The organism is Streptomyces sp. NPDC059816 (assembly GCF_042732055.1).
Taxonomy (GTDB): domain Bacteria; phylum Actinomycetota; class Actinomycetes; order Streptomycetales; family Streptomycetaceae; genus Streptomyces.
The window spans coordinates 1-95,343 of the sequence record NZ_JBHWIQ010000029.1 but is presented as its reverse complement, the minus strand read 5'-3'; the positions used below and the strand labels follow the sequence as shown (position 1 = coordinate 95,343).

The 95,343-nt window shown below is 72.7% G+C and carries 81 protein-coding genes, 1 rRNA gene and 3 pseudogenes; 56 read left to right on the top strand and 29 right to left on the bottom strand.

What is annotated here, in order from left to right; genetic code table 11:
* The first annotated feature begins 212 nt into the window (after window positions 1–212).
* The 3 genes and pseudogenes from rrf to ACFV88_RS30330 all read left to right on the top strand — a co-directional run bounded on the left by rrf (window position 213) and on the right by ACFV88_RS30330 (window position 2,754).
* Window positions 213–329, top strand: a 5S ribosomal RNA gene (gene rrf / locus ACFV88_RS30340).
* A gap of 265 nt (window positions 330–594) precedes the next feature.
* Window positions 595–1,632 (top strand): annotated as a pseudogene (locus ACFV88_RS30335) (hypothetical protein); the annotation flags it as partial.
* Window positions 1,633–1,905: 273 nt separating this feature from the next.
* Window positions 1,906–2,754, top strand: a complete 849-nt coding sequence (locus ACFV88_RS30330) for a hypothetical protein (protein ID WP_385495239.1) — start codon at window positions 1,906–1,908, stop codon at window positions 2,752–2,754.
* 107 nt (window positions 2,755–2,861) lie between these two features.
* Here the strand turns inward: ACFV88_RS30330 and ACFV88_RS30325 are convergent, their stop codons facing one another.
* The gene (locus tag ACFV88_RS30325) at window positions 2,862–4,160 is read right to left on the bottom strand and encodes a DUF1015 family protein (RefSeq protein WP_385495231.1); all 1,299 of its coding nucleotides are present in this window, start codon (window positions 4,158–4,160) and stop codon (window positions 2,862–2,864) included.
* A gap of 71 nt (window positions 4,161–4,231) precedes the next feature.
* Between ACFV88_RS30325 and ACFV88_RS30320 the strand changes: the two genes are divergently transcribed.
* Entirely contained in the window at window positions 4,232–5,284 is a 1,053-nt protein-coding gene (locus ACFV88_RS30320) for an HAD hydrolase-like protein (RefSeq protein WP_385495230.1), read from the top strand.
* A 130-nt stretch (window positions 5,285–5,414) separates the two neighbouring features.
* On the opposite strand, the gene ACFV88_RS30315 is transcribed toward ACFV88_RS30320, so the two are convergent.
* The gene (locus tag ACFV88_RS30315) at window positions 5,415–5,762 is read right to left on the bottom strand and encodes an SCP2 sterol-binding domain-containing protein (RefSeq protein WP_385495229.1); all 348 of its coding nucleotides are present in this window, start codon (window positions 5,760–5,762) and stop codon (window positions 5,415–5,417) included.
* Between the two features lie 42 nt (window positions 5,763–5,804).
* On the opposite strand from ACFV88_RS30315, the gene ACFV88_RS30310 reads away from it, so the two are divergent.
* The 5 genes from ACFV88_RS30310 to ACFV88_RS30290 all read left to right on the top strand — a co-directional run bounded on the left by ACFV88_RS30310 (window position 5,805) and on the right by ACFV88_RS30290 (window position 11,618).
* Window positions 5,805–6,182, top strand: a complete 378-nt coding sequence (locus ACFV88_RS30310) for a hypothetical protein (protein WP_385495228.1) — start codon at window positions 5,805–5,807, stop codon at window positions 6,180–6,182.
* 7 nt (window positions 6,183–6,189) lie between these two features.
* Window positions 6,190–7,005: a TlyA family RNA methyltransferase gene (locus ACFV88_RS30305; protein WP_385495227.1), complete on the top strand. Its 816-nt coding sequence runs from the start codon at window positions 6,190–6,192 to the stop codon at window positions 7,003–7,005.
* Window positions 7,002–7,907 carry an NAD kinase gene (locus tag ACFV88_RS30300; protein WP_385495226.1) on the top strand — a complete coding sequence of 302 codons (906 nt, stop codon included), beginning with the start codon at window positions 7,002–7,004 and terminating at the stop codon, window positions 7,905–7,907. The genes ACFV88_RS30305 and ACFV88_RS30300 overlap by 4 nt, the downstream gene beginning before the upstream one ends.
* Before the next feature lie 426 nt (window positions 7,908–8,333).
* The gene (recN, locus tag ACFV88_RS30295) at window positions 8,334–10,061 is read left to right on the top strand and encodes a DNA repair protein RecN (protein WP_385495238.1); all 1,728 of its coding nucleotides are present in this window, start codon (window positions 8,334–8,336) and stop codon (window positions 10,059–10,061) included.
* A 417-nt stretch (window positions 10,062–10,478) separates the two neighbouring features.
* Entirely contained in the window at window positions 10,479–11,618 is a 1,140-nt protein-coding gene (locus ACFV88_RS30290) for a glycosyltransferase family 4 protein (protein WP_385495225.1), read from the top strand.
* Window positions 11,619–11,625: 7 nt separating this feature from the next.
* Here the strand turns inward: ACFV88_RS30290 and ACFV88_RS30285 are convergent, their stop codons facing one another.
* Both ACFV88_RS30285 and ACFV88_RS30280 read right to left on the bottom strand, forming a co-directional pair.
* Window positions 11,626–13,278, bottom strand: coding sequence for a PucR family transcriptional regulator (locus tag ACFV88_RS30285; RefSeq protein WP_385495224.1), 1,653 nt, complete (start codon window positions 13,276–13,278; stop codon window positions 11,626–11,628).
* Between the two features lie 93 nt (window positions 13,279–13,371).
* Window positions 13,372–15,171, bottom strand: a complete 1,800-nt coding sequence (locus ACFV88_RS30280; RefSeq protein WP_385495237.1) for a glycoside hydrolase family 15 protein — start codon at window positions 15,169–15,171, stop codon at window positions 13,372–13,374.
* A gap of 536 nt (window positions 15,172–15,707) precedes the next feature.
* On the opposite strand from ACFV88_RS30280, the gene ACFV88_RS30275 reads away from it, so the two are divergent.
* From ACFV88_RS30275 to ACFV88_RS30225, 11 genes and pseudogenes are all read left to right on the top strand, one after another.
* Window positions 15,708–17,366: a CTP synthase gene (locus ACFV88_RS30275; RefSeq protein ID WP_385495223.1), complete on the top strand. Its 1,659-nt coding sequence runs from the start codon at window positions 15,708–15,710 to the stop codon at window positions 17,364–17,366.
* Window positions 17,367–17,515: 149 nt separating this feature from the next.
* Window positions 17,516–18,142: an NUDIX domain-containing protein gene (locus tag ACFV88_RS30270; protein ID WP_385495222.1), complete on the top strand. Its 627-nt coding sequence runs from the start codon at window positions 17,516–17,518 to the stop codon at window positions 18,140–18,142.
* Between the two features lie 216 nt (window positions 18,143–18,358).
* A pseudogene (locus ACFV88_RS30265) lies at window positions 18,359–20,369 on the top strand (AAA family ATPase); the annotation flags it as partial.
* 717 nt (window positions 20,370–21,086) lie between these two features.
* A complete protein-coding gene (gene ald / locus ACFV88_RS30260) occupies window positions 21,087–22,202 on the top strand; it encodes an alanine dehydrogenase (RefSeq protein ID WP_385495221.1) in 1,116 nt (371 codons plus the stop codon).
* A gap of 432 nt (window positions 22,203–22,634) precedes the next feature.
* Window positions 22,635–23,804, top strand: a complete 1,170-nt coding sequence (locus ACFV88_RS30255) for a ParA family protein (RefSeq protein WP_385495220.1) — start codon at window positions 22,635–22,637, stop codon at window positions 23,802–23,804.
* Window positions 23,789–24,460 (top strand): hypothetical protein, encoded by a 672-nt coding sequence (locus tag ACFV88_RS30250; protein ID WP_385495219.1) that lies wholly within the window; start codon window positions 23,789–23,791, stop codon window positions 24,458–24,460. Before ACFV88_RS30255 ends, ACFV88_RS30250 begins: the two co-directional genes overlap by 16 nt.
* A complete protein-coding gene (locus ACFV88_RS30245) occupies window positions 24,420–25,610 on the top strand; it encodes a segregation and condensation protein A (protein ID WP_385495218.1) in 1,191 nt (396 codons plus the stop codon). The genes ACFV88_RS30250 and ACFV88_RS30245 overlap by 41 nt, the downstream gene beginning before the upstream one ends.
* Window positions 25,611–25,615: 5 nt before the next feature.
* Window positions 25,616–26,290, top strand: a complete 675-nt coding sequence (gene scpB, locus ACFV88_RS30240) for an SMC-Scp complex subunit ScpB (protein ID WP_385495236.1) — start codon at window positions 25,616–25,618, stop codon at window positions 26,288–26,290.
* Window positions 26,290–27,375, top strand: a complete 1,086-nt coding sequence (locus ACFV88_RS30235) for a pseudouridine synthase (RefSeq protein ID WP_385495217.1) — start codon at window positions 26,290–26,292, stop codon at window positions 27,373–27,375. Before scpB ends, ACFV88_RS30235 begins: the two co-directional genes overlap by 1 nt.
* A gap of 205 nt (window positions 27,376–27,580) precedes the next feature.
* A complete protein-coding gene (locus tag ACFV88_RS30230) occupies window positions 27,581–28,345 on the top strand; it encodes an NUDIX domain-containing protein (RefSeq protein WP_385495216.1) in 765 nt (254 codons plus the stop codon).
* A complete protein-coding gene (locus tag ACFV88_RS30225; RefSeq protein WP_385495215.1) occupies window positions 28,342–29,421 on the top strand; it encodes an ADP-ribosylglycohydrolase family protein in 1,080 nt (359 codons plus the stop codon). The genes ACFV88_RS30230 and ACFV88_RS30225 overlap by 4 nt, the downstream gene beginning before the upstream one ends.
* A gap of 21 nt (window positions 29,422–29,442) precedes the next feature.
* Here the strand turns inward: ACFV88_RS30225 and ACFV88_RS30220 are convergent, their stop codons facing one another.
* Complete coding sequence (locus ACFV88_RS30220; RefSeq protein ID WP_385495214.1) at window positions 29,443–30,147, bottom strand: DNA polymerase beta superfamily protein; 705 nt, start codon at window positions 30,145–30,147, stop codon at window positions 29,443–29,445.
* Between the two features lie 167 nt (window positions 30,148–30,314).
* Between ACFV88_RS30220 and aroH the strand changes: the two genes are divergently transcribed.
* The 5 genes from aroH (at window position 30,315) to der (ending at window position 34,892) form a co-directional block, all read left to right on the top strand.
* Window positions 30,315–30,677, top strand: a complete 363-nt coding sequence (gene aroH, locus ACFV88_RS30215; RefSeq protein WP_385495213.1) for a chorismate mutase — start codon at window positions 30,315–30,317, stop codon at window positions 30,675–30,677.
* Complete coding sequence (locus ACFV88_RS30210) at window positions 30,674–31,768, top strand: prephenate dehydrogenase (protein WP_385495212.1); 1,095 nt, start codon at window positions 30,674–30,676, stop codon at window positions 31,766–31,768. The genes aroH and ACFV88_RS30210 overlap by 4 nt, the downstream gene beginning before the upstream one ends.
* A 195-nt stretch (window positions 31,769–31,963) precedes the next feature.
* Window positions 31,964–32,683 (top strand): (d)CMP kinase, encoded by a 720-nt coding sequence (cmk, locus tag ACFV88_RS30205; RefSeq protein ID WP_385495211.1) that lies wholly within the window; start codon window positions 31,964–31,966, stop codon window positions 32,681–32,683.
* 71 nt (window positions 32,684–32,754) lie between these two features.
* On the top strand, window positions 32,755–33,342 hold the full coding sequence (locus ACFV88_RS30200) for a lysophospholipid acyltransferase family protein (protein WP_385495235.1): 588 nt from the start codon (window positions 32,755–32,757) through the stop codon (window positions 33,340–33,342).
* A 74-nt stretch (window positions 33,343–33,416) separates the two neighbouring features.
* The gene (gene der / locus ACFV88_RS30195; RefSeq protein ID WP_385495210.1) at window positions 33,417–34,892 is read left to right on the top strand and encodes a ribosome biogenesis GTPase Der; all 1,476 of its coding nucleotides are present in this window, start codon (window positions 33,417–33,419) and stop codon (window positions 34,890–34,892) included.
* A gap of 54 nt (window positions 34,893–34,946) precedes the next feature.
* Here der and ACFV88_RS30190 read toward each other — a convergent pair whose 3' ends face one another.
* Window positions 34,947–35,384: a hypothetical protein gene (locus ACFV88_RS30190; RefSeq protein WP_385495209.1), complete on the bottom strand. Its 438-nt coding sequence runs from the start codon at window positions 35,382–35,384 to the stop codon at window positions 34,947–34,949.
* Window positions 35,385–35,572: 188 nt separating this feature from the next.
* On the bottom strand, window positions 35,573–36,346 hold the full coding sequence (locus ACFV88_RS30185) for a hypothetical protein (RefSeq protein WP_385495208.1): 774 nt from the start codon (window positions 36,344–36,346) through the stop codon (window positions 35,573–35,575).
* A 562-nt stretch (window positions 36,347–36,908) separates the two neighbouring features.
* Between ACFV88_RS30185 and ACFV88_RS30180 the strand changes: the two genes are divergently transcribed.
* Together ACFV88_RS30180 and ACFV88_RS30175 are read left to right on the top strand one after the other, a co-directional pair.
* Window positions 36,909–37,586 (top strand): transglycosylase family protein, encoded by a 678-nt coding sequence (locus tag ACFV88_RS30180; RefSeq protein WP_385495207.1) that lies wholly within the window; start codon window positions 36,909–36,911, stop codon window positions 37,584–37,586.
* Between the two features lie 90 nt (window positions 37,587–37,676).
* On the top strand, window positions 37,677–38,663 hold the full coding sequence (locus tag ACFV88_RS30175; protein WP_385495206.1) for a helix-turn-helix transcriptional regulator: 987 nt from the start codon (window positions 37,677–37,679) through the stop codon (window positions 38,661–38,663).
* Here ACFV88_RS30175 and ctaD read toward each other — a convergent pair.
* Complete coding sequence (gene ctaD / locus ACFV88_RS30170; RefSeq protein ID WP_385495205.1) at window positions 38,596–40,350, bottom strand: cytochrome c oxidase subunit I; 1,755 nt, start codon at window positions 40,348–40,350, stop codon at window positions 38,596–38,598. The two genes, ACFV88_RS30175 and ctaD, sit on opposite strands and share 68 nt — an antisense overlap.
* Before the next feature lie 379 nt (window positions 40,351–40,729).
* On the opposite strand from ctaD, the gene ACFV88_RS30165 reads away from it, so the two are divergent.
* Window positions 40,730–40,945, top strand: coding sequence for an I78 family peptidase inhibitor (locus tag ACFV88_RS30165; RefSeq protein WP_385495204.1), 216 nt, complete (start codon window positions 40,730–40,732; stop codon window positions 40,943–40,945).
* A 159-nt stretch (window positions 40,946–41,104) separates the two neighbouring features.
* Here the strand turns inward: ACFV88_RS30165 and ACFV88_RS30160 are convergent, their stop codons facing one another.
* A complete protein-coding gene (locus ACFV88_RS30160; protein ID WP_385495202.1) occupies window positions 41,105–42,142 on the bottom strand; it encodes a phosphatase PAP2 family protein in 1,038 nt (345 codons plus the stop codon).
* A gap of 502 nt (window positions 42,143–42,644) precedes the next feature.
* On the opposite strand from ACFV88_RS30160, the gene ACFV88_RS30155 reads away from it, so the two are divergent.
* Window positions 42,645–44,378 carry an MFS transporter gene (locus tag ACFV88_RS30155; protein ID WP_385495201.1) on the top strand — a complete coding sequence of 578 codons (1,734 nt, stop codon included), beginning with the start codon at window positions 42,645–42,647 and terminating at the stop codon, window positions 44,376–44,378.
* 255 nt (window positions 44,379–44,633) lie between these two features.
* Here ACFV88_RS30155 and ACFV88_RS30150 read toward each other — a convergent pair whose 3' ends face one another.
* Entirely contained in the window at window positions 44,634–45,083 is a 450-nt protein-coding gene (locus ACFV88_RS30150; RefSeq protein ID WP_385495200.1) for a cell division protein SepF, read from the bottom strand.
* A 287-nt stretch (window positions 45,084–45,370) separates the two neighbouring features.
* Here ACFV88_RS30150 and ACFV88_RS30145 point away from each other — a divergent pair, with 287 nt between their 5' ends.
* A complete protein-coding gene (locus ACFV88_RS30145; protein ID WP_385495199.1) occupies window positions 45,371–46,603 on the top strand; it encodes a DUF5685 family protein in 1,233 nt (410 codons plus the stop codon).
* A gap of 52 nt (window positions 46,604–46,655) precedes the next feature.
* Here the strand turns inward: ACFV88_RS30145 and ACFV88_RS30140 are convergent, their stop codons facing one another.
* Window positions 46,656–47,621: an ABC transporter substrate-binding protein gene (locus tag ACFV88_RS30140; protein ID WP_385495198.1), complete on the bottom strand. Its 966-nt coding sequence runs from the start codon at window positions 47,619–47,621 to the stop codon at window positions 46,656–46,658.
* 715 nt (window positions 47,622–48,336) lie between these two features.
* Between ACFV88_RS30140 and ACFV88_RS30135 the strand changes: the two genes are divergently transcribed.
* The 10 genes from ACFV88_RS30135 to ACFV88_RS30090 all read left to right on the top strand — a co-directional run bounded on the left by ACFV88_RS30135 (window position 48,337) and on the right by ACFV88_RS30090 (window position 59,528).
* The gene (locus ACFV88_RS30135) at window positions 48,337–49,197 is read left to right on the top strand and encodes an amino acid ABC transporter permease (RefSeq protein ID WP_385495197.1); all 861 of its coding nucleotides are present in this window, start codon (window positions 48,337–48,339) and stop codon (window positions 49,195–49,197) included.
* Window positions 49,194–50,990: an FAD/NAD(P)-binding protein gene (locus ACFV88_RS30130; RefSeq protein ID WP_385495196.1), complete on the top strand. Its 1,797-nt coding sequence runs from the start codon at window positions 49,194–49,196 to the stop codon at window positions 50,988–50,990. Before ACFV88_RS30135 ends, ACFV88_RS30130 begins: the two co-directional genes overlap by 4 nt.
* A 91-nt stretch (window positions 50,991–51,081) precedes the next feature.
* The gene (locus ACFV88_RS30125) at window positions 51,082–51,975 is read left to right on the top strand and encodes an amino acid ABC transporter permease (RefSeq protein WP_385495195.1); all 894 of its coding nucleotides are present in this window, start codon (window positions 51,082–51,084) and stop codon (window positions 51,973–51,975) included.
* Between the two features lie 68 nt (window positions 51,976–52,043).
* Complete coding sequence (locus ACFV88_RS30120) at window positions 52,044–52,796, top strand: amino acid ABC transporter ATP-binding protein (RefSeq protein WP_385495234.1); 753 nt, start codon at window positions 52,044–52,046, stop codon at window positions 52,794–52,796.
* Between the two features lie 143 nt (window positions 52,797–52,939).
* The gene (locus tag ACFV88_RS30115) at window positions 52,940–53,899 is read left to right on the top strand and encodes an ABC transporter substrate-binding protein (protein WP_385495233.1); all 960 of its coding nucleotides are present in this window, start codon (window positions 52,940–52,942) and stop codon (window positions 53,897–53,899) included.
* A 215-nt stretch (window positions 53,900–54,114) separates the two neighbouring features.
* Complete coding sequence (locus tag ACFV88_RS30110) at window positions 54,115–55,194, top strand: LLM class flavin-dependent oxidoreductase (RefSeq protein ID WP_385495194.1); 1,080 nt, start codon at window positions 54,115–54,117, stop codon at window positions 55,192–55,194.
* Window positions 55,191–56,540 carry an NtaA/DmoA family FMN-dependent monooxygenase gene (locus ACFV88_RS30105; protein WP_385495193.1) on the top strand — a complete coding sequence of 450 codons (1,350 nt, stop codon included), beginning with the start codon at window positions 55,191–55,193 and terminating at the stop codon, window positions 56,538–56,540. The genes ACFV88_RS30110 and ACFV88_RS30105 overlap by 4 nt, the downstream gene beginning before the upstream one ends.
* 80 nt (window positions 56,541–56,620) lie before the next feature.
* Window positions 56,621–57,457: a DUF1684 domain-containing protein gene (locus ACFV88_RS30100; protein WP_385495191.1), complete on the top strand. Its 837-nt coding sequence runs from the start codon at window positions 56,621–56,623 to the stop codon at window positions 57,455–57,457.
* Between the two features lie 333 nt (window positions 57,458–57,790).
* The gene (locus ACFV88_RS30095) at window positions 57,791–58,696 is read left to right on the top strand and encodes a S1 family peptidase (RefSeq protein WP_385495190.1); all 906 of its coding nucleotides are present in this window, start codon (window positions 57,791–57,793) and stop codon (window positions 58,694–58,696) included.
* A 127-nt stretch (window positions 58,697–58,823) separates the two neighbouring features.
* Entirely contained in the window at window positions 58,824–59,528 is a 705-nt protein-coding gene (locus ACFV88_RS30090; protein ID WP_385495189.1) for a hypothetical protein, read from the top strand.
* On the opposite strand, the gene ACFV88_RS30085 is transcribed toward ACFV88_RS30090, so the two are convergent.
* Window positions 59,500–60,807, bottom strand: a complete 1,308-nt coding sequence (locus tag ACFV88_RS30085) for a hypothetical protein (RefSeq protein WP_385495188.1) — start codon at window positions 60,805–60,807, stop codon at window positions 59,500–59,502. The genes ACFV88_RS30090 and ACFV88_RS30085 overlap by 29 nt on opposite strands.
* Before the next feature lie 36 nt (window positions 60,808–60,843).
* Entirely contained in the window at window positions 60,844–61,116 is a 273-nt protein-coding gene (locus ACFV88_RS30080) for a chaplin family protein (protein WP_385495187.1), read from the bottom strand.
* Window positions 61,117–61,336: 220 nt separating this feature from the next.
* Here ACFV88_RS30080 and ACFV88_RS30075 point away from each other — a divergent pair, with 220 nt between their 5' ends.
* On the top strand, window positions 61,337–61,681 hold the full coding sequence (locus ACFV88_RS30075) for a hypothetical protein (RefSeq protein ID WP_385495186.1): 345 nt from the start codon (window positions 61,337–61,339) through the stop codon (window positions 61,679–61,681).
* 26 nt (window positions 61,682–61,707) lie between these two features.
* Here ACFV88_RS30075 and ACFV88_RS30070 read toward each other — a convergent pair whose 3' ends face one another.
* From ACFV88_RS30070 to ACFV88_RS30050, 5 genes are all read right to left on the bottom strand, one after another.
* Complete coding sequence (locus ACFV88_RS30070) at window positions 61,708–62,022, bottom strand: hypothetical protein (RefSeq protein ID WP_385495185.1); 315 nt, start codon at window positions 62,020–62,022, stop codon at window positions 61,708–61,710.
* On the bottom strand, window positions 62,016–62,444 hold the full coding sequence (locus ACFV88_RS30065; protein WP_385495184.1) for a hypothetical protein: 429 nt from the start codon (window positions 62,442–62,444) through the stop codon (window positions 62,016–62,018). The genes ACFV88_RS30070 and ACFV88_RS30065 overlap by 7 nt, the downstream gene beginning before the upstream one ends.
* A 154-nt stretch (window positions 62,445–62,598) precedes the next feature.
* On the bottom strand, window positions 62,599–63,822 hold the full coding sequence (locus ACFV88_RS30060; RefSeq protein WP_385495183.1) for a helix-turn-helix domain-containing protein: 1,224 nt from the start codon (window positions 63,820–63,822) through the stop codon (window positions 62,599–62,601).
* A gap of 170 nt (window positions 63,823–63,992) precedes the next feature.
* Window positions 63,993–64,169 (bottom strand): hypothetical protein, encoded by a 177-nt coding sequence (locus tag ACFV88_RS30055; RefSeq protein ID WP_385495182.1) that lies wholly within the window; start codon window positions 64,167–64,169, stop codon window positions 63,993–63,995.
* A gap of 197 nt (window positions 64,170–64,366) precedes the next feature.
* Complete coding sequence (locus ACFV88_RS30050) at window positions 64,367–65,380, bottom strand: DUF3533 domain-containing protein (RefSeq protein ID WP_385495180.1); 1,014 nt, start codon at window positions 65,378–65,380, stop codon at window positions 64,367–64,369.
* Window positions 65,381–65,611: 231 nt separating this feature from the next.
* Between ACFV88_RS30050 and ACFV88_RS30045 the strand changes: the two genes are divergently transcribed.
* Window positions 65,612–69,268, top strand: coding sequence for a DNA polymerase III subunit alpha (locus tag ACFV88_RS30045; protein WP_385495179.1), 3,657 nt, complete (start codon window positions 65,612–65,614; stop codon window positions 69,266–69,268).
* A complete protein-coding gene (locus ACFV88_RS30040) occupies window positions 69,265–70,311 on the top strand; it encodes a hypothetical protein (protein WP_385495178.1) in 1,047 nt (348 codons plus the stop codon). Before ACFV88_RS30045 ends, ACFV88_RS30040 begins: the two co-directional genes overlap by 4 nt.
* Before the next feature lie 250 nt (window positions 70,312–70,561).
* Here ACFV88_RS30040 and ACFV88_RS30035 read toward each other — a convergent pair whose 3' ends face one another.
* Together ACFV88_RS30035 and ACFV88_RS30030 are read right to left on the bottom strand one after the other, a co-directional pair.
* On the bottom strand, window positions 70,562–71,599 hold the full coding sequence (locus ACFV88_RS30035) for a lytic polysaccharide monooxygenase (protein ID WP_385495177.1): 1,038 nt from the start codon (window positions 71,597–71,599) through the stop codon (window positions 70,562–70,564).
* 368 nt (window positions 71,600–71,967) lie between these two features.
* Complete coding sequence (locus tag ACFV88_RS30030; RefSeq protein ID WP_385495176.1) at window positions 71,968–72,678, bottom strand: response regulator; 711 nt, start codon at window positions 72,676–72,678, stop codon at window positions 71,968–71,970.
* A gap of 158 nt (window positions 72,679–72,836) precedes the next feature.
* Here ACFV88_RS30030 and ACFV88_RS30025 point away from each other — a divergent pair, with 158 nt between their 5' ends.
* The 4 genes and pseudogenes from ACFV88_RS30025 (at window position 72,837) to ACFV88_RS30010 (ending at window position 76,561) form a co-directional block, all read left to right on the top strand.
* Window positions 72,837–73,820 (top strand): Bug family tripartite tricarboxylate transporter substrate binding protein, encoded by a 984-nt coding sequence (locus ACFV88_RS30025; protein ID WP_385495175.1) that lies wholly within the window; start codon window positions 72,837–72,839, stop codon window positions 73,818–73,820.
* The gene (locus tag ACFV88_RS30020; RefSeq protein ID WP_385495173.1) at window positions 73,817–74,392 is read left to right on the top strand and encodes a tripartite tricarboxylate transporter TctB family protein; all 576 of its coding nucleotides are present in this window, start codon (window positions 73,817–73,819) and stop codon (window positions 74,390–74,392) included. The genes ACFV88_RS30025 and ACFV88_RS30020 overlap by 4 nt, the downstream gene beginning before the upstream one ends.
* A 1-nt stretch (window position 74,393) precedes the next feature.
* Window positions 74,394–75,878 (top strand): annotated as a pseudogene (locus ACFV88_RS30015) (tripartite tricarboxylate transporter permease); the annotation flags it as partial.
* Window positions 75,879–76,093: 215 nt separating this feature from the next.
* Window positions 76,094–76,561: a GNAT family N-acetyltransferase gene (locus ACFV88_RS30010; protein WP_385495172.1), complete on the top strand. Its 468-nt coding sequence runs from the start codon at window positions 76,094–76,096 to the stop codon at window positions 76,559–76,561.
* A gap of 74 nt (window positions 76,562–76,635) precedes the next feature.
* Here ACFV88_RS30010 and ACFV88_RS30005 read toward each other — a convergent pair whose 3' ends face one another.
* Entirely contained in the window at window positions 76,636–76,776 is a 141-nt protein-coding gene (locus tag ACFV88_RS30005) for a hypothetical protein (RefSeq protein ID WP_385495171.1), read from the bottom strand.
* Between the two features lie 305 nt (window positions 76,777–77,081).
* Between ACFV88_RS30005 and ACFV88_RS30000 the strand changes: the two genes are divergently transcribed.
* Both ACFV88_RS30000 and ACFV88_RS29995 read left to right on the top strand, forming a co-directional pair.
* On the top strand, window positions 77,082–77,750 hold the full coding sequence (locus ACFV88_RS30000; RefSeq protein WP_385495169.1) for a HEAT repeat domain-containing protein: 669 nt from the start codon (window positions 77,082–77,084) through the stop codon (window positions 77,748–77,750).
* Window positions 77,751–77,756: 6 nt separating this feature from the next.
* Window positions 77,757–78,764 carry a HEAT repeat domain-containing protein gene (locus tag ACFV88_RS29995; RefSeq protein ID WP_385495168.1) on the top strand — a complete coding sequence of 336 codons (1,008 nt, stop codon included), beginning with the start codon at window positions 77,757–77,759 and terminating at the stop codon, window positions 78,762–78,764.
* 5 nt (window positions 78,765–78,769) lie between these two features.
* On the opposite strand, the gene ACFV88_RS29990 is transcribed toward ACFV88_RS29995, so the two are convergent.
* Both ACFV88_RS29990 and ACFV88_RS29985 read right to left on the bottom strand, forming a co-directional pair.
* Complete coding sequence (locus ACFV88_RS29990; protein WP_385495167.1) at window positions 78,770–79,285, bottom strand: DUF402 domain-containing protein; 516 nt, start codon at window positions 79,283–79,285, stop codon at window positions 78,770–78,772.
* Window positions 79,266–80,180, bottom strand: a complete 915-nt coding sequence (locus ACFV88_RS29985; RefSeq protein ID WP_385495166.1) for a GNAT family N-acetyltransferase — start codon at window positions 80,178–80,180, stop codon at window positions 79,266–79,268. Before ACFV88_RS29985 ends, ACFV88_RS29990 begins: the two co-directional genes overlap by 20 nt.
* A gap of 159 nt (window positions 80,181–80,339) precedes the next feature.
* Here ACFV88_RS29985 and ACFV88_RS29980 point away from each other — a divergent pair, with 159 nt between their 5' ends.
* Entirely contained in the window at window positions 80,340–80,714 is a 375-nt protein-coding gene (locus tag ACFV88_RS29980) for a GntR family transcriptional regulator (RefSeq protein ID WP_385495164.1), read from the top strand.
* Window positions 80,715–80,728: 14 nt separating this feature from the next.
* Here the strand turns inward: ACFV88_RS29980 and ACFV88_RS29975 are convergent, their stop codons facing one another.
* Window positions 80,729–81,364 carry a TetR/AcrR family transcriptional regulator gene (locus tag ACFV88_RS29975; RefSeq protein ID WP_385495163.1) on the bottom strand — a complete coding sequence of 212 codons (636 nt, stop codon included), beginning with the start codon at window positions 81,362–81,364 and terminating at the stop codon, window positions 80,729–80,731.
* A gap of 141 nt (window positions 81,365–81,505) precedes the next feature.
* On the opposite strand from ACFV88_RS29975, the gene ACFV88_RS29970 reads away from it, so the two are divergent.
* On the top strand, window positions 81,506–82,378 hold the full coding sequence (locus ACFV88_RS29970; protein WP_385495162.1) for an NAD(P)-dependent oxidoreductase: 873 nt from the start codon (window positions 81,506–81,508) through the stop codon (window positions 82,376–82,378).
* 92 nt (window positions 82,379–82,470) lie between these two features.
* On the opposite strand, the gene ACFV88_RS29965 is transcribed toward ACFV88_RS29970, so the two are convergent.
* Window positions 82,471–83,697 (bottom strand): DUF5925 domain-containing protein, encoded by a 1,227-nt coding sequence (locus ACFV88_RS29965; protein ID WP_385495232.1) that lies wholly within the window; start codon window positions 83,695–83,697, stop codon window positions 82,471–82,473.
* Window positions 83,698–84,060: 363 nt separating this feature from the next.
* On the opposite strand from ACFV88_RS29965, the gene ACFV88_RS29960 reads away from it, so the two are divergent.
* Window positions 84,061–84,879 (top strand): SGNH/GDSL hydrolase family protein, encoded by an 819-nt coding sequence (locus ACFV88_RS29960; protein ID WP_385495161.1) that lies wholly within the window; start codon window positions 84,061–84,063, stop codon window positions 84,877–84,879.
* A gap of 61 nt (window positions 84,880–84,940) precedes the next feature.
* Here the strand turns inward: ACFV88_RS29960 and ACFV88_RS29955 are convergent, their stop codons facing one another.
* Window positions 84,941–86,074: a protein kinase gene (locus ACFV88_RS29955; RefSeq protein ID WP_385495160.1), complete on the bottom strand. Its 1,134-nt coding sequence runs from the start codon at window positions 86,072–86,074 to the stop codon at window positions 84,941–84,943.
* A 280-nt stretch (window positions 86,075–86,354) separates the two neighbouring features.
* Here ACFV88_RS29955 and ACFV88_RS29950 point away from each other — a divergent pair, with 280 nt between their 5' ends.
* Window positions 86,355–86,624 (top strand): hypothetical protein, encoded by a 270-nt coding sequence (locus tag ACFV88_RS29950; RefSeq protein ID WP_385495159.1) that lies wholly within the window; start codon window positions 86,355–86,357, stop codon window positions 86,622–86,624.
* 339 nt (window positions 86,625–86,963) lie between these two features.
* Here the strand turns inward: ACFV88_RS29950 and ACFV88_RS29945 are convergent, their stop codons facing one another.
* The 3 genes from ACFV88_RS29945 to hmgA all read right to left on the bottom strand — a co-directional run bounded on the left by ACFV88_RS29945 (window position 86,964) and on the right by hmgA (window position 90,397).
* Entirely contained in the window at window positions 86,964–88,190 is a 1,227-nt protein-coding gene (locus ACFV88_RS29945; RefSeq protein ID WP_385495157.1) for a type ISP restriction/modification enzyme, read from the bottom strand.
* 20 nt (window positions 88,191–88,210) lie between these two features.
* On the bottom strand, window positions 88,211–88,969 hold the full coding sequence (locus ACFV88_RS29940; protein ID WP_385495156.1) for a GntR family transcriptional regulator: 759 nt from the start codon (window positions 88,967–88,969) through the stop codon (window positions 88,211–88,213).
* 78 nt (window positions 88,970–89,047) lie between these two features.
* Window positions 89,048–90,397 (bottom strand): homogentisate 1,2-dioxygenase, encoded by a 1,350-nt coding sequence (hmgA, locus tag ACFV88_RS29935; protein ID WP_385495155.1) that lies wholly within the window; start codon window positions 90,395–90,397, stop codon window positions 89,048–89,050.
* A 216-nt stretch (window positions 90,398–90,613) separates the two neighbouring features.
* On the opposite strand from hmgA, the gene ACFV88_RS29930 reads away from it, so the two are divergent.
* From ACFV88_RS29930 to ACFV88_RS29920, 3 genes are all read left to right on the top strand, one after another.
* Window positions 90,614–91,165, top strand: a complete 552-nt coding sequence (locus ACFV88_RS29930; RefSeq protein ID WP_385495154.1) for a hypothetical protein — start codon at window positions 90,614–90,616, stop codon at window positions 91,163–91,165.
* Between the two features lie 210 nt (window positions 91,166–91,375).
* Entirely contained in the window at window positions 91,376–93,682 is a 2,307-nt protein-coding gene (locus tag ACFV88_RS29925; protein WP_385495153.1) for a molybdopterin-dependent oxidoreductase, read from the top strand.
* Between the two features lie 133 nt (window positions 93,683–93,815).
* Window positions 93,816–95,306 carry a CitMHS family transporter gene (locus tag ACFV88_RS29920; RefSeq protein WP_385495151.1) on the top strand — a complete coding sequence of 497 codons (1,491 nt, stop codon included), beginning with the start codon at window positions 93,816–93,818 and terminating at the stop codon, window positions 95,304–95,306.
* Window positions 95,307–95,343 lie beyond the last annotated feature (37 nt).

Sequence of the window (95,343 nt, the reverse complement as noted above, 5' to 3'; positions counted from 1 at the left end):
GTTGATAGGCCAGATATGGAAGCCGGGTGACCGGTGGAGTTGACTGGTACTAATAGGCCGAGGGCTTGTCCTCAGTTGCTCGCGTCCACTGTGTTTGTTCTCAGACAACGAACAGTTGTGCTGGTTGAACGGCATCACTAATCAATTGAAGAGTGTGCTTGTTCGCTGAGCCCTGTTCGAACCCCGTTGTATGACGGGGTGACTGATAGGGTTTCGGTGGTCATAGCGTGAGGGAAACGCCCGGTTACATTTCGAACCCGGAAGCTAAGCCTTTCAGCGCCGATGGTACTGCAGGGGGGACCCTGTGGGAGAGTAGGACACCGCCGAACAATCTTTGAGGACCCCTGGTCCCAGCGTTCATGCTGGGACCAGGGGTCCTTTTTTGTTTTTCCGAGGAGCGGCGGCCATACGGCTGCGCGAGAATGACTGCGGTACCGAAGACAGGAGTCACCGATGTCCACCAACTCTCCCGACGACCGTCCGGAGCGAGACCAGCACCGGAGGGACAGCGGCGACCGAGGGGGACACCGCGGCGGACCCCGGCGTGACAACGACCGTGGTGGGGCCGGCCGACGGGACGACTGGGGGCGAGGTCGCGATGACCGAGGCCGCTCCTCCGATCGCGATCGTGGGGACGACCGTCGTGATGACCGGTCGGGTGGTGATCGTGGGGGGCGTCCGCCCTTCCGTCGCGATGACCGGGACCGTGGCGGCTTCCGTCGCGATGACTCGCGCCCGGGCGGCGACCGTGGCGGCTTCCGTCGTGACGGGGACCGTCCGACCCACCGCCGCGACGACGACCGCGGTGGCTTCCGCCGCGACGACTCCCGCCCCACCGGCGACCGCGGCGGGTTCCGCCGCGACGACTCCCGCCCCACCGGCGACCGCGGCGGGTTCCGCCGCGACGATCGTCGGGATGACCGCGGGCGTGATGGTGGTGACCGTCCGTCGTTCCGTCGTGATGACTCGCGTCCCACCGGTGACCGCGGCGGCTTCCGCCGCGACGACCGCCGCGATGACCGCGGGCGGGACGGCGACCGTGGCGGGTTCCGTCGTGACGACGACCGTGGCGGTTTCCGCCGTGATGACCGTCGTGATGACCGGTCGGGTGGTGATCGTGGGGGGCGTCCGCCCTTCCGTCGCGATGACCGGGACCGTGGCGGCTTCCGTCGCGATGACTCGCGCCCCAGCGGCGACCGTGGCGGCTTCCGTCGTGACGGGGACCGTCCGACCCACCGCCGCGACGACGACCGCGGTGGCTTCCGCCGCGACGACTCCCGCCCCACCGGCGACCGCGGCGGGTTCCGCCGCGACGACTCGCGTCCCAGCGGCGACCGTGGTGGGTTCCGTCGCGATGACCGTCGTGACGACCAAAACCGTGGTGGGTTCCGTCGTGACGATTCCCGTCCCGGTGGTGACCGTGGTGGGTTCCGCCGCGATGACTCGCGTCCCAGCGGCGATCGGGGCGGCTTCCGTCGCGATGACCGCCGTGACGATCGTCGGGATGACCGCGGGCGTGATGGTGGTGACCGTCCGTCGTTCCGTCGTGATGACTCGCGTCCCACCGGTGACCGCGGCGGCTTCCGCCGCGACGACCGTCGTGACGACCGCGGGCGTGACGGCGATCGCGGTGGTTTCCGTCGCGATGACCGGGACCGTGGCGGTGACCGTGGTGGTTTCCGTCGCGATGACTCCCGCCCCAGTGGTGACCGTGGCGGGTTCCGCCGTGATGACCGCCGTGACGACCGTGGGCGCGACGATCGCGCACGTGGACCGCGGCGGGACGACACCCGCGGGCGGCCCGGTGGGTACGCGGGGCGCGACGATCGGCGCGGCGATGACGACCGCCGGGGCGGCGGCCGGTTCCGCGAGGACCGTGAGCGCGACCGCGAGCCGATCAAGCGGCTGCCCATCCCCGAGGACGTGACCGGCGAGGAGATCGACAAGGACGTCCGGCAGGAGCTCCAGAGCCTGCCGAAGACGCTCGCCGACGATGTCGCGCGCAACCTCGTGATGGTCGCCCGTCTGATCGACGAGGACCCCGAGGCGGCCTACGCCTACTCCCGGATCGCCCTGCGCCTCGCGTCCCGGGTCGCCGCAGTCCGTGAGGCGGCCGGGTTCGCGGCCTACGCCAGCCAGAAGTACACCGAGGCGCTGGCGGAGTTCAGGGCCGCGCGGCGGATGACCGGCAACGTCGAGCTGTGGCCGTTGATGGCCGACTGCGAGCGCGGCCTCGGTCGGCCCGAGAAGGCGCTCGACATGGCCGGGGCTCCCGAGGTGCAGAAGCTCGACAAGGCGGGACAGGTCGAGATGCGTCTGGTCGCTGCGGGTGCCCGGCGTGACCTCGGACAGCTCGACGCGGCCATCGTGACCTTGCAGAGCCCGGAGCTGGCTTCGCACTCCGTTCAGCCGTGGACCGCTCGACTGCGTTACGCCTACGCCGACGCACTGCTCTCCGCAGGGCGCGAGGACGAGGCACGCGAGTGGTTCGCCAAGGCCGTCGAGTCGGACAAGGACGGAACGACCGACGCTTCGGACCGGCTCGCGGAGCTGGACGGTGTCGAGTTCGTGGACGCCCTGGACGAAAGCGCCGAGGACGCCGAGAGCCCAGCGGTGGACGATGACCTGAACGACGAGGACGTCCCCACCGCGGACACCGACGAGGACGAGGGCGAGGACGACGACGAGGGCGAGCGCAGCGACACCGAGGACCGTACCGACGAGCCCGGTACCGAAGGCGGGACGCGGGACTGAGAGTGACGTCCCGCAGGACCTGCGTCCGAAGGGGAACGTGATGTAGGGGGGTGGATTCTTCGGAATCCGCCCCCCTTCTGCGTGTGCGGTGCCCTCCGGGCGGCGGGTCAGAGGCCGAGGTCGCGCAGCACCAGCCCGGTGGCGGGCTTCGGGCCGAACGAGGTCGACTTGCGCGGCATCGTGACTCCCTGCTGGGCGAGTTCGCGAACGACGTCCTCGTGGACGGGGTGCAGGAGAACCGCCGTTCCGCCGTCCCGTTCCGCCTTAGCCACGGTCGTGGCGGTGTCGTGGATGTAGGCGATCTGCTCGGGGCTGTCGGGGACGCCCCACACGTGGTCGAGCAGGACGGAGTGCAGCACCGTCGCGTCGAGGCCGCGCCAAGCCGCAGGCCGGTCCCCCGGGACCGTGCGGGACAGCAGAGCAGGGTCGGGCCGGTCCACCAGGTGGAAGGCCCCGTCGCCGGTCAGCAGGAACGCGTTGCCCTCAGCCGTCGCCGCACCGAGCGCCGCCATCGCGTGGTCGAGGGGCCCGGGGACGGTGCGCACCCGGAAGTGCCCTTCCAACGCGGTGAGGGCCCGGGCAACGGGGAGCCGGTGGAGGAGCCGGTGGATGGCGCGGACCCGCAGGGGGTAGCGGACGGTGTCGACCAGGAGGACCAGGCCGTGGTCCCAGGGACTCGGCGAGGGGTGTGCCGTCCGTAGGCGCAGGTAGGTGGCCCAGCGGTGGTGGCCGTCCGCGATGAGGGCCTGGTGACGGAGTAGGTCCGCGCGGATCTCCTTGATCTCCCCCGGGGCGGTGACGGACCACAGGCGGTGCCGCACACCGTCCTCCGTGGTCGTCGTCAGGAGCGGGTCCCGCTCGCTCACGCGATCGATCACGGTCGCCGTGCCGCCGCCGTCCTCGCCGCCCCGGTAGGTGAGCAGGAGGGGTTCGAGGTTGGCGTTGGTCGCGCGCATCAGGGCCGCACGGTCGGCCACCACGGGGTCCATCACGTCCTCGTGGGGCAGGACCACGCCCTCGGACGCCTCGGACAGGCGCAGCGCACCGATGACGCCCCGCTGGAGGTGATCGCCGTGCTGCTGTTCGTACACGTAGAGGCCGGGTACCGGGTCGGCGGCGAGGACGCCGTCCGACAACCAGCGGCCGAGGGTGTCGGCGGCGCGCTCGGTACGGGCGGTCGGGGACACGGCCTGGGGCAGGATCAGCCGGACGATGTTGTGCGGGTCGGCCGATTCCAGGTGGTGCAGTCCGTCGGGGCGCACCACGACGTCGTACGGGGGAGAGGTCACCGCGGCCAGGCTGCCGACCCGGTCGGGGACGTACCGCACGCCCCGGAAGGGCGCCAGGTCCAGGCCCCGGGCCGTCTGCTCGTCCGGCTGAGGTCGCCCGCTACCCGCGTCATCCATTGACGCATCGTAAGTCCGCTTCCGGTGTGGGGGATGATCGGGGGAGTACGACCGACGAGGAGCGATGCGCGATGAGTCAGACCACCAGGACCCGGCCAGGCGCCAGCGGACGCCCGCTGAGCGAGGCGTACGACACCGCACTCTTGGACCTGGACGGGGTGGTGTACGCCGGGGGCAGCGCCATCGCCCACGCCGTGGACGCGTTGGACGTGGCGCGCACGGGCGGCATGCGGCTCGCCTATGTGACCAACAACGCGCTGCGCACCCCGGACGCGGTCGCCGTCCACCTGACGGAACTGGGCATACCGACGACGGCCGCGGACGTCATCACCTCGGCGCAGGCGGTGGCCCGTCTCATCGCCGACGAGGTGCCGGCGGGCGCGCGGGTGTTGGTCATCGGAGGCGAGGGCCTGCGCGTCGCGCTCCGGGAGCGGGGACTGACGCCCGTGGACTCGGCCGACGACGACCCGGTGGCGGTTGCACAGGGCTACGGCGGGCCGGACCTGCCGTGGAGCCGATTCGCCGAGGCGAGCTACGCGGTGGCGCGCGGGGTGCCCTGGTACGCGTCGAACACGGATCTGACGATCCCCAGCGGGCGCGGCATCGCGCCGGGCAACGGCGCGGCCGTGGAGGTCGTCCGGATCGCCACGGGAGCTGAGCCGAAGGTGGCGGGGAAGCCGTTGCCCCCCATGCACCGCGAGACCGTTCTGCGGACCGGTGCCCGGCGCCCGCTCGTCGTCGGAGACCGACTGGACACCGACATCGAAGGTGCCTTCAACGGGGACGTGGACTCGCTGCTCGTGCTGACCGGGGTGACCGACGGGGCCCGTCTGCTCGCCGCGCCGCCGGCCCACCGGCCCACGTACGTCGACGCGGATCTGCGGGGTCTACTGACCGGACAGCCGCAGGTCACGGCCGTGGACGGGGCCGGTCCTGTGACCTTCCGGTGCAGGGCCTGGACCGCTTGGGCCGGACCGGAGCGGCTGGAGGTCTCCGGCGGGGACGACGCGTCGGCCGGGGCACTGGACGGGCTGCGCGCCCTGTGCGCCGCGGCGTGGACCGCTGCCGGCGAAGGTGTCTGCGAGCTGGACGGTGAGAAGGCACTCGCCCAGGTGGGGCTGTGAGCGACCGAGCGGAGTGACCCCCGCTCCCGGGGCCGTCCGTCCGCCGACCCGGAACGTCGTACGCGGTAGTTCGGTCCGTGTGCGACGTCCGGGGGCCTCAGAGAGTCCGGGGCCCGGTGCGTCGGGGGGCTCAGAGCAGGGTGCGCAGGCGCAGCAGGTCCTTGAGGCCGGCCTCCAGCTTGATGCGACCGGAGGCCCACGCCTTGGCGAAGTTCAGCCTGCCGTCGACCAGCGCCACCAGGTCGTCGCCCGCCATGGTGAGGCGGATCTGCGCCCGCTGCGAGGGCCGTCCGCGCACGGTGTCCAGCACCTCGATCCGACCGCCTCCCAGGCGCCCGACGAACGTCGTGTCGAGATCCTTGATGTGGCAGGTCAATGAACGGTCCAGCGCCGCCACGTCGCGGGCGCCGCCGTCCGTGGTCGCCAGATTGTCCGAGAGTTTGTCGAGTGCGGCACGGCACTCCTCGATCGTCGCCATCGTGACCGACGGTACCCCACTCCTTCGGGGTAGCGTCGGGGCATGAGCAGCGACTTTGCGCCTCGTTCGGTACCCGGGCCGCCGGATCCCACGGCCGGTTCCGACGGGCTTCCCGGTGCGCCGGGCCCGTCTTCCCGGCCCGCGGGCCGTGTGCAGGACCCGGAGTTCCGGGCTCCCGGAGCACCGGCAGACCCCGTGCCGCTCGGCGTCGACCGCACGGCCACCGGGCACCCGGGGGTCGATGCCCGGCTCGGTCGGCTGGCCGACGTCGACCACCTCGCCACCGATGGTCACCTGGAGGTGTACGAGGATGTGCACCGGGGCCTGCGCGACACGCTGACCGCACTCGACGACCGCACCGGCCCACCGGTCCCCGCACCCCAGCGGGAACCGGCACCCTCGTACGACCACAGGAGCTGAACCGAACGTGGCAGGAGTGGCACGCCGCCGACTCGACGCCGAACTGGTCCGCCGTAAGCTCGCCCGCTCGCGCGAACACGCCAGTCAGCTGATCGCCGCGGGGCGGGTCACCGTCGGCGGCGGGATCGCGATCAAGCCCGCCACCCAGGTGGAGACCAGCGCCGCCATCGTCGTCAAACAGGACGACAAGGATCCCGAGTACGTCTCGCGCGGCGGACACAAGCTCGCCGGGGCGTTCGAAGCCTTCGTACCGCAGGGGCTGGTCGTCAGGGGACGGCGCGCACTCGACGCGGGGGCGTCCACGGGCGGCTTCACCGATGTGCTGTTGCGCGCGGGGGCCGCTCATGTCGTCGCCGTCGACGTCGGGTACGGACAACTGGCGTGGTCCCTCCAGAGCGATGAGCGGGTCACGGTCAAGGACCGCACCAACGTCCGCGAGTTGACGGTGGAGGCGATCGACGGGGTGCCCGTGGACCTGGTGGTGGGGGACCTCTCCTTCATTCCGCTCGGTCTGGTGTTGCCCGCGCTCGCGCGCTGCGCCGCACCGGACGCGGACCTCGTCCTGATGGTCAAGCCGCAGTTCGAGGTGGGCAAGGAGCGGCTGGGGAGCGGCGGCGTGGTCCGCAGTCCCGAACTGCGTGCCGACTCGGTGCGCCAGGTGGCCCGGCAGGCAGCCGAACTCAATCTGGGCGTAAGGGGAGTTACCGCCAGCCCGCTGCCGGGGCCGTCGGGGAACGTCGAGTACTTTCTGTGGCTGCGGGCCGGGGCACCCGAACTCGATCCCGCGGACGTTGACCGTGCAGTGGCGGAAGGACCGCGTTGACACAGAGCCGAGTTCGTACCGTATTCCTCCTGGCGCACACCGGGAGGCCCGCCGCCATCCGTAGCGCCGAACTCGTGGTCCAAGGGCTGCTGCGCGCCGGGCTGCGGGTGCGCGTGCTGGAGGCGGAGGCCACCGACCTGCCGCTGCCCCCGTCGGTCGAGCTGGTCCAGGAGGCGACGCCGGCCTCCCTCGACGGGTGCGAGCTCCTGATCGTGCTCGGCGGTGACGGGACCCTGTTGCGGGGGGCCGAGTTCGCCCGCGCGTCCGGGGTTCCGATGCTCGGCGTCAACCTCGGGCGGGTCGGCTTCCTCGCCGAGGCGGAACGCGATGACCTGGACAAGGTCGTCGATCGGGTCGTGACCCGTGCGTACGAGGTCGAGGAACGCATGACGATCGACGTCGTCGTGCACCACAACGGCGATGTCGTGCACACCGACTGGGCGCTGAACGAGGCGGCCGTCCAGAAGGTCTCCCCGGAGCGGATGCTGGAGGTGATCCTGGAGGTCGACGGGCGGCCCGTCACCGGCTTCGGTTGCGACGGCATCGTCTGTGCGACGCCGACCGGCTCCACGGCGTACGCCTTCTCCGCGGGCGGGCCCGTGGTGTGGCCGGAGGTCGAGGCGCTGCTCATGGTGCCGATCAGTGCCCATGCGCTCTTCGCCAAGCCCCTGGTGACGTCCCCGAACTCGGTGCTCGCCGTCGAGGTGCAGCCGCGGACCCCGCAGGGCGTCCTGTGGTGCGACGGTCGGCGCACCGTCGAACTGCCGCCCGGTGCCCGGGTCGAGGTGCGGAGGGGCGCGGTGCCCGTGCGTCTCGCACGGTTGCACCACGCGTCGTTCACCGATCGCCTCGTCGCGAAGTTCGCCCTGCCCGTCTCGGGGTGGCGGGGCGCACCGCAGTGACCTCCGCCGCCCCCGGCAGCCCCCGTCGCCGGCCCCCTCCGAGGAGGACGGGCGTACGGGGGACCGGTGGGCCGTTCGGGCCGGGTGAGTGCTCATGCGTTCCAGACTGCGGCCCGGCCCGGCCCCGCACCATGAGGTGCGCCGCACAACCTGACTGAGGAAAACCGCAGTCCGTCCCCCGACGCCCGGGGCGCCCCGATGGCCCCGGACGCCCCGGGCGGACGCCCCGGGCGTCGGCTTCGCGCGGATCGTGCCGCCCCTCCGGGCCACTCCCAGGGGTGACAGCCGCTTCCCCCACGCCGCTCGTCACCAGCATGTTCACCAGCGGGTTCACCAGCGTTTTCACCTGCGGGTTCAGTGAACCGGGGCAGGGGCCGTCGCACACCGGGGCCGAGACCTCGTAAGGTCGTGTCCGTGTTGGAGGAGATGCGGATACGGTCGCTCGGGGTCATCGACGACGCGGTGGTCGAGCTGTCGCCCGGCTTCACCGCCGTGACGGGCGAGACCGGCGCGGGCAAGACGATGGTGGTCACGAGCCTCGGCCTGCTGCTCGGCGGGCGCGCGGACCCGGCCCTGGTGCGGATCGGCGCGAAGTCGGCGGTCGTGGAGGGTCGCATCAGCGTGCCTCCGGGCGCTGCCGCGGTGACCCGTGCGGAAGACGCCGGAGCGGAGGTGGACGACGGCGTCCTGCTGGTCAGCCGTACCGTTTCCGCCGAAGGGCGGTCCCGGGCCCATCTGGGCGGGCGGTCCGTCCCGGTCGGACTGCTCGCGGAACTCGCCGACGACCTCGTCGCCGTCCACGGACAGACCGACCAGCAGGGGCTGCTCAAACTCTCCCGCCAGCGCCAGGCACTCGACCGGTACGCGGGCGACGCGGTCGCCCTCCCGCTGGCCCGGTACGCCACCGCCTACCGCCGGGTGCGGTCCGTCACCGGGGAACTCGACACGCTGACCACCCGGGCCCGGGAACGCGCCCAGGAGGCCGACCTGCTGCGGTTCGGCCTGGACGAGATCGCCGCCGTGTCGCCCCGGGCGGGCGAGGACGTCGAACTCGCCGCCGAGGCGGAGCGGCTCGGCCACGCCGAGGCGTTGGCCTCCGCGGCGACGGCCGGCCACGCCACCCTCGTCGGGAACCCGGAGGACCCGGAGGGCATCGACGCCGCCACCCTCGTGGCGGGCGCGCACCGCGCCCTGGAGGCCGTCCGCTCCCACGACCCCGCGCTCGCCGACCTCGCCGACCGGATCAGCGAGATCGGCATCCTCGTCGGTGACGTCGCGGGCGAACTCGCCGGGTACGCCGGTGACCTGGACGCGGACCCGCTGCGACTCGCCGCGGTCGAGGAGCGGCGCGCCGCCCTCGGACTGCTCGCACGCAAGTACGGCGGCACCGAGCAGGACGTCGCGTCCGTGCTGGTCTGGGCGGAACAGGGCGCGGCGCGGCTCCTGGAACTCGACGGGGACGACGACCGGATCGGCGAGCTGACCGCGGAGCGCGACGTGCTGCGGGGGGAGCTCGCGGGCCTCGCGGGCGCCCTCACCGCCGCCCGGCAGGAGGCCGCCGCCCGCTTCGCCGCCGCCGTGACCGCCGAACTGGCGTCGTTGGCGATGCCCCACGCCCGTGTGCACGTCGACATCCGACAGACCGACGCCCCGGACGGCGTCGAGGTCGGTGGCCGCACCGTCGCGTACGGGCCGGCCGGCACCGACGAGGTGGAACTGCTGCTGGCACCGCACCCCGGAGCCCCGGCCCGGCCCATCGCCAAGGGCGCCTCCGGCGGTGAACTCTCCCGGGTGATGCTCGCCGTGGAGGTCGTGTTCGCCGGTACGGACCCGGTGCCGACGTACCTGTTCGACGAGGTGGACGCGGGGGTCGGCGGCAAGGCGGCGGTGGAGATCGGGCGGCGGCTCGCACGGTTGGCGAAGTCCGCGCAGGTCGTCGTCGTCACCCATCTGCCCCAGGTGGCGGCCTTCGCGGACCGGCAGCTGCTGGTGGAGAAGACCAGCGACGGTTCGGTCACGCGTTCCGGAGTGAAGGTCCTGGAGGGCGAGGAGCGCGTACGGGAGTTGTCGCGGATGCTCGCGGGGCAGGAGGACTCCCAGACGGCCCGCGCCCATGCGGAGGAACTCCTCGCCACGGCGCGCGCGGACGCCTGAGCGGATCGCCGGCGGCCCGTGCGGCCCCGAACGGAGAGTCGACCGGGGGGCCGGACCGGGCCGTGCGGGGGCGGACAGTGCGAGGTGCGTGGTTCGACGGCCGCACCGGTGGGCGGGGGCCACGGGTGGCACCTGAAAGGGTGAACGTGTTCGGCGTGACCTCGACGTCGCCACCTCCCGGAGTCGAGCAGTGACGGAACGCTCGTACGGGATGGCATCCTTGGCGCGGCACCTCTTTTCGACGATCCGCTCCCGCCGACCTGCTGTACGTTCCTTCGCGTCACCCGTTCCGCGTGCCCCCCGCCTCCCGGTGTCCCGGGTTCCGCCCCGTGGCCCGTGAGCCGTGACCCTCTCCGTCGTGTTCCCCCGTGACGTGCCCCTGGGGCCGTCACCAGCCGAAACAGGAGTTCCGCCCCGGTGATCAGCCCCGCGCCCCACGGCCAGACGCCCTTGCGCACCGTGCAAGTGCTCGGCGGTGGGAGCACGGAGAGCGGTGCGCATGTGCACGCGCTGACGGCGGGGCTGGTTGCGCGGGGCGTACGGGTGACCGTGTGCGCCCCCGCGGAGGTGGGCAGGGCGTACGCGTTCGACTCCGTGGGCGCCCGGCAGGTGCCGTTGCCGCGCCGGGGCGATCCCGCCTCCGTGGCGGTGCTGCGCGCGATCTGCGCGGAAGCTGACCTGGTGCACGCGCACGGACTGACCGCCGGACTGCGGGCCGCGCTCGCGCTCAGCGGCTGGCGGTTGCCGCTCGTCGTCACCTGGCACGGGCGGGCCCCCACCCGGGGTGCACGGGCCCGGGCCGTGCGGCTGGTGGAACGCCGGGTGGCGAGGTCGGCGTCCGTGGTGCTCGCCACCTGCTGCGACTTAGTGGACAGGGCCAGGCACCACGGCGCCCGGGACGCCCGGCTCGCGGCGGTGGCGTCCCCCGTGCGGCGGCGGACGGCCGACGGGGGAGCGCACCCGCACGAGGCCGACGTCGCACCGCAGAAGGCGCGCGCGGAACTCGGCGCCGTGGAACGACCCCTGCTGGTCGCCGTGGGACCGCTGGACCGACACCAGGGGTACGACACGGTGTTGGACGCCACGCACGCATGGACGGGACTCGACCCCGTACCCCTCCTGGTGGTCGCGGGGGAGGGGCCCCTGAGGGGTGCGCTCCAGCGGCGGATCGAGACGGAGTCGCTGCCCGTGCGGCTGCTCGGGCGGCGGGACGACGTGGCCGCCCTGCTCACCGGCGCCGACGCCGCCCTGTCGGTCAGCCGGTGGGAGGCGCGGTCCGTGGTGGCGCAGGAGGCACTGCGCGCCGGGGTGCCGTTGGTCGCCACCGCGGTCGGCGGGACGCCCGAACTGGTCGGCGAAGCGGCGGAGCTCGTGCCCTACGGTGACGCGGTGGCCCTCGGGGAGGCCGTCGTACGGGTACTGGCGGACGGCGCCCGGCGCGCCTGGCTGCGGGAACGGGGGCTGGCACAGGCGGCGACCTGGCCCACCGAGGACGAGACGGTCGCCCAGGTGCTCAGCGTGTACGACGAGTTGACCCGGCCCCTGCTGCTGCGCTGACGCCCGTTCACCCGAGGTGCCGGCGGGCCCTGAGCGCCAGGCCCAGCGCCAGGACGGTCTGCGGGTCGTCGAGGTCGGTGCCGAGCAGCTCACCGATCCGGGCCAGCCGGTTGTACAGGGTTTGGCGGTTGAGGTGGAGTTCGCGGGCCGTCTCCGCCTTGCGACCCGCGTGCGCGAGGTAGCTCTCCAGGGTCGGCAGCAGCGGGGGCTTCGCCCGGCCGTCGTGTTCCCGCAGCGGGCCGATGGCCCGGTCCACGAACGCCGCGAGGTCCGGGTGTTCGCGCAGGCGCCACAGCAACAGGTCGATGTCGAGGCGCCGGGCGTCGTACCAGGGGCGGTCGTCGAGCCCCTGGGCGGCGGTCGCCGTCTCCGCCGCGTGCCGCAGACCCGCGGCGGCGGCCGCCCAGCCGCCCGCCGCGCCGACCACCACGATCGGCGTCCTGGTGCCCGCGTGGTGGAGCCCGGCCCGTTCCACGCCCGCGCGCAGGGCCGCGGCGATCCGGTCGGCGACCGCCTCCCGTTCCTCGGCGGCCCGCGGGGCGACGAGCAGCGGCACCCGGCCCTCCACCGGCCGCACGCCCAGCAGCACCGGCACGCCCACGGCGGCCACCTCCTCGGCGACCGCGCGGGCCAGCACCGCCCAGCCGCCTCCCGCACCGAGCCCGCCGCCCTCCGGCAACCGCATCACCACCGGCACCAACGGGGCGTCCCCGGGGCGGAAACCGAGCACCCGGGCCTGGTCCGGAGCGTCCCCGGGCGCGATGCGGCCCTCGGCGAGGTCGGCGAGGAAGTCGCCGCGCCCGCGGGCCGTGAGTTCCTCCTCCTGCCGGGCCTGCATCAGGACCACGGCGAGGGAGTCCGCGGCGCGTTCCACCGCGATCCGGTGGACGGGGGCGGGCGCGGCGGTCACCGGCAGCACCACCAGCCGGGCCCGCGGTGCGCCGGGGCCCGGGCCCGAGCCGGCGCCGGGCACGTCCACCACGACGGCACCGACCGGCGGGCCCTGCGTGCGCGGGGGGCGGGCACCGCGCAGCTTCTCCCACACCTGGAGCGGGTCGGTGCCGCCGGTGTCCGGTCCGGCGGCGTACAGCAGCCGCCCGTCGGGGGTCTCCAGGAAGACCGGATTGCCGCTGAACTCGGCGAGGATGCGCAGCACGCGGGGCACCCCGCCGCCGTCCAGCAGGGCCCGCGTGCAGCGGTGCGCGACCTCCTCGGCGCGTTGGAGGAGTGCGTAGTGCCCGTTGACGATCTCGGTGTGGACCTCTTCGGTGACCGTCACGAAGGGGACCTCGCGGTGCAACTGGACCAGGGGGAGCCCCACCGCGCGCGCCGTCTCGACCAGGGGGGCCGGGAGGACGGTGAAGCGAGGGCCCAGTTCGACGACGAGGGCGGCGATGCCCCGCTCGGCGAGCTCGCGCACGAAGGCCCGCTGCTCGGCGGGCCGGGTACCGAGGGCGAGACCGGTGGTGAGCAGCAGTTCGCCGCCCTTGAGCAGGGAGGCGATGTGGGGCACCTCGCCCGCGTGCACCCAGCGGACGGTGCGGTTCAACCGGTCGGCGCAGGCGACCACCTCGGGGAGCCCGCCGCGCAGGCCCGGTAGTTCGAGTGCCCGCCGTACGGTGATTCCGCCCTGGGTGCCCGACCCGTCCTGACTGTCCATGCTGGGACGCTACCCGCCCGTCGGCGGGCCCGGTATCCGGGCCCGCTCCGGGGCGGGCGCCGCCGTCCGCGGACGGCGACCCCCGCGGTCCGGCTAGCCGCCGTAGGCGCCCGAGGCGGTGAGCCGCAGGGCGGTGTCGATCAGCGGAACATGGCTGAAAGCTTGCGGGAAGTTGCCGACCTGACGTTGCAGACGGGGGTCCCACTCCTCGGCGAGCAGGCCGAGGTCGTTGCGGAGGCCGAGCAGCTTCTCGAAGAGCTTCCGGGCCTCGTCCACCCGGCCGATCATGGCGAGGTCGTCGGCGAGCCAGAAGGAACAGGCGAGGAAGGCGCCCTCGTCCCCTTCGAGGCCGTCGACGCCGGCGTCCTCGCCCGCGGTGGGGTAGCGCAGGATGAAGCCGTCGGAGGTGGACAGCTCGCGCTGGATGGCCTCGATGGTGCCGATGACCCGCTTGTCGTCGGGCGGCAGGAAGCCCATCTGCGGGATGAGCAGCAGCGAGGCGTCGAGCTCGCGGGACCCGTACGACTGGGTGAAGGTGTTGCGTTCCTTGTCGTAGCCCTTCTCGCAGACGTCGCGGTGGATGTCGTCGCGCAGCTGGCGCCAGCGCTCCACGGGGCCCTCGACGTCGCCGGACTCGATGAGCTTGATGGTGCGGTCCACGGCGACCCAGGCCATGACCTTGGAGTGGACGAAGTGGCGGCGCGGTCCGCGGACCTCCCAGATGCCCTCGTCGGGCTCCGACCAGTGCTGCTCCAGGTAGCCGATGAGCCGTAGCTGGAGCAGGGAGGCGTAGTCGTTGCGGGCGAGGCCGGTCATGTGGGCGAGGTGGAGCGCCTCGGTGACCTCGCCGTAGACGTCCAGCTGGAGCTGGTGGGCCGCTCCGTTGCCGACCCGGACCGGGGTGGAGCCCTCGTAACCGGGCAGCCAGTCCAGCTCGCTCTCGCCGAGCTCCCGCTCGCCCGCGATGCCGTACATGATCTGGAGGTTCTCCGGGTCGCCGGCCACGGCGCGCAGCAGCCACTCGCGCCAGGCGCGGGCCTCCTCGCGGTAGCCGGTGCGCAGCAGCGAGGAGAGGGTGATGGCGGCGTCGCGGAGCCAGGTGAAGCGGTAGTCCCAGTTGCGGCTGCCGCCGATCTCCTCGGGCAGGGAGGTGGTGGGGGCGGCGACGATGCCGCCGGTGGGCGCGTAGGTGAGCGCCTTGAGGGTGATCAGGGAGCGGATGACGGCCTCCCGGTAGGGGCCGTGGTACGTGCAGTGTTCGACCCACTCGCGCCAGAACTCGGTGGTCGCCTCCAGGGACGCCTCCGGGTCCGGACGGGAGGGGGCCTCCCGGTGGGACGGCTGCCAGGACAGGGTGAAGGCGACCCGTTCCCCGGCGGCGACGGTGAAGTCCGAGTAGGTGGTCAGGTCCTCGCCGTAGGTCTCCGCGTCGGTGTCGAACCACACCGAGTCGGGTCCCGCGACGGCGACCGTGCGGTCCCCCACGCGGTGCACCCAGGGCACGATCCTGCCGTAGGAGAAACGCATCCGCAGGGCGGAACGCACGGGAACGCTGCCCGTGACGCCCTCGACGATGCGGATGACCTGGGGGGCTCCGTCGCGCGGCGGCATGAAGTCCGTCACGCGGACCGTGCCCTGCGGGGTGTCCCATTCGGACTCCAGGACGAGCGAGTCGCCCCGGTAGGTGCGTCGGGTCGCCGGCGGCGGCTGATCGGTGTCGTGGGCGGGACCGAGCCGCCAGAAACCGTGCTCCTCGGTTCCGAGGAGCGCCGCGAAGACGGCGTGGGAGTCGAAGCGGGGCAGACACAGCCAGTCCACCGTGCCGTCCCGGCAGACCAGGGCGGCGGTCTGCATGTCCCCGATGAGTGCGTAATCCTCGATGCGCCCGGCCACGTGCAACTCCAGTCGAACGGCCGCCGGCCGGGCCCCGAGCGGGGCTGGCCGTGCGGTCAAGATGATCCAGTCAAGGGCGTGCCGACGGGCTCGTGGTACCGGAGACGGGCTGGGGTGGTGCCGTTTTGCCGGCCTGGCTCGGCAGCAATGTCCGACGAGGATACGACGCGCTCAGGGGTTACGGGTCCCGCTCAGGTGAACGCATTTGCGCCAAGCGAGTGAGCCCCGGGGACGTCTCGTACCACCGTGGTGCGCGCGGTAGGAGGGTTCGGTGGTGCTCTGGTGACGGCGCCGCCACCAGAACGGCACCGACGGTTTCCTCCGCCGGCCCTCCGTGGTCGCCCGGGCGCGCACCGTGGCTGGGCGCACTCGCCCGGGGTCGCTGATACGCTGGTACCCCGTGGACCGGTGGGCTCGTGGGAGTCCGCAGCGACAGCGACGAGACCCCCGAACCGCAGCGCAGGCACCACCCGATTCTTCCGGGCCGGGCGCCGATCCGCATCTCAGACAGCGACCACGGGAGCCCCCTCTTGGCCATGCCGAATCGATCCGCGACGTCCCCGACGACCAAGCACATCTTCGTCACCGGAGGTGTCGCCTCCTCCCTCGGCAAGGGCCTGTCGGCCTCCAGCCTGGGCGCGCTGCTGAAAGCGCGGGGTCTGCGGGTCACCATGCAGAAGCTCGACCCCTACCTGAACGTCGACCCCGGGACGATGAACCCGTTCCAGCACGGTGAAGTCTTCGTCACCAACGACGGAGCCGAGACCGACCTGGACATCGGGCACTACGAACGCTTCCTGGACGTCGACCTCGACGGCTCGGCGAACGTCACCACCGGACAGGTGTACTCGCAGGTCATCGCCAAGGAGCGGCGGGGCGAGTACCTGGGCGACACCGTTCAGGTGATCCCCCACATCACCAACGAGATCAAGCACCGCATCCGCCGGATGGCGACCGACGACGTGGACGTCGTCATCACGGAGGTCGGCGGCACGGTCGGCGACATCGAGTCGCTGCCGTTCCTGGAGACGGTCCGCCAGGTCCGCCACGAGGTGGGTCGGGACAACGTCTTCGTCGTCCACATCTCGCTGCTGCCCTACATCGGCCCCTCGGGCGAGCTGAAGACGAAGCCGACCCAGCACTCGGTGGCCGCGCTGCGCAACATCGGCATCCAGCCCGACGCGATCGTGCTGCGCGCCGACCGGGAGGTGCCCGTCGCGATCAAGCGGAAGATCTCCCTGATGTGCGACGTGGACGAGGCCGCCGTCGTCGCCGCGATCGACGCGAAGTCGATCTACGACATCCCCAAGGTGCTCCACACCGAGGGCCTCGACGCCTATGTCGTCCGCAAGCTGGACCTGCCGTTCCGCGACGTGGACTGGACGCTCTGGGACGACCTGCTCGACCGCGTCCACAACCCCGACCACGAGGTCAACGTCGCGCTGGTCGGCAAGTACATCGACCTGCCCGACGCCTACCTCTCGGTGACCGAGGCGCTGCGCGCCGGCGGCTTCGCCAACAAGGCCCGGGTGAAGATCAAGTGGGTCACCTCCGACGACTGCCGGACCCCCGCCGAGGCCGCCCGCCAGCTCGGTGACGTGGACGCGATCTGCATCCCCGGCGGCTTCGGTGACCGCGGTGTCAGCGGCAAGGTCGGCGCCATCCAGTACGCCCGCGAGAACAAGGTGCCGCTGCTCGGCCTCTGCCTCGGCCTCCAGTGCACGGTCATCGAGGCGGCCCGCAACCTCGCGGGCATCGCCGACGCCAACTCCACCGAGTTCGACGCGGCCACCGGTCACCCGGTGATCTCCACCATGGCCGAGCAGCTGGACATCGTCGCCGGCGAGGGCGACATGGGCGGCACCATGCGTCTGGGCATGTACCCGGCGAAGCTGGCCGAGGGCTCCATCGTGCGCGAGGTGTACGACGGCAAGGAGTACGTCGAGGAGCGCCACCGCCACCGCTACGAGGTGAACAACGCCTACCGCGCCGAGCTGGAGAAGAAGACCGGGATCCAGTTCTCCGGCACCTCCCCGGACGGCAAGCTCGTGGAGTACGTCGAGTACCCGCGCGAGGTGCACCCCTACCTGGTGGCGACCCAGGCGCACCCGGAGCTGCGGTCGCGTCCCACCCGCCCGCACCCCCTGTTCGCGGGTCTGGTCAAGGCGGCCGTGGAGCGCAAGACCGCCAAGTGACCGACGGCTCGGGCCCGCCCCCACCGGGGAACCCGGGGGCCGGCCGGCACCGACGATCACAGGCGATACGGTGAACAACCGGGGCGCGTGCCTTCACGGCACGCGCCCCGTTCGTTCGACACAGGCGCAGGCGCGGGAGGAACACGGCGATGACCATCAAGGACACCCCCGAGGAGTGGGAGATCCGGGCGAGCGACACCCCGTTCACCGGCAACAAGACCTCGGTCCGCACGGACGACGTGGTCATGCCCGACGGGACCGTCGTGCGCCGCGACTACCAGGTCCACCCCGGCTCGGTCGCGGTCCTCGCCCTCGACGACCAGGACCGCGTCACGGTCATCAGCCAGTACCGCCACCCCGTACGGCAGCGGCTGTGGGAGATCCCCGCCGGACTCCTCGACATCCCCGGCGAGAACCCGCTCCACGCGGCGCGCCGGGAGCTCTACGAGGAGGCCCACGTCAAGGCCGAGGACTGGCGGGTCCTCACCGACGTCTACACCACGCCCGGCGGCTGCGACGAGTCCGTGCGCATCTTCCTCGCCCGGGAACTGTCCGAGGCCGAGGGCGAGCGGTACGCCGTCGAGCACGAGGAGACGGACATGACGATCACCTCCGTACCGCTCGCGGAGCTCGCCCGTGGGGTCCTCGCCGGCGAACTCCACAACAACTGCCTGGTCGTCGGTGTGCTGTCGCTGGTCGCCGCCCGCGCCGGGGACGGCCTCGACGCGCTGCGCCCCGCCGAGGCCCCCTGGCCCGCCCGCCCGTTCGAGGTCTGACGCCCGCCCGGGGCGGTGTCCCGCCGCCCCGGTCCGCCGGACCCGGTCCCGCCCCGCACCCGAACGGCCCGATCGGCAGATGATCCGATCGGGCGACCTGCGCGCCCCACCCGCCGTGCTCCCCGACGATCGTCGCAGAGCGTGAACTAGGCTCTGAAAGCACCCCGTCCGGAGCCCCGGCGGGCACCTGCGCGCAGTGGAACGGGAGTGTGGCCCGTGACGGACCAGGCGGTGGACACCAGCGGTACCGGGCTGTCCGCGGACGGACGGCCCCGGGCGTCCGCGACCGCCCCCACGGACAGTCAGTTCCTCGGTCGTACGAGGGAGTTGAAGGAACTCCGGGCCGACATCGAACGCGCCGGCCTGGACACCCTGGCGGGCACCAAACCGCCCAGCGCCCGTGCCCTGCTCATCGCGGGCCGCCCCGGTTCCGGGCGCACCGCGCTCGCCGAGGAACTCGTGCGCCAGGTCGCCCACCGTTACCCCGACGGGGTGCTGCGGGCCCGGCTCGCCGACGCCGACGGCACCCCGGTACCCACCGAACGGGTCGCCCGCGTCCTGCTCGACGCCCTCGGCGCCCCCGCACCCGCGGGAGCGTCCGCCGACGACCTCACGGCCGATCTGCGCGCCGCCCTCGCCGACCGCCGCGCACTGCTCCTCCTCGACGGCGCCACCGACGCCGAACAGGTCGACGAACTCCTCCCGCCCGCCCCGCACAGCCTGCTGCTCGCCGTCACCGAGGGCCCGCTGACCGGCCTCGCCGACGTCCGGCCCTGCACCCTCGGCGGTCTCGACACCAAGTCCGCCGTGGAACTCCTCACCCAGTGGACCGGCTCGGTCCGCGTCACCGTCGACCCGTACGCCGCCGAAGGGCTGGTCGAGGAGTGCGGCGCCCAACCCGCCGCACTCGTCCTCGCCGGCGGCTGGCTCGCCGCCCGGCCCAAGGTGTCCGTCGCCGACCTCGCCAAACAACTGCGCGCCCGGGCCGACGACGGCCCCGCCCTCACCCGGGTCTTCCTGCACGCCTACGAGGCACTGCCCGCCCCCTCGGCCCGGATACTGCGACTGCTCGGCCTGACCCCCGACGGCCTCGCCGATCCGCACACCGCGTCCGCGCTCGCCGGCTGCTCGGTCTCCGCCGCCCGCTCGCTGCTCGACGACTTCACCGCGCTCGGGATGCTGCGGCGCCTGCCCTCACCGCTCCCGCAGTACCGGGTGCCCGACTTCCTGGTCCCGCTGCTGCGCACGCTCCGCGAGGCCAAGGACCGGCCGGGCGAGATCCAACTCGCCCGGGCCCGGATGCTGGAGCGCACGGTGCGCCTCCTCCAGTCCTGCCGGGCGATCACCCAGACCGACGACGCCCTGGCACAGAGTCGGCTCGCCGGCCTCCCCCGGGCCCTGCGCTTCCCCACCCCCCGGGCCGCCGCCGACTGGCTGCGCATCCGACGGCCCGCCCTGCTCGCCGCCGCCCGCGCGGCCGTCGCCGACGGCGAGCTGGACACCCTGGCGCGACGGCTGATGGCCGCACTGACCCGTGCGCTCGTGGCGCACGAGGGCGCCGTCTCCGCCGCCGCCGACCTGTACGGCATCCACCAACTCGTCCTGGACGTCGCCGAGCGCCGTGACCTGCCGCGGGAACAGGCCGCCGCCCTGCTGAACCTCGCCGACCTCGACGCCCAGACGGGCCGCACCCGGGAGGCGCTGGTCCGCTACCGGGCCGCGCTGGACGCCGGACGTCGGGCCCGTGACCCGTACGCCACCGGGCGGGCCATGGAATCCGTCGGCGGCGCCCATCAGGAGCTCGGCGACTGGTACCGCGCGGCCGACTGGTACGGGCGGGCCCTCGCCCAACGGCTGGCCCGCGACGAGCGGGAGGACGCGGCCCGCCTGCACGGCCGGATCGCCGGGGTCCAGACCTACGCCGGCCGCTACGGGGACGCCATGCGCAACTGGCGGTCGGCGGTCTCCGGCCACCGCCGGGCCGGAGACACGTCCGCGGTGGCGCGGGCGCTGAGCGAACTGGCCCGGGTGCAGGAGTACGCGGGCCGCCCGGAAGAGTCGCTGCGCACCTGTCGCGATGCGGTGGAGTGGGCCCGGCGGGCCGAGGACGTCCGGCTCCAGGCGGCGTTGCAGCTCCGGCTCGCCGACACCCTGGACCGGCTCGGCGAGTCCTCCGCCGCCCGGCTGCACCGCAGCGCCGCGGACCGGATGCTCGGGGAGGACCCCGACGGCCCCGGTGCCGCGTACCGGCCGGTCCGGCGCGGCTCCGAACCGGACGGTGGCGGTTCGGACGCCGGCGACGGCACGGCGGAGGCCGCCGCACCCCCGGCCCCGGCACCAGCACCGGCAGTGGCACCGGAATCGGCACCAGCACCGGATTCGGCCTCTGCTCCGGCTCCGGCCCCTGCACCCGCCTCGGCTTCGGCACCCACCCCAGGGGACCGCCCCCGGGCCATCGGGGACCACCCGCACCACACGGCCGGGGTCGGGGCCGAGGCGCCCACCACGGGCGGGACGCACCCGGCGGACGCGGACCCCGTCGAACGGCCGCAGGACCCGGCCGGCCGCCCGGCGACGGATTCCGGTCGTCGGCTCACGAAGGTCGAGGACCGGCCGTCGACGGCTCACCGCACGGCGCCCACCACGGCCGAGGGGCGCGCTCCCGCCCGGCCGGCGGGCGCGGACGAGCCCCCCGTGCGCCTCGGCAAGGGGCCCGTCGGAACGGCCACGGCGAATGATCCTTCAGAGGAAAACAGCACCTCAGCCTACGAAATCCGTAGTGCACCCGGAAAGGATTGATGCTTTGGAAGGCTAGACAGCGACAAATCCTTCATTAGACTGGCTCTGCCCGCGTGTTTCGTGGTGCCTTCCGGTATGCCCGTGTGCATCCGGGTCCGTAGTGCGTTGCCCCGAAAACCCTCTGAGCCAAGGACCGTGATCGACGATGAAGGTCGGCATCCCCCGCGAGGTCAAGAACAACGAGTTCCGCGTCGCCATCACCCCCGCCGGGGTGCATGAGCTGGTCCGCAACGGCCACCAGGTCGTCATCGAGCGGAACGCCGGAGTCGGGTCCTCCATCACGGACGCCGAGTTCGTCGCCGCCGGTGCGGCGATCCTCGACACGGCCGACGAGGTCTGGGCCACCGCTGACCTGCTGCTCAAGGTCAAGGAGCCCATCGCCGAGGAGTACCACCGCCTCCGCAAGGACCAGACGCTCTTCACGTACCTGCACCTCGCCGCGTCCAAGGAGTGCACGGACGCCCTCGTGGACTCCCGCACCACGGCCATCGCGTACGAGACCGTCGAACTGCCGAACCGCGCCCTGCCGCTGCTCGCGCCGATGTCCGAGGTCGCGGGTCGGCTCGCCCCGCAGGTGGGCGCCTACCACCTGATGCGCCCGAGCGGCGGTCGCGGGGTGCTGCCCGGCGGGGTCCCCGGCGTCGCCGCCGGCAAGGCGGTCGTCATCGGTGCCGGCGTCTCCGGCTGGAACGCCGCCACCATCGCGATCGGCATGGGCTTCCAGGTCACGCTGCTCGACCGGGACATCAACAAGCTCAAGGAGGCCGACAAGGTCTTCGGCACCCGGATCCAGACCGTCGTCTCCAACTCCTTCGAGCTGGAGAAGGCGTGCCTCGACGCCGACCTCGTCATCGGTGCCGTCCTCATCCCCGGCGCCAAGGCTCCCAAGCTGGTCACCAACGAGCTGGTGTCGCGCATGAAGCCGGGAAGTGTTCTTGTCGACATCGCGATCGACCAGGGCGGCTGCTTCGAGGACTCGCGCCCCACCACGCACGCCGAACCCACCTTCCCGGTGCACGGTTCGGTCTTCTACTGCGTGGCCAACATGCCCGGCGCGGTGCCGCACACCTCCACCTACGCCCTGACCAACGCGACGCTGCCCTACATCGTGGAGTTGGCCAACCGCGGCTGGGTCGAGGCGCTGCGCCGTGACCCGGCGCTGGCCAAGGGCCTCAACACGCACGACGGCAAGGTCGTCTACCGCGAGGTCGCCGAGGCCCACGGTCTCGACCACCTCGAACTCGCCTCCCTGCTGGGCTGAGTCCCGGCTCCCGCGCCGCGCCCGGCCCGGTGGTCGGGAGCGCGGGGCGCCGCCGGTCAACGGGCGATGCCCAAGCTCACGCGTACGGCCGGACCTTGTCGACAAGGTCCGGCCGTACGTATGTCGATTTTCGGGTCGATGTGGATCGCGCCACTGTGCGAACCGCACGGTCGTGTTCGTACGCGGAGTGTCGACATCGTGGTCAACTCGCCTCGAACGTAACCCTTTAACCGATTCGCACACCCGGGAAAGGCGTCGACGGCACCCCGTACGCCCTTGACAGGGGCGGGTTCCGATGCCGACACATCGTGTCGGGTCCGGTGGATTGTGTTGCTGCGGAGCGGTGACACGCCATAGAGTCGCCAAACGTCGGCATGGTGCCACGCTGACCTATCTAGAAGTTTCCTGGTCACCAAGGAGGTAAGACGACTTGTGAATGAGTCGACATTTACTCCCGGGGGTGGTCAACCAGGGGCCCCCGTACGGGGCCGGGGCCCCTCGGGGTTCGAGGCTGTCGGCTCGGTCGCTGTCCGCACCTTCGCAGCCCACCAGCAGAGTCCTCAGCGGATTCAGACAGCACACCAGAGCATGGATGGCCCTTACGTGAACGCCATGGCCGGCGGCCGAAGCGGCAACAGTCACTTCGCCGCCTACGACGACGACCTGCCCGAAGGGCACTTCTACGACCCGGACGCGGAGTACGAGCCGGACCCGGAGTACGCGGCCACGCTCGCGCCCGACGCGGCGCGCCAGCGGCGCGAGCGGATCGGCCCCACCGGCCGGCCGTTGCCGTACTTCCCGATCCCGGGCCCGCTGACCGAGCACGGACCCGCGAAGATCATCGCGATGTGCAACCAGAAGGGCGGCGTCGGTAAGACCACGTCGACCATCAACCTGGGTGCCGCGCTCGCGGAGTACGGCCGCCGGGTCCTCCTGGTGGACTTCGACCCGCAGGGTGCCCTGTCGGTCGGCCTCGGGGTGAACCCGATGGAGCTGGACCTCACGGTCTACAACCTGCTCATGGAGCGGGGGATGGCCGCGGACGAGGTGCTCCTCAAGACGGCCGTCCCGAACATGGACCTGCTCCCCAGCAACATCGACCTGTCCGCGGCCGAGGTGCAGTTGGTCTCCGAGGTGGCCCGCGAGTCGACGCTCCAGCGGGCGCTCAAGCCGCTGATGGCCGACTACGACTACATCGTGATCGACTGTCAGCCCTCGCTCGGCCTGCTGACGGTGAACGCCCTGACCGCGGCGCACAAGGTGATCGTGCCCCTGGAGTGCGAGTTCTTCGCGCTGCGCGGAGTGGCCCTGCTCACCGAGACGATCGAGAAGGTCCAGGAGCGGCTGAACCCGGAGCTGGAGCTCGACGGCATCCTCGCCACCATGTACGACTCACGCACCGTGCACAGCCGTGAGGTGCTGGCCCGGGTGGTCGAGGCGTTCGACGACCACGTCTACCACACCGTGATCGGCCGGACGGTGCGCTTCCCGGAGACCACGGTCGCGGGTGAGCCCATCACCACGTACGCGTCGAACTCCGTCGGTGCCGCCGCCTACCGTCAGCTCGCCAGGGAGGTGCTCGCCCGGTGTCACGCCGAGTGAGTCTGCCCGGAGCCGACGAGCTGTTCCGCACCACCGGGGGGACGGCGCTCCAGGCGTCCTCCCCCCGGCGCCCGGCGAGCGGTGAGCCCCGGGTGCCGCCGCCGGCCGCCGGCGAGGAGGCCGCCGTCGAGGAGACGACCTCCTCGCGCCGGTCGGCGGCCCAGGTCCCCGGGCGTCGGGAGGCGCCGGCGTCCACTGGCGGGGAGGGCGAGCACACGGTCGCGGAGGCCGATGCGGCCGACTCCCGCACCCGGACCTCCGAGCGCGGCACCGAGCGGTCCTCCGACGCCGTGGACCAGCCCCTCGTACGCCCCGCCGGACGCCGTACGGCGGAGGGCGATGCCGGCACCCCGAGCGGGTCCACGGGGTCCCCACGGGGCACGCAGCCGGGCGCCGCGGCCGGGGCGTCCCGGCGCCGGGGCCGGTCGGCGACCCGACGGCCCAGCGGCCGGGAGCGGCACGACGAGAAGATCACCGTGTACGTCTCCGCCGAGGAACTGATGGACCTGGAGCACGCCCGGCTGGTGCTCCGGGGCGAGCACGGGCTCGCGGTGGACCGGGGGCGGATCGTGCGGGAGGCGGTGGCCGTGGTGCTCGCCGACCTCGAATCGCGCGGTGACGCGAGCATCCTGGTGCGGCGGCTCCGTGGGCGTTAGCCCTCGACGGGGGCGACGCGTTCTGGGTAAGGGCCCCGGGGGCGGGGCGGGGGCCACGGCGGAAGCGACCGGGTCCGCGGACACGGGTTCCGAGCAGTCCGTACGGCCCGAGCAGCCCGTACCGGCCGAGCAGTCCCGACGAGCGGACGGGCTCCGGGCGGGCGACGGCGACAACGACGACGGCTACGACGACGACAACGACGGCGACGCCGGAACGAGCACGGCTCCCCGGACGGAGCCCGACAGGGATCACGCACCCGGCGGGACCACCTCAGCCGCGGCTGACGGCGGGTTCCAGGTCCGGCTGGCGAACTTCGAGGGTCCGTTCGACCTCCTGCTGCAACTGATCTCACGGCACCGACTGGACGTGACCGAGGTGGCGCTGTCCACCGTCACCGACGAGTTCATGGCCTACATCCGGCGCCTGGGGCCCGACTGGGACCTGGACGAGACCACCGAGTTCCTGGTGGTCGCGGCGACCCTGCTCGACCTCAAGACGGCCCGGCTGCTGCCGACCGCCGTGGTCGAGGACGAGGCGGACCTCGCCCTTCTGGAGGCGCGTGACCTGCTCTTCGCACGACTGCTCCAGTACCGCGCGTACAAGCAGATCGCGGACCTCTTCGGCGACCGCCTTGAGCAGGAGGCCCGGCGCTGGCCGCGCACCGTCGGCCTGGAGCCGCACCACGCCGAGCTGCTGCCCGACGTGGTGATCGGCATCGGCGCCGAGGGGTTCGCACGGCTCGCCGTGAAGGCCATGCAACCGAGGCCCGAGCCCCAGGTGTACGTCGACCACATCCACGCCCCGCTGGTCAGCGTGCAGGAGCAGGCGGCGGTCGTCGTCGCACTGTTGCGCGAGCGGGGCCGGGCGAGCTTCGGGGAGCTGATCGAGGGCACCGAGGACACGCTCACCGTGGTGGCGCGGTTCCTGGCCCTGCTGGAGCTGTACCGGGAGAAGGCCGTGGCGCTCGACCAGGAGAGGGCGCTCGGCGAACTGGTGGTGAGCTGGACGGGCGGTGACGGGGACGGCGGGCCCCGTGTCACCGACGAGTTCGACCGGCCCGCGACGGACCCCGAGCACGGCGGTGCGGACCGGGACGACACGGGTGCCGGGCAGCAGCCCGGCACCCGGACGGCGGAGAGTGCGGCGTGAACGAGCTGGGCGGCGACGGTCAGGGCGACGGCGGGGTGGGCGCCCCCACGACGAAGGGGGAGGTCGCCGGGCTGGACCTGGGGCCCGCGCTGGAGGCCGTGCTGATGGTGGTCGACGAGCCGGCCACCGAGGAGCACCTGGCGAAGGTCCTCCAGCGTCCCCGACGACAGGTCGCCGAGGCCCTGCGGGAGCTGGCCGACGAGTACGCGGTCCAGGGCCGCGGCTTCGAGCTGCGCCTCGTCGCGGGCGGCTGGCGCTACTACACCCGCCCCGCGTACGCGGCGGCGGTCGAGGGCTTCGTCCTCGACGGCCAGCACGCCCGGCTCACCCAGGCCGCGCTGGAGACCCTCGCGGTCGTCGCGTACCGGCAGCCGGTCAGCCGTTCCCGGGTCTCCGCGGTGCGCGGGGTGAACTGTGACGGGGTGATGCGGACCCTCCTCCAGCGCGGGCTGGTGGAGGAGGCGGGCACGGAACCCGAAACAAGTGCGATCCTGTACAGGACGACGAACTACTTCCTGGAGCGGATGGGCCTGCGCGGCCTGGACGAGCTTCCGGAGCTCGCGCCCTTCCTCCCCGAGGCGGAGGCGATCGAGGCCGAGACGCAGGAGGGCGTACCGTCGTTCGATCCGGACGCTCCCGACTCCGGGACCTTCGACGCAGACGACAAGACGGAACTTTGATGCGAAGCAGCGGCAGCGACAGGAACAGCGGACGCGGTAACCCCCGCGGCGCGGGCAATGGGCGCGACGACAAGCAGAAGCGCGCCGGGCGGCCCCGCCCTGAGGAGCGCCGTCACCAGACGGGCGCGTCCGGCGGCGCCGGCGGTTCCGGCAGCGGGGGCCCCGACGGCGGGCGGGGTGGCCGCGGCGCCGCGGCGCGCGGGGGTGCCAAGGGCCGTCCCAAGCAGTCCGCCCAGGGCCGGGGCGACCGCACGGCCCCGGGGCGCTCCCGGGAGTACGACGTACGGGCCGAGGAGCGCAACCGGGAGCGCTACGCGGAGAAGAAGCAGGTCCAGACCCCCAAGACCTTCCCGGGCGCCGAGCAGGAGGGCGAGCGGCTCCAGAAGGTGCTGGCCCGCGCGGGTTACGGTTCGCGCCGCGCCTGCGAGGAGCTGATCGAGAACGCGCGCGTGGAGGTCAACGGCTCCATCGTGATGGAGCAGGGGCTGCGCGTGGACCCGATGAACGACGAGATCAAGGTCGACGGGCTCACCGTGGCCACGCAGTCGTACCAGTTCTTCTCGTTGAACAAGCCCGCGGGCGTGGTGTCGACGATGGAGGACCCGGACGGCCGCCAGTGCCTCGGCGACTACGTCACCAACCGGGAGACGCGGCTCTTCCACGTCGGACGGCTCGACACCGAGACCGAGGGCGTGATCCTGCTCACCAACCACGGTGAGTTGGCGCACCGCCTGACGCACCCCAAGTACGGCGTCAAGAAGACCTACCTGGCGCACATCGTCGGCCCCATCCCGCGCGACCTGGGCAAGCAGCTCAAGGACGGCATCCAGCTGGAGGACGGCTACGCCCGCGCCGACCACTTCCGGGTGGTGGAGCAGACCGGCAAGAACTACCTGGTCGAGGTGACCCTGCACGAGGGGCGCAAGCACATCGTGCGCCGGATGCTCGCGGAGGCCGGGTTCCCCGTCGACAAGCTGGTCCGGGTGGCGTTCGGACCGATCACCCTGGGCGACCAGAAGTCCGGCTGGCTGCGCAGGCTGTCCAACACGGAGGTCGGCATGCTGATGAACGAGGTCGACCTGTAGGCGGCGCCCCTTCCGTCCACCGAGGCCGGGCCCGGAGTTTCCGGGCCCGGCCTCCGTGCGTCCGGGCCCGATCGGGGCTTGTGCACACCGCCCCCTCTTTATAGTCTGATTGACCAATAAGGAGGTGGCTCCGAGGCCCCGTCCGACCCCGGTCGCGACGGACCCGCGATGCGGCGACCGCCTGGAGGAAGCTGGAGGAAGAACGATGAGCACCCACCCCGCCGGGGAACGGGCCGACGGCGGCCGGGCTCCCGAGGGCTACGACAAGCACGCGTTCGAACCGTTCGCCGTCACCGTCGACCTGGCCGTCTTCACCGTCCGCGACGCCGCCCTCCACGTCCTGCTGGTCGAGCGCGGCGAGCAGCCCCACCAAGGGCGCTGGGCCCTCCCCGGGGGATTCGTCCTGCCCCGGGAGTCCGCCGGCCGGGCCGCCCGCCGGGAACTCGCCGAGGAGACCGGACTGTCCGCCGACACCGTCGCCGGACTCCACCTCGAACAGCTGCGGACCTACAGCGAACCCGACCGCGACCCCCGGATGCGGGTCGTCTCCGTCGCCTACACCGCACTCGTCCCCGACCCTCCCGAACCGCGGGGCGGCGGCGACGCCCGGCGCGCCCGGTGGACGCCCCCCGGCCGCTCGGGACCGCTCGCCTTCGACCACGACCGCATCCTCGCCGACGCCCGCGAACGCATCGGCGCCCAGCTGGAACACACCTCGCTCGCCACCTCCTTCTGCCCGCCCGAGTTCACCCTCGGCGAGCTGCGGCGCGTGTACGAAGCGGTGTGGGGCACCCCGTTGGACCCCGCCAACTTCCGTCGCAAGGTCCTCGCCACGCCCGGCTTCGTGGAAGCCGTCACCGGTGCCGCCCGGCTCACCGGTGGCCGGGGCAAACCCGCCGCGCTCTACCGCGCCGGCACGGCCACCACACCGTACCCACCCCTGCTGCGCCCGGAAGGACGGCCCGCATGACCACCTCACCGACCCCCGCGTCCCCCGCATGCCCCGCATCCCCCACCTCGGTTGGCCCCGGCCCGGTCCGCGCCGGGCGCCCCGCCACCGGAGCCCTCGTCGGCCTCGCCCTCGGCGACGCGCTCGGGTTCCCCACCGAGTTCAACGACGTCCCGTCCATCCTGGCGAAGTGCGGGCCCTGGCGGTCGATGGAACTGCCGGCGCCGGCCTTCGTCACCGACGACACCCAGATGACCCTCGCGCTGGCCCGGGCGCTGTGGAGGGCGGGCGACGGAACCCTCCTCGACCCCGCGCGCACGTTGGCCCCGGTCCGCGACGAGTTCGTGGCCTGGTACCGGTCGCCCGACAACGACCGGGCCCCCGGCCGCACCTGTCTGACCGCCTGCGCCCTGCTGGAAACCGGCACCGGGCCCTGGCAGGACGCCAGCCAGGTCCACTCCAAGGGCTGCGGGGCCAACATGCGCGTCGTCCCCGTCGGCCTGCTGTCCGGGCTCGACGACGAGCGGCGGGCCGGCCTCGCCCAGGCACAGGGCGCACTCACCCACGGCCATCCCACCGCGCTCGCCGCCAGCGACCTCACCGCCCACGCGGTACGGCTCCTCGCGCACGGCGCTGACCCCACCGGGCTGGTCGGCCGGCTGCGTTCGTACGCCTTCGAGAACCGCACCCGCTACCACGAGCACTGGCTCGGCGACCTGTGGCAACGGGCCGGGGACGCCTCGCCCGAGGACTTCATCGCCCGCGGCTGGGACGAGTGCTCAGCCGTCCTCGACCGGCTCCGCGACGCACTGCGGGACCCCTCGCCGGAGACCGACCCCTGTCTCGTCACGGGGGAGGGCTGGATCGCCGAGGAGGCCCTCGCCACCGCGCTGCTGTGCTTCCTGCTCTTCCCCGGTGACCCGCTCACCGCCCTGCGCCGGGCCGCCTGCACCTCGGGCGACTCGGACTCGATCGCCTGCCTCACCGGTGCGTTCGCGGGCGCCCACCTCGGCGCCGACGTCTGGCCCGCGGCCTGGGTCGACCGGTTGGAGCACCGGGACGAACTGCTGGCGTTCGGAGCGCTCTGGGACGCCTGAGGCGGGCGCGCGCTGCGCAGGTCAGCGGCTGGTCGGGGCCACCGCGAGGTGCGCGGAACGCGCCCGGACCGCCGTCAGGAACGCCTCGACCCGGGCCCGGTCGGGCGCCGGCGACAGCGGACTGCGGGGCAGCTCAGCGGCGGCCCGGTCGATCAGGCGGGCCATCCGGGACTCCACCTCGGCCCAGGGCACCTCGCCCCGCCGCACCGCGAGCAGCGGTTCGCGCTCCTCGCCCACGTCGAGGGTGAGCGTGCCGGTGCGCAGCAGGTCCCGACAGGACTGCAACAGCCGCAACATGTGCATGGCGTGCTTCCAACGCGGGGCGCCGTGCCGGCGGACGTCCGCCGCCAGTCGGGCCCGCTGGGCCGTCGCGTACCCCGTGAACGTCTCGTGGACCCGCCGCGACAGGAACGCCCCGCGCAGGTCGAGCAGCTCCCGGCCGGTCCCGTCCGCGTACTGCACGAGCGGCGAGTACAGGCACTCCAGGATGTTCGGGTTGGCCCGCAGGGCCAGCTCGCAGAACCGTTCGAGCTCCCAGCTGAACTGTTCCTCGCCCGGTCCTTCGACATGGGTGGGCGGCTTGTCGAAGCGCCAGAACGACGGCGTCGGAGCGACGAACACCCCGCGCCGGTCCGTGTCGCTGCCGTCCGTGGCCAGACCGAAGGCCCGCGAACCCGTGACACAGGAGTAGATCGTGTGGTGACGGACCAGTTCCTCGGGTGCCATGCCGCCCAGCGTACGGGCGCTCCGGTCCGGCCTTCCGGGATTTTCCGACCGCCCCGGAACCCGGGCGGCGCGCGTGCACCCCCGTCGCGCTGACTAGGCTGGGCACCGTCGGCGTACCCGCGTTCAGCGCGGCGCTACGAGGGTTCGCAAGCGGAAGGCGGAAGACGGTGGCGGTACGAGCGGTCCGGGGGGCCGTCCAGTTGGAGCGCGACGAGGCCGACCACATGCGCGAGCGCGTCGCCGCGCTGCTGGAGGCGATCCTCGAACGCAACGCCCTCACCCCGGACGACCTGATCAGCTTCTGGTTCACCGCCACCCCCGACCTGCACAGCGACTTCCCCGCCGCTGCCGCGCGCGGCCTCGGCCTGGTCGACGTCCCGCTGATCTGCGCCCAGGAGCTCGACGTCGAGGGCGCGATGCCCCGGGTGGTCCGGGTGCTCGCGCACATCGAGACGGATCTGCCCCGTTCCGGGATCTCCCACGTCTACCTGGGGGCCGCGGCGGCCCTGCGCAAGGACATCGCCCAGTGAGAACCGCACTCGTCATCGGCACCGGCCTGATCGGCACCTCCATCGCCCTGGCCCTCACCGGCCGCGGGGTGGCCGTCCACCTCGTGGACCACGACTCCCAGCAGGCCAGGACCGCCGCCGCGCTGGGCGCCGGCACCGACGGCCCGCCGGCCGGCCCGGTGGACCTCGCGATCGTCGCGGTGCCGCCCGCCCACGTCGCCGCGACCCTCGCGGACGTCCTGGGACGGGGCGCCGCCCGCGGCTGCCTCGACGTGGCCAGCGTCAAGGGCGGGCCCCGGCGCCAGCTGGAGGCCCTCGGGACCGCCCCCGAGGCCCTCGCCCGCTACATCGGCACCCACCCCATGTCCGGGCGGGAGAAGTCCGGTCCGCTCGCCGCCACCGCGGACCTCTTCGAGGGGCGCCCCTGGGTGCTCACGCCCACCCGGGACACCGACACCGAGGTGCTCAACCTGGCGCTGGAAGTGGTCGCCCTGTGCCGGGCCCTGCCCGTGGTCATGGACGCGGACGCCCACGACCGCGCGGTGGCGCTGGTGTCGCACATGCCGCACCTGCTCTCGGGCCTGGTGGCCGCCCGACTGGAGCACGCCGACGAGTCCGCGGTGCGCCTCAGCGGCCAGGGCATCCGTGACGTCACCCGGATCGCCGCGTCCGACCCCCGGATGTGGATCGACATCCTGTCCGCGAACCCCGGCCCCGTCGCCGACCTGCTCACCGAGGTCGCCGAGGACCTCGACGGCACCGTCCGGGCCCTGCGCTCGCTCCAGTCCGCGGACGAGGAGAAGCGACGCGAGGGCGCCACCGGGATCGAGGCCCTGCTGCGGCGGGGCAACGCCGGCCAGAGCCGGGTCCCCGGCAAGCACGGCACCGCGCCCGCCGTCTACGAGAGCGTGGTCGTGCTGATCGGGGACGAGCCCGGGCAGCTCGCACGGATCTTCGCGGACGCGGGGGCGGCCGGAGTGAACGTCGAGGACGTACGGATCGAGCACGCCACCGGCCGGCAGGAGGGCCTCGTCGAACTGGTGGTCCTCCCGACGGCCGCGCCCGCGCTCACCGCGGCGCTGCGGGAACGCGGCTGGTCGATCCGTCCCTAGCCGGGTGGTCGGGCCGCCGCGTCCCGGCGGCCCGGCCACCCTCCCGCCCCGGACCGGGCCCCACCGCGGGGCTCCGGTCGGGCGGTGTTCCGGGGCGGGCACCGGTCCGGGCGGCCCCGTGGGAACAAGTAACCTTGTCCGGGGCCCTCGCGGGCCCGGACCGCCCCGTCATGCCCCACCCCTGGAAGGTGCCCCGTGGAAACCGTCGCCGGAACCACCGCAGTCATCGTCGCGATCGACGGTCCGTCCGGCACGGGCAAGTCCAGCACCTCCAAGGCCGTCGCCGCCCAGTTGGGCCTGCGCTACCTCGACACCGGCGCCCAGTACCGGGCGATCACCTGGTGGATGGTGCACCACGGGGTCGACGTCACCGACCCGGCGGCCGTCGCCGCGGTCGCGGACAAGCCCGAGATCGTGTCCGGCACGGACCCGGCCGCCCCGACGATCACCGTGGACGGCACCGACGTGGCCGCGCCGATCCGTACCCCGGAGGTCACGGCGAAGGTCAGCGCGGTCAGCGCGGTCCCCGAAGTCCGCACCCGGATCACCGAGCTCCAGCGGAGCATCGCCGCGTCCACCGCGGGCGGCATCGTGGTGGAGGGCCGGGACATCGGCACCACCGTCCTGCCCGACGCCGATCTGAAGATCTTCCTCACCGCCTCCCCGGAGGCCCGCGCGGCCCGTCGCAGCGGTGAGCTGAAGGGCGCCGACGTCAAGGCCACCCAGGAGGCCCTGGTCAAGCGGGACGCCGCGGACTCCAGCCGCAAGACCTCGCCGCTCGCCAAGGCCGCCGACGCCGTCGAGGTCGACACCACCGACCTCACGCTCCAGCAGGTCATCGAGTGCGTGGTCACCCTGGTCCAGGACCGGCGCGGCCCTCAGGTGCTCGTCGACGGTGAGCGGGCGGGCCGGTGACGGACGCGTCGACGACGCGGGTCCCCTCGACCCGGAGCGCCGACATCGGCCGCCGGATCGGGGTCGGCCTGATGTACGGACTGTGGAAGCCGCGGGTCCTGGGCGCCTGGAAGGTCCCGGTGACCGGCCCGCTCGTCTTCGCGGTCAACCACTCCCACAACATCGACGGACCCATGCTCATGGGCACCGCACCGCGCCCCGTGCACTTCCTGATCAAGCAGGAGGCGTTCGTGGGTCCGCTCGGCCCCTTCCTGGACGGCATCGGCCAGCTCAAGGTCGACCGCTCCAGCGCCGACCGGTCCGCGATCACCCGGGCGCTCGGCGTCCTGGAACAGGGCGGCGCCCTCGGGATCTTCCCGGAGGGCACCCGGGGCGCGGGCGACTTCGCGTCGCTGCGCGCCGGGCTCGCGTACTTCGCGGTGCGGGGCGGCGCCCCGATCGTCCCGGTCGCGGTGCTGGGCAGCACCGAGCGCCGGGGCCGACTGATACCCGGGCTGCCCCCGCTGCGCAGCCGGGTGGACGTCGTCTTCGGCGAGGCGTTCCGGGCCGACGACGGCAGCGGACGGCGCACCCGCACCGCCTTGGACGCGGCGACCGGGCGCATCCAGGAGCAGTTGACCGCCCACCTGGAAAACGCCAGGCGGCTCACCGGCCGCTAGGCGACACTTGAGTAGTGGATCACCCCGAACGGGTCGGTCCACCGATCACCACGATGAACGAAGGTACGGACTTCATGAACCAGCACACTCCCTCCGAGGGCACGGGCGACGGGCACGACCACGGGGCGCTCGGCGACGCCGAGTACGCGGAGTTCATGGAGCTCGCCGCCGATGAGGGCTTCGACCTGGAGGACGTCGAGGGCGCGATCGAGGAGGCCGGACACGGCCCCCTGCCGGTCCTCGCCGTCGTCGGCCGCCCCAACGTCGGCAAGTCGACCCTGGTGAACCGGATCATCGGCCGCCGCGAGGCCGTGGTGGAGGACCGTCCCGGGGTGACCCGGGACCGCGTCACCTACGAGGCCGAATGGGCCGGCCGCCGCTTCAAGCTCGTCGACACCGGCGGCTGGGAGCAGGACGTGCTCGGCATCGACGCCTCTGTGGCCGCCCAGGCGGAGTACGCGATCGAGGCGGCCGACGCGGTCGTCTTCGTGGTGGACGCCACGGTCGGCCCGACGGACACGGACGAGGCGGTCGTCCGGCTGCTGCGCAAGGCCGGCAAGCCCGTGGTGCTGTGCGCCAACAAGGTGGACGGCCCCAGCGGCGAGGCCGACGCCACCGCACTGTGGTCCCTCGGCCTCGGCGAGCCGCACCCCGTCTCGGCGCTGCACGGCCGCGGTACGGGCGACATGCTCGACGCGGTCCTGGAGGCGCTGCCCGAGGCGCCCGCACAGCGCTTCGGCACCGCGCTCGGCGGTCCCCGGCGCATCGCGCTCATCGGCCGCCCCAACGTCGGCAAGTCCTCGCTGCTGAACAAGGTGGCGAACGAGGAGCGGGTCGTCGTCAACGAGGTCGCGGGCACCACCCGCGACCCGGTGGACGAGATCATCGAGCTCGGCGGCAAGACCTGGAAGTTCGTGGACACCGCCGGCATCCGCAAGCGGGTCCACCTCCAGCAGGGCGCCGACTACTACGCGTCGCTGCGCACCGCGGCTGCCGTGGAGAAGGCCGAGGTCGCGGTGATCCTCATCGACTCCTCGGAGACCATCAGCGTCCAGGACCAGCGCATCGTCACCATGGCGGTGGAGGCCGGCCGCGCGATCGTCGTCGCCTTCAACAAGTGGGACACCCTCGACGAGGAGCGCCGCTACTACCTGGAGCGCGAGATCGAGACCGAGCTGGCGCAGATCGCCTGGGCCCCCCGGGTGAACGTCTCCGCACGCACCGGGCGGCACATGGAGAAGCTGGTCCCGGCGATCGAGACGGCCCTCGCGGGCTGGGAGACCCGGGTGCCCACCGGTCGGCTGAACGCGTTCCTCGGCGAACTCGTCGCCGCGCACCCGCACCCCATCCGCGGCGGCAAGCAGTCCCGCATCCTCTTCGGCACCCAGGCCGGGACGAAGCCCCCCCGGTTCGTGCTCTTCGCCTCCGGCTTCATCGAGCACGGGTACCGACGCTTCGTGGAGCGTCGACTGCGCGAGGAGTTCAGTTTCGAGGGGACCCCGATCCACATCTCCGTCCGGGTGCGCGAGAAGCGCGGACGCAAGAAGTAGCGGACGCGAGAAGGACCGGACGCAAGAAGCAGCCGTCCGGCACGCCCGGCGCGGTCAGGGCTCCCGGCGCCGGGCGGGCGGCAGCGCCGGGAGGTGCGAGCCGTGCCGCCCGCCGGTCTGCCAGACGGGCACCATCCCGGTGGGATGGGCGGGGGCGGTCCGGTCGGGCCCCGGTCGGGCTTCGTACCGGGGGCCCGGGTCGTGGCCGGGGGAGTGGCGCGCGTCCGGGTGGGCGGCCCCGGGCTGGGCCGACCCGTGCCCACCCGTCGACAGCCCACCCGTCATCCCCGAGGGCGTGGAGCCGTACGAGCCGGATCCGTACCGCTCGGGCAGCGACCCGCGCGGACCCGTACCGAAGGCGGTGAACCGCAACCCCTCCTCGCCGCTGTGGTCACCGGGCAGCGCCCGGAACAGCCTGCGGTACTCGGCGTACAGCGCGTCGTAGATCGGGGTGGCCGACGCGCCGCCCGGGAGATCCCGTGCCGGACGCATGGACGGGATGGGGCTCGGGTGGCGGGGACGGTGGGTGGGGTCGTAGGTGTACACGAACTGCCAACGACACCGGACTCCGACGGATGCGGCCGGAGCTCCCGATTTCGCCGGCCGCGACCGGGTACCGGTCCGCGGCGACCCGCGACCGTTCCCCGGTGCGGGAGGCGCCGCACCGGGGAACGGGGTGCTCAGGTGCCGGCGAGCGGCATGGTGCCGGCGACCAGCCGGCCGTTCGCCGCGGCCTTGTCGAGCGCGTCGCGCAGGAGGTCCTCCCGCGGCTGACGGCCGATGGAACCGACCGGCGCGGCGAACACCAGGACCTGCTGCGCCTTGTTGGCGGCCGTCCGCCAGCCCTCGGTGACCTGGAGCGGTTGGTGCGCCTGCCACCAGGCAACCGGCTGGCCGCCGGTCGGGCCCGGCTGGAGCACGGCGTGCAGCTGTCCCATCGCCAGCAGTACCGACCAGCCCCGTAGGACAGCCGGCACCGTGTCCACGCTGGTCACGGGGTGGAAGCCCTGTTCGACCAGGAGGGGCAGGAACTCGTCGCCGTGCTCGCCCGGGGTGCCCGCCCGGGCGATCGGCGCCGTGGGTTCGACGACCAGTGCCGGGTGGAGTTCCCCCGCAAGCAGGACCAGACCGCTGGTGATGCCCAGCACGGCCTGTTCGGGCGCACCCGGGTCGGCTTCCGCACCGGTGATGGAACGGACGGCTCCCTTCAGTTCCTCCTCGTTGACCCGCACGATCTGCGAGGGCAGACACGTGGCGTGGGCGAAGGCGAGCACCGCGGTCTCCTCGCCGATGAACAGGACGGTGCTGGTGCGTTCCCGCTCCGAGTCGCCCGGGGTGCGGCAGGACGTGCAGTCGTAGCCGCCCGGGGCGTTCTCACCGGCGAGCAGCCGGTCGGCTTCTGCGTCACCGATCTCGGCGCGTACGTCATCGCTGACGTCGAGCATGCGCGGCACGGGGGGCTCCTCGGTTCTCGTGCGTGCGATGCCGGGTTGCTCCCGGCCCGATCCGGGCGGTTCCCGGCCGGTGGGCCGAGTGGTCCCCGGCTCATGTCAGGGACAACGGGGAAGCTGTGGGCATGGTCACGCCCGAAGAGCAACGGAATCGAACCAACCCGAGCGGAGCGTGAGTTGACGGGGGGATTCGGCTACACACAGTCAACTCCATGGGGCTTCAATGGAGTTGAGCCGGTGAACTGAGTCACAGGGGGATGGGCCGAGCAGGCGGGAAATCCTGACATCAGATGATGAAGAGGGTGACCGGAATTGGCCGCTACCCAAGGTAAACGGTGACTGGCCTGCCCCGACGGGCCGACGGTTGATGCCGCGCCGTTCCCCTCCCTAGATTCCTCGGCCGTGTGCACCGAGCACCACTCGGGTACGTCCGCCGGCCGCACCACCGGCGAGCCCGGCGCCCAGCGCGCCGGGCGGCGGACGGGGTGGACCGGCGCGCTCCGCGCCCCACGTGCGGAGCACACCGGTGCATCCGGGGGACCCGGGTTGTCGGAGAGGGAACCTCATGTCCGGACATCCCGTGACCGCCCGTCGGACCGCCGTACTCGCCGGGGCCGTGCTCCTCGCCCCCCTGGGACTGCTCGCCGCCACCGGAACCGCCGGCGCCGCGGACGGCGGAGTGTGGGACCGCATCGCCCGGTGCGAGAGCGGCGGCAACTGGTCGATCAACACCGGCAACGGCTACTACGGCGGGCTCCAGTTCGCCGGAAGCACCTGGCGCGCCTACGGCGGCACCGCCTACGCCCCCACCGCCGACCGGGCGACCCGGGCCCAGCAGATCGCCGTGGCCACCAAGGTCCAGCGGGGCCAGGGTTGGGGTGCCTGGCCCGTGTGCTCGGCCCGGGCCGGGGCCAGCGGCGCCGCCCCCTCGGCCGCCGCACCCGATTCCCCGACCTCCACCCCCGCACCCCGCACGGCCCGCACCCCCCAACCGCCCCGCACTCCGCAGCCGCCCCGCACCCCGCAGAACGTCACGGCGGAACCCGAGCGGACCCGGAGCCCGTTGGTGCGCGGCCCCCGGCACCCGGAGCACCGCGGCGGGTACACCGTCCGCAGCGGTGACACGCTCAGCACCATCGCGGCCCGGCACCACACCGACTGGCGCGCGCTGTTCACCGCCAACCGGCACGTCATCGGAAGCGACCCCCATCTGATCGTGCCGGGGCAGCGACTCGACGTCTGACCCGCCGTCCGACCGGTACGTGCGGCCCCGCCCCAGGGCTCGGAGGCGGGGCCGCACCCCCGGTTCCCCCCGCCTGGCAGACTCGGAGCCATGTTGGAGACCTCGGCCCGGTTGCTGCGCCTGCTGTCCCTGTTCCAGGCCCACCGCGAGTGGTCGGGGGCCGAACTGGCACAGCGGCTCGGTGTCACCTCGCGCACCGTCCGCCGGGACGTGGACCGGCTGCGGGAACTGGGCTACCCCGTCCACGCGACGCCCGGCACCGGCGGCGGTTACCAACTCGGGGTGGGCGCCGAACTGCCGCCACTGCTCCTCGACGACGACGAAGCCGTCGCCATCGCGGTCGGACTGCGCACCGCGGCGGGGCAGGGCGTCGAGGGCATCGGCGAGAGTTCCGTACGCGCCCTCACCAAACTCGAACAGGTGCTGCCGCACCGGTTGCGCCGCCGGGTCGGGGCGCTCACCGGGTTCACCGTGCCGATGCTGCGCGGCGGACCCGCCGCCACCGTCGACCCGGCCGTGCTCACCGAACTCGCCGGCGCCTGCCGGGACGCGGAACGACTCCGCTTCGCCTACCGCGACCACGCGGGCAGCACCTCCCGGCGGACCGTCGAACCGCACCGCCTGGTGTGCACCGAACGCCGCTGGTACCTGGTGGCCTGGGACGTGGACCGTGCGGACTGGCGCACCTTCCGCGTCGACCGCATCGTCCCGAAGCCCCCGCACGGGCCCCGCTTCACCCCGCGCACCCCGCCCGCCGACGACCTCGCGGCCTACGTGGCGCAGGGCGTCTCCACCCGGGCGTACGCGGAACGGGCCGTCATCCGTCTGTGCGTGCCCTACGAGGTGGCCGCCGAGCGGGTCTCCCCCTCGGACGGCGCCCTGGAACGGGAGGGGCCGACGAGTTGTCTGCTGCGCACCGGGGCGGCGAGCGTGGACGTCCTGGTCATCCATGTGGTGCTCATCGGCCTGGAGTTCGAGGTGCTGGAACCGGTGGAACTCACCGAGGCGATCAGCGTGGTCCGCGACCGGTTGTCGCGGGCGCTCGACCGGCCGGCGGGTCCTGAGCCCGCCGGTTGACCTCGGGGTGGTGCAGGTCGAACGCGGGTGATTCGGAGCGGATCACCGGCATGGTCAGGAAGTTGTGTCGCGGCGGCGGACAGGACGTCGCCCACTCCAGGGACCGCCCGAAGCCCCAGGGGTCGTCCACGGTCACCCGTTCGCCGTGGCGGGCGGTGTGCCAGACGTTGTACAGGAACGGCAGGGTCGAGGTGCCGAGCAGGAAGGCGCCCACGGTGGAGAGGGTGTTGAGCGCGGTGAACCCGTCGGTGGCGAGGTAGTCCGCGTAGCGCCGGGGCATGCCCTCGGCGCCGAGCCAGTGCTGCACCAGGAACGTCAGGTGGAAGCCCGTGAACAGGGTCCAGAAGTGGATGCGGCCGAGCCGTTCGTCTAGCAGTTTCCCGGTGAACTTCGGCCACCAGAAGTGGAACCCGGCGAACGTCGCGAAGACCACCGTCCCGAACACCACGTAGTGGAAGTGCGCGACGACGAAGTACGAGTCGGTGACGTGGAAGTCCAGCGGCGGGGAGGCCAGGATCACCCCGGTCAGCCCGCCGAACAGGAAGGACACCAGGAAGCCGGTGGCCCAGAGCATCGGCGCCTCGAAGGACAGGGACCCCTTCCACATGGTCCCCGCCCAGGTGAAGAACTTCACCCCCGTCGGCACCGCGATCAGGAACGACAGCAGGGAGAAGAACGGCAGCAGCACCGCGCCGGTCGCGAACATGTGGTGCGCCCACACCACCACGGACAGACCGGTGATCGCCATCGTCGCGCCCACCAGCGTCGCGTAACCGAAGACCGGTTTGCGGCTGAACACCGGAATGATCTCCGTGACGATCCCGAAGAACGGCAGGGCGATGATGTAGACCTCCGGGTGCCCGAAGAACCAGAAGAGGTGCTGCCACAGCAGCGCCCCGCCGTTCGCCGCTTCGAAGACCACCGAGCCGAAGCGCCGGTCGGCCTCCAGCACCAGCAGCGCCGCGGCGAGCACGGGGAACGCCATCAGGACGAGGATCGACGTGAAGAGCACGTTCCAGGTGAAGACGGGCAGCCGGAACATCGTCATGCCCGGTGCCCGCATGGCGATGATCGTGGTCAGGAAGTTCACCGCGCCGAGGATCGTTCCGAACCCGGCGAGCGCCAGCCCCATGATCCACATGTCGGCGCCGACCCCCGGGGTGCGGGTGGCGCTGTTGAGCGGGGCGTACGCGAACCATCCGAAGTCCGCGGGGCCGCTCGGCGTGAGCAGGGAACCGAGCACGATCAACCCGCCGAACAGGAACAACCAGTAGGCGAGCATGTTCAGCCGGGGAAAGGCCACATCCGGTGCGCCGATCTGGAGGGGCATGATCTCGTTGGCGAATCCGGCGAAGGTCGGGGTCGCGAACAGCAGCAGCATGATCGTGCCGTGCAGGGTGAAGAGCTGGTTGAACTGCTCGTTCGACACGAGCTGGGTGCCGGGGCGGGCGAGTTCCGCCCGCATCACCAACGCCATCAGACCGGCGATCAGGAAGAACACGAACGACGTGATCAGATAGAGGTGACCGATCTTCTTGTGGTCGGTGGTGGTCAGCCAGTCCACGACCACCGCGCCGCGGCGATCGGCGCGGAGGGCGCCGACGTGCACCGCCTTCGGGACGGGGTACGCCGTCGTCGTTGCGCCGCCCGGCGGCTCCTCGGCCCTCGGTGTGCTTCCGGTCGCCATCGACCGCTCCTCCCTGGATCTCCGCGCTCCGCGCCGGCTGCTCGTGATCCGGGGGAGGTCTGCCACACGGCGCGAAGGTATCGGTGTGTGGTGGGGGGAAAGCGTGAAGCTCCGTCGCCCCATCGGCTTTTCCGATGAAGTACCAGCGGTGGAACATCAAAGATCCAGCGGATTTTGAACGAATCACTCCGAAGGTTTTCCCTTACGTTTCTCCTGCCTTCGAAAAAGGGCGCTGCGTGACATTCGGGAGGGATTGCGGAGGAGGGAAGACCGCTCGTTCGTGTGAGTCGGGGAAACCCATAACAGGACGGTGATCCTGTGACGAAAGCGTGACCCGGGGACGGGCCGCGGCGCGCCCCCCGCGGTTAACGTGGCGGTCATGGAACCCCCTCTGCGACAGCCAGAAGAGCCCCGGGACGACCCGGCCGCCTATGTGGGCCTGGGCACCGGATCCGCCGAACTGCTCGCCCGCGAGCGGGGTTGGTCCTCGGTGCGCGCACTGGAACCGGGCGCGATCATCACCATGGAGTACTGCTTCGGACGGCTGAACTTCGAGGTCGTCGACGGTGTGGTGCGCCGCTGCTGGAAGGGCTGACCGGGCCCGGATGCCGGGCGGCAGGAAGGCACCGGTACGACGATGTGCCAAGGCCCCGGAACTCCTTGCGGAGCCGGGGCCTTGGCGGTGCGGGGCGGGTGTGCGTACCGTCCCCGCGGTCGTATCGGTGGTCGTACCGGCGGTCGGGTCGGCGGCCCGTCACCTGCCGGAGGACGGGGCGGACGGCGAGCCCGCAGGGACGGAGTCGGCCGCCCGGTCCGTGTGGTGGGGCGCCCGCCGCCCGCCGACCGGGGTGGCCGGTGCGCGGTCGGGGCGCGGTGCGTGCCCGCCGGGCGTGGGCCACGCGGGCTCCCGGGTGGGGACCTTCCCCGCGCCCCCGGGTGCGCTCGGCGCCGGGATGGTGCGGGTACCGCCCACCGTGCTCGGTGTGCCCACCGGGACGGGCGGGGCGTCGCCGCTCGCGGCGCGGGGGCCGGCCCGCCGGGCCCGCCAGAGGTCGCGCTGCGCGAACAGCCAGGCCTCGACCCGGGCGATCAACGGTTCGAGCCAGGGCAGGGCCAACAGGATCAACAGCCCGGCGGCCCAGCCGAGTAGGACGTCGCTCAGCCAGTGCGTACCGAGGTAGACGGTGGTCATGCCCACGCCGAGTGAAACGACTGCGGACAGGGCCGACAGATAACGGCGGGCCCTCGGCGTCGAGGCGAGATAGGCGAGGATGCCCCAGGTCACCACGGCGTTGGCGGTGTGGCCGGACGGAAATATATCGCCGCCGAGCCACATCTCGTTCGAGCCGATCGCCGTCGCGTAGTGCGGGCCGAGCCGGCCCATGCCCAACTTGGCCGCGCCCACCGTGACGTTGAGCAGGAGCAGCGACAGGCCGAGCGTGAGCATCGGACGCAGGGTGTGCTGCCGCCACGACCGCCAGCCGAGCCACGCCGCGACCATCACCGCGGTCGGGCCCCGCTGCCCGAGGACCACGTAGTAGTCGAGGAACGGGTGGAGTTCGGGCCACTGCTGGTAGGGCCGGAAGAACATGACCTGCCAGTCGAGGCGGACCAACCACGAGGTGGCCAGCACCGCGACGATGATCGCCACGTAAAAGGCCAGGGTCGCCGAGAACAGGACGATCCTGTGCCGGCTCATCTCCGGTGCACGGACATGGGCCGGCCGTTCCGGCTCACGGTCCAGGCGGGCGAACACCCGGTCCAGACGGGTGAGGTTTCGTTCGGTACGCACCCAATCGACGTTACAGGGGCCCACCGTCGGTCAGGTCGAATCCCCGGCTTTGTGATGACCATGTGATGTGGCATTCCTCTCAGTGGGGCGGGGCAATGCGGGGCCGCCCCTATTTCATGAAGGAGTTCTCATCCATTTCCGTACCGCCTATCCCGGACGGGTTTTATGTCGGAGGTCCAATTCCCCTCCGGTGGGCCTGGGTCGAATTCCCGGGGCGTCAACGGGCCCGCACGGCCCGTGAGTTGCCACCTCGCCGAACGTGACGGACTGTACGCGTAGGGTGACGTCTGGAGGTGGTCGGGGAGGGGCGACCCGTCTGTGGCACACCCCACGGCGACCGGGACGGGGAGGCGACAGGCCCACCACTCGCCTCCGTACCGACTCGCGTACGCTTGCGGCTCACTCGCCTCGTGCGGCCCGAACGGGGACCTCCCCACCCCGACGCCGCGGGACGCCCCGCCCGCAGACCCGCCGCGTGCGAGAGACCACCGGGAGGTACCGCATGTCAGGGACGACCACGGCCGCCGCGCGCGGACCCGCGGGCGCTCCCCGCCCCCGCACCGTCCGCACCGTCCGCGCCGGGGCGGGGGGCGCCCGCTTCCGCGCCGCGCTCGATGCGACCCGCGGTCCCGGCGGCGATGCCAACCGCTGGCTCGTCCTGCTCGTCCTGTGCACCAGCCTGCTGCTCGTCGCCGTCGACGCGACCGTCCTGCACGTCGCCGTACCCGCCGTCACCGAGGACCTGCGGCCCAGCGGGGTGGAACTGCTGTGGATCGTCGACGCCTACCCCCTGGTCTGCGCCGCCCTGCTCATCCTCTTCGGCACCCTGGGCGACCGGATCGGTCGACGCCGGGTCCTCCTCTACGGGTACGCGCTGTTCGGCGTGGCCTCCGCCCTCGCCGCCCTCGCCGACCAGGCGGGCGTCCTGATCGCGGCCCGCGCGCTGCTCGGGGTCGGCGGCGCGATGATCATGCCCGCCACCCTGTCGATCCTGCGGCAGGTCTTCCCCGACCGGCGCGAGCGCGCCCTCGCCATCGGCGTCTGGAGCGCGGTCGCCGCCGTGGGCGCGGCACTGGGCCCGCTGCTCGGCGGGTTCCTCCTCGAACACTTCTGGTGGGGCTCGGTCTTCCTCATCAACATTCCGCTGATGCTGGTCAGCCTCCCGGTGGGGCGGCTGCTCCTGCCCGAGTCCACCGGCGCGCAGGACGGACCCTGGGACGTGGCCGGTGCGCTGACGGCCGCCGCCGGGCTGTTCGGGCTGGTGCTCGGGGTCAAGCGGCTCGGCAGCGGTGCGGTCGGCCCGGACACCGAGGGGCTGCTCACCCTGCTGCCGCTGCTCGGCGGGGCCGCCCTGCTCGTCGCGTTCGTACGGCGCCAGCGGGCCCGCCGGCACCCCCTCGTCGATCTGGGGATGTTCGCCCGGCCGGCGTTCAGCACCTCGGTCGGCTGCATCGTCCTCGCGATGCTCGCCCTCGTCGGGCTCGAACTCGTGGCCGCCCAGTACCTGCAACTCGTGCTCGGCCTCTCCCCGCTGGAAACGGGGATGCGGCTGCTGCCGCTCACCATCGCCGCGATGGCCGCCGGTCTCGCCGGGGCCCGGATGCTGCGGCGGCTGGGGCCGCGGACGATGGTCGCGCTCGGCTTCGTGCTGACCGCCGTCGCGGTCCTCACCCTCACCTTCATGGGCCACCACGACAACCGCGGGCTGCTCCTCGCCGGGTTCCTGATGCTCGGCTTCGGTCTGGAGACCACCCTCTTCGGGGCGTACGAGTCGATGCTCGCCGAGGCCCCGGCGGAGCGGGCGGGGGGCGCCGCGGCCATCGGAGAGACCTCGTACCAACTGGGTGCCGGGATCGGCATCGCCCTGCTCGGCAGCGTCATGAACGCCGCCTACGGTCAGGGGGTGGCGGGCGCGGCGGGGGTGTCGTCCGGTGCGCGGGAGGCGGCGAGCCATTCGCTGGGCGAGGCGTACGAGGTGTCCGACCGGCTCGGTGGTGCGACCGGCCAGGGCCTGCGCGAGGCCGCCCGCGACTCCTTCGTGACCGGGTTGCACCTGACCCTCGTGGTGAGCGCGGTCCTGCTGCTGCTCGGCGCACTGGCCGCGTTGCGGCTGCCCCGGGTGGCGGTGGACTGTTCCGATCCGGGCACCGGGCCCTGCCGTCCCGCGGTGGGCGCCGAAGTGCCCCAGCCCCGGGCTGCCGCTGCGTCCCGCGCCGCTGCCGACGCGGTGGTCTGAGCATCGGACCTGCCGCCGTCGGCGGTCCGGGTGCGGCGGGGTACGGGGGCTGTGGTCCCGTCCGGCGCGCGTGTCCGGCACGGCATCGTCCGGGGGTGGTTCACCAGCGCACCCCATCGGTGCACCGGCTGCGTCCTGGCAAGGCGCTCACCGGGCTCGATGCCTACCGACGGGCCCCGTGGCCCTGCGGTGCCGGTCCGGGCGGTTGCCCGGGCCGGGCGTGGCGCCCCGGCCGCGCCGGTGAGCGGCCTTGCCTCAGCTCTGGTTGAAGAAGTTGTCGGCCCGACGGCTCGGTGCCTCACCGTTGACGATCTCGGTGTGCGAAGGCGTCAGCAGGAAGACGCGGGTGGCCACGCGCTCGATGGAGCCGCGCAGCCCGAAGGTCAGTCCGGCCGCGAAGTCGACGACGCGCTTGGCGTCGGAGGACTCCATGGCCGTGAGGTTGACGATGACGGGGACGCCGTCCCGGAACAGTTCGCCGATGGCGCGGGCGTCCCGGAAGCTGTCCGGGGTGACCGTGCCGATCCGGCGTCCGCCCTCCTCGGCGGTGTCCGAAGCCACCTGCACGCGCGGATCGGTCACCCAGGCGTTGCCGTGGCCTTCGGTCGCGTCATCCGTGTCGTGCTCGTAGCGGTCGTAGTAACGCTCGTCATCGTTGTCGTCGACGAGGCCAAGCCAGGCACTCGCCTTGCGCACCGATCCCATGGACGCCTCCTCTCACAGCGGTCTTGCGTGGTTCCGTCCCCTATGGTCGACCATGATGCTGACAACGCGCCAAGGGGAACGTGACCGCGCGGGCTTTTCGTGACGGTACTGGTGCACAGCAAATCGGTTGTGGTCCCTTGATTCCAAGGGTCTTGCGGAACAACGCTGCTGACTGTGAGTGAAATATGATTTCTCGCGGCGTTTGGGTGACGGTCGGGGCGTCCGGGTGAACGCAGGTCCGGCTAGCATGCCGGGCCGAAAGGTCGTACGGCGGGGGAGAGATCGTCATGTTCGGAATCGTGAGGCCGTGTCGCCATCGTCTCGGGGAGCAGCTCAGCTCCGCATGGATGGCCCATTTGTGTGGTTTGTGCCTGTCGCTACGAAGAGATCACGGGCAGTTCGCCCGACTCGTCACGAACTATGACGGTCTGTTGGTCTCGGTCTTGACGGAGGCTCAGGTCGAGCCCGGTACGCAGGGGCGGCGCCGGGCGGGCCCCTGTCCGCTGCGCGGGATGCGGGGCGCGTCCGTCGCCCGGGGGGAGGGCGCCCGGCTCGCCGCCGCGGTCTCGCTGGTGCTCGCCGCCGCCAAGGTGCGCGATCACGCCCTCGACGGTGACGGTCTGTTGGCGCGCAGGCCCCTGGCGGCGGCAGCCAGGCGTGTCGCGACACATTGGGGCAAAGCGGGTGAGCGAACCGGTGCACATGTGGGATTCGACACCGCCGTGCTGGTGGACGCGGTCGACCGGCAGCCGGGGATCGAGGCGCTCGCCGGCCCCGGCACCCCCCTGCTGAGCGTCACCGAGCCGACCGAGACCGCCACCGCCGCGGCCTTCGCGCACACCGCCGTCCTCGCGGGCCGGCCGCACAACGCCGCGCCGCTCGCCGAGGCGGGACGTTTCTTCGGGCGTCTCGCCCATCTCCTCGACGCCGTCGAGGACCGCGAAGCCGACGCGGCGTCCGGTGCCTGGAACCCGCTCACCGCCACCGGTACCGACCTCGTCGAGGCCCGGCGCCTCGCCGACGACGCCCTGCGGGGGATACGGCTGGCCCTGCGCGAGGCCGACTTCACCGAGGGGCGGCTCGCCCACCGGCTACTCGTCCACGAGCTGCGGGACTCCGTGGACCGGGCCTTCGGGGTGCGTGCCTGTTCCCACCCGGCCCCGGGCGGTTCCGCCTCCGACGCGCTGTGGGTCCCGGGCGCCGAAGCCGCGCACACCCCCGGGGGCCCGTATGCGCCCGGGGGCCCGTACGCGCCCGGCGGACCCGGCGCCCCGGGCGGTCCCCGCCCGCCCCTGCCGCCGCACCGGGACCGCCGGGGGACGGTCGCCGGCTGCCTGGTGTGGGCCGGGCTCGCCTGTACGTGTCAAATGTGCTGCGACCACGACGACCCGTGGTCCAGGGAGCGCCGCCAGGGGTGGTGCAACCACTGCGACTGCGGAACCTGCTCCGACTGCACCAACTGCTGCGGCTGCTGCGACGGGTGCGGGTGCGGGTCCTGCGACTGCGGTTGCAACTGCTGACCGTCGGCGGTCACCGGCGTCCCGCCGACGGTCGGCGGGACGCCCGGGGTGCTCAGCGCTTCGCCTCGGGCGGGGAGATCTCCGAGGACTTCAGGGCGGAGCCGGTGGTGCCCCACTTCGCCAGGATGCGGTCGTACGCGCCGTTCTCGATCAGCTCGTTGACCGCGGCCCGGAACGCCGGCGCCAGCGGGGTGCCCTTCTTGAAGGCGAAGCCGACGTCCAGACGGTGGTACTCGTTCAGGAACTTGAAGCCCTTCTGCTGCGCCACCGCGTAGCGCAACCCGTTGATGGTGCTCATCACCACCTCGGCCCGCCCCTGCTGGAGCGCCGACCAGATGGCGCTCTGGTCGCCGTACGTCTGCACCTCGTACGGCTCCTTGCCCGCGTCCTCGCACAGCTGCTTGCCGTCCTGGAGGGTGGCCTCGAAGGTGGTGCCCGCACCCGTGGCGACCTTCCGTCCGCACAGTTGCACCAGGTCGGTGACCTTGGCGAGGGTGCTGTCCGCGCGGGTGGCGAAGCCCTGGCCGTCGTTGACGTACGTCACGAAGTCGATGGTCTTGCGCCGCTCGTCGGTGACACCGAAGTTGCCGGTCCCGATGTCGTACTTGCCGCTGCCGAGGGCGGGCAGGATCGCCTCGAAGCTCGCCACCTCGCGCTGGAGTTCGATGCCGAGCACCTCGGCGACCGCGTGCGCGAAGTCGACGTCCTGGCCCGCGAGGGTCTTGCCGTCCTTCAGGTACGAACTGCCCGGAGGGTTGCCCCCGACGCTGAGGGCGAGGGTGAGCGAGCCGCGTTCCCTGACCGCTTCGGGGAGCAGGGCCGAGGCGGCCGGGACCTCCTCCAGCCCGGACACCACGTCCTGGGTCGGCAGCGCGGCGTTCTGCACGGCACCCGCCCGGCCGTCAGGCTCCTTGCCCGTCGATTCACCCGCTCCGCACGAGGTGACCGTCAGTGCGGTGGCGGTGATCAACGCGAACGTGACGAGACTGCGGTGTCGGGGCAGCGTGGACGTACTCATGGCGTGGCGTTCTCCAAGAACCGGCAAATGAGACGGATGTCCGAAGAGTGAGAAGTGGGGGAGGCCCGTGGCGCGGCGGTCCGGTCGGTGCCCGCGCAGCCCGTACCACCGACCCGCGTCACCTGGGGGAACGCGGTGGACGGGCACGGATCACGGGCGCCGCGGACACGGTCGAACAACGGAAGATGCAGTAACGGGGGTAACGGCGAGGAACGCTGGAGCGAGGGGGGTGAGCTGGGGGTGCGTGTGAAGGCCCTGCGATAACGGGAGGTGCGGGGGTGGGTCAGCGCGCGAGGGGCGCGGCGCCGCGAGACGGTCGCACGGGCGCGGAGCTGGCGACGATCCGGGTCCGCCGACTACGCGGACGAACACGCTGTCACCTGGGAGAACGCGGATCGGCCGATACGCTCACACGCGCGGGGCCGGGCAGCGCGGGGTCAGTTCAACAAGACGCCGACCACACACGACCGAAGTCGATGTGCGAGCGCGTGACCAGCCACTGCTGCGGATGCATGCACACAAGTGGAACAGGCATCCGGTTCTGCGTCAACCGACTTGAGACGCACCGCCCACAGTATGGACACCCTTGACAGTGCCTGCGGCAAGCCCCTTAATCTCAAGGCGTCTTGGGAATGCGACCGCTGCTGAGGGGCTCGGTCCAGCTCCCGTGTGAAGGCCAGTCCGTGCCGACTTCCCGTGCCCGCGGAGCCTTCGCATGTCCTTGCCCACGCTCGACAAGAGCCCCCCCGTTCCCGACCGACCCGGCGAACCCGCCACCCCCGTACGGATCGTGCGCCGCCCCCGCATCGGCCAGTGGGTCACCGCTGTCGTCCTCGTCGGGCTGCTCGCCCTGGCCGTCCGCTCCGTGGTGCGCAACGACGCCTTCCAATGGGACGTCGTCGGGGAGTACTTCACCACTGCGTCCGTGCTGCGCGGGCTCGGCCTCACCCTGTGGCTGACCGCCCTGGTGATGGTGCTCGGCTTCGCCCTCGGCACCGTCCTCGCCGTACTGCGGTTGTCCGACAACCCCGTCCTACGGGCGGTGAGCTGGGGATACGTCTGGCTGTTCCGCTCGATGCCGATCCTCGTGCAGCTGCTGTTCTGGTTCAACATCGGCGCCCTGTACCCGCAGATCCTCGGGGTGCGGACCGTCGACCTGCTGGACCCCGTCACCGTCGCCATCATCGGACTCACCCTGCACGAGGCCGCGTACGCCGCCGAGGTGGTCCGCGGCGGCATCCTCTCCGTCGACCGGGGCCAGATCGAGGCGGCCCAGGCCCTCGGGCTCAGCCGGACCCGCCGCTGGCGCCGGATCGTGCTGCCGCAGGCCATGCGCGCGATCGTGCCCCCGGCCGGGAACATGCTGATCGGCACCCTCAAGGGCACCTCCATCGTCTCGGTGATCGCCGTCGCCGACCTCCTCCACTCGGTGCAACTCGTCTACCACCGCACCTACCAGGTGATCCCCCTGCTGCTCGTGGCGACCCTCTGGTACGTGGTCGTGACCTCCGTGCTCAGCATCGGCCAGCACTACGTGGAACGGCACTACGCCCGCGGGACGGAGGCCGGTCGATGAACGCGAGCCTGGTCGTCGTGGGCGCCGGCCCCCGGGCCACCGGCCTGCTCGAACGCCTCGCCGCCAACGCCCCCGCCCTGTGGCCCGGTGCCTCCCCCGGCCGGACGCCCGGGGAACTCGACATCCACCTGGTCGACCCGCACCCGCCCGGCGGCGGCCGGATATGGCGCCAGGAGCAGTCCCCGCTGCTGTGGATGAACTCCATGGCCGAGGACGTGACCATGTTCACCGACGAGAGCGTCACCCTCGACGGGCCCGTCAGCCCCGGGCCCACCCTGCACGAATGGGCCGGCGTCGACGGCACCCACTTCCCCGGGCGCCGGCTCGGCGGGGCGTATCTGCGCTGGGTGTACGAGCGTGCGGTGGCCGCACTGCCCCCCGGCGTCCGGGTCCACCACCACCCGCGCCGGGCGATCCGGCTGCACGGCCCGCGCGGCGGTCGCCAACAGGTCTGGATCGAGGGCCGCACCGAACCGCTCACCGCCGACCTGGTCGTCCTCGCCCTCGGCCACGTCGGCAGCGAACCCGACGCCGAGCAGCGCCGACTCGCCGCGCACGCGGCCCGGCACGGCCTGGTCCACCTGCCGCCCGACTACACCGCCGACACCGACCTGTCGGGCCTCGCAGCGGGCGAACCGGTCCTGGTCCGCGGCTTCGGGCTCGCCTTCGTCGATCTGATGGTCCTGCTCACCGAGGGCCGCGGCGGACGGTACCGGGAGGGCCCCGGCGGGGAGCTCACCTACCTCCCCTCCGGCCGCGAACCCGTCCTGCACGTCGGCTCCCGCCGCGGGGTGCCCTACCACTCGAAGATCGGCTACACCTGGACCGGGGAACGACCGCCGCTGCCCCGGTTCTTCGGCCCCCCGCAGGTGGACGAACTGCTCGCCCGCCCCGGCGGCCCCGACTTCACCCGCGACGTCTGGCCGCTCGTGGACAAGGAACTGGGCTTCGCCCACTACCACCGGCTCTTCACCGGGCACCCGGACCGCACCCGCACCGCCTGGTCCGACTTCGAGGAGAAGTACGCGGCCGCCGATCCACTGAGCCCCGAACTCGCCGCCCTGGTCGCCTCCTCGGTGCCCGACCCCGCCGACCGGCTGGACCTCGCGACCCTCGACCGGCCGCTCGACGGGCTGCGCTACCCGAACGCCGACGCGCTCCAGGACGGTCTGCGGGCCTACGTCCGCGCGGACCTCACCCGCCGCCACGACCCCGCGCACAGCCCCGACCTCGCCGTCTTCCTCGCACTCCTGTCCGTCTACGGACAGCTCACCAGGCTCGGCGACCTCGGCACCTGGTGGCACGGCTTCTTCAGCTACCTCGCCTCCGGACCGCCTGGACCCCGACTGCGTCAACTCCTCGCCCTCTCCCGGGCCGGAGTCGTCCGCTTCCTCGGCGCCGGCATGTCCGTCACCGTCGAGGACGGCGCCTTCCAGGGGCACAGCCCCTCGGTGCCCGGCCACCGGATCACCGCCCGGGCCCTGGTGGAGGCGCGGCTACCGCAGCCCACCCTCCGGGGCACCACCGATCCGCTGCTGCGCCATCTGCACGCACAGGGCGCACGGGCCACCCCGGCGGGACTGCTCGCCGTCGACCCCGCGGACGGCCGGGTCCTGGACCGGGCCGGGGTGCCGCACCCACGACGGTTCGCGCTCGGACCGCACACCGACGCGGGGGGCGCCGGGGCGTTCACCCGGCCGCGCACCGGCGGACCCGCCTTCCGGCAGAACGACGCGACGGCGCGCACCGTACTCGCCTTCCTGCGCGACCTGTCCTGTCGCACCGCCGCCTGACGGACGCCGTCCGACGGCCCGTCCCGGCCCCGCCGGCGCTCTGCCCGACCCCCGTGCGCACGCGCGTACCCGAGGCTCAGAGGAATCCCGCATGTCCCTGACCAGCGATCCACCGCTCGGTTCGACCGCCCGCGGACCGACCCCGCCCACCGACGACTTCGGCTCCCTCAAGGTGGTGCCCGTCCGCCACCCCTGGCGCTGGGTCGCCGTGACGGTGACCGCCGTGCTCCTCGCCCAGTTCGTCCACGGACTCGTCACCAACGCCGGCTGGGAATGGGGCGTGTTCGCCGAGTTCTTCACCGCCGAGGTGGTCCTCCAGGCGGTGTGGGTGACCCTCCAACTCACGTTCTACGGCACCGCGCTCGGCTTCGCCGTCGGGATCGTGCTGGCCTTCATGCGGCTGTCGGCCAGCCCGTTCCTGAAAGCCGTCGCCTTCGCCTACATCTGGGCCTTCCGCTCGATCCCGCTGATCGTGCAACTGCTGTTCTGGTTCAACCTCGCCTACCTGTACGAGGAACTGCGGTTCGGCATCCCGTTCGGTCCCGGCTTCTTCGGCTTCGACACCATGGGCCTGGTCGGCGCGATGAGCGCGGCGGTGCTCGGGCTGGCCCTGCACCAGGCCGCGTACGCCGCGGAGATCGTCCGCGGCGGGGTCCTCTCCGTGGACGGCGGACAGCTCCAGGCGGCCGCCGCCCTCGGCATCCCGAGACTGCGCCAGATCCGCCGGATCGTGCTGCCCCAGGCGATGCGGTCGATCCTGCCCAACGCCGCGAACGAGGTGATCTCCCTCTTCAAGGGCACCTCGATCGTCTCCGTGATGGCGATCGGCGAGCTGTTCTACCAGGTCCAGGTGATCTACGGCCGCAACGGGCGGGTGGTCCCGCTGCTCATGGTCGCCACCGTCTGGTACGTCCTGCTGACCACCGTGCTCACCGTCCTCCAGCACTACGTCGAACGGTACTTCTCGAAGGGGGCCACGCGATGAGCGCGCCCGTACCCGCCGCCGCACCCGCGTCCACGACACCCGAGACCGGGGGTCCCGCACGGGACGTCATGGTCGACATCAGGGGCGTCCACAAGAGCTTCGGATCCCTGGAGGTGCTGCGCGGCATCGACCTCCAGGTCGGCACGGGAGAGGTGACGGTGATCCTCGGGCCCTCCGGCTCGGGCAAGTCCACCCTGCTGCGCACCATCAACCACCTGGAGAAGGTCAACAGCGGCTGGATCAGCGTCGACGGTTCCCTCATCGGCTACCGGCGCTCCGGCGACAAGCTGTACGAGCTACGGGAGCGGGAGGTGCTCAAACAGCGCACCCGGATCGGCTTCGTCTTCCAGAACTTCCACCTCTTCCCGCACCTCACGGCCCTGGAGAACGTCGTCGAGGCCCCGCTCGCCGCGCTGAAGCGCCCCCGCAAGGAGGCCGTCGCGACCGCGGAGCGCCTGCTCGCCCGGGTCGGACTCGCCGACAAGGCCGGCGCCTACCCCGCGCAACTCTCCGGCGGACAGCAGCAGCGGGTCGCGATCGCCCGCGCGCTGGCCCTCCAACCGGGGCTCCTGCTCTTCGACGAGCCCACCTCCGCGCTCGACCCCGAGTTGGTCGGTGAGGTGCTCGACGTCATCAAGGACCTCGCCCACCAGGGCACCACCATGATCGTGGTCACCCACGAGATCGGCTTCGCGCGCGAGGTCGCCGACACCGTCGTGTTCATGGACGAGGGCCGGGTGGTGGAACAGGGGCCGCCCGCCGCCGTGTTGGACGCCCCCCGGCACGAGCGCACCCGCGCCTTCCTGTCCAAGGTCCTGTGACCCCCGCCGCCCCCGCCCGTCGCGGCCCCTTCGACCCCTTCGATCCCTTCGATCCCCCAGCCCAGGAGCGCACCGTGCCGTCCCACCCCCGCACCACCGTCAGCAGCACCAGCAGCACCGCGGCCGTCCGGTCGCCCTGGCGCCTGCGTGCCGTCCTGCCCGCCGCCGTCCTGCTGACGGCACCGCTGCTCGCCGCCTGCGGAAACGACGACCCCTCGACGTCCAAGGCCGGGTCGTCGAAGGGCAACCGGGTCGGCAGCATCAACATCGGCCCCGACCAGGACCGCATCCGGGTGGGCAAGGACGAGCGGATCGCGGCCCTGGTGCCGAAGGAGGTCCGGGAAGCCGGCGTCCTGCGGACCGGTCTGAGCGCCGACGCGGCACCCCCGCTCGGCTTCTTCGCGACCGACGACAAGACCCGCATCGGTTCCGAGATCGACCTCGCGACCCTGGTGGCCGACACCCTCGGGTTGGAGCTCGACGGGCAGATCGTCTCCTGGGAGAACCTCTTCGTCGGCCTCGACAGCGGGAAGTTCGACGCGGTCTTCTCCAACGTCACGGTCACCGAAGAGCGCAAGGACAAGTACGACTTCGCGACCTACCGCCTGGACAACCTCGCGTTCGAGGCGAAGAAGGGCAGCGGCTGGAAGGTGGACGGGCCCGAGGACGTGGCGGGCAAGACCATCGCCGTCTCCTCCGGCACCAACCAGGAGAAGATCCTCGTCGACTGGAGCGAACAGAACGAGAAGGCGGGCCGCGAACCCGTCTCCATCAAGTACTTCCAGAAGGACACCGACTACTACCTCGCCCTCCAGTCCGGACGGATCGACGGCTACCTCGGCCCCAACCCGACCGTCGCCTACCACGTGGAGTCCGCCGGCCAGAGCGAGGTCATCGGGACGCTGTCGGGGGCCGGGGGCGACCTCCAGGGCAAGATCGCCGCCACCACGAAGAAGGACAGCGGCCTGGTCGAGGCGTACGCCGCGGCGCTGGACCGGGTCATCGCCGACGGCTCCTACGCGAAGGTGCTGAAGCGGTGGGGGCTGTCCGGCGAGGCCATCGAGAAGTCGGAGATCAACCCCGAGGGGTTGCCCCGCCCCTGACCCGACGCCCGCCCCCCGCCCCTGACTTCTGGCCCCTGACTTCCGACCTTCTTCCCCTGACCCCTGACCCCTGACCCCTGACCTCCGATCCGTACCCCCGATGCCCGACCGCGCTGTCCCCGGGTCGTGCGCCCCGCCCCCGACCAGGGCGTGCGCCACCGCGACCCGGGGGGACCGTACCGACCTCGTCACCCCCACCAGAAGGGTCCGTCCGCATGACCGCTTCCCCCGGCCGGGGACTGCTGCACCTGGCCGCCGCCATCGACCTCCCCGGGGCGTTCGAGCCGCGGCCCCACGCCGAACTGGCGCGGCTCGCCGAACGCGGCGCCCTCGACTTCCTCACCCTCGACGACTCCTTCGGGCGCCCCGGCCCCGATGCGCTCGCGGTGCTCGCCCGGCTCGCCCCGGTCACCGGTCGCATCGGGCTCGTGCCGACCGTGACCACCACGCACACCGAGCCCTTCCACGTGCAGGCGGCCGTGGCCACCCTCGACTGGGTGAGCCGGGGGCGGGCGGGCTGGCGCCCCGACGTCTCGACGGGCGAGGCCGAGGCCCGACTGTTCGGGCGCCGGGACGCGGCGCCCGTCGACCGCTTGTGGCAGGAGGCCGGCGAGGTCGCCCAGGTGTCCCGACGGCTGTGGGACAGCTGGGAGGACGACGCCGAGATCCGCGACACGACCACCGGCCGGTTCATCGACCGCAAGAAGCTGCACTACGTGGACTTCGAGGGCGACACCTTCTCCGTGAAGGGCCCCTCGATCGTGCCCCGGCCGCCCCAGGGCCACCCCGTCATCGTCGTCGACGCGACCGAACCCGTCGCCCGGGACACCGCCGCCCGCCACGCCGACGTCGCACTGATCCGGGTGGCGGGGCCCGAACACAGCGCGGCCCTGCGCAGCGAACTGCGCGCCGCAGCCGCCGCGCACGGTCGGGACCCCGACGCCCTGCGCGTCCTCGCCGCCCTCACCATCGACCTGGGCGAGGGCGAGTACGCCGCCGAGCCCGGCCACGGCGGGGGCGGCCCGCGCCCCAGCCCGCACGGCCCCCTCTACCGGGGCGGCCCCGTCGACCTCGCCGACCTCATCGCCGCCTGGCACGCCCACGGGGCCGCCGACGGCTTCCACCTCACCCCGATCGAGCCGCGCCGTGACCTGGAGCGCCTCGTCAACGGAACGGTCCCGTTGCTCCAACACCGCGCCCTGTTCCGCACCTTCTACCCGGGCACCACGCTCAGGGAGCACCTGGGACTCGCGCGGCCCGCCAACCGCTACGCACGCACGGGGGCTTCCTCATGACCGACGACGTCCGCGACGGCCGCCCCGCACACCCGGGGAGCACCGGCCGTCCCCATCGACAGATCCACCTCGCCGCCCACTTCCCGGGCGTCAACAACACCACCGTCTGGTCCGACCCGCAGTCGAAGTCACAGATCGACTTCTCGTCCTTCGAGCACCTGGCGCGGGTCGCCGAAGAGGGGCTGCTCGACTTCTTCTTCCTCGCGGAAGGGCTCCGGCTGCGCGAGCACAAGGGGGCGATCCACGACCTCGACGTGGTGGGCCGCCCGGAGTCGATCACGGTGCTCAACGCGCTGGCCGCCGTCACCGACCGGCTGGGGCTCGCGGCGACCGTGAACGCCACCTTCAACGAGCCCTTCGAGCTCGCCCGCCGGCTCGCCACCCTGGACCACCTCAGCGACGGCCGGGCCGCGTGGAACGTCGTCACCTCCTCGGACGCGTTCACCGGGGAGAACTTCCGGCGCGGCGGCTACCTCGACCGGGCAGACCGGTACACCCGCGCCGCCGAGTTCGTCGCGACCGCGCGCGAACTGTGGGACTCGTGGGCACCCGACGGAACCCCGCGGCCCTTCACCCACCGGGGCGAGCAGTTCGACATCGCGGGCCAGTTCACCGTGCCGCGCTCCCCGCAGGGACACCCCGTGGTGATCCAGGCCGGGGACTCCGCAGAGGGCCGGGAGTTCGCCGCCGCGTCGGCGGACGTGATCTTCAGCAGACACGGCACCCTGGAAGCCGGTCGTGCCTTCTACGACGACGTGAAGGGGCGACTCGCCCGGTACGGCCGGCAGTGGGACGACCTGAAGATCATGCCGGGTGTCACCGTCGTCCTCGGTGACACGGCGGCCGAGGCCCAGGAACGCGCGGTCGAGATCCGGCAGCAGCAACTCTCCCCGCAGAACGCGATCCACACCCTGGAACTGGTCTGGGGGGTCGACCTGACCGACCACGACCCGGACGGCCCGCTGCCGGCGATCGACCCCGACCCCACCTCCACCCTCGTCCAGGGGCGGGTGGCACCGGGCGACCCGCTCGCGCTCGCCGCGAAGTGGCGCGCCCTGTCCGAGGAGAAGGGCCTCTCGCTCCGGCAGACCGTGCTGGAGGCGACCGGCCGGCAGTCCTTCGTCGGAACGCCTTCGGCGGTGGCCGACCAGCTCATCGAGTTCGTGGACGCGCGGGCCGCCGACGGGTTCATCCTCGTCCCGCACCTCACCCCGGGCGGGCTCGACGAGTTCGTCGGCCGGGTCGTCCCGCTGCTCCAGGAGCGCGGCGCCTTCCGGACCGCCTACACGGGCACCACCCTGCGCTCCCACCTGGGGCTGCGGGTGCCCGCCGCGGTGCCCTCCTGACGGGGGCGCCACGCGCGGTGCGGGAGCCGAGGGGCACCGACGCGCGCAGTCATGACGAAGCCACGACGAGGGAGTACGACATGGGTGACCGGAACCGGCGGGCCGGGACGGCGGACGCCGAGCAGGAGTGGAAGCGGTGGCACGCCCAGCGGACGGAGACGATCGCCGGACCCTACGGCCCCTTGGCGTTACGGGGCACGCACTGGCTCTCGGACCATCCGGAGGGTCTGGTTCCGGCCATTCCGGGGCGGTGGACCACCGCGGCGGACGGCTCGGCGGTCGTCCTGACGGCCACGGGGGAGGAAGGGCTCTTCCTCGACGGGCGGTCGTTCGCCGGAGAGGTCCGGCTGACCGCGGACACCGGCGGACCCGGTGCGGCCCGGGTCGCGCTGGGGGGCCGACGGTTCGTCGTTCTCGCACGTGAAGGGCTGTGGGCGGTGCGGGACTTCGACCCGGCATCGGCGTTGCGCGCGGAGTTCCGCGGGATCGACGCCGCCCCCTACGCCGACCGCTGGTCGGTGCCCGGACGGTTCACCCCGTACGCCGGGGACCGTCGCAGCGTCCAGGTCGAGAACGTGGACGGGCACCGGAGGGGGCTGGCGCTGGACGGTGAACTCGCCTTCGACTTCGACGGGACCGAGCACGTCCTGCGGGTGGGCATCGAGCCCGGCGGTTCGCTGTGGGCCGTCTTCGCCGATGCGACCAGCGGGAACGCCCCGGAGGAGGGGGGCAGTTACCGCTTCCGGTTCCTGCGTCCCCGAGCGCCCGACGCCGAGGGGCGCACGACGGTGGACTTCAATCGTGCGCTCCTTCCCCCGTGCGCCTTCGCGGATCACTTCCTCTGCCCCTTCCCGCCCCCGGGCAACACGCTTCCGCTGGCGATCGTGGCGGGTGAACGCAACCCCGTGGGTCACTAGGGGGGCTCCCCCTGAACGGCCTCGACCAGCACGAACGGCACGGAGGGGGGAAGGCTGCCGACAGCGGCCGGGAGCGCCCGGTGGGGCCGTGCGATCGATGGAGGCCGGGGCGTCCCGGGCGCGGGGCGGCGCCGGGGCGCTCCCGTCCGTCAGTGTCCATCCGCACGGCCGAAAGGTGCCCTTGTTCCGACCTGCCCGGTCTCGGAATACTCCCGACCAGCGCTTGTCAGGGGCACGGCATCTTCGCATCTGGAACGGACGTGTCCCGACTGCGCCTCACGGGCCCTCAACACCCCACGCGGGCCCCCTGACTTCCCTCGGGAGGAACGACAAGTGAGGATCAAGCGCACCACCCTCCGCACCACGAAGAGACGAACCCGGCTCACCGCCATCGCGACCGGACTCGTGGCCGCCGCTGCGCTCGCCGTGCCCTCGGCCGGCTCCGCCAGTGCCGGGACCACGGGGACGTACGACGCCGTCGCACTCGCCAAGGCCAGCAACTCCGTGCTCGAAGCGGACGTCGCCGGTACCGCCTGGTCGGTCGATCCGGCGACCGGCCGCGTCGCGGTCACCGTCGACAGCACGGTCTCCGCGGCCGAGATCGCCAAGATCCAGAAGGCGGCCGGTGACGCTGCCGGAGCGATCACCGTCAAACGGGTCAAGGGCACGTTCGCCCCGCTGATCTCGGGCGGCGACGCCACGTACGCGACCAGTTGGCGCTGTTCCCTCGGCTTCAACGCCCGCCGCGGGACCACCCAGTACTTCGTCACGGCCGGGCACTGCACCGAAGGCGCCACGAACTGGTACTCCAACTCCGCGCGCACCACCGTCCTCGGACCCACCGAGGGGTCGAGCTTCCCCGTCAACGACTACGGGCTCGTCCGCTACACCAACACCTCCATAGCCAAGCCCAGCGCGGTCGGCAGCCAGACCATCACCCGCGCCGCCAACCCGACCGTCGGCACCACGGTCTACCGGCGCGGCTCCACCACCGGTCTGCACAGCGGTCGGGTCACCGCCCTCAACGCCACCGTCAACTACGGCGGCGGAGACATCGTCTACGGCATGATCCAGACCAACGTCTGTGCCGAGCCCGGCGACTCCGGCGGCTCGCTCTACGCCGGAACCACCGCCTACGGCCTCACCTCCGGCGGCAGCGGCAACTGCTCCTCCGGCGGGACGACGTTCTTCCAGCCCGTGGTCGAAGCCCTCAACGCCTACGGCCTCACCATCGGGTGAACCGCTCCGGGCGGCGGGACCTTCCGCCGCCCGGACCGCACTCCGTAGGATCACGAGCCCCCGCCGCGACCCGGCGGGGGCTCGTCGTGCGGCAGGGGCCCGCACCGGAGCGGGGGAGGGCACCGTCATGCCGAACGACAGCGCGCGCGGACCGGGAACGCCAGGCGGGCCGCGGGTTGGACGGGACGAACGGGACGGGCAACGGCTGGTGCGACGCAGCCCGGTGCTGTTCACCGCCCCGATCGTGCTGTTGGTCGTCCTGGCCCTGGTCCTGGTGTGGGAGGTCGTCCGCTCCAACGTGACGGGTGAACTGGCGACCCAGTGGCCCTGGCGGTTGCGCCTGATGGACATGAACCCGCTCGGCAGTCTGATCGCGGTGGCCGTCGCGGCGGTGCTCACCCGGACCCAGTACGCGTTGGCCGTGCGGCCCGCGCTCGGCTGGCGCTCCGACTGGGGCCCGGGCGCCTTCGCCTCCGAGGAGGAGACCTGGCAGGTCGGCATCCTCAACGGCGGTCGTCAGCAGGCCGTCGTCGAAGCCGTCGACTACCGGATCACCCTCGCCGACGGCACGGTCTCCGACTGGTTGACCCACGCCGGGGTGCTGGAGTTCCTCACGGGGGCGCGCTTCGCGAAGGACGTCGACTTCTCCCTGCCCCGCTGCGGCGCCGGCTTCCCGCTGATCCCGTCCGGTGCGTACGACACGGTGGCGGCCGGCGAGTTCACCGACCGGTTCGTCCACGAGGTCGAGGAACTGGCGATGCGGGTAAGGGTGTTGGACGGGGCCGGGGACTGCCACGAGCGGGTCATGAACCTGCTGAAGGGGGCGCGCTGACCGGGACGGCCCGTGCGGTGCCGGGGGCTGACGGGGGCCGGCCGGGCTCGCGGGGGGCGAGGAGGAGGTCCTCGTAGGTGTGGTGGTGGCGGGTGGTGGTGCGGTGGCGCAGCAGGTCGGCGGCGCGGGCGGGTTCGCCGGCGTCGACGAGGGCACGGGCGAGGGTGTCCTGGATGATCTCGCGTTCGACCCGTACCCCGCCGATCCGCTCGGACTCCCCGCCCAGTCCGGTCAGCAGGTCCACCGCGACGCGGGGGCGGCCCGCGGTGATCTCCGCCAGAGCCCGTACCACGGGGGCCAGGACCTCGCGGAAGTCGGCGCGTTCGTCGGAGGCGGCCCGGCGGGCCAGGACGTACAGGTCGTCGGTGGCGGCCTCCACGGCCAGGGCCAACGCCAGGTTGAAGGTGTGGAAGACCTCCGCCGTCCCGCCCGGCGCGGCGAGCAGTTCCCGGACCCGGTCCGGATCGGTGCGACCGGCCGGTGACTGTCCGACCAGGAGCAGACGCCAGTTCGTGGCGGCCCGCATCCCGACGTCCGTACCCGCGAGTGCCGTGTCCGCCCGCCGGCGCGCATCGGGGAAGTCGCCACACGCGAGGGACTGGAGTGCGGCGTGCCAGTTCAGATGCCGTGACTGCACCGCCTGCGGGTCCGCTGCGAGCCACTGGTCCAGGAAGTCGGTGCAAGCGGGCCCGCTCCCCAGTTCGTGCTCGGCGTGCGCGAGGGCGTGCGCGGCCACGCCCGAGCGGGGATGCAGCTCCAGCGCGTGTTCGGCCAGCCCGTGGGCCTCGCGTACCCGGCCCTGCTCCGCCCTGGTCGAGGCCAGCCAACTCGTCCACGGCCAACTGTCCGGACCCGCCACCGCCGACTGCCGCTCCACCAGGGCGTCGCCGTGCGTACGGTAGGCGGCGTCCCCGCAGGAGGAGAACGCACCCAGCATCAGTCCGGCCAGTTCATCGGCGGGCCACCGGTCGAAGTGACCCACCAGGTGATCGGCCGTCAGCTGGTACTGCCGGTGCGTGTGGAGGAACACCCCGTACACCAGACTCGCCTCCCGCTCACCGACGGCCAGCGCGTCCCGGTGCGCGATCACCAACTGCTCCTTCAGCACGGCCTCTTCCCACCAGTCACCGGTCGCCAGTGCCAGGAGCGCCCGTGCCGTGCCACAGTCCGGCTCCGAGCCGACCCACTCGCGCAGCAGGGGCAGCGTGCGCCCGCTCAGCGCCAACAGGGCGTCCACCGCCCGCTCCCGCACCGGAGCCGCCGCCACCGTCTCGCTCACTCTCGTCCCTCCTGGCCCCCGCTGCTCACCGACCGTTCACACACTCGACCTGAACAGGGCCGTGCAGACGATGCCGCTGTTGCCGCACTGGTTGCGCGGCAGGCTCAACGGCAGGCCGGTCTGGTTGCCGCCCCCCACTCCGCTCCCGGCCACCGTGGACCCGTCGGCCCGAGCGCTGCTCTGGCTGACGCAGGTGTTGCCGAACACCGCGTTCCCGATCCCGATCACGCTCGCGTGGGCGGCACCGGCCGGCAGCAGGGCCACCCCGGCCACCGCACCCAGTACCGCACTCCGCGTCCCAGCACCCATCGTGTTCCTCCTTCGTCCGGGAGCCCGGACCGCATCGCGGTGCCCGAGCATCCACCCGCCGGCCGGACGGACCCGAGCCGCACCCCCACCAACGAGGAAACCCGGCTGCCGACACGTAGGCGCGCCGGGGCCCCCGCAATATCCGGCGTTCGGAGCAGGGAGCCCAACGCCATTGACGAGCTGTCAACAGCGCGTAGTCCGAAGGTGTGACAATCGGGCCATGAGGGAGAAGGCTGAAGTGCTGACCGGCTCGTTGACGGCTCTGATCGGCGCCTTCACCGGTCTGGTCGCCTGGGCCGCCGGGGCGGAGGTACGGGCCCGGGCCGGATCCGCGAGCGGGCCGGACTGGAGCGTGCTCTACGCGGAACTGCCGTTGACGGTCTTGGTCGGGGTCGGCTGCGCGCTCGGGGCCTGGTGGCTGCCGCGTGCGGGTGGGCTGCGGCTGTCCGCCGCGGGTGCGGCGGGGCGGGCCGTGGCGGTCCTCGTCGCGTTGGGTGCCTTCTGGCTGGCGGCCGAGGGCTGGTACGAGGGGCTGCCCGCGCCGGCGCCGGACGTCAAGCCCTGAGGTTCCCCTGGCGGTACGCCGCAGCATCACGTTCGCGCTCGTGCCCGGGTCCGGGTGCGGCAGGTGCACGGGCAGGGCTGCGGGCGGTTGCGGAGGTTCAGCTTCAGCGTCGCCCGGCCGCGGTGGACCCGGTGGGTGCCCGGTGCCCACTTGCGGCAGTGGTGGTGGTCGGTGCCGAAGATGCGGGCTTTGACGCACGGCGCGCAGGGGACCGTGTGCGGGAGGCAGCGGCGGTGGAGGTGGACGGTGGTGCCGGGTCCGGACGGGGACTGCCGCAGCTGCGAGTCGTACGGCTCGCCCTCGCGGATCGCCCACAGGCACCGCACGCAGAACATCACCACGCCCGCGTACCCACCGCGATCGTGTCCACCCCGGCCAGCGCCGCCAGCGCACGGAGGACGATCGCGAGCCGCCGCTCACCCAAGTTCTCCACCTGCCACAACGGCACGAGCCGCGGAAACCCCACCGCCACGACGAGATCCAAGAACGCACGCTCACTCGTGTCCAGAACGAGGACCGTGCGGTACTGGCCCTCGAACCGCGGCCAGTCGCAGTACGCGCGCTTCCCCGTGTCGATCACGAGCAAGTCCCGTACGTCCTCCCGGGCCAGGACGTCGCTCTCCTGAAGCAGCGCGGCAACCGCGGCACGTTCACCGGTGTCCCGGGTGCGGGCCCATGCGGTCAGCCGGTCGGACAGGAGGTGTGGCGCTTCCGGTGGGGACACCGTCGTGTCAGGTACCAGGTCGGTTTCGCTGTGTTGCACGGGCGGCTCCTCGCAGTCGGCCCGCACCCGGTCGGTTCGTGGAATTGACCGGGTGCTCTGGGCGACTGACGTTAGAAGTTCCGCTCTGTAGCGAGAGGTACAGGGAATCCCCAGGTCAAGACGGGTACCTCTTGTACCCAGGTGCCCGTACCCGTCAGGCAGGTACGCCGATCTGTCGGGCCAGGACCCGCGCGTCGTCCCGGATCATCGCGTTCGTTCCCGTCGCGAGGTCGGTCACGGTGGGTCGGGCGAAGGTGTTGAACCGCACCGTCTCCGGGGATGTCGCTTGCGCCTTCTTGAGGAGATGGATCACCGCGATGTCCTCGCCCTGGAGTCGGTACGCACGTGCTGACTCGATCAGGTGGAAGGCCCGGCGGGTGGCTGACGGCACGGGGGCGAGGTCGATGCGGGTGGCCGCGTCGACGGCCCGGCCGGGGCTGACCAGGTCCGCGTGCATCGTGACCGCGTAGGCGTCGACCGTGCGGCGCCCGAAGATGAGCCAGGGATGGGTGTAGTCGTCGCCCAAGCGCCGGGCGGCGTCGTCCGCACGGTCCCAGAAGCGTTCGGCGTCACCTCGGCGGCCGATCTTGGCGAAGGAGAGCGCCACTGCCAGGTGCAGCAACCCCCATCGGGCGAGGTCTTCCGGTCGCCGGTCGGGATCGAGGAGGTCCGCCGCCTGCATGGCCAGGTCGACGCGGGCCTCGTGGCGTTCCCCCGCGTCCCGGAACACGTGGTTCATGTACCAGGCGGCGACGGCGATCGAGCGCGGACTGTCCGCGTCCTGGGCAGCCGCCATGCTGCGGTCGCCGGCCAGCATCACCAACTCGGGCGCGGGCTGGAAGCTGAGGAAGAGTTGGGTGAGGTGGTAGGTCTGGGCCAGTGCGGCGAGCGCCCGGCGACGGGCGGTGCCCTCCAGACCGCGGACGGCGTGCCGGCAGTCAGTGATCAGGGCCGGGAGCAGCGTGGCGACCTTGGTGCGGTGGTCTCCGATGCCGTGCCACAGCTGCCAGGCGTGTCGTACGCGAGACTCCAGGTCCTCGGCGGCTTCGGGCGCTTCGTCGGCCGCCGCGAATCGGAAAGTGGTGAGTGCCGCCCGTACCGCGGGCAGGCTCGCGTGCGCGGCCTTGGTGTAGGTGGCTGCCGATACTCTTTCGTCGCCCGTCAGTTCGGCGAGGTCGTCGATGCCGAGCACTTCGGCCAGGCGGAGGAGCAGCGGCAGTCGGGGGAGGTGCAGTCGTCCGTTCTCCAGGGCCTTCACCCATTCCGCGGACCGTCCCACGAGACCGCCGAGGACGGGCCGGGACATCCCGGATCGTTCGCGGTGGGAGCGGAGTCGCTGGCCGAAGGTGAGGGGGGACCTGTCGGGGGTCGCGGGCATGAGGGGGCTCCGTTCTGACTCGACATCAAAACGGTACCTTCAACGCCCGGTTGGGGCGTGTTGCGTTGCCGGGTCCCATCGGCTCCGACGCCGGCGCTCACTCGGCACTCGGGTCTCGCGGAATCGGGCTCGCCCTGCCGGCCCAGGGCAGATGGGCGAGCGGACTGAGGTCACCAGTACCTCTCCTCCTCTGCCACGTTGAGGGCGTCCGCGCACATCTCCGCCTCGGCCCGGTCCTCGAAGATCGCTGCGGTCTGGTGCCCGTCACGATCGATGTGGGCGAGGTGTCCACTCGTCCCGTGCACGATGTAGAAACCACCCTCCGGATGGTCACGCATGACGTACATGACTGCCCTCCTCCTCACCTGAAGTGCTCGTCCCGTCACGCTAGGGGGAAGCGCGGTAGAGGGCTGAACTTCTACGCAAGACGACCCTTCTGTCCCGGTGAGGGGTTGTCGGGTGTCGTGGGCCTGAGGGGTGCTCAGTCCTCCGTACGGGTCCTGTGACCCTACCCAGCTCCCGTCATGGCGTAGTGCCCCCGTACCTACTCGGCGGGCGTAGGTGCGGGGCGCGGGCGGCGGATCGCGGTCAGCATCGTCACGGCCGAGCCCCCCACGGCCCAGGCGGACAGCACCAGCAGCGGCCCGGTGACCGCGTTGCCGTGGAAGTAGGCGATCGAGCGGGACACCCAGGTGCCGGCGCCCGGCGGGAGGGCGGGGCCGATCGCCTGCCAGAACGGGGGGAGCATCGGGAGCGGGAACGCGCCGCCCGCGCTGGGGTTGCCCGCGATCACCACGATCAGGATCGCGAGCCCGATGCCCACGATCCCGGTCAGGCCCTGGAGCGCCAGGGTCGCCGCGCCGACCGCGAAGGTCACCAGCGCGCCGAGCCCCCACAGGGCGAACGTGCTGCCCGGGAGCGCACCGAGGATCGGGCCGACGACCACCGCGCCCCCGATCCCGCCGGCGAGGGAGGCCAGGGCCAGCGCCCCCAGCCGGATCACGGCCCGGGTGGGGTTGGCGGGGCGCGCCCCCGCGCTGATCGCGAGGATCGACGCGCAGAGGTAGCCGCCGACGCACCAGCCGACGACCAGGTAGAAGGACGACAGCCCTTCGAAGTCCTCGGGTGAGGCGGGCGCCACGTCCTCGGTGCGCACCGTGCGCCCTTCGGCTTCCACCGCCTCCGTGACCAGCTTGACCAGGGTCGTGGACAGTGCGGCCCCGCCGCCCGAGGCGACCAGCAGGGTGTCCGTCCGGCTCGTCGGATCGACCAGGAGGGCGCCGTAGACCTCCCGGTCGAGCACCTGGTTCCGGGCCGCCGCGGCGTCCGGCGCCGTCCGGGTGTCCAGCGGATCGCCGGGGAGCGCGGCCAACTGCGCCGTGGTGCGGTCGACCGTCGCAGCGGGCGCTGCGACCGCGAAGGGGACGTCCGTCGGCTTCGGGTGGTGCAGGGCGCCGACGTAGGAGGTGATGAAGAGCAGTTGCAGGGCGACCACGCCGACCACCAACAGGGCCGCGCGCGGGGTCACCGCGCTCTTCAGTTCGTCGACGAAGCGCATGCCCTCACCGTCCGGCCCGAGTGCTGCTTCCGCAGGTGGGACACGGCCGAATGGCGGACCGGGACACGAGCCCCGGAGCGACCCGCACCCACGGGAGCCCACCCCCCTCGCTTATCGTACGCACGTTCGAAAAGTGGTCTATGGTGGGAAGCGGGGGCGCGACCGGCGCGGAGGAGAAACGGAGACGGAAGCGGACGAGCGGAACGAGTACCGGAACACCAGGAGGCGCGGATGCCAGGGTTCACGCATCTGCACACCGCCTCGGGGTTCTCCCGGCGGTACGGTGCCTCCCACCCGGAACGGCTCGTCGAGCGGGCCGCCGAGCGTGGCATGGACGCCCTCGCGCTGACCGACCGGGACACCCTCGCGGGGAGCGTCCGGTTCGCCAAGGCGTGCGAGAAGGCCGGGGTCCGTCCGCTGTTCGGCGTGGAGCTGGCGGTACAGGGGGCGGGTGCGCGACGCCCGGCCGGGAGCGCCCCCGCAGCCGTGCCGGAGTCCGCAGCGGGACCCGCGCCCGCGACGGCAGCCGCACGCGGAGCGGGACCCGGACGTGCGGCGGGGGCCGGACGCGAAGCGGGGACCGGGGCCGAGGCTTCGCGCCGTACCCCGGTCCGGGGCGGAGCGTTCGTCGACGAGTCCGCGCCCCGCGTCACCTTCCTCGCCCGGGACGGCGCCACCGGCTGGGCCGCACTGTGCCGACTGGTCACCGCCGCGCACGCCACGGACGCCGACCACCCCCTCCTCGGTCGTTCCGCGCTCCCCGCCGAGGGGCTGACCGTGCTGCTCGGCCCCGACTCCGACGTGGGGCGCGCCCTCGCCGCCGGGCGCCCCGACCGGGCCGCCCGGCTGCTCGTGCCCTGGCGGGAGCTGTACGGGGACGACCTGCGGCTCGAAGCCGTCTGGCACGGACGTCGGGGTACCGGCCCCGGTTCGCTGCGGCTGGCCGCCCGTACCGTCGGCTTCGCCGCCGAGCAGCGGGTGCGTCCCGTGTTCAGCAATGCGGTCCGCTACGCCGATCCGGGCGCGGGCCCCCTCGCCGACGTCCTGGACGCGTCCCGGCTGCTGGTTCCCGTCGGTGCCCTGGGCGAACCGGACGGCGGCGAGCGCTGGCTCAAGGACGGGCCCGCCATGCTGGCCGCCGCCGAGCGGGTGGTGGAGGCCGCCGGGTTCCGTCGTGACACGGCCCACCGGCTCCTGGAGCAGACCCGGGCGACCGCCGACGCGTGCCGGGTCGATCCGGGCGCCGACCTCGGGATGCGCTCGGTCCACTTCCCCGAACCGGAGGTGGTGGGCGCGGGCCGCCGTACCGCGCAGCGGGTGCTCACCTCCCGGGCGGCGGCGGGCCTGGTCCTGCGCGGCTACGACCGGGGGCCGCGGGCGCGCGCGTACTGGGAGCGGACGCACCACGAGCTGGACATCATCGCCCACCACGGGTTCGCCCCGTACTTCCTCACCGTGGCCCAGGTCGTCGACGACGTGCGCACCCTGGGGGTCCGGGTCGCCGCACGGGGTTCCGGCGCGGGCTCGCTGGTCAACCACCTGTTGGGCATCGCCCACGCCGACCCGGTGGAGCAGGGCCTCCTGATGGAACGCTTCCTGTCGAAGCGGCGGTTCGTCCTCCCGGACATCGACATCGACGTGGAGTCCGCCCGCCGGCTCGACGTCTACCGGGCGATCATCGGTCGCTTCGGCACCGAGCGCGTCGCCACGGTCGCGATGCCCGAGACCTACCGGGTCCGGCACGCCATCCGGGACGTGGGCGCCGCCCTGTCCGTGGACCCCGCCGACATCGACCGGATCGCGAAGGCGTTCCCCCACATCCGGGCCCGTGACGCCCGGGCCGCCCTGGACGAACTGCCGGAGCTGCGGGAGCTGGCCCGGGAGCAGCGGGCGCGGGCGGAACGGGCGGCTGCCGGTACCGGTCCGGGGGTCGGTCCGGCCGGGAAACCGGGCCCGTACGGCCGGTTCTGGGACCTGGTCGAAGGGCTCGACGCGCTCCCGCGCGGGGTCGCCATGCACCCGTGCGGGGTGCTCCTCTCCGACGCCACCCTGCGCGCCCGCACCCCGGTGGTGCCGACCAGCGGCGAGGGCTTCCCCATGTCCCAGTTCGACAAGGACGACGTGGAGGACCTGGGGCTGCTCAAACTGGACGTGCTCGGGGTGCGGATGCAGTCGGCGATGGCGCACGCGGTCGGGGAGGTCGAGCGGGCCACCGGGGTGCGCGTCGACCTGGACGACCCGCAGGTGGTGCGGCCCGGCGACCCGGCGACGTACGAGCTGATCCGCTCCGCCGAGACGCTCGGGTGCTTCCAGATCGAGTCGCCGGGCCAGCGCGATCTCGTGGGGCGGCTCCAGCCCGCGACCTTCCACGACCTGGTGGTCGACATCTCGCTGTTCCGACCGGGTCCGGTGGCCGCCGACATGGTCCGGCCCTTCATCGAGGCCCGGCACGGCAGGGCCCCGGTCCGCTACCCGCATCCCGACCTCGAAGGAACCCTGAAGGAGACGTACGGGGTCGTCGTCTTCCACGAACAGGTCATCGACATCGTGGACGTCATGACCGGCTGCGGGCGCGGTGAGGCCGACCGGGTGCGCCGGGGACTGTCGGACCCGGAGTCGCAAGGTCGCATCCGCTTCTGGTTCGCGCAGCGCGCGGCGGAACGCGGCTACGCCACCGAAGTGATCGCCCGGACCTGGGAGATCGTCGAGGCGTTCGGTTCGTACGGCTTCTGCAAGGCGCACGCGGTGTCCTTCGCCGTGCCCACCTACCAGTCGGCCTGGCTGAAGGCCCATCACCCGGCCGCCTTCTACGCCGGGTTGCTCACCCACGACCCGGGGATATATCCGAAACGGCTGCTGCTCGCGGACGCCCGACGGCGCGGGGTGCCCGTGCTGCCGCTGGACGTGAACGCCTCGGCGGTCGCCCACCGCATCGAACTGATGTCTGGTTCGGGGGGTGACGCGGAGCGCTGGGGGCTGCGGCTCGCCCTGCTCGACGTGCACGGCATCAGCGAGGCCGAGGCCGCGCGGATCGCCGGCGGGCAACCGTACGCCTCCCTCCTCGACTTCTGGGAACGGGCCCGCCCCAGCCGCCCGTTGGCACGCCGCCTCGCCCAGGTCGGCGCCCTCGACGCGTTCGGCGCGAACCGCCGGGACCTCCAACTCCACCTCGCCGAACTCCACCGCGGGGCCCGGGGCGCGTACGGGGAACAACTGCCGCTCGCGGGTGGCCGGAACACGGCCGCCGCCGGGCTGCCCGACCTGGACGACACGGAACGGCTCAGCGCCGAACTGGGCGTGCTGTCGATGGACGCGTCCCGCCACCTGATGGACGATCACCGGGCCTTCCTGGACGAGTTGGGCGTACGGTCCGCACGGCGGTTGCGGTCCGCCCGGCACGGGGAGACGGTCCTCGTCGCGGGCGCCAAGGTGGCCACCCAGACCCCGCCGATCCGCTCCGGCAAGCGGGTCGTCTTCACCACCCTGGACGACGGCACCGGCCTGGTGGACCTCGCCTTCTTCGACGACTCCCACGAGGCGTGCGCGCACACCGTCTTCCACTCCTGGCTGCTCCTGGTCCGGGGCACCGTCCAGCGCCGGGGCCCGCGCAGCCTCAGCGTGGTCGGCTCGGCCGCCTGGAACCTCGCCGACCTGATGGAGGTGCGCGACCGGGACGGCCTCGACGCGGTGGCCCGGCACCTGGCTGCGCCTCCCGTACCCGCACCCGAAGCCCTTGAGGGCGAGCGTCGCATCAGGATGTCCACCGGGTACGAGATGCACCCCTGGGCCGATCTGCGCCCGGCGGGCGAGGACGTCACGAAGGGGCCGGGCGGAACGCGGGACCCCGTCAGGAAGTTGTGGCACCAGAGCCCCGGGAGCGCGGGATGAACACGGTCAGGGACCCCCACGGCCCGGGCGTGTTGTACGTACGGTTCCGGCTGCCCGGGCCGGACGCCCGGCGTGTCGCCGCGGCCGGGGTCCCGCTCCCGCCGCTGCTCACCCTGCTCGGAACGGTCAGTCCCGTCGTGGCCGCGGCCCCGCCCGACGCGGCGTACGTCGACCTGCGGGGCGCGGAACGCTACTTCGGCCGGGACGCCGTCCACCTCGCGGCGGTCATCCGGGTCCGGGCGCTGGCCCTGCACGGGGTCGACTGCACGATCGGGGCCGGTCCTGGCCCGATGCTCGCCCGGATGGCCGCCTGTGCCGCCGCCCCCGGCACCACCCTCGCGGTGCCCGGGGACCCGGACGCCGTACGGGAGTTCCTGGCCGGACGGCCGGTCGGCGAACTGCCCGGCGCCGGTGCGGCGACCGTGCGCACCCTGCGCTCCTACGGCCTCGACACCGTCGACCGGGTGGCCGCGGCGCCGCCCGCCACCCTGCAACGACTCGTCGGTGCCCGCGCCGGGCGCGAACTGCGGGAACGGGCCCACGGCATCGACCGGGGCCGGGTGGTGCCCAACGAGGCGGCCCGCTCGGTCGCCGCCGACCGCGCTTTCGACCGCGACGAGATCGACCCCGTCCGGCACCGGCGCGCCCTGCTCTCGCTCGCCGGGGAGTTGGGCGCCCGGCTGCGCGCCGAACGGCTGGTGTGCCGCTCGCTGACCCTCACCGTCCGGTACGCGGACCGGTCCCGGACCGACCCGGCGGCCCGCCCCGGGACCACGCGCACCCGGGCGCTCCCCGAGCCGACGGCGCACTCGGCGGCGCTCACCGACGCCGCGTACCGGACGTACGGGGCGCTCGGGCTCCAGCGGGCCAGGGTCAGGGGGTTGGCCCTGCGCGCCGAGGGACTGGCACCCGTGGAGAGCGCCGCGCACCAACTCAGTCTCGACCCCGCCGACGAGCGGATCCGTCGGATCGAGGAGGTCGCGGACCGGGCCCGGGCCAAGTTCGGTCCGCGTGCGGTGCTGCCGGGGACGCTCGCCGCGTGACGTGCGGCGCGGCGCTCGGCGAGCGGGCGTGACGCACCACGCACATCGGGGTGGCGAGCGCCTTGGACCGGGCGCGCGCCACCCCGATGGAGTGCACAACTGTCTTCAGTTGTCTTCAGTTAGTGTCCGGAGCGAGTGGGACCTCCCCCTCGCTCCGGCACATGGCTCCGGGTGGCCGCGTGGTGAGCGGCCACCCGACCCGGTAACCATCCCAACCCCGGAGGTGGCCACCCGGCGCAGCGGTCGTCCCTCAGCGACCGCTGCGGCCGCCGCCCGTCGCCGCACGGCGGCGGGCGGAGGCGAACAGACCGGCGGCGCCGAGGCCGAGCACGGCCGCACCGCCGATCGCGATGTACGGCGTGGTGCTGGTGCCGCCGGTCTCGGCGAGGTTCTCCGTGGAGCCGCCCTGCGCCTTGACGCCGGAGTCCTTCGGGGCGGTGCCCTGGGCGCCGCCGCTCTCCACGGCGGAGACCGAACCCGGGCCGTCGGTGGCGGAGGCGTTGGCGACCGCGCCGCCCTTGGCCTCCTTGCCGCCCTTGCCCTCGGGCGCCATGTCACCGTGACCGTTGTGCTCCACGGTGGACTGGTCGCGCTCCTTCTCGATCAGCTTGTCGCTGGGCGCGGAGGCGACCGGGCCGGCAGCGGACCCGCCGGAGTTGCCGAACACCACGTCCGAGCAGGTGTAGAACGCCTCGGGGGAGTCCGAACGCTGGTAGATCGAGTAGATCAGGTGACGGCCGGAACGCTGGGGGACGTTCCCGTCGAAGATGAACGAGCCGTTCTCCAGGCGCGGGTTGGTCACCGTGGCGAAGGGCTGCGACTCGAGGTCGGACCACTTGAGGGCCTTGGTGGCGTCGTAACCGACCTTGGTGATGTACAGCTCGATGGAGCCCTTGTGGGGGGCCGTCACCCGGTACTTGAAGGTGTGGTTGCCCGACTTGAACGGGGAGGAGGGCCAGTCGGTCCGCGGGGTGTCGAGCCCGGCGTACTTCGAGCGGTTGGCGCTGCACAGCTTGCCGTCGGGGATGATCTGGCGGTGCGCGCCGGCCGCGTTGGCGATGTTCACCTCGTTCCAGTCGTACAGCGGCTGGGTGCCGGTGGAGGCGACCAGGGCCTTGCAGGCGGCGGTGTCAGGGCTCTCGGGGCCCTCGGCGAAACATGCGGACACCCGGCTGACCGGGTCGCTCATGGAACCGTGAGCCGCCGCGGGGGAGGCGTTCAGGACGGTGAGAACGAGCGGCGCGACACCGAGTGCGGCGATCGCGGCGGCCGTGCGACGAGCAGTCATGGACGGTCTCCTCAGTCTTCCTCAAGTGGGGGGAGCCCGGGAGGCGTACGGGCGGTGTACGTGACTCCCGGGCAAGAGGAAAGCTAGCCGTTCGATGCCCGGGGAACCGCTGCTTGAGAGCACTCCGGGTGATCTTTATGGCCCTCTTAAGGGGGGCATCGGGCTGCGCTCAGATCGCGTCCTGATACGTCCGAATCCTCACGGCGGTGTGACGTCCGGATGAAGCCCGGATGTCGGTGGAAGGCATGGCTCCGGCCCCGCCGCAAGCCGCCGCGGGGCCTTCTGGTGCAGCTCAGAGCCCCCGTCGGGGCGATCGACCGTCCGGTCGTACGGGGTGGCCGGGGGCCGGCGGCGGCCCCCGTCGGAGATCAGGGGCGTGCGCGGCGGGGGCGCTCGATCCACTGGTAGCGGCGCTCGGGGCGACCCGCGCCGCCGTAGCGCAGGGTCACGTCGACGCGTCCCGTCTCGGCGAAGTACTCCAGGTAGCGCCGGGCGCTGACCCGGGACAGCGACCCCTCCCGGGCGCACTCGGAGGCCGACAGTCCTCCCGGGTGGGCGCGCAGGGTCCGCTCCACCAGGTCCGCGGTGGGCACCGCGAGCCCCTTGGGCAGCTGTTCGCGGGACCCCGGCGGGCGGCTGCCGAACAGCTCGTCCACGTCCTCCTGGCGCGCCTGGTCGAGTCCGGCGAGCCGGGCCCGCACCGCGGCCACGTGCCGCAGCTGGTCCTGGAGCGTGCTCCGCTCGAACGGCTTGATCAGGTAGTGCAGTGCCCCCGCCCGCAACGCCGCGCGGACCGTTCCGGCGTCCCGCGCGGCCGTGATGAACAGGACGTCCACCGGAATCCGCTCCGGGTCGCGCTGCTCGGCCGCCCGGATGCCGCGCAGCACGCCGATGCCGTCCATGTCCGGCAGATACACGTCGAGAAGGACGAGATCGGGCCGGAGGGACTCCACGGAGCGCAACGCCTGCGTACCGTTGTGTGCAACCCCTACTACCGTAAATCCCGCCATTTCGGACACGTACCGGCTGTGCAGCTTCGCGACCATGAAGTCGTCGTCCACTACCAGTACTTTCGTCATCGCCGCAGGTTAAGCGTGTGACCACAAGGACCACAACGTTCGTTGGTTGCGGAAGAGAGACAGCCTCTTAACGCGCAGGCAACATGTGGGCCACCTCACAGATAAAAACGGTGTGAGGTTCTCCCAATCGCCTCTCTTGACGAACAGGTGGTGGCACGGTGCGCCTGCGCACTCCTCTAGCCCTGCTCGGGGCAGCGGTACTGGTCCTGGTCGGGCCACCGCTGATCACCACGGGCAGTGACTCCGAAACCGGGACGAAGATCCCGGGACTGCAGTTCATGGTCCCCAACACCCCCGGTGGTGGTTACGACATCACGGCGCGCACCGCGGCCAAGAACGCCGAGGACGCCGGTCTGAGCCACGGCATCGAGGTGTTCAACCTGCCCGGCGCGGGCGGCACCGTCGGCCTCGCCCGACTGGTCAGCGAGCACGGCAACGGCAAGCTCGCGATGTCGATGGGGCTCGGCGTCGTCGGCGCCGTCCGTTCCAACGACGCACCCAAGACCCTCGCCGACGTCACTCCCATCGCCCGGCTCACCGAAGAGCCGGACGTCGTGGTCGTCTCGAAGGACTCGCCCTACAAGACCATCAACGAACTGGTCGACGCCTGGAAGGAGAACCCCGGCAAGCTCCCCGTCGGCGGCGGCTCCTCGCCCGGTGGCCCCGACCACCTCGCCCCGATGCTGATGGCGCGCTCCGCGGGGCTCGCCCCCAAGGACGTCAACTACATCCCCTTCGACGGCGGTGGCGAACTCCTCGCCTCCATCCTCGGCAACAAGGTCGGGTTCGGCGTCTCCGGCGTCGGCGAGTACCTCGACCAGATCAAGTCCGGCGAGCTGCGGCTGCTCGCGGTCACCGGCCCCGAGCGGGTCGACGGCCTCGACGCCCCCACGCTCCGCGAAGCCGGCTACGACATGGACTTCACCAACTGGCGCGGCATCGTCGCCCCGCCCGGGCTGTCCGACGCCCAGCGCGACAAGCTCATCGCCCTCATCGAGAAGCTGCACGCCTCCGAGGAGTGGAAGGCGTCCCTCAAGAAGCACGGCTGGCACGACGCCTTCCTCACCGGCGACAAGTTCGGTGACTTCCTCGAAGCCCAGGACAAGCGGGTCGTTTCCGTACTGAAGGAGTTGGGACTGTGACGACCATCGAACCCCCCGGCCGTCCTGACCCCGCTCAGGGCTCCGCCACCACCACGCCCGCCGGGCAGGAGCCGGGCCGCCGCTCCTGGCTGCGCGAGCACTCGGAGCTGGGCGTCAGCGTCCTCCTCCTGGCCCTCGGCGGCCTCGTCCTCACCGACGCCCTCACCATGGACGTCGACATCGCCCAGCGCGGGCCCATCGGCCCCAAGACCGTGCCGATCGTGGTCGGCATCGGCCTGCTGGTGATCGCCGTCCTGCTCGCCATAGACGTCCTGCGCGGCGGCCACGGCGAGGCCGAGGGCGGCGAGGACATCGACCTCAGCGAACCCGCCGACTGGCGCACGGTCCTGCTGCTCGGTGGCGTCTTCCTCGCCACCGCCGTCCTCATCGAACCCATCGGGTTCCCCATCGCGGGTGCCCTGCTCTTCTGGGGGTCGGCCTACGCCCTCGGCAGCCGGCACTTCCATCGCGACCCACTGATCGCCGCGGGGCTCTCGCTCGCCGCCTTCATCATCTTCGACCGCCTGCTCGGCGTCCCGCTGCCCGGCGGCCCCCTGATGGGAGTGCTGTGAGATGAACGCCTTCAACTCCCTGATCGACGGGTTCGGCACCGCGCTCACCCCGATCAACCTGCTCTGGGCCGCCATCGGCGTCCTCCTCGGCACCGCCATCGGCGTCCTGCCCGGCATCGGCCCCGCCATGGCCGTCGCCCTGCTCCTCCCCGTCACCTACGGACTCGACCCCACGGGCGCGTTCATCATGTTCGCCGGCATCTACTACGGTGCGATGTTCGGCGGTTCCACCACCTCCATCCTGCTCAACACCCCAGGTGAGAGCGCGGCCGTCGTGGCGGCCATGGAGGGCAACCCGATGGCGAAATCGGGGCGCGGCTCACAAGCCCTCGCCGCAGCGGCCATCGGCCACTTCGCCGGCGGCCTGATCGGCACCACCCTGCTCGTCGCCCTCGCACCCACCGTCGCGGAACTCGCCGTCGACATCGGCGCCCCCGACTACTTCGCCATCATGGTGCTGGCGTTCATCGCCGTCACCTCCGTCCTCGGCTCCTCCCGCATCCGCGGTCTCGCCTCCCTGCTCATCGGTCTCACCATCGGCCTCGTCGGCCTCGACGGCATGACCGGCCAGCAGCGCCTCACCTTCGACAACCTGCACCTCGCCGACGGCGTCGACGTGGTCATCGTCGCGGTCGGACTCTTCGCGATCGGCGAGGCCCTGTGGGTCGCCGCCCACCTGCGCCGCGGCTCCACCGAGCCCATCCCCGTCGGTCGCCCCTGGCTCGGCCGCGACGACCTCAAGCGCACCTGGAAGCCCTGGCTGCGCGGTCCGTTCATCGGCTTCCCGTTCGGGGCGATCCCCGCGGGCGGCGCCGAGATCCCGACCTTCCTGTCGTACGTCACCGAGAAGAAGCTGTCCAAGAACAAGAAGGAGTGGGGCAAGGGCGCCATCGAGGGCGTCGCCGGACCGGAGTCGGCTGCCTCGGCCTCCGCCGCCGGAACGCTCGTCTCCATGCTCACCCTCGGCCTGCCCACCACCGCGGTCGCCGCGGTGATGCTCGCCGCCTTCCAGCAGTACGGCATCCAGCCCGGCCCGCTCCTCTTCGAGCGCGAGCCCGACCTCGTGTGGGGCCTGATCGCCTCCCTCTTCGTCGGCATGGTGCTGCTGCTCGCCCTCAACCTGCCGCTCGCCCCGCTGTGGGCGAAGCTGCTGCGCATCCCGCGCCCGTACCTCTACTCCGGCATCCTCTTCTTCGCCGCCCTGGGCGCGTACGCCGTCGGTGGCGAGTCGCTGGACCTGGTGATCCTGCTGATCATCGGCTTCCTCGGCTTCGGAATGCGTCGCTACGGACTGCCGGTGCTCCCGGCGGTGATCGGCGTCATCCTCGGCCCGAACGCCGAGCAGCAGCTGCGCCGGGCGCTCCAGATCAGCGACGGCAGCGTCTCGGGCCTGGTCAACACGCCGTTCTCCGTGACGGTGTACGCGATCATCCTGCTGATCCTCGCCTGGCCGCTGGTCGCCAAGCTGATCCGTAGCCGGCGGACCGCCACCGCGGCGCCGGTCGCGGCGAAGACCCCGGTCACCGTCGGCGCCAAGGCGGAGCGTCAGGACGACGCCGAGGCCCCCGAGGCCCCGGCCGGCACGAAGGGCGCCGACACCCCCGGTACCCTCGACGCCACGGACACGACCCAGAGCGGCGACGGCACCGACGGCAGCGACGGTCCCGACGATTCCGGAGAGAAGGGAAGCGGCGTGCGGCCATGACCGAGACACGGTTCCCCCTCCACGAAGCCATCCGCAGGGCGACACCGGTCGACGCGGGCGCGGTGAAGTCCGTGACGGACGCCGCCTACGCCCACTACGTCGAACGCATCGGTCGACGCCCCGCCCCGATGGAGGCCGACCACGCGGCGCAGATCGCCGCCGGCCAGGTCTTCGTGACCGGGGAGCCCGTGCTCGGTCTGGTGGTCCTCGTCCCGTACGAGGACCACCTGCACCTCGACAACATCGCCGTCCACCCGGACTCCCACGGCCTGGGGGTGGGCCGCCGACTGCTCCACTTCGTCGACGCCCACGCCCGTGACCTCGGTCTTCCCGAGGTACGGCTCCACACCCACGCCCAGATGTGGGAGAACCAGAAGCTCTATCCGCGCTACGGGTACGAGTTCATGGGCCGCCGGCCGGACGGCCACTACGACCGCTACCACTACCGCAAGCGGTTCGGCTGAGACGAAGTGCCCGGCACCGGGTTCCGGTGCCGGGCACTTCTCGTACGCCCCGCGCGCGGGCGCACCGCACCGGGTCACCCCTCGGGCCACCAGATGCGCTGGACGTCCTTGCGGATCTCCGGACGCTCCCTGGGGAGCTCCTCGCTCTCGTCCCGCCGCCGCCCGCGACGGGTGCTGGTCCTGCTCGGCGACTTCTGCACGGTCACTCGGCGCATGACTGCCTCCTTGGGGACTACCTCTTCCCGCGATCGCGCGGTGCTAGACCCGTTGGGGGAGGGTGACTCACCGGCGCCGCGATGTCAGTGGCCGACGTCACCCCCACGGGACGCCCCGGGCGCCATCCGCACGGTGCGCCTGCGGGTGCGCTGGGGGCGCCCGCGCAGTTCCTCGCGCCCCTGGCGGGGCCCGTCTGTGCTGTGGGACGACGGTATGGAGGAGCGTCCGAGATGCAGGACCGCGGGGAACCGCTTGACCTTGACACCGTGACAAGGTCTTCGCTGGAGCCGAGGAGGTGGTCCCGATGACCCCGTCGGCACCCGACACGACCACGATGCGCGCCCTGAGGGCGCTGGAGGACGACCGCCCGTCCGTACGGCTGCGGGCTGCGCTGGCGGTCGGTTCGGCCCCGGACCCGCAGTTCGTCGACACGCTCGTCGAACGGTGCGCGGTCGAACCCGACTTCCCCGTGCGCGACATGCTCACCTGGGCACTGACCCGGCACCCGGCGGCCACGACGGTCCCCAAGCTGCTCGACGAACTGCGTTCGCAGCGCGCACAGGCCCGGAGCCAGGCGTTGCACACGCTGTCCAAGGTCGGGGACCGCCGGACCTGGCCGGCGATCACCCGGGCACTGCTGACCGACACCGACGACGAGGTGGCGCGGACCGCCTGGCGCACGGCCGTCCTGCTCGTGCCCGAAGGTGAGGAAACCGCGCTGGCCGTAGTGTTGTCGACACAGCTCGGGCGCGGTGGACGGGAGACGCAGCTGAGCCTCAGCCAGGCGCTGATCGCGCTCGGCGAGGCGATGGTGCCGACCCTGCGCGCCGCGATGACGGACCTCGACCCCCGGGTGCGCGCGCACGCACGCGCCACGGAACGGCTGTTGCGGGACCCGGAAGCCGGATTCGCGTACGCGATCGAGGAGGCGAAGCGCGTCGTCGCCCTGGGCCCGACCAACCAGGAGGGGTGAGCGGCCGTGTTGATCGGTGAGGTGGCACGACGGTCCGGGGTCAGCGCCCGCATGCTGCGGCACTACGAAGCGCTCGGCCTGGTGCGACCGACGGGGCGCACCGGCGCCGGCTACCGGGAGTACTCCGGCGAGGACGTCCGGCGGATCTTCCACATCGAGAGCCTGCGGTCACTGGGGCTGTCGCTGAAGGAGGTCGCCCGGGCGCTGGACGATCCCGACTTCACGCCCGCGGACCTCGTCGCCGACCTGGTCCGCCAGACCCGGGAACGCATCGCCGACGAGACGGAACTGCTCACCCGGCTCCGGAGGATCGACGCCGCGGAACCCGCCGCCTGGGAGGACGTGCTCCAGACCGTCGCCCTGCTCCAGGCACTGGGGTCGAAGAGCGCGGGCAAGCGCCAGCGCGCGGCCCTGTCCTCCACCGAGGAGGTTCCGGCGCCGGTGGAATCACTGGTGGAGGCGGTGCTGAGCGAACCGGACCCGAACGTCGCCGGGGCCCTCCGCTGGGCCCTGGCGCGCTCGGCCGGTGACGGAGTCGAGCTCCTGTTGGCTCAGGGGCTCGACTCCTCGGCGGCGCAGGTGCGCGAGCGCGCGGTCCGCTCGCTCGCCGAGATCCCGGACGAGGGGGCCACGGCCCTGCTGCGGGACGCCCTCGCCCACCCCGACCCGGTGGTCCGCAGGTACGCGGCGCTGGCCCTCGGTGCACGCGGTGTGACCGAGGCGGTGCCGACGCTCCTCGACCTGGTCGTCGGGGAGGTGAACGACGTGGACGCGGCCGATGCGCTGAGCGCGCTGGCGAGCCGTCCCGGATGGGCGGACCGGATCGCCACCGGGCTCGTCGACCGGCTCGCCCACGGCACCGCCGAGCCCGCCGTACGGCGACGGCTGGCCCAGGCGCTCGCCGACATCCCGGGCACCACCGCGGCACGCGCCCTCGCCGACCTGTCGCACGACGAGGACCGGGCCGTCGCGCTGACCGCGGCGTACGTCCTGGGCCTGCGCGCCCCCCGGTGACCGGTCTACCGGAACAGCGCGGTGAACCCGTGGGAGTCCTCCCGGGCGAGGCGTTCCAGCTCGTCCAGGGCGTTCATCGCCCGCTCCGCCGCCCGGGGGTCGGTCGCCGCCAGCCCACTGGCGGCGAACTCATCCTCGTCCAGCCGCAGGACGACCGAGCGGTCGGCGCCGACCCACAGGTCCAGGTCCAGGTCGGTCACCAGGATCTCGTCGGGGGAGACCACGGCGGGCCGGGTCACATCGCAGTACCAGCCCTTCAGTGCGCCCGCGCCGGTGCGCACCTCCTTCACGGCGTACCACCGGGTGCGCCAGTAGTGCTCGGTGAACACGTCGCCGGGCTCGAAGCGGACGAAGCCGAAGTCGCGCACGCCCGCGCCCGCCCAGGGGGCCCGCACGCTCACCCGGTCCCCGTCGTCGGCGAGCCGCCGGGCGGGGTAGCGGATCTTGGTGCGGCCGTTCTTCACCAGCACGACCTCGACGGTCCCCGTACCGCCGTGGGCCTCAGCCGAGGTCGCGGACATGACGCACCTCCGTGGCGCAGACCGCGTAGCCGAACCACGTGTTGACCGCGAGCATCGGGGCGTTGTCGGTGTCGTTGCCGGTGAACGCCTCGCTGAACCCGGCCGCCCGCGCCCGGTGCAGGGAGTCGTTCTTGACCGCCTTGGCGAGGCCCCGGCCCCGGTGCGCGCGCACGGTGCCGGTCATGGCCGTGACGTAGCGGCCGTTCCCGTCGGTACGGGCGGCGGTGAAGGCGACGGGACTCCCGTCCACGACGGCGATCGTGGTCAGCTTCCGGTCCATCAGGGGGTGGTGCCAGGTGTCCCGGAGCCACTGCTCGTAGTCGGAGAAGTGCGCGCCGACGTCGCCGGGTTCGTCCTCCGTGCACTGTGCGTCCAGTACGAACACCGGGCGCGGATCGTCCTCGAAGTCGGCCGCCGTGCGCAGTTCCACCCCGTCGGGCGCGGGGAGCCGGGGCGGGAGCGCAGCGAGGTCCAACCGGAGGAAGTGCGCGCTGCGGCTGGGACGGTAGCCGCGCCGCTCGGCGAAGGCGCGGTTCTCCGGCTCGTCCAGGACCCAGGTGTACACCGCCGTCGCCCCGACCCGGGCGAGTTGCTCCTCGGCGGCCCGCACCAGCAGCGTTCCGGCGCCCCGGCCGCGTCGCTCCGGGTGGACGTAGACGTTGGCGAAGCCCTGTCCCGGTGTCGGGCTCTCATGGGCGACGCCCACCTGGACCGTGCCGATGACCTCCCCCTGCTGCTCGGCGACCAACGGGTGGTAGTGCGCGTCCGGGTGGGCCTGGTTGACGTCGAAGGCCACGGACTCGGCCGTGGCCAGGAGGAAGGGGACGGCTGCCTGCCGGACCCGCGCGAACTGCTCGGCGTCCTCGGGGCGGAACGGGCGTACGACGATGCTCATGCCCCCACGCTAGGTTCGCAGGATCGTGCCGCGCCCCTCATTTTCCCGCCCGCAGCCAGACCCTGGCGGCAGGGGCGGGGCCCCCGGGTCACGCGGGCCGGGGCCACGCCGACCGGCCGTGCCGGCCCTTCGACGCGCCCGTTGCGGGAGAATCACCGGGTGACGTTGACGATCGTGATCGACCCGGCCGGGGGCACGGCCCCCTTCGAACAGCTCCGCGCGCAGATCGCGGACCAGACGAGGTCCGGCCACCTGCCGACCGGATACAAGCTGCCGACCGTCCGCGGCCTGGCCCAGGAGCTGGGGCTCGCCGTGAACACGGTGGCCAAGGCGTACCGGGCCCTGGAGTCCGACGGGGTCATCGAGACCCGTGGCCGCCTCGGTTCCTTCATCGCCGCGGCGGGCGACGCCGCCAGTCGGGAGACGGCGACCGCCGCCCGGACGTACGCGGAGCGGGCGCTGCGGCTGGGCGTCCCCGAGTCCGAGGCCCTGAGCGCCGTCCGGGAGGCGCTGCGCGCGGTCTACGGGCGCTGACCGCCGCGCCCGGGTCAGCGGTAGAGGTCGATGAGCCGGGCGAGGTGGCGCCCCGCCACCTCCAGCGGGGTCGTGCTCCGTTCCACCTGGGCCGCCAGCTCCGCCCCCTCCAGGGTGCTGATCACGGTGTACGCCAGTTCCGTGGCCACGTCCTCGGCGAACCCGGCCGCCCGTAGCCGGGCGGCGACCAGCTCGCGCCAGCGGGCGAACGCACGGGCCGCCGCCTCCTGGATGTCGGGAGCCCGGCCGGCGGTCCCCAGGGCGGTGGAGGTGACCGGGCACCCGTCCACCCAGTCGGAGTCCCGCAGCCCGACGGCGAGGTGGTGCGCACAGGCGACGACGGCCGCGGCGGGGTCGGTCTCCGCGGCCAGCCAGCGCTCCAGTTCGTGGGCGAACTCCTGCTCGCCGTGGCCGATCGCGGCGACCGCCAGCTCCTGCTTCCCGCCGGGGAAGAAGTGGTACACGGAGCCGAGCGTGGCCGACGCCTCCACGGAGATCTGCTTGATCCCCGTTCCGTCGTAGCCCTGTCGTTGCATCAGGTGCGAGGCCGCCCGGACGATCCGCTCCCGGGTGCCGAGTCCCGCGCCCGGCTTCACCGGGGGCGTGTCCCCCGCGGCCGTCTTCGTCGCCTTCGCGCCAGTCGTCTTCACCCGACGAGTGTACCGAGTGGAACGTTCGTTTTAGGGACTGCTACTGTCCTCGCTAGATAGAGCGCTCGTTCTAGAGGGCTCGTCCGCTCGATTCAGTTGCGTCACCCGCACCCGGCGCGCGCCGGCGGAAAGGACACGGACATGGGCAAGCAGGCAGTCACCCTCATCGGACTGGGCCCGATGGGGCGGGCCATGGGCAGGGCGTTCCTGGCCGAGGGCCACCCGCTGACGGTGTGGAACCGCAGCTCGGGCAAGGCCGACGAACTGGTGGCCCGGGGCGCGGTCCTCGCGGGCAGCGTCGAGGAGGCGCTCACGGCGAACGAACTCGTCGTCCTGAGCCTCACGGACTACGAAGCGGTGTACGCGATCCTGGGTCGGGCGGAGTCCGCGCTCGCCGGGCGAGTGATCGTCAACCTCAGCTCGGACACCCCGGAGCGGGCCGCGGAAGCCGCCGCCTGGGTCGCTGAGCGCGGCGGCGTCCAGCTGACGGGCGGTGTCCGGGTACCGCCCTCGGGTGTCGGGCAGCCGGGGACGTCCACCTTCTACAGCGGCCCCCGCGAGGTGTTCGAGCAGCACAAGACCACCCTGGAGGTGCTGACCGGCACCGACTTCCTGGGTGAGGACCCGGGGCGGGCGGCGCTGTTCTACCAGCTCCAGATGGACGTCTTCTGGACGACGATGCTCAGCTGGCTGCACGCGGTCGCGGTCGCCGAGGCCCACGGCGTCACCGCCGAGGAGCTGCTGCCGGTCGCCCGGGACGCGGCGGACGTCGGCCAGTTCCTGGAGTTCTACACCCCCAGGGTCGACCGGGGTGAGCACCCGGGGGACGTCGACCGGCTCGCGATGGGCGTCGCCAGCATCGAGCACGTGGTGCAGACCGCCCGGGACGCCGGCCTCGACAGCACCCTCCTGGCCGCGGTGCACGGAATCTTCGAGCGGGGGCTGGCGGCGGGCCGCGGCGCCGACAGCTTCACCAGTCTGGTGGAGGTGTTCAAGAAGAAGGCGCAGGTGTGAGCCCGTCGGTCCGGGGCGCGGGCGTCGCCCCGGATCGACCGACCGGTCCCACCGGATTCCCGTCCCCCACCGGTCGTTCCCCGGAAGTGCAGCTACAGGTACAGCCCGGCGTCCGCGCCGGGGCGCTGGCCCGGTACCTCCGTCGGGCCGCCACCCCGGCGCAGGGCGAACAGCTCCGCCAGGGTGGCCCCGTTCCGGTCGACGCCCTCCTCGGTGCCGAGCCACTCGACGGCCTCCGGGCGGGTCAGCGGACCGACCTCGATCCGGGCGAGGCACCGTCCCGGACGCACCACGGCGGGGTGCAGCCGTTCCAGGTCCTCGTTGGTGGTGATCCCGACGAGCACGTTGCGGCCCTGGCCGAGGAGGCCGTCCGTCAGGTTCAGCAGTCGGGACAGTGCCTGGCCCGCCGAGTCCTTGGCCCCGCCCCGGATCAGCTCGTCGCAGTCCTCCAGCAGTAGCAACCGCCAGCGGCCCTTCGCCGTGCCCTCGTCCTCACCGATCGCGATGTCCATCAGATAGCCGACGTCGGTGAACAGCCGCTCCGGGTCGAGCACGCAGTCCACCTGGCACCACTCCCGCCAGGACCGGGCGAGCGTGCGCAGTGCCGAGGTCTTGCCGGTGCCCGGCGGCCCGTGCAGCAGGAGCAGCCGCCCCGTGACGTCCTCGGCGGTCAGCTTCATCAGCCCGTCCATGGCTTCGGCCACCGGGGCGGTGTAGTTGGCCCGGGCCTCGGCCCAGGTCAGGGCCGAGATCTGACGGGTGGTGCGGTGCGGACCCCGGCGCGGCGACACGTACCAGAAGCCCATGGGCACGGTCTCCGGCTGCGGCTCCGGTTCGTCGGTCGCCCCCTCGGTCGCCACGCTCAGCACGTGGTCGGCCAGTTCGGCGCTGGTCGCCGTCACCGACACGTCGGCACCTTGCCGCCAACGGCTGGCCAGCAGTGTCCAGCCGTCGCCCACCGCGAGGGTGTTGCTCCGGTTGTCGTCGCCGCGGGTGGCGCGCACCACCGTTGCGCCCGGTGGCATGAGCGGTGCGCCGGCGCGCACCCGCTCGATCCCCGTACGGCGTGCATGGGGCTGCTCGCCGGTCGTGAACCGCCCCAGGAACAGGGCGTCCACCACGTCCGACGGGCTGTCCTCGTCGTTCAGGGTCAGCTGGACGGGGAGGGTGGCGAACGCGTCCCGGGGCGTGACGCCGGGTGCGGCCACGGGCGCCGCCGCGGGCGCATCGGGTGCCGCGGCCTCGGGAACGGCCTCGGGAACGGTCGGTCGGTCGTCGTGGGGCGGCTGCGTCAGAGTGTCCTCCGGTCGCACAGGCATGGCAGACATGACGGTCATGATCCGGCACCCCGCGCCCGTACGCACCCGGGTTTCGGTCGTCGCCGTCACCCTGACGGTTCGTCCGGCCCGCACGGGGGCGCGGGGGTGCGGGTACGCGGGGGGCTCGGGGTGGTGAAGGGGCGCCCGGCGTGAGCGGCGACCGCCCCGTGCAGACGTCCGTGCTTCCGACTCACCCTCGTTGACAGCTCGTCAGATGGCGAAAAGGGGAAGGTAATTGAACGTCTGACGAATTGCTGGTGAGGATTCCGGGAAAGAAGCCGACAAGTCTGTCATGAACATTTCCAACCCGACTGGTCACCTGGTACCACGGTCGTCGCGGAGATCCTGCTAAAGGGAGGTTCCATGAGACGTTCCCGACTTGCGGCCTGTACGGCCGCGTTCACCTCGCTCCTCGTCGCCGCCGGTCTCACCCTGACCGGAGCCGCCGCGGCCCAGGCCGCCCCCCGCGCCGCGGCCACCGGGTACGTAGCGCTGGGGGACTCCTACTCCTCCGGCCTCGGCGCCGGTGCCTACGAGGGCGCGAGCGGCTCCTGCAAGCGGACCCCCCGCGCCTACCCCGCGCTGTGGGCCGCCGCCAACTCACCCTCCTCGTTCCACTTCACGGCCTGCTCGGGCGCTCGTACGGGTGATGTCCGGACCAAGCAACTCGGCCCCCTCGGGTCCGGCACCGGGCTCGTCAGCATCACGGTCGGCGGCAACGACGCGGGCTTCTCCGACGTCATGAGCACCTGCGTCACCGAATCCGAGAAATCCTGCCTGGACCGCATCGCCACCGCCCGCCGCTACGTGGACTCCACACTGCCCGGTCACCTCGACGAGCTCTACGAGGCGATCGCCGACCGGGCCCCCCGGGCCGAAGTCGTCGTCCTCGGCTACCCCCGCTTCTACAAGCTGAGCGGCAGTTGCATCGCGGGACTCTCCGAGCGGGAGCGCTCCGCCATCAACTCCGCCTCCGACCACCTGAACGGCGCCCTCGCCAAGCGCGCGGCCGACCACGGCTTCACCTTCGCGGGCGTCACCGGACGGTTCGCCGGACACGAGATCTGCTCCGGCGACGCCTGGCTGCACAGCCTCAAGCTGCTCAGCATCAGCGAGTCCTACCACCCCAAGGCCACCGGGCAGTCCCGCGGTTACCTGCCCGCCCTGAACTCGGCGGCCTGACCCGCCCCGTTCCGCCGCGGTGCGCCGCGCCCCCGTCCGCACGGGGCCGCGGCCCACCCGGTCAGCGCAGGGCGAGGACCAACGCGCCCAGCCCCAGGACGAGCACTCCCACCGAGGCCACCAGGACGAGGGCCGCGCCGCGCCGCTGACCCCGGGTGGCCGACGCCGTCGTGCCGTGGGACTCCTCGGCGTTCGACCCCGCGGTGGCCGACGGTCCGGACGCACCGGGCCGGTCGTCGCCCGCGGCGGTGCCGTCGGCGCCGGACCCGACCGGGGGCGCGGGGCTGAGGGACGTCCCGCCGGGAGCGCCGGGGCCGGACGTTCCGCTGCCCCCCGCCGCGATGTTCCGCAACTCGCGTTCCGCCACCGCGGCCGGTAGCCGCTCGGCCGGGTCCTTGCGCAACAGGCCCCCGATGACGGGCGCCAACGGGCCCGCGGTCCGGGGCGGGGCCGGCTCCTCGTCCACCACCGCCCGCAGGGTGTCCGGCGCGGTGTCCCGCCGGAACGGCGACCGCCCCTCCACCGCCGCGTACAGCAGCACACCGAGCGACCACAGGTCCGACTCCGGGCCCGGGTCCCGGCCGAGCACCCGCTCCGGGGCCAGGAACTCCGGGGAGCCGGCGATCCGGCCCGCCCGCGTCAGCGCCGAGGTGCCCTGCGCCGTCGCGGTCCCCACGTCGGACAGCAGCACCCGACCGTCGTTGGCCAGCAGGACGTTGGCCGGCTTGACGTCCTGGTGCAACACCCCCGCGTCGTGCGCGGCCCGCAAGGCGCCCACCACCTCGGCGCCGATCCGCGCGGCCCGCTGCGGCGACACCCGCTCCTCGGCGACCAGCACGTCCGACAGGGCCAGCCCGCGGACGAGTTCCATCACGATCCACGGGCGGCGGTCCTCCACCGCCACGTCATGGATGCTGACCACGTTGCGGTGCGAGATCCTGGCCGCCGCCCAGGCCCCCCGTTCCAGCCGGGCGTGGAGCTGCTCCACCTCCGCGGCGGTGAGCCCCGCGGGCGCCCGCACCTCCTTGACGGCGACCTCCCGGCGCAGGGCCTCGTCACGGGCCAACCACACCGTGCCCGTGCCGCCCTCGCCCAGCGGCGACAACAACCGGTAGCGCCCGGCGACCAGGGGCCGTTCGACGCCGTGCTGCGCGCCCGGGTTCCCCTGTCCTGCGTCGTTCGGTTCCCGGCTCACCGGAGTCCCCCTTCGCAGTGTCCGACGCTCACAAAGTAGCCCAGCCCCGGCCGGTTGCGACCCCCCTGAACTGCCCCGAACGGATTCCCGTCGTCCCGCGCGGCCGGACCCGGACACCGGTGGGACGGGTGCGACCCGTGCGACCGCAGGGGCGGCGCCGAACCCGGTCGGCGCCGCCTCCCGGAAGGTGAGTGCCCCGGGCGGTATACACGAGTGTCAGGCGGGGGAGATAGGGTGAACCTGCCCGGGCCGGGTGCCCTCGTACGGGTGGGGAGACAAAATGGAACCGATGACAGTCCGCAGCAGGGCGCGCGTCCCTGCGATCACCTGCGGGAGTAGCGCGACCAGTTCGCGCCTCGACCGCCATCTCGCCGTGCTGGGTGGCCCCGCCATACCGCAACGGGAGGCGGCCGAGGCGACCCTGCTGATGCGTGAATTGACGACGCGCGCGCCCGCCCACGAGGTCAGCGGGCGTGAGGCCCGCGTGCGACGCGTGTCGCTCTTCGCCCCGTTGCGACGGCTGCGCCGCTCGCTCTTCGGCGGTCACTAGACACCGGCCCGGGCCCGGCGGTCGCGGTCGGAATCCTCCGGCGCGTCCCCGGCACCGCCCTTCCCACGGTGCGCGGCGTCGCCCCCGTGCCCGCCCGGGCCTCGTCTTGACCTCTTACCGCCTTGACGTCCCGGCAGCAGCTCTGCCGGACCCGCGCTCCTACGTTCATCGGTACGGAGTGTCGTTCAGCCGCACCCGCTCGGCGCCGCGTCGGCCCCTCCCCAACCGACCCGGCGGCCCCGCGGGCCTGGACCGGCACTGCGTGCGATGAGCCAGGACACCCCCGGCCCCGGTAGCACCCCGTGGTCACCCGCGGCCACGGACGGCCGGGCGTGCGGATCAGAGCAGTGCGTACTGGCCCTCCGGGCCCTCCTCGCGGTGGTCGAGGACGGAGGCGGGGCGGCGGGCCGCGTCCGGTGGCGGCAGCACGCCCGCCCGGCGCAACTCGTCCATCGTCAGCCGGGGGCCGAACGGTTCGGGGCGGCTCGGTCCGCACTCGGCGAGCAGGGCCAGCACGGTGAGGAGTTCCAGCAGTTCGGAGGTCCACGCCTGCGGCCAGGCCGCCGGTCGGACCGCTCCCAGGGAGCCCGGCCGCGGTGCCGGTGCCGTGCGACGGCCGAACCAGGACTCCACCACCCGCACGCCCTGGGCCCTGAGGTGCCACACCTCCGTGGGCACCGGAGAGATCCGCCCTCCGTCCAGGTCCAGGCTCCCGGTGTCCGGGTCGTGGCGCAGGACGGTCGGGTGCTCGGGGAGCGGGGACCGCACGTAGGGGCGGCTGCCACCGGGGAGCCGAGGTCGGTCGCCGTCGGCGCGGACCATCAGCCGCAGCAGTCGGTGTCCCGTGTCGGTGCCCCGCGCCCAGACCTCCGGATCGCAGGTGAGCGGCACCGTGCAGCCACCCGGCCCCGGGCGGGCGGCGGCGACGATCCACGCCAGGACGTCCAGGGGGTCGAGGCCGTGGAGGCCGAGACGGGTGGCGAGCAGGTCCGGCAGCCCGGGGGCGAGGTTGGGCTCGGCTCCGCCCGGTCGGCGGAAGAGGGGGTGCACCCGGGTGGCGCGGGGCCGCTCGCGGGGCGCGGGGACGGGCGGCGGCACGGTGACCGGCAGCCGTGCCGTGACCAGGAGCGCCGGCCCCGGCCCGGCCGCGTCACCCGCCGCTGCCGGGGTGTCCAGGACGAACAGTTGTCGGGCGTCGGCGACCCGCCACAACTCCGGGCGGGCCGCGTCGATCAGCCGGTGGTCGGGGATCAGCCACTGCTCGTCGAAGGGCGCGAGCAGGACGCGCAACGGCTGCGGGAACGGTCCCGGGGCGTGGGCGAGCCGGGCCGTGCCGGTGGACTGGCCGGGCAGCTGGGCGACCGTGGACCGCGGGGTGCGGGCCCGGCTGGACTCGAACAGGGCCGTCCGGTCCGTGCCCTCGGCCCGGGCCAGGGCCTCCCACCGCGCCCTGAGCGTTGCGGTGTCCGGGGCCACGGGCCAGCCCCGGCCGATCCGGGGGGCGGCGACGGACCACGGCATCAGGTCCGCCAACAGCGGTTCCTCGGTGTGCGTCACGACCGGCATGCTAGCCATGGTGGCGCCGGTCAGTGCGGTGGCTGGGCGTCCAGGGTGACGGTGAAGGAGAAGCGGTCGCCCCGGTAGTGGATGACGGCGAGGTCGAGGACCCGACCGTCCTCGTCGTGGGTGACGCCCGTGTAGTGCAGGATCGGGCTGAGCAGCGGGACGTCGAGCAGCCGTGCCGTGTCCGGGTCGGCCAGTCGGGCCTCGACCGTGTCGGTGATCCGACCGATCCGGGCGCCGACCACGTCCCGCAGCACCTTGGTCATCGGCCAGCGTTCCAGGTCCGCGGGGTCCATCCGCTCGGCCAGCTCCGGCCGGACGTAGTTGCGCGCGTGGTTGGTGGGTTCGCCGGTCGCCTCGTCGGAGCGCAGCCGGTGGTACGTGGCGACCTCGTCCAGGCCCGGGAACCGGTCCGCGTACGCGTGGGGGACCGGTATCCGCCCGTGCTCCAACAGACGGGTGGTCATGCCCGACTGCTGGGCCACGATCGCGTCCACCGAGCCCAGCAGGCGGACCGGGGCGCCGCGCCGCGCGGCCGGCTCGATGAAGGTGCCCCGCCGTCGGTGGCGGCTGATCAGCCCCTCGTCCTCCAACTCCTTGAGGGCCTGTCGCATGGTCAGCACGCTGACCCCGTAGTGCCCGGCGAGGCGTTCCTCGGTGGGCAGCCGCAGCGGGGCGTCCGGCGCCCGCCCGAGTATCGAGGCGCGCAGGGACTGCGACACCTGGTACCAGAGCGGAAGCTTGCGATTCAGGACGATCGAGTCCGGGGCAAAAGCGGTCACGACTTCTCCGAATCGGGTTCCGGTGCGGCGGCCCACGAGGACGCGGGGGTCGTTCGGGGGACGGTCGCCCGCGGTGCGCTAGGGGTTCCTGAAATGGCGCTCCAGACCATGCCACACATCGTCGTACCCGCGCTGGAGGTGGTCCGCGCCGGCCGCGAGGGCGGTGGTGACCACGGGCCACCGGGTCTCGAACATGAACGCCAGCCCGTCGTCGATGCGCTGGGGCACCAACGCGGCGGCGCTCGCCCGGTCGAAGGTCTCGCGGTCCGGCCCGTGCGCCGACATCATGTTGTGCAGGGAACCGCCGCCCGCCACGAACCCGCCCGCACCGCCGGCCTTGGCGTCGTAGGCGCCCTCGATCAGGCCCATGTACTCGCTCATCACGTTGCGGTGGAAGTACGGCGGCCGGAAGGTGTCCTCGCCCACCAGCCAACGGGGCGCGAAGACCACGAAGTCCACGGCCGCGAGACCCGGGGTGTCGGACGGCGAGGTGAGCACCGTGAAGATCGACGGGTCCGGGTGGTCGTAGCTGAGGGAGCCGATCACGTTGAAGGTGCGCAGGTCGTAGACGTACGGGGTGTGGGTGCCGTGCCAGGCGACCACGTCCAGCGGGGAGTGGTCGTAGGGGGCGCTCCACAGGTTGCCGCAGAACTTGTTCACCACCTCGATGGGGCCCTCGACGTCCTCGTAGGCGGCGACCGGCGCCCGGAAGTCGCGCGCGTTGGCGAGGCCGTTGGCGCCGATCGGGCCGCGCTCGGGCAGGTGGAAGGGGCGGCCGTAGTTCTCGCAGACGTAACCGCGCGCGGCGGGGCCGTCCCCGTCGGGCGCCGGATCCAGCAGCTCGACCCGGAAGCGGACGCCCCGCGGGACGAGCGCGATCTCACCGGGGCGGGCGGCGAGCAGCCCGAGTTCGGTGCGCAGCAGCAGACCGCCGCGCTCGGGCACGATCAGCAACTCCCCGTCCGAGTTGCTGAACACCCGGTCCTTCATGGAGGTGTTGGCGTGGTACAGGTGCACGGCCATGCCGGTGCGGCTCGCGGCGTCGCCGTTGCCGCCGAGGGTCCACAGGCCGGCCAGGAAGTCCGTTCCGGCCGGCGGTGCGGGCAGGGGGTCCCAGCGCAGTCGGTTGGGGTCGGGGACCGTCTCCGTGAAGGGAGCCGTGCGCAGCGCGCCGTTGCCGACCCGGGTGAACGCGGGGTGGGCGGCGGACGGGCGGATCCGGTACAGCCAGCTGCGCCGGTTGTCCCCGCGGGGTTCGGTGAAGGCGCTCCCGCTCAGCTGCTCCGCGTACAGCCCGAGGGGGCCGTGCTGCGGTGAGTTGCGGCCCAGCGGCAGGGCGCCGGGGACGGCCTCGCTGCTGTGTTCGTTACCGAATCCGGTCGCGTAGGTCAGGCTCTCGGCGGTCTTCCGGGCGGTGTCACCGCTCATCGGCGCTCCCTCGTAGCTATTCCTATGCATCACCGTAGGATTCGGTTCCCCGTGGCGCAAGGGCGAAGGGGCACCGGGTCGCGCACCGGCGGGAGCGGGTCGGCCGGAGCGGGTCGGGGAGAGCGGGCCGATCGGTGGGGGCCGGTCGGCGGGGGAGGCCCGGGGCGTGCACCCTGTCCGATCCCGCCGGCGGCGCGTCGCCTAGGCTCGGGTGCCATGGCGTCACCTCAGCAACCGGTCCCCACCCGCGTGCGCGCGCGCCGGGGCGCGTGCGCGCTCGTCCTGTGCTGCGCCCTGGTCGCCGCCGCGGCCTGCGACGGCAACACCTCCTCCCGGGGCGGCGACGGCCACGCGGTGACCCCGTCCCCGGTGGGGGAACTCCTCTCGACGAGCGACGCGACGGGGGACCAACTCCGGGAGGTCGACCGGGAGGGCGCCCCCGGTGTGCGGATCGCCGTCCGGCCGGGCGCCGCCGAGAACTGGGACGTCCGGCTCACCGTCACCAACTTCCGCTTCAGCGCGGAGCGCGGCGGCAGCGCCGCGACGACGGGCCGCGGGTACGCCGTCCTCTATCTGGAGGGTCGCCGACTGGCCCGACTGCACCAACCCGGGTACCGGCTGTCCGCGGCCTCCCTGGGGCGCGGCACGCACGAGTTGACCGTCCGGTTGCACGCGGACGACGGCACGGCGTGGGCCGTTGACGGACAGGCGGTCGAGGACGTCGCCCGGGTGACCCTCGCGCCGCGCAAGGCCGCTCCCGCCGGCTGAGCGACCCCGCCCGGACCGCCCGTCCGCGTGCGGTTCGCCGCTCACCCGGGAACGCATGACGCATCATCAACTACCCATGTCTATGGGGTACTTGTGCCCTCCATGAGGGTTCCGGGAGGGTGCGGCGTGACCTCCCCATGGTCCATACCAGTCGGTATGCTCAAGGGGATCGCTTCCGTGCCGAGTGCCGTCACGCACCGTGGAGTCCCGATGTCCTCAGCGCCCTCTGCGCCCTTAACGCCCTCCGCCTCCTCCCCGTCCGGCACCACCAGGACCGCCCTGCGCGTCTGCCCCCTCTGCGAAGCGACCTGCGGGCTCGCCCTGACCATCGAGGGCACCGCCGTCACCCGGGCGTGCGGGGACCGCGACGACGTCTTCAGCCACGGCTTCATCTGTCCGAAGGGCGCCCTGTTCGGCAGCGTCGACGGCGACCCCGACCGGCTCACCCGGCCGCTGCTGCGCCGCCGCGGACGGCTGACGGAAACCGGCTGGGACGAGGCGTTCGACGCCGTCGCCGCCGGTCTGCGGCCGGTCATCGAGACCTACGGGCCGAACGCGGTCGGCGTGGTCCTCGGCAATCCCAACGTCCACACCGTCGCCGGCGTCCTGTACCCGCCGCTGCTGGTCAACGGCATCGGGACCCGCAGCCTGTTCACGGCCACCACGCTCGACCAGATGCCCAAGCACGTCTCCAGCGGACTCCTCTACGGCGACGCCCACGCGATCCCGGTGCCGGACCTCGACCGCACCGACCACCTGCTGCTCCTGGGCGCCAACCCCGTCGAGTCCAACGGGAGCCTGTGCACCGCGCCCGACTTCCCCGGCCGCCTGGCAGCGCTGCGGGCCCGCGGCGGCACCCTCACCGTGATCGACCCGCGCCGCACCAGCACCGCACGGCTCGCCGACCGGCACGTCGCCATCCGCCCGGGCACCGACGCCCTGCTGCTCGCCGCCATGGCGAACGTCCTGTTCGCCGAGGACCGCGTGCGCCTGCGCCACCTCGCCCCCCATGTCCTCCAGGTGCCCGAACTGGGAAGCGCACTGGTGGAGTTCACCCCCGAAGCGGTCAGCGAGGCCTGCGACGTGGCGGCCGGGACGATCCGTGACCTGGCCCGCGAGCTGGCCGGGGCGCCGACCGCCGCCGTGTACGGCCGGATCGGCAGCAGCACCGTCCTCTTCGGCACCCTCGCGAGCTGGCTGGTCGACGTCCTCAACATCCTGACCGGCAACCTCGACCGCCCCGGCGGCGTGCTCTTCCCGCAGTCCGCCACCGACCGGCCGCCGCGCCCCGTCGGACCCGGCAGCGGCTTCACCCTCGGCCGGTGGCGCAGCCGGGTCAGCGGACATCCCGAGGTCAAGGGGGAGCTGCCGTTCGCCGCGCTCTCCGAGGAGATCGACACCCCCGGTGCGGGCGTGCCCGGCGGCCTCGGCGGCGGCCCCCTGAGGGCCCTGGTCACCAGTGCCACCAACCCCGTCCTCTCGGCTCCCGACGGCGACCGCCTCGACCGGGCGCTCGCCGGACTCGACTTCATGGTCAGCGTCGACCCGTACCTCAACGAGACGACCCGCCACGCCCACGTCGTGCTGCCCCCGCCCCGGCCCTCCCGCACCCCGCACTACGACTTCGCCTTCAACATGCTGGCCGTGCGCAACCAGGCCCGCTACAGCCGCCCCGCGGTCCCGCTGGACGCCGGGGCGATGGCCGAGACCGAGATCCACGCCCGGCTGGTCCTGGCCGCCACCGGACTGCACGGCGCCGACCCCGCGGACGTGGACGCCTGCGTCGTCTACAGCGCCCTCGTCCAGGCCGTCGCCGACCCCCTCGGCCCCGTCCACGGCCGTGACCCGCACGCCCTCGCCGCCGAACTGGACGGCGAGGGCGGGGCCGAACGACGCCTCGACCTGATGCTGCGCCTCGGCCCCTACGGCGACGGCTTCGGCGCCCGCCCCGGCGGCCTCACCCTGCGTCGGCTGCTCGACGCGCCGCACGGCGTCGACCTGGGCCCGCTGCGCCCCCGACTGCCGCAGCCGCTCGCCACCCGCAGCGGACGCGTCGAGCTGCTGCCGCCGCCGATCGCCGCCGACCTGACCCGGCTCGCCCTGGCCCGACACGACCGACCGGGCGGTTTCGTGCTCGTCGGCCGGCGCCACCTGCGCTCCGGCAACAGCTGGCTGCACAACGTGCCCGGCTTCGGCGGCGGCTCCCAGAGCTGCACCCTGCACGTGCACCCCGAGGACGCCCGGCGGCTCGGCCTCGCCGACGGGGGCCGGGTCCGGGTCAGCGGCTCCGGGGGAGAGGTCGCCGCACAGGTCGAGATCACCGACTCGGTCCGCCCCGGAGTGGTCAGCCTGCCGCGCGGTTGGGGCCACGACCGCCCGGGCACCCGGCTGCGGGTGGCCGCCGCGCTGCCCGGCGTCAACGTCAACCGACTCCTCGACGGAAGCCTGCTCGACCCCCTGTCCGGAACCGCCGTGCTCAACGCCGTTCCCGTGCGTCTCACCGCCATCTGTACATGACCGGGACTTTCGCGCATATTGCTCTCATGTCAACATCTTGTTAACGCATTCCCCCGCGACCTAACGTCACGCTGACCGCAGGCCCTGGTGAGAGAGCCACACGGTTCAAGGACGAACGTTAGGTAATCCACTCATGCTGACCATCCTCGGCTTTGCCATGATCGCGACCTTCCTGGTCCTGATCATGATGAAGAAGGTCTCGCCGATCGCGGCGCTGGTCCTCATCCCCGCTCTGTTCTGCGTACTGGTGGGGCAGGGGGCGAACCTCGGCGACTACGTCATCGACGGCATCGGCGACCTCGCGCCCACCGCCGCGATGCTGATGTTCGCCATCGTGTACTTCGGCGTGATGATCGACGTCGGCCTCTTCGATCCGATCGTCCGGGTGATCCTGCGGTTCGCCAAGGCGGACCCCCTGCGGATCGTCGTCGGCACGGCCGCGCTCGCCGCGATCGTCTCCCTCGACGGCGACGGCTCCACCACCTTCATGATCACCGTCTCGGCGATGTACCCGCTGTACAAGCGGCTGAAGATGAGCCTGGTCGTGCTGACCGGCATCGCCGCCACCGCCAACGGCGTCATGAACACCCTGCCCTGGGGCGGCCCCACCGCCCGCGCGGCGACGGCCCTCAAGCTCGACGCCAGCGAGATCTTCGTCCCGATGATCCCGGCCCTCGCGGTCGGCCTGCTCGGCGTCTTCGCCCTCGCCTACGTCCTCGGCCGCCGTGAGCGCAAGCGCCTCGGGTACCTCTCCCTCGACGAGGTCATCGAGGCCGAGGCCGGCTCCGCCGACGAGAAGGTCCTGGTCGGCGCCGGCGGCACCAGCGGCAAGGCCGGCTCCGGCACCACCCGCTCCGGTGGCACCAGCGGTACCGGTACGGGTGGCGGCACCGACGACGGCGACCCGAGCGACAAGGCCGGCAAGAGCGACGGGGCCGGCAAGGCCGAGGAAGCGGGCGAGGCCGAGGAGGAGCACGAGGGTTTCCACGTGCTCGACCCGAACCGGCCCACCCTGCGCCCCAAGCTGTACTGGTTCAACGCCGGTCTGACGATCCTCCTGCTGACCGCCATGATCATGGAGCTGCTGCCGATCCCGGTGCTCTTCATGCTCGGTGCCGCCCTGGCCCTGACGGTGAACTTCCCGCACATGCCGGACCAGAAGGCCCGGATCGCCGCGCACTCCGAGAACGTGCTCAACGTCGCCGGCATGGTCTTCGCCGCCGCCGTCTTCACCGGCGTCCTCCAGGGCACCGGCATGGTCGACGACATGGCCAAGGCCGTCGTCTCGGCCATCCCCGACTGGATGGGCCCGCACATGGCCCTGGTCACCGGCTTCCTGTCGCTCCCGTTCACGTACTTCATGTCCAACGACGGGTTCTACTTCGGCATCCTCCCGGTCCTCGCCGAAGCGGGCGCGGCGCACGGCGTGCCCCCGCTGGAGATCGCCCGCGCCTCCCTCGTCGGCCAGCCGCTGCACATGTCGAGCCCCCTGGTGCCCGCGGTGTACGTCCTCGTGGGCATGGCGAAGGTCGAGTTCGGCGACCACACCCGGTTCACCGTGAAGTGGGCCGCGCTCACCTCGCTGGTGGTGCTCGGCGCCGGGTTCGTGTTCGGCATCATCTGAGCCGGTGGCGGGCGGGCGCCGGGGGTCCTGCCACCCC

Bases quoted from the DNA above. Each gene is read 5' to 3' on its own strand.
- ACFV88_RS29990 (WP_385495167.1), bottom strand. From the start codon at position 79,285: ATGTCCGCGACCTCGGCTGAGGCCCACGGCGGTACGGGGACCGTCGAG.
- ACFV88_RS30155 (WP_385495201.1), top strand. From the start codon at position 42,645: ATGTCAGGGACGACCACGGCCGCCGCGCGCGGACCCGCGGGCGCTCCC.
- ACFV88_RS30285 (WP_385495224.1), bottom strand. From the start codon at position 13,278: ATGGACAGTCAGGACGGGTCGGGCACCCAGGGCGGAATCACCGTACGG.
- ctaD (WP_385495205.1), bottom strand. From the start codon at position 40,350: ATGGCGACCGGAAGCACACCGAGGGCCGAGGAGCCGCCGGGCGGCGCA.
- ACFV88_RS30180 (WP_385495207.1), top strand. From the start codon at position 36,909: ATGTCCGGACATCCCGTGACCGCCCGTCGGACCGCCGTACTCGCCGGG.
- ACFV88_RS30270 (WP_385495222.1), top strand. From the start codon at position 17,516: ATGACCATCAAGGACACCCCCGAGGAGTGGGAGATCCGGGCGAGCGAC.
- ACFV88_RS30220 (WP_385495214.1), bottom strand. From the start codon at position 30,147: ATGGCACCCGAGGAACTGGTCCGTCACCACACGATCTACTCCTGTGTC.
- ACFV88_RS30060 (WP_385495183.1), bottom strand. From the start codon at position 63,822: ATGCCCGCGACCCCCGACAGGTCCCCCCTCACCTTCGGCCAGCGACTC.
- ACFV88_RS30000 (WP_385495169.1), top strand. From the start codon at position 77,082: ATGACCCCGTCGGCACCCGACACGACCACGATGCGCGCCCTGAGGGCG.
- ACFV88_RS30100 (WP_385495191.1), top strand. From the start codon at position 56,621: ATGGGTGACCGGAACCGGCGGGCCGGGACGGCGGACGCCGAGCAGGAG.
- ACFV88_RS29945 (WP_385495157.1), bottom strand. From the start codon at position 88,190: ATGCCGGTCGTGACGCACACCGAGGAACCGCTGTTGGCGGACCTGATG.
- ACFV88_RS30140 (WP_385495198.1), bottom strand. From the start codon at position 47,621: ATGAGTACGTCCACGCTGCCCCGACACCGCAGTCTCGTCACGTTCGCG.
- ACFV88_RS30120 (WP_385495234.1), top strand. From the start codon at position 52,044: ATGGTCGACATCAGGGGCGTCCACAAGAGCTTCGGATCCCTGGAGGTG.
- ACFV88_RS29925 (WP_385495153.1), top strand. From the start codon at position 91,376: ATGTCCTCAGCGCCCTCTGCGCCCTTAACGCCCTCCGCCTCCTCCCCG.
- ACFV88_RS30190 (WP_385495209.1), bottom strand. From the start codon at position 35,384: ATGCGTCCGGCACGGGATCTCCCGGGCGGCGCGTCGGCCACCCCGATC.
- der (WP_385495210.1), top strand. From the start codon at position 33,417: ATGAACCAGCACACTCCCTCCGAGGGCACGGGCGACGGGCACGACCAC.
- ACFV88_RS30320 (WP_385495230.1), top strand. From the start codon at position 4,232: ATGAGTCAGACCACCAGGACCCGGCCAGGCGCCAGCGGACGCCCGCTG.
- ACFV88_RS30325 (WP_385495231.1), bottom strand. From the start codon at position 4,160: ATGGATGACGCGGGTAGCGGGCGACCTCAGCCGGACGAGCAGACGGCC.
- ACFV88_RS30055 (WP_385495182.1), bottom strand. From the start codon at position 64,169: ATGTACGTCATGCGTGACCATCCGGAGGGTGGTTTCTACATCGTGCAC.
- ACFV88_RS30105 (WP_385495193.1), top strand. From the start codon at position 55,191: ATGACCGACGACGTCCGCGACGGCCGCCCCGCACACCCGGGGAGCACC.
- ACFV88_RS29950 (WP_385495159.1), top strand. From the start codon at position 86,355: ATGGAACCGATGACAGTCCGCAGCAGGGCGCGCGTCCCTGCGATCACC.
- ACFV88_RS30230 (WP_385495216.1), top strand. From the start codon at position 27,581: ATGAGCACCCACCCCGCCGGGGAACGGGCCGACGGCGGCCGGGCTCCC.
- ACFV88_RS30315 (WP_385495229.1), bottom strand. From the start codon at position 5,762: ATGGCGACGATCGAGGAGTGCCGTGCCGCACTCGACAAACTCTCGGAC.
- ACFV88_RS30200 (WP_385495235.1), top strand. From the start codon at position 32,755: ATGTACGGACTGTGGAAGCCGCGGGTCCTGGGCGCCTGGAAGGTCCCG.
- ACFV88_RS30005 (WP_385495171.1), bottom strand. From the start codon at position 76,776: ATGCGCCGAGTGACCGTGCAGAAGTCGCCGAGCAGGACCAGCACCCGT.
- ACFV88_RS29970 (WP_385495162.1), top strand. From the start codon at position 81,506: ATGGGCAAGCAGGCAGTCACCCTCATCGGACTGGGCCCGATGGGGCGG.
- ACFV88_RS30050 (WP_385495180.1), bottom strand. From the start codon at position 65,380: ATGCGCTTCGTCGACGAACTGAAGAGCGCGGTGACCCCGCGCGCGGCC.
- ACFV88_RS30150 (WP_385495200.1), bottom strand. From the start codon at position 45,083: ATGGGATCGGTGCGCAAGGCGAGTGCCTGGCTTGGCCTCGTCGACGAC.
- ACFV88_RS30010 (WP_385495172.1), top strand. From the start codon at position 76,094: ATGACCGAGACACGGTTCCCCCTCCACGAAGCCATCCGCAGGGCGACA.
- ACFV88_RS30090 (WP_385495189.1), top strand. From the start codon at position 58,824: ATGCCGAACGACAGCGCGCGCGGACCGGGAACGCCAGGCGGGCCGCGG.
- ACFV88_RS30225 (WP_385495215.1), top strand. From the start codon at position 28,342: ATGACCACCTCACCGACCCCCGCGTCCCCCGCATGCCCCGCATCCCCC.
- hmgA (WP_385495155.1), bottom strand. From the start codon at position 90,397: ATGAGCGGTGACACCGCCCGGAAGACCGCCGAGAGCCTGACCTACGCG.
- ACFV88_RS29920 (WP_385495151.1), top strand. From the start codon at position 93,816: ATGCTGACCATCCTCGGCTTTGCCATGATCGCGACCTTCCTGGTCCTG.
- ACFV88_RS30175 (WP_385495206.1), top strand. From the start codon at position 37,677: ATGTTGGAGACCTCGGCCCGGTTGCTGCGCCTGCTGTCCCTGTTCCAG.
- ACFV88_RS30080 (WP_385495187.1), bottom strand. From the start codon at position 61,116: ATGGGTGCTGGGACGCGGAGTGCGGTACTGGGTGCGGTGGCCGGGGTG.
- ACFV88_RS30310 (WP_385495228.1), top strand. From the start codon at position 5,805: ATGAGCAGCGACTTTGCGCCTCGTTCGGTACCCGGGCCGCCGGATCCC.
- ACFV88_RS30075 (WP_385495186.1), top strand. From the start codon at position 61,337: ATGAGGGAGAAGGCTGAAGTGCTGACCGGCTCGTTGACGGCTCTGATC.
- ACFV88_RS30110 (WP_385495194.1), top strand. From the start codon at position 54,115: ATGACCGCTTCCCCCGGCCGGGGACTGCTGCACCTGGCCGCCGCCATC.
- ACFV88_RS29960 (WP_385495161.1), top strand. From the start codon at position 84,061: ATGAGACGTTCCCGACTTGCGGCCTGTACGGCCGCGTTCACCTCGCTC.
- ACFV88_RS29965 (WP_385495232.1), bottom strand. From the start codon at position 83,697: ATGCCTGTGCGACCGGAGGACACTCTGACGCAGCCGCCCCACGACGAC.
- ACFV88_RS29985 (WP_385495166.1), bottom strand. From the start codon at position 80,180: ATGAGCATCGTCGTACGCCCGTTCCGCCCCGAGGACGCCGAGCAGTTC.
- ald (WP_385495221.1), top strand. From the start codon at position 21,087: ATGAAGGTCGGCATCCCCCGCGAGGTCAAGAACAACGAGTTCCGCGTC.
- ACFV88_RS30135 (WP_385495197.1), top strand. From the start codon at position 48,337: ATGTCCTTGCCCACGCTCGACAAGAGCCCCCCCGTTCCCGACCGACCC.
- ACFV88_RS30235 (WP_385495217.1), top strand. From the start codon at position 26,290: ATGCGAAGCAGCGGCAGCGACAGGAACAGCGGACGCGGTAACCCCCGC.
- ACFV88_RS29930 (WP_385495154.1), top strand. From the start codon at position 90,614: ATGGCGTCACCTCAGCAACCGGTCCCCACCCGCGTGCGCGCGCGCCGG.
- ACFV88_RS30125 (WP_385495195.1), top strand. From the start codon at position 51,082: ATGTCCCTGACCAGCGATCCACCGCTCGGTTCGACCGCCCGCGGACCG.
- ACFV88_RS30030 (WP_385495176.1), bottom strand. From the start codon at position 72,678: ATGACGAAAGTACTGGTAGTGGACGACGACTTCATGGTCGCGAAGCTG.
- recN (WP_385495238.1), top strand. From the start codon at position 8,334: ATGCGGATACGGTCGCTCGGGGTCATCGACGACGCGGTGGTCGAGCTG.
- ACFV88_RS30145 (WP_385495199.1), top strand. From the start codon at position 45,371: ATGTTCGGAATCGTGAGGCCGTGTCGCCATCGTCTCGGGGAGCAGCTC.
- ACFV88_RS30130 (WP_385495196.1), top strand. From the start codon at position 49,194: ATGAACGCGAGCCTGGTCGTCGTGGGCGCCGGCCCCCGGGCCACCGGC.
- ACFV88_RS30045 (WP_385495179.1), top strand. From the start codon at position 65,612: ATGCCAGGGTTCACGCATCTGCACACCGCCTCGGGGTTCTCCCGGCGG.
- ACFV88_RS30165 (WP_385495204.1), top strand. From the start codon at position 40,730: ATGGAACCCCCTCTGCGACAGCCAGAAGAGCCCCGGGACGACCCGGCC.
- ACFV88_RS30040 (WP_385495178.1), top strand. From the start codon at position 69,265: ATGAACACGGTCAGGGACCCCCACGGCCCGGGCGTGTTGTACGTACGG.
- ACFV88_RS30035 (WP_385495177.1), bottom strand. From the start codon at position 71,599: ATGACTGCTCGTCGCACGGCCGCCGCGATCGCCGCACTCGGTGTCGCG.
- ACFV88_RS30275 (WP_385495223.1), top strand. From the start codon at position 15,708: ATGCCGAATCGATCCGCGACGTCCCCGACGACCAAGCACATCTTCGTC.